Below are 115,343 nucleotides of genomic sequence, written 5' to 3'. Positions count from 1 at the left end.
AGCTAGGAGGTATACTCACTGATGCTTGCTGGAGTGGTGACAGTTTAGCTATTAATTAATTGAGGTTGTTAACTAGCTTCTCGCTAGGAGCTACTGCTGTTTTGGGAATTTCAATAACTGGGTTATTTAAAGCCACCATTAAGGGCGAATCTGCGGCTGTTGGTGTTAATTCTGTTGGTTGTGTTGTGGCTATTTCTAGCATTCTGGAATTACTTGGCAATAAACCAGATATTGTTCCCAAAATACAAGCCACTGCGGCTGCACTACCTAACATCCAGTTCAAGCGATAACGGCGATTAACACGGACTAAAACTTGGTTAATCGTTGCTTCTGATGACTGAGAGTTGGCGGGAACAGGGATGTTATGCAAGCCTTTTCTAAGATTTAATAGTCTCTTGTATAGGCATTTAATTGAGGCATCAGTTAATAGCCACTCTTCAACTTGCCTGCGTTCAGTAGCTGTAACTTCGCCATCCAGGTAAGCACTTAATAACTCGAAACAATCGCGCTTCTCCATATTTATAGTACCCGTTGATTCATTTTTGCTTCTCAATGGCAGAAAATATATATTTTCGTTGACAGTCCTTAATATTTCTTAAAATCTGCCATAGAATTGAGGAAACATGGTGTAGATTATGTATCTAGATAGGTTTGTAACTGAGTTTGTAATCTTGATCTGGCTCTAGCTATTCTAGATTTCACCGTTCCCAGGGAAACTCCGGTAATTTCGGCAATTTCTTCATAGGCCATGCCTTCAATTTCTCTTAAAACAATTGTAGTCCGAAAAACTTCTGGTAAGTCGGCGATCGCTTCTCGCAACTGTTCATAAAATTCTCTAGTAGTTAGTTGCTCATCTGGACTTGGGGTATCACCGGCAATTTCCCAATCCATTTCCCCATCATCTAAGGTGCGGGGAGCATCTAATGATAAGGGACTAGCGACCCGTTTGCGTTTACGTAATTCATCATAGAACAAATTTGTGGCAATGCGGCTTAACCATCCCCGGAACTTGGCAGGTTCTTGTAGTCGGTTAATATTCCTATAGACACGAATCCAAACTTCCTGGGCTAAATCGGCTCTATCAGACCAATCGGGGGCTAAATGATATAAAACTCGATCAACTTGAGTCTGGTAGCGACGTAACAGTTCTGAAAAGGCAGCACGTTCTGGACGCAATCCGACTTGACAGCGCAAAATAAGATCGTTGTTTGAGAGTTTGTCAACTTGCACCGATGCTATTGGATAGGTGGCATCCACTGTTGACCAGGATACACTAATGGATTGACTCATGGATCAGATTGGCGTTAAATCACTCCCCTCCATTAGACTAGATTATAGATCAAAAGTTCCTCGGTAAGGTGACGGATTTATAATCGGAACACGGAAATATATATAGAAAGGAGTTTTCAGCATTTTATTCCATCGTCAAGTAAGTATGAAAGAAGAAGGTAAAGAAGACTACGGATTAACTTTTTGTTAGAGTTAGGGATGGTGATCAAATTGGCAGATGTCCACTAAATACTTGACTGGTACTTACTTAATGATCAATGATCAGTCACCTTTAGCCAGATGTGTCAGGGATAAATAATAGGCGATGAATAGGCGATGGCAATGGCAAGAAATGAATCTGTAGCGAGTATGGTCATGTTTCTCTGTTTTGGTACAGCAATTTTATCTCTGGCTGTCCATTGGCACAATATGAGAACAACAGGACAATTAAATCAGTCTATATCCACAGAGATTTATCCACAGGGTTCATCAGTGGAAATTGGCAACAGTGCAATTGCGGCTTCTGTGCCTAACTCTCCCCAAAAAGCTGCTGTTTGGAGAACACAAAGGTCAAGTCAGGATCAAGTTACAGATCCGGTCAAGAGTTCTCAGGGATCAATGCCAGTATCAAATACAACTCAAGTAGTGGTGGATTTGAGCGATCGCCGTGTCTATGTTTCTCAATATAATGAAATAATAGCTAGTTATCCCATTGCTATCGGTAAAAAAGGCTGGGAAACACCAACAGGCAATTTTAAAATCATCCACAAGGAACACGACCCCATTTGGCGACATCCCATTACAAATGCTGTTTTCGAGGGCGGTTCTGACAGTCCTTTAGGGGATAGATGGATTGGTTTTTGGTCTGATGGTCGGAATCAACTCGGCTTTCATGGCACACCAGATGTTGATTTACTAGGGGCGGCTGTTTCTCACGGTTGTCTAAGAATGCGTAATTCTGATGTCAGAATGTTGTATAGCCAAGTAAGTATAGGTACACAAGTATTAGTACGTGAATAAAAATATGAAAGCAGTAAGAATTAAGGAATAAAAGTCTTTTAGAGACTTCCAAGAAATAAATTATCCTAAGAAACGAACCACAGAGGCACAGAGTACACAGAGAGAGAATTTCTGCATCAGTTTTGGGACATTTTTTTATTTGGAAGTCTCTTACTGTATGCCCAACTCCTGCCTCCATTGTCGGTGTTATACCAGTCATTGCGAGGGAAGGGAAGCAATCACAACCCTTGGAATTGCTTCATTTCACTTCGTTCCATATGGCTAACGCCACGCAACGCTTACGCAATAACACTGTGTAATTAATTCTGTCTCACTACTTAACTTGGGTTTTTACATCCATATATTACCTTGAAGCAAAAGCTCAATTTATTCCCTTGCGGAGTATAAGTGACCATCTTCAAGAGCTTTTTCTACTATTTTTTCAATACTCTCATTTTTACAGACTCGGCTGATTAAACACCTCTAAAATTTGCCGACAAACCTGTTTCAGTTTTTCCCGAACTTCAGCAGAGGGTGTGGAGTCACCGACAAAACTCCAGGTTTCAATAGTGGAAAGTCGCCAAACTTCCCCACTGTGATCAAATCCAGCGGCTTCGACACCAATGGCGCGACGGTGATTATTAATCGGATCTTGATAAAATCGGATTTGAATTAAAATACTGCGACAGCGCCAAGATTTGCTAATGCCAGGAAAGTGAAAACCAATGTCTATAGAATCTGGATCTACTAGTTCTCTGGTTTCTGGGTCATTGTGCCAGGGTTTAAGATCGGATTTGACATCAGGAAATTCATATTTAAATAAATTTACTACCGTAGCAATTTTGCTGGCAAATTCTAGGTTTGTGGCTTGTTCGGCTGCGTTCACTCAATAATACTCCTCTATGCGGTTGGTCTGCGGGGAAGATCAAGACAGAAAAACCTGAGTTAATTGTAACGGTTCATTACATAGCGATCTAAAATAACACTGTTAATCTGTAAACAAACAAAAAATTAATTTCCATTTATGGTGCGTCAACGTTCTATTTTTTCACTGATTTTTGTACTATTAGCCACATTTTTGATTAGTTGTGGTAGTCCTACTGTTGCTACTGTACCACCATCTTATACGGCGGCGGAAGTTGCGAAAATTCAGGAATATGTTCCCGGAATTCAGATGGTGCGCGATCGCTCTTCCGAACTCCAAAACCTGATTAAAGCAGGTGAATGGGTGAAAGTGGGTAATTTTATTCACGGACCGATGACAGAAGCTAGATTAAATATGACTTATATCATTCCCAACCTAGCCAAGCAAAACCAAGCTAAAGCTCGACAAATTAGCAAAGATTTGTTGAATGACCTAGTAAGAATTGATCAAGCTGCCGCTGCGGGTAATACTAGCCTAGCTGCGAGTAAATACCAAGAAGTGTTTGCGGATATTGACAAATTCTTAGAACTAGTTCCCGAAAAGAGTAGCTAAAAGAGGAGCGTAGGGGCGCAGGGCCTGCGCCCAGGAGTCAGGAGGAAGAAGAAAGAAGAAGAAAGAAAGAAATTTCTCCCCTGCTTGCTTCCCCTCTCCCTACCTCTTGCTCCCCTGCCTCCTTTCGAGTCTTGAATCACAAAATGCTAGGGTAATGGAGTGATAGGGTGGAGAGGAAGACTTTTCATGCTTCACCCCTAACTCAAGCGCAAAAACCATGAATGTAGTAATTATCGGCTGTGGCGTGGTTGGGGCGGCGATCGCCTATGAACTCAGCCAAGTTAAAGGTTTAAACATCACCGTTTTCGAGCAAAAACAACCAGCACAAGGTTCTACCAGCGCCGCTCTCGGTGTGTTAATGGGTGTAATTAGCCATAAAACCAAGGGTATTGCTTGGCGAATGCGACAAAGTAGCATCCAACGCTATGAAAGTTTGATTCCTGAATTAGAAGGAATTACAGGGCGGAAAATCCCTTGTAATCGGCAAGGAATCGTAATGCTATTATCAGAAAACTTAGAGCGTCCCTTAGAAAGTGGCGTTGAAGTCCTTTCCGAATGGGAACAACTGCGAGAAATTCGCCAATCCCAAGGTTGGGAATTACAAGTTTGGGATCAAGAACAACTGCAAAAATATTGTCCCCAAATCAGTCATCCGCAAATTATTGGTGCTGTCTATTCTCCCCAAGACTTACAACTAAATGCCACAGCTTTAACTTTAGCTTTAGTAGATGCAGCCCAACGTAATGGCGTAAATTTCAAGTTTGGTGTGTCTGTGACCGGCACAGAAACGCCTCCTCCTCCTCCCCCAACACCTTTACACATCAAAAAAGGATTGGGAGAAGCGCGTAAATGTAATTTTATTGAAACTACAGAGGGCAAAGTTACCGCTGATTGGTTTATTATGTCTGCGGGTTTGGGTTCAACAGCCTTAACTGCACAATTAGATCAAATGGTAAATATCCGTCCAGTGCTGGGACAAGCTTTATATTTGAGCTTAGGACGCAGTTTAGGAAATCCCGATTTTCAACCTGTAATTACTGGTAATGATGTGCATATTGTACCAATGGGAAATGGTGATTATTGGGTGGGAGCAACCGTAGAATTTCCCAATCATGAAAATCAAATATCTGCAAGTCAGGAATTATTGGATATTGTCAGACAACAGGCGATCGCCTTCGCCCCAGAGTTAGCCGCAGCCAAGGTTCTCCGCACTTGGTCAGGGTTGCGCCCCCGTCCCGAAGGCAGACCAGCGCCAGTAATTGATAAACTACCGGGTTTTACAAATATACTCCTGGCTACGGGACACTACCGCAATGGGGTTTTACTCGCCCCAGCCACAGCCACAGCCATTCGGGAAATGATTTTACCTCAAGATTCTCGTTCCAATTGAAAAAAGTCTTGATTTGTAGGTTGAATTGAGGTTGAGGGACGTATCCCTGACGGGAGGCTCACCCAACAAATACCTTGGGTTGCGCTGTCGCTTAATCCAACCTACAAAAAATGGAGAAGGTATTGTTGTTAGGACTTATGTAATACGACTATAATAATGATTATCATTTTTACAGAGCTATTATGTCGTCTGAGAACTCGTCTACCAATCAAGCCTTACATCTGACTCAACGTCCCCGTCGTCTCCGTCGCACTGCAACCCTCCGAAAAATGGTGCGGGAAACGATTTTAACTGTAGATGATCTGATCTATCCGATGTTTGTCATGGAAGGTGAAAGCACAAAAATAGAAATTGTTTCCATGCCAGGATGTTATCGTTATTCTTTAGATTTACTCCTGGAAGAAATAGCCGCAGTGTCACAATTGGGTATTAATGCGATCGCACTATTCCCAGTTATTCCCGAAGAACAAAAAGACGACACAGCTACAGAAAGCTACAACCCAGAGGGATTGGTGCAGGAAACCGTCAAAGCCATTAAAAACGCAGTTCCAGAAATCATCATTATTACTGATGTTGCTCTAGACCCCTTCACAACTCATGGCCATGATGGTTTAGTTGATGAAAATGGCAAAATTCTCAATGATCAAACCATAGAAGTGTTAGTAAAAATGGCACTTTCCCAAGCAGAAGCCGGCGCGGATTTTGTTGCTCCTTCGGATATGATGGATGGTAGAATCGGCGCAATCCGTCAAGCTTTAGACGCTGAAGGTTATATCAATGTCGGGATTTTGGCATACTCAGCAAAATACGCCTCAGCCTACTATGGACCATTCCGGGACGCTTTAGATTCAGCCCCCAAATTTGGCGACAAAAAAACCTATCAAATGGACGCAGCTAACGCTAAAGAAGCTTTAAAAGAAATTGAACTGGATATTGCTGAAGGTGCAGATATCATTATGGTGAAACCAGCTTTAGCATATCTAGACATAATATGTCAAGTGAAATCAGCGACAAATTTACCAGTCGCCGCATATAACGTTAGTGGCGAATACGCAATGATTAAAGCTGCGGCTCAACATGGTTGGATTGACGAGAAAAAGGTGATTTTAGAAACTTTAACCAGCATGAAGCGGGCTGGTGCTGATTTAATCTTGACTTATTTTGCTAAAGAAGTGGCACTGATGTTGATGTAATAGTTGCCAGTCCTTATCTCCCTATTATAGGAACAGCCGGTAAGCGTAAAACTCAGCGGCTTTAGCCCTGAGATATAAGCGGCTCGTGTGACTTTAGTCACAGTCATCTTTCTTGATATTGCCATACATATTTCTACCCACTCTTTCAATTAACTCACTGACGCTGATCTCCAGTGAATTAGAAGCCTTGATTAAATTTTCCCAAGCAGTAGTAGTCACCATTATATTTCGGTGCTTCTTCAGTTCTTCATAAAAGACTGGCTGATTTTTTGTTCTTTTAATTCCTTTACCTGTTGACTTCATTAGAATATATGTATATACTAAGTTAAGTCTAGCATATCAAGGTGGTGATTGTAAATTGCTAACAAATTATGTATATAAAATCCGCCCCAATATTAGCCAGTCCAATAAAATGGATAACTGGCTAGATATGCTCCGGTCTACTTACAATTGGAGTTTGGCTGACAGAATAGCTCAATACAACCAGCAGTTTATTCAAGGTGACTATTGCGATATTAGGACTAAAGCAGAAGCTTGTCCATTAACTTGCTTTGTTAGTAAAAATGGAGCAAGTGGAGAGCCGTGGAAAGATGCTAAAACTGACAAGGATGGCAAACTCAAAAACCCTCGACGCAGTGCTGGTGATATTCAAATAACGGCATTACCATATCTAAAAAAAGCTAGACCTTGGTTTGCTGAGATTGATTCTACAGTCCTACAGCAAAACGTCAAACGCCTTGACACTGCCTATAAAAACTTCTTTGAAGGGAGAGGTTTTCCCAAGTTTAAAAACCGTAGTAATTTTACCTCTTTTACTTACCAGATGGGCGTAAAAGTTCAAGGTAATAAAATTTATCTCCCTAAATTGGGATGGATGCGGTTTTTTAATTCTCGCCTAATACCAACAGGTTTTACTATCAAAGCTGCCACATTAAGAAAGCGTGTGCGATTCGTTGTTAGCTGAATCACGGTATCCAGCCCGTACATAAGCTAACCAACCCCATCCAATCATGGAAAAAGGTTGAACTCTCGGTCTGATATGGGTGCAAGTCCCATCTACCAGACTCAGGTATGACTCCCCATCTGCCCACGATAACCCGACTCGGTTTCGGGAGGTCGAAGCTGGGAACAGGGCATAATCAGACATCCGTTGTGGGGTGACACTGGTGCTAAAGGGGAGTTCCCACGGTGAAACAGAGCCTTAAAAAGCGACCTACTTAGAGGCAGGGCGCAACATCAAAAACCCTGACCACACTGGAGTTAATTCCCGCCGCATCCTGCGCTTGATAGCGGTAAGAGTCCAGGGAATCCAGCGGTTGAAGTGGCTACACCTAACGGAACTAACAATCATCCGAGGGAACGAATAAAAACGGATTGAAGGTCTAGGGGCGGTCGAACCCCATAAGTAGGCTGGACGAGCAGCGGAATCCCTTCAATCCGGGTAGGACAGACCGTAATTGGTCTGAGGTGTTCAGAATACACAGATTGGAGCAGAGCATGATTGGACACAGAGACAACTCTAGTGAATCTTGGAAGAAGTTACCTTGGAAGAAATTCCGCCGTAACCTATTCCGCCTACAAAAACGAGTGTACAAAGCGGTTCAAGTTGGAGACAAGCGTAAAGCTAAGTCCCTACAAAAGCTGATTCTGAAATCCTCCGCAGCGAGATTACTGGCTATCCGTCAAGTATCACAGCTAAACGCTGGGAAAAAGACCGCAGGAATTGACGGCAAAAAGTCCCTTACCTTTAAGGAACGCTTTGAGCTTAATGAACTGCTAAAAGCATCCGCCAACAACTGGAAACACCAGGGGCTAAGAGAAATACCCATCCCCAAAAAGGACGGTACTACCAGGATGCTGAAAATCCCTACTATTGCAGATAGGGCGTATCAATGCCTTGTCAAATACGCATTAGAACCAGCACACGAAGCAACCTTCCACGCCAGGAGCTACGGGTTTAGGACAGGACGCTCGGCACATGATGCCCAGAAATACCTGTACAACAACCTATGTTCTACACGAAATGGAATAGATAAACGAGTTATAGAACTCGATATTGAAAAATGCTTTGACAGGATAAACCACACCGCCATCATGGACAGACTCATCGCTCCTTACAGCATAAGACAAGGAATCTTCCTTTGTCTCAAAGCCGGAGTTAATCCAGAGTTCCCCGAACAAGGAACACCTCAAGGTGGCGTGGTAAGTCCACTATTAGCTAACATCGCCTTAAATGGAATTGAAAGTATTCATAGACACCACACGGTTTCTAAAAATCGAATCACAGACAAGACCCCAAAGGAACATATTATCGAACCTTCAATCCGTTATGCGGACGACATGGTGATAATACTCCGACCCCAAGACGATGCCACAGAAATACTTGAAAAAATCAGTCAGTTTTTAGCAGTGCGGGGAATGAAAGTCAGTGAGAAAAAGACGAAGCTAACCGCCGCGACAGATGGGTTCGATTTCCTAGGCTGGCACTTTAAAGTTCAGAAAAACGGGAAGTTTAGATGCGTTCCATCAGCGGACAACTTTAAATCTTTTCGCAAGAAAGTAAAACATATCGTCAACAACTCGAATTATGGTTCTACCACAAAGGCTGAGAAATTAGCCCCTGTAGTTAGAGGTTGGAGGAATTACCACCGCTTCTGCAAGATGGACGGGTCAAGAAACTCGTTATTCCATATCCAAAACAGAGCATTTAGGGTATTCAACAAGGAAACTAAGCTAAACCGCTACTCTAGCAAGAAATTACTAGATAAGGCGTTCCCAGCAGTTCCTTACTCCGAACACAAACATATCATGGTCAAAGGAGAGAAATCACCTTACGACGGAGATTTAAGTTATTGGAGCGAACGTAATAGCAAGCTCTATAACAACAATACCTCTAAAGCCCTCAAACGGCAAAGCCATAAATGTGGTCATTGTGGTCTTAAAATGCTCAGTGATGAGAAGGTACATCTACATCATGTTGATGCCAATCATAACAATTGGAAACCAAAAAACCTTCTAGCAATTCATGAAAGCTGCCACGATTATATTCACATGAGCAAAAGCGAAAGCTAAGAACATCGGAAGCTGGGTGCAGTGAAAGCTGCACGCCCAGATTTAACAGAGAGGGGCGCGGGATAATACCCGCCCTCGACTCTACCCAAGATGGTTGGTATGTTTCAATTAGGATTGAAGATAAAACCATACCAGACTATGTAAAAAAACCGCTAAACGAAGTTAATTCTATTCTTGGTTGTGACTTAGGAATAACTAAACTTGTCCATCTCTCTGACAGACATCAAATTGATAATCCTAGATTCTCAACTAATAAAAAAGCTAGACGCACTTTAAAAATCAGACAGCGACGGATTAATCGTAAAGTCAAGGGGAGTAAAAATCGTAAAAAAGAAGCTAATAAAGTAGGACGGTTTCACAAAAAGATTACAGATAAAAGGACTGCTTATCAATGGAATGTTGCTAAAACAATAGTTTCTAGAAAGGTTGATGCTATTGCCTTAGAAGATTTAAACATCTCTGGAATGTTAACACGTTGCCAGGTGAAAACTGATGAAAAAACTGGGAGATTTTTAAAGAATGGGCAATCAAGAAAGAAGGGGTTAAACCGTTCTATCTCTGACGCAAGTTGGAGTGATTTGATTTTAAAAATTGAGTATCTCGCTGTGAAGCAAGGAAAAGTTGTCATTAAAATCAATCCTAAATACTCCAGTCAAGAATGCAGAAATTGTGGGCATACTGATAAATCAAACCGTGATGGTGAGAAATTCATTTGTACTGAATGTGGGTATCACGAACACGCCGATATTGGTGCTGCCAAAACAATTAGAGATAGAGCTTTCAAAACTTGTATTGAGCGAAGTCGAAATATAGTACGTGGGGACTCCGCGAAACTTGCTGTTTAACAGCTAAACGCCCAAAAGATGAGCCAGTGCGGTATTGGGGTCTCTCCAAGTAAAGCAACTAGCAGTATCAGCACGCACTTTTGTGCAAACGTGTTGAGTTTGGGAACCTGTGCAAACAGGATATTAGGATTGCAAAATTTTAAGAATCTCAGTGGCTTCAGCCCTGAGAGTGTCAATTATTATGACTACAGTTCCTGCAAAAATTGACTTAGGAATGTGAATTAAATAAGGTGCAAAAGTAGGGTGTGTTAGCGACAGCGTAACGCACCATTCCAGGTTACATCAGAATTGCAGGTTATTAAATTTGCGTTCCTTAGCAATTATTGGTGCTGGTCCTCATGCTCTTACCTTAGTTGCCCATTTGCTGCAAAAACGGCAAACAATGAAGGGTAAAATTGTAGTGTTTGATCCCAGTGGTACATGGATAAGTAACTGGAAACAGCAATTTGCGGCTTTGGAAATTCCTCATTTGCGCTCTCCTGCTGTTCATCATCCCCACCCCAACCCCTTCGCTTTAAGGAAATTTTCTGAATCTCGGTCTGAGGAACTATTTCCCCCCTATGATTTACCTGGAACGCGCCTATTTGAAGATTTTTGTGAGGATGTGATTACATCCTATCAGTTGCAGGAGCAGGTTATCCCTTTGGCTGTAAGTAGTGTTAAACCGTCATTTGATCATTTTCGTCCTCAATTCCAGCTATGGTTAGAAGATGGACAAATGGTAACTGCCCGGCGAGTTGTGTTGGCAACTGGTAGTGGTAAGATACATATCCCTGATTGGGTAAGTCAGATTCCTTCACCCTATCCAGAACATAAACTTTGCCATTCTCAAACTGTAGATTTACGTAAATTACAGTTAAAGTCTCAAAGAGTCTTAATTGTTGGTGGTGGTTTGACAAGTGGACATTTGGCTGTAGGTGCGATCGCTCGTGGTGCAAAAGTTAATTTAATGATGCGAACACAGTTATCAGAAAAGCTATTTGATGCTGAACCGGGTTGGTTGGGACCAAAATATCTGAAAGGATTTTTTGAAGGAGATTGGGAACAACGGTGGATGATGATCCAGCAAGCTAGAAACGGTGGTTCTATGACACCAGCAATCGCCACCCAATTACGCAAAGAACATCATCGTGGTAATATTAGAATTGATGAAAACTGTCAAATAGTTAAAGCTGAATGGTTAAGTCATAATTGGCAGGTAGAATGTAGCGATGGTCATATATTCGAGTGTGATTATATTTGGTTAGCCACAGGTACTAAATTCGATGTCACCACTGAACCATTATTGCAGGATATCTTAACCGCTTATCCCATCCAAATTGTTAAAGGTTTGCCAGTTTTAGACAGCTATCTGCGTTGGCCTGGTTGTGAATTATTTATCATGGGTGGTTTAGCAGCTTTACAAGTTGGTCCGACAGCCAGAAATTTATCCGGTGCAAGAATGGCTTGTGAAAAAATTGTCCCAGCGATCGTTAAGCCCAGTGTATCTTTTTCTCATAGTATCACTGAAGTCAAAGCCAGCTAACAGCACTTCAAAATATTTTCCCCAAAATCAACTCCAGAATTAGTAACATTCACACCTTTTTGCGCTAGACTGATAACGATTCTCATTTTTGTTTGATATGGTCAGTTCAATAACCCAGTCTCAAGACAGCTTGAACCTGCACGAAGACGACAAACTTACACGAATTCGGCACACCAGCGCCCATATCATGGCTATGGCGGTACAAAGACTATTTCCAGGGACTAAGGTAGCAATTGGCCCCGTCACAGAAATTGGATTCTACTACGATTTTGATTGTCCAGTCAGCATCACCCCTGATGACTTAGGCAAAATTGAAATCGAAATGCAACGGATAATCAAAGTTAACCTACCTATTATCCGGGAAGAGGTGGAACGAGCCGAAATTCGCGCCGAAATTGCCGAATTAAACGAGCCTTACAAGCTAGAAATCTTAGAACGTATACCCGAATCAGAAATTATCACCCGCTACTTCATTGGTACTCCTGAAACTGGTAATTCAGAAACTTCATTGTTTGTCACAGATATTCAACCAGCGAATAACTATTGGTGGGATTTGTGTGCAGGTCCTCACATTAACTTTACTGGTGAAATTGATCCTCATGCCTTTAAATTATTAAATGTTGCTGGTGCTTATTGGCAAGGTGATGAAACTAAACCTCAGCTACAAAGGATTTACGGGACAGCTTGGCAAACAAAAGCAGAATTAGAAAATTACCTCCAACTAAGAGAAGAAGCCCTCCGTCGAGATCATCGCAAGTTAGGTCAAGAACTTAACTTATTTAGTATTCAAGAAGAAGCCGGTGGTGGTTTAGTATTTTGGCATCCCAATGGCGCAATTATTCGCTACATAATTGAAGATTATTGGCGCGAAGCTCATCTAGAATCTGGTTATCAATTACTGTATACACCTCATATAGCCAATCTCAACCTATGGAAAACATCGGGTCATTTTGACTTTTATCAAGAAAGTATGTTTGACTCGATGGATGTGGAAAATCAGGCTTATCAAATTAAGCCCATGAATTGCCCTTTTCATGTTCTAACTTATAAACATCAACTTCATTCCTATCGAGAATTACCATTAAGATGGGCAGAATTAGGAACTGTTTATCGTTATGAACGATCTGGAGCATTACATGGTTTAATGCGAGTCAGAGGATTTACTCAAGATGATGCTCATATCTTTTGTTTACCTGACCAAATTGCTGATGAAATACTAGGAGTTTTAAATCTCACTGAGCAAATTTTATCAGATTTTGGTTTTAAACAATATGAGATCAATCTTTCTACCCGTCCTGATAAATCAGTTGGAACTGATGATGTTTGGGAATTAGCCACAACGGCACTAGAACAAGCTTTAAATACTAAGGGCTGGAATTATGTTGTTGATCAAGGTGGTGGGGCTTTTTATGGGCCAAAGATAGACATTAAAATTAAAGATGCTATTGGTCGTTTGTGGCAATGTTCAACTATTCAGGTAGATTTTAATTTGCCAGAAAGGTTTGATATGGAATATATTGCTGCTGATGGTAGTCGGCAAAGACCAATTATGATTCATCGGGCTATTTTTGGTTCTTTGGAACGCTTTTTTGGGATTTTAATTGAGAATTATGCAGGAGACTTCCCCTTGTGGTTAGCACCTGTACAATTGCGGTTGTTACCTGTAAGTGATGACTTTCGAGAATATGCAAAATCAGTAGCAGCAGATTTTAAAAAAGTTGGATTTAGGGTAGAAGTAGATAGCAGTGGTGAACGTTTAGGGAAACAAATTCGGACAGCACAATTGGAAAAAATTCCCGTTGTTGCCGTTGTTGGTAAGAAAGAAGTAGAAAGCAAAACTTTGAGTGTCAGAAGTAGACAAGCTGGAGATTTAGGAGTTTTGACTTTAAGTGAACTTGTAGATCATTTACAAGTGATAAAACATTAAGATCAAAGAAGTCAGTAATCTTTTAAGAACCTTAACGGGTGACAAGGCGGTTGAAGATGAGATGTGGCAATAATTTGAGAAAATAAGGGAGTAAAAAAATAGGGACAAAGAAGCCCCCGAAGCAAAAAATGTTACCACAATCATATCAAACAATTTTCCGAAAGCATTTGAGTGAACAGCAGTATTTGACACTAGAGATATTGTTGTTATTAATACAGGCTCATCGCCAAGTAAAACTGTCAAAATTGGCCAGCTTGTTTCCCCAACCAATTAAATATGAAAGCAGGAAACGTAATCTACAAAGATTTTTAGGAATAGGTAAACTCTGCGTAAAATTATTATGGTTTCCATTGATAAAATATTGGATTAGACAATCGTTAACACCAAAACAACTGAATCGAGAACAGCGCCGTTATTTTCATAAAAAACAGTATCAAAAATATGGTTATTGGATGGTAGCACTGGATAGAACACAGTGGAAGGGGCGAAATATATTTATGGTGACATTGGTATGGGGTACTCATGCCCTACCACTATATTGGGAAACATTAAATCATGTCGGAAATAGTAATTTACAAACACAGAAAAGATTAATAAAGACAGCAATAAAGTTGTTAAAAAAATGTCGAATTGTGGTGTTAGCAGACAGAGAATTTCATAGTCCAAAACTGGCTAAATGGCTTGATGAGCAAGGAGTTTACTTCGCTTTACGCCAGAAGAAAAACCTTTATTTTCAAGAAAAACCTGAACAAGAATATCAAGTTCTTAAAAATCAAGGATTTAAGCCAGGAATGTCGAGATTTTATGAAAAAGTTAAATGTGGTAAAGGGGATGAATTAGGCTTATTTAATATCGCTGTTTATTGGAAGAGAAAATATCGGAACTCTGGACCAAAAGAACCTTGGTATATCTTGACGAATCTACCAACTCTCCAACAAACTTTATGCCTCTATAGATGTCGATGGGGAATTGAGCAATTCTTTAAGGATTGTAAAACTGGTGGTTATAATTTAGAGGATACTAAAGTAAATGAAACTCGCTTTTTAGCTTTAGTATTATTGATTGTCATTGCTTATAGTTTAGCCACTATGCACGGTCAACGGATGAAAAAATTAGGTATAGAGACTTATGCCGGACGTATTCAACAACATCAGGACAAGTACCCACGTCAAAGTGATTTTAGCTTTGCTCTCTACGGACAACTATGGATTTATGGTATGGAATTATGGGCTGATTTAGCTCTGAATTTAATCAATCTCAAGCCTCATAAACGCCTCTTTTTTCAACGGGGCTTTCAGGCTCTATCCCTTATGAAACAAGCTCTTTAGCCGCCTTGTCACCCGTTAAGTTTAAGAACACTGATTTAAACAGTCAACAAATAAAACCACTAGATTTTGATATGAATACCATCACTCTCGACACAACAAACATCATTCCTGAAATTCCCAAACAAGGAATGCCCGTAACTATTATTACCGGATTTTTAGGAAGTGGAAAAACCACACTTTTAAATCAAATTCTTCAGAACAAACAAGATTTAAAAGTCGCTGTCCTCGTTAATGAGTTTGGCGATATTAACATTGATAGTCAATTACTAATTTCTGTAGACCAAGATATGGTAGAACTTAGTAATGGCTGTATATGTTGTACAATTAATGATGGTTTAGTTGATGCTGTTTATCGAGTTTTAGAACGAGAAGAACGGATTGATTATCTAGTTATTGAAACCACAGGTGTAGCTGACCCTTTACCAATTATCCTAACTTTTTTTAGCACAGAACTGAGAGATTTAACTAACATAGATTCGATTCTCACAGTGGTAGATGCTGAAGCATTTGACGAAGAACACTTCCAGAGTGAAGCAGCTTTAAAACAGATTACTTATGGGGATATTATTCTCCTCAATAAAACAGACCTTGTTACCCCAGAGAAAATTCAAGAAGTAGAAAATTTCATCCATGATATCAAGCATGGAGCGAAGATTTTACATACTCAATATGGTGAAGTTGCTTTACCTCTAATTTTAGATGTGGGTTTAACACCAAAAGATAAGTACATTGCTATTGATGACGAAGATACTCATAAACATGAACATCATCATGAACATGAGCATCATCATCATCACTCTGATCATTTAGACAATGATGGGTTTGTTTCCATTTCTTTCCAAAGTTATAAACCATTCGATGTGCATAAATTTGAGAATTTCCTAACCGAAGAAATGCCAGACAATGTATTTCGAGCTAAGGGTATTTTATGGTTTAGTGATAGTGAGTTACGTCATATCTTCCAACTGAGTGGACCTCGTTACACATTGAACGCTGACGAATGGCCTAATCAACCTAAAAACCAGGTAGTTTTTGTTGGCAGAAAACTGGATAATAATGAGATTTACACAAAACTTAACAAATGTTTGTTATAATTTAAAAGTGTTGATAAATTCTCTTTTTTTAGTTAGTAGTTATTCATAGATATTTAACTATTAACTTCCGTCATAACTCATTCTATTAAATTCAAATAATGACTTTATCCATTCGTCCAGAACTAACTGCTGCTGATGTAATTTCATCTTTATCTCATCAGCAACAACCAACCGTAACAGAAGCAGAGATGATGCAAGCTGTACGCACTTTACTGATTGGATTAGGAGAAAATCCAGACCGTGAGGGATTAAAGGATACTCCTAAAAGAGTTGTTAAAGCCTTAAAATTTCTGACCAATGGATATGATCAATCTGTAGATGAATTGCTAAATGGAGCAGTATTTACAGAAGATGCAAATGAAATGGTGTTAGTCAGGGATATTGATATTTTTAGTTCCTGCGAACACCACATATTACCAATCATTGGTCGCGCTCATGTTGCTTATATTCCTAATGGTAAGGTGATAGGTTTATCAAAAATTGCCCGCATTTGTGAAATGTATGCTCGACGTTTACAAGTGCAAGAAAGGCTGACTTTACAAATTGCTAATGCACTGCAAGGTTTACTCAAGCCTCAAGGAGTTGCAGTGGTAATTGAAGCAACTCATATGTGTATGGTGATGAGAGGAGTCCAAAAACCAGGTTCTTGGACTGTTACCAGCGCCATGCGTGGGGTGTTTTCTGAAGACGCACGGACTCGTGAAGAATTTATGAATTTGATTCGACACAATGCTAATTTTAAATAACAGGGTTTGACTGATGGAAATTTAAATTGGCTGAGTGTGATGTAGAGATAAGCTATTTTTTATCTCTACATTATGATTAGTTACACGAAATGATAATATTTGACCGCAGATAAACGCAGATAAACGCAGATGAGAAGGGATAAGTTATCAATTTGGTAAATATGGTTTTAGCTACTGAAATGATTGGGAATCTGAAATTTAATGAGCAAGGTTTAATTCCAGCTATAGCTCAAGATTACTATGATGGTACTGTTTTAATGATGGCTTGGATGAATGCAGAATCAATTCAAAAAACTCTGGCTACAGGTGAAGTTCATTATTGGAGTCGTTCTCGTTCTCAGTTATGGCATAAGGGGGCAACATCTGCACATATTCAAAAGGTAAAAGAGCTTTTTTATGATTGTGATGGTGATACAATTCTCATTAAAATTGAGCAAGTTGGTGGTATTGCCTGTCATACTGGGGTTAGAAGTTGCTTTTTTAATTCTGTGGAAATTTTCCCTCGTAAATTATAATTTATATTGATTATGTCTTTACCCATGATTACTGTTGTTGCTGGATTATCCGGTGCGGGCAAAACTACCTGGATTTGTCAACAAATTCGAGATGTTCGATCTGTTAAAAAAGTCATTTATTTTTGTCCAGGAACTGGGAATGTTCCTATTGATCAAACTAAAATAGCTACTGAATTTCCTGAGTTGAGAATTTTTAGTGATGGTCAAGAAATTGAATTTCTTTATCAAATACCCACAGCAGATAGTGTTTATGTGGAATTGGGTGCTTATTTGGAATTAGACAGTGTATCAAAAATATTAGATCATCGCACTTACCACGCTATAGCAGTTATTCCTCCGGAGTTAAAAAATTCGGAGTATGATAGTTGGGCAAATGAAATTATATATGGCGCACCTGCACCCATGATAATTGGAGAAAATTTATGGAGGGTAGCAACTACAGGTCAAGTTATTGATGAAAATAGTTTGGATGAATTTTGGCATGAAATAACTCATGGTGCTTATGGGATTGTTACTCGTGCTAAGGCAATTTTCGATGTTAATGATGGACGTTCTCTTTACTGTGATTTTGTCTCTGGTGTTCCCCAAATAGATTTTTTAGAATTAGACTTACCACGACATTTACAAGGTAGACCTCAGCGGTTTAGTGGCATAGAAATAGTAGGCAAGAATTTAGATAAAACAGCCTTAAAAGCAACATTATCGGATTGCTGTTTATCGGAATCCTTAATTTTTCAATATCAACAACAAGTACAACAAATTTTATTAGAAGGTCAACAAGTATGAAAATAGCTGTTATGTCATGTATTCATGGTAATTATGAAGCCTTAAATGCTGTATTATTAGATATTAACCAACAAAAAGCCGAGAAGATATTTTGTGTTGGTGATTTGGTAGGATATGGACCCCATCCTAATGCGGTAATTAACCAAATTCGCTCTTTAGATATTCCTACCTGTGCTGGTTGTTGGGATGAAGATATTGTGGAAGGATTGAATGCTTGCGATTGTAGTTATCCTTCATTATTAGCAGAAAAAAGAGGTTTTCAAGCTCATGAATGGACAAATAAGGAAATTCATCCAGAAAACCGCGAATTTTTAGCCAGTTTACCCTATAGTCTCCAGTGGCAAAATTTAGCTTTTGTTCATGGTAGTCCCCATAGTAATCATGAATATTTGTTACCTGAACTTGATGCTTTTGTGGCCTTAGAACGGGTACTTTCCACAGGTGCAGATGTGCTGTTTTGTGGACATACTCATGTTCCCTATAGTCGTAATCTTGATGCTGGTGAGTTACAAGTTCAAGTTGCTAATCAAGCAGCATCACGGAAAATTAGCTTTTCATCTGCGCTGAAGAAGATTGTTAATGTTGGTTCTGTTGGAGAACCTCGACATGGACGACCAAATGCAACTTATGTAATTTATGAAACTGATACTCAAGGGGTGACTTTGCGGGAAGTGACCTATGATTATCAAAAAACCTGTGCAGCAATTATAGAGAAGGGATTACCAGAAATCTTTGCTTGGCGTTTAGCGCATGGTTTGGAGTATGCTGAACGCGCAGATGATCCAACTCATGTTTGTACTAGATAAAATAACTAGGATTTAGGCAATGTAAAACCTGCCATCATATGAATAAACGAAATTGCGTCGTTTTCAGTTTTGGGAATAACTGATTGAGTAGGTGCGTCAGATAGAGAAAATCTGTTTTTTGTGAAATTATCGGGTCTGACGCACCCTACAACAGATAAAATCCACATTTCATATTTGGTGAACTTCCTCAATGCGTAAGTCCTAATAACTAATCTAAAATCTAAAATCTAAAATCTAAAATTGATTATGTGGGCAATTTTAAGTGGAATTGAAGGAAATTTAGCAGCTTATGAGGCTGTGATAGCTGATATTAAGCTGAAAAATCGTTATGTAGAGGCATTGTATATCATCGGTGATTTAGTTGGACCAAGGCGAGAATGTGAACAGCTAGTGGAAAGGGTGAAATCACCTCGTCGGGGTGAATTAGAACCAATGATTTGCAAGGGATGGTGGGAAGAACAGTGTTTGATTTTACATGGTTTGGGTCCGACTGGAGACGCACCGGAATTGCTGGCAAAATATGGGGGTGATACGGTGCAGATGTTGTGGGATTGTGTTTCCCGTCAGACTGTACAATGGTTGCGATCGCTCGATTTTGGTTTTTTTGAATTAGATTGTTTATTAATACATGGTTCGACAATGGGGGTAAATGATGAACTGACCCCGGATACTCCTCCTATTCAAATGTTAGATAGATTATCAAGAATGCAAGCAAATAATCTATTTTGCGGTCGTTCTGGGTTAACTTTTCAGTATCAGTTACAAGCAGGATCTATTACCAGTGAAATCATTACTCTTGATCATCAATTTTCCCCACAAACAGTCACAGTTACCCCTCGTCAAGTGATTGGGGTCGGAAATGTGGGACGGATACCAGGACAAGCAACCTATACTCTCTACAATCCTGGTACAAATCAGGTACAGTTTAAAACTGTATTTTATGGACAGAGTAAGGGTTTTCAAATACACCCGCAGAGTAAAACCTGATAAGCTGTTACCAAGGTAATTTTAAGTAGGTGGGCGGGGGAGAATCAAAATATATTTCGTTTTGTGAAATGGCTAAAACTCAACCACAATAACGCATTGAGGTGAATTTACATATCGTTACACATTTTGGTTATTTTACATCCACTTACTTAACTGCTGTTTTGGGGGATTCGTTAGCAAATTTGTCTATATTATCAGCAGTTAAGTAGGTTGGCGTTGAAAATTGTCGTTATGGCAAGGCAAAAGGCAAGAGGCAAGAGGCAAGAGTGAAGAGGGTTTGGGCGATTTTACGTTTCTTTACACAGTTTGGTTTTATTGTGTTCACCTACTTACACAAAATAATAATATTTGACCACAGATAAATTAGTGTTGTTTCACCAAAAATTATAATTAATCCCCTAGAAATGCAACAGATTAATTGTCTTGAATAAGTTAAAAAAATGTATTCATGGTCACAAAATTCCCAGAATTGTGAGGGGATCATGATATAAATTCCTGACTATTCATAAAAACTTATATCAATCACGACTGCCATATATATATCTTACGAAAATGACTGATCAGGAATTCTGATTAAAAAATATTGCAATAACTTGATTTAGTTGCTAGTGTGTGTGGGTACGACAGCACTGGTGAATGCTCGGATTATTTAAAAGAGGTGAAATCAATGAGCTTTATCCATCCTGCCAAAAGTCTTTTATGTTGATTATTCCCATGCTGACAACCAGGAATTTCTACTTTCGAGAAGCAATAAAGGGGTATTGCAAATGAGCATAAAAAGTAGCTTCCATCTTGTCACTGCATGGAGATTTGATTTTTGTGTACTGTTCATTAATTGTCTTACCTATTGATTGCCAAGAACGCAACAGGAAGACGAAGAATGAAGAATTTAGAGGTGAAACCCGATGAAGATTCAAGGAAAAGTTGCACTCATTACCGGGGCTTCTCGTGGCATTGGTAAAGCGATCGCCCTAGAATTAGCCAAACAAGGCATGAAAAGGTTAATATTGGTAGCACGCGATCGCCAAAAGTTAGCCGAAGTAGCCGCCGAAATTGAAGCTTTAGGCGTAGAAGCTACAATCATGGCCTTAGACTTAACCCACTCCATCAACGTCAACATAGCCGTAGCCCAACTTTGGCGCAGTTATGGACCAATTCATCTCCTCGTAAATTGTGCCGGAGTCGCACATCAAAACTCGTTTCTGCAATCAAAACTTCCCCAACTGCAAGAAGAACTCTCCGTCAATTTGTTGGGAATGTACACCCTCACCAGCTTGATAGCCAAACGCATGGTTAGTCAAAAAAAGGGAATCATTGTCAATGTCTCCAGTTTAATGGGGAAAGTTGCCGCACCGACAATGGCCACATATTCCGCCACTAAATTTGCCATTGTCGGATTTACCCAAGCCTTACGTCAAGAACTCGCCCAACACAATATTCGCGTTATCGCCCTACTCCCTTCCCTCACCGAAACAGACATGGTGCGTGACTTGCAATCATTTCGGGGAGTAATTCCCATGACACCCGAACAAGTCGCTCAAGCGCTCGTCATCGGCATAGAAAACGATACCGCAGAAATCCTAGTCGGCTGGCAATCTCACTTAGCCGTATTATGCCAACGTCTCGCCCCTTGGTTACTAGAAATCATCCTGCAACTAGCAACACCCAAAAAACCATTACCTGACGCTGCGGGATAACATTCAACCCATTTGAGTTTTGTTTCGCACCATCTCTTTTAGAGATCCTGAAAGGTAGAGGCTAATCAGCAAAGACACAAAGAGTTTTTTGTGTCTTTGCGTAAAGTAAAGTTAAAAAATGGTAGGTTGGGTTAAGCAAAAGCGCAACCCAACTAAAAATTTGATAATGTTGATTTTTAGGCTTAACTAAACTTTATTACCCCATAAATGACTATTGCACAAGAAATACGCTACTACTCACCTGAAGAATACCTAGAATTTGAGGTAAATTCAGAATTACGTCACGAATATATTGATGGATTAATTATCCCCATGACAGGCGGAACACCAAATCATAATAAAATAGCTGGTAATTTATATGTTGCCATACATTTTGCCCTCAAGCGTCAGCCTTACGAAGTCTATTATACTGACCAACGGCTTTGGATTCCTAAACGACGGATTCATACTTATCCTGATGTAATGATTGTTCAAACTCCCCTAGTATTTGAAGAAGGAAGAAATGACACTATTACTAACCCGGTTATGATTGCTGAAGTGTTATCAAAATCTACCAAAGGTTATGATAGAGATGAAAAGTTTGCAGCTTATCGGACTATTGCTAGTTTTCAAGAATATATTTTAATTGACCAATACACAATTCACGTTGAACAATATGTAAAAACTGATAATAGAAAATGGATGTTTTTAGAATATGAAGATATTAATGATACTTTAAATTTAACTTCTGTTTCTTGTCAAATTTCTCTGGCTGATATTTATGAAAAAATAGACTTTACCAGTACAGAATCTTAACTATTTGTCTGAATCAGGATGTCCAGGATTTTGATTTGATTTGTGGTGTACTAATATTTTAATTTGTCTGAATCAGGATATCCAGGATTTAAGGATTTACAGGATGTTGTTTGAAAGTATCATGTTTTGATTTTTGGGCGTTGCTGATTAAGGGTATGAATTTTAGTCTCACGCAAAGGCGCAAAGACGCAAAGGTAAGATTTTTAAAGGTTCAATTTGGAAATTTCATACCTCGATTCAGCAACGCCGATTTTTGATTGTCCATCTTTATCTGTGTTCATCTGCGTTTATCTGCGTACCCTTCGGGAAGCAAGCTACAATTATTCTTGATATTACTGTTAGATTACTAATTTTTTTAAACGTTCGCGGAGCGTGGCGTTAGCCATACCACAGAGACACAGAGGACACAGAGAAAAAATATCAGTTATCTTTGTGTGGGAAGGGAGTAATTTTCTCGTTCATCTAATTAATTATCTCAGAATTGGGAAAGATTTCATCAGAAAATAAAATCCTGTAAATCCTCAAATCCTGGATATCCTGATTCTGACTTAATAATTTTGGCGTTGCTGATTTGAGGTATGAAGTTCTACATACAACGAAAGCGATTGATCTGATACTTGAATAAATATGGATTCTAAGCCATAATAAATTCATGACATGGGAAATTTTATTTCATGACGAATTTCTACCTGAATTTTCTGAACTAACAACAGAAGTACAGGAAGAACTTCTTGCACACACAAAATTACTAGAATTCGCCGGTCCACTCCTACGTAGACCTCATGCTGATACACTTAAAGGTTCTCGACATAAAAATATGAAAGAACTGCGTTTTTATGCGGACGATGGTGTGTGGCGAATAGCTTTTGCTTTTGATCCAAAAAAGAAAGCAATATTACTTGTAGCTGGTAATAAAGCTGGAACAAGTGAAAAAAGATTTTACAAACAATTAATTACAAAAGCAGATAAAAGATTTGACTCCCATCTTCAGGAATTAAAAGACAAAGGAGAATAAAAATATGGCGACAAAATTAAGTGATATTATGGCACAATTACCACCGGAACAGCGGGCAAAAATTGAAGCCCGCGCCCAAGAACTGATTTTGGAAAATATGACTCTTCAAGATATGAGAAAAGCCAGAAAATTAACTCAAGAATCTATGGCAGAATTATTAGGAATCCGTCAAGATAGTGTTTCTAGATTAGAAAAACGGGCGGATCTTTTACTTTCTACATTACGTAGTTATGTAAAAGCAATGGGAGGAGATTTAAAACTTGTGGCAGAATTTCCTGATAGACCTTCTGTGATTATTTCCGCATTAGGAGAATTAGAAGATGAAGATTCCATACCGGAATAATCGTCTTGTCAAGTCTTAAAATATAAAATTCCTCAAAACAAATAGAGAGATTCAGATCCCCGACTTCTTTGATTAATCTTTTCATTTACGCAATTAATTATGTTTAGAAGTTGAGTATCTTTGACCACAAACTAAAATCCTGTAAATCCTTTAATCCTGGATATCCTGATTCTGACAAAATTCAGATCCCCGACTTCTGTTGTTAATCTTCTCATTTAATACAAATGGTGCTTTTATGTCAACTCAACTTACTAATTATTAACAGAATACTCAAACAAACATGGGTTATCTATACGTTTAGAAGCGTCTATTATTTCAATTCCTACAATATTTCCAGCGTCGTCATAATCTAAAATGATTCCTGGTTTTTCTTCATCACTTTCTTCAATTGGTATATTGCTGAATATAATTCTTAAAACATCAACTTCTGCGTCGTAGGTGATTTTCATGATTCTCTCCAGTATTTCTCAATTTTGCATTTGTCTGAATCAGGATGTCCAGGATTTTAGGATTAACAGGATGTTGTTTGAAAATCTCGTGTTTTGAATTTTGATTGTCCATTTTTATCTGTGTTTATCTGCGTTTATCTGCGTACCCTTCGGGAAGCAAGCTACAATTATTCTTGATATTACTGTTAGATTACCATTATTTATTTAACCATTGATTTATTTGAATTAGCAAGATGATAGATAGTTTACTAATTCTAGGAACTCTTCGGTTCTTTCAATCAGTAGTTTTGCATCTTCAGCAGTTAAACGTTCAGAACGATCATAATCTCCCTTTAAACGTATCTGTTCTGCATCAATTAGATAACGGTGAAATTTGGGATCAATTTTACTAGTTCTGGCAAAAAGTTCGCCAAACTTACTAATTACAGCAGAGTGTTTGCTAAAACTAAGATTTTCACTTACTAGGAATGCTTCAGCTATATAAAACATGGCATAATAAGCACGAGAAGCAGCAAAATCACCTGAGTTCGATGTAAATAAAAAGTCTAAAAGTACGTAACAGCAACAGTTCTGTCAATAAGTATTGGTTATTGAGAATTAAAGCCCACGCCAAAAAGTTCTCAAAAAATTAATTTTTTGAAATGTATTTACTATTAGGTAATATTGATATTTAATTGGTAATTAAGCTAATAAAACTGGTAAGGTTTCAATTTCATTTTCATCAAATCTTAAAGAAGGTTTTTTAGGTTGCCAAGTATAAGCTATTATTGCAGCAACAACATTAACCATGAAATTAGTAACACTTCGATGTCGAGAATGAGCAAGTTGTGAAATATTTTTGAGTTGGTCATTAACAGTTTCAATTAAAGAGCGTTTTCGGAGCATTAATTTCTCCTCCAGGGACAAGAGCTTATTCCGCATATTTTTCTTGAAAGGAGTGATTAATTTGAGTCCATTAGACCAAAGTTCAAGCCAGAGTTTTTGAGAAATATATCCTTTGTCTCCAAATATTTTCCCAAATAAGTTCTTAGTCAAAGTGGGAACAGGTTTTCGGTCATCTGTATTTCCAGGAGTAATTTGAAACGCAAGTAACTCTCCTTGATCATTAATAATCAAATGAAGTTTAAACCCAAAATACCAACAAATAGAACTTTTCCCCCAGCCAGCTAAATCTTTAAAGACCTTATTTGTCTTGGCTCTTTTAGAATGACAAATGGGAATAGAGGTACTATCAATAAAACTTATACCTGTATTGAGTCCTTTTCGTGTATTCAGATAATACATCAAGGGAATTAAAGCATTTGGCATTAATTCAACAAATCTTTGATAACTCACTAAATTGGGAAATTCACCTTGGCAATATTTGAAGATATGTTTCAGGTAATAATCTTTAAAATTGCGGTAACTAGAGCGATGAAAATACACAATTATTGTCATAATTTCACTTAGACATAATCGGCTGGGTCTAATTCTTTTTTTTATTTGGGATGGGATAAGTTGAGCTTGAAACATTGGCTCAAAATAGGTACAAAAATCATCAATTTCACAGAAAATAGTTTCTAATTCCATGAGTTATAATCATTAATTTTCTTTAATTAAACCTCTTCTATTGTCCCTAATCTGAGGTACTTTGAGTTTGTATTCAAATAGTATTCGTAATATAAATTTAGATTTTGTTATGAAAATTTACTTAAATCTAGGCTGGTTTCCTATTAATTCTCAATAATTAAGGCTTATTGAGAATATAGGCTCTTTCCAGAAAAGCCTCTAACCCTTTTGAATACTCATTTTTAGCTGGTTTTCTTACATCGAACTCAGGTGTTTTTCTACAACCAGATGCTGACTGAGATAAAACTGATCCAGCTAATTGTTTAGCTAGATAGTGAATATAATTAGGGTCACGATGAAAATTCTTCATTTTCTTACTTTTTTATAAATTACGATAACAATTATAGCAAATTAGTTTTTAAAAATGATAATATTCCAAAATATCAAGATTTTATTTATATTTTGATACTTGGATATCATTTCTAGTAGGAGTTTACTTATAAAAAGACTTATATTTTATAGATTACAAGTCTCGACGCGATAGAAGAGACTCCTCCTTCCTCTATCCTTCTTTTCACTTCCTATAGGGAGGTGTCCTTTTGGTGCTTTTATATCAAAAGTAATATTTGTGTAGTACAACCAACTGCCAAAGTTTCGCCATCCTACCTTGTCCCCAAAGTTTCGCCAAACTTCCTCATTGTAGTTTTTAGTTCCCCCAAAACTTTTATAAATCCTTTGTTGAACAGAGAAACCAAACTTACCATTGCTGTATTTTACCCATAGCTGGTCAATGGTGCGAAGATCCTCACAGCGAAAATTATCAATATCTTCTATTCTTAACCAACCTTCCTTTTCCCGTTTCATAACGGCTAACATTACCCTTTCTGTTTCCTCATCCGCTTCTTTCCATTTTCCTTGTGCAAGGTAGTCACGCAGTTTTCTGTAATCTTGTCCTACTGCTGATATTAAATCAGTATTATCTAATTCTGGTAATGTTGAATTTTGGATTTGAGACTTTTGATCGTTGGTAATATTACAAGTTTCAACACGAGAGAAGATATGAAAAGAACATACTAAAAATCCATTAGATTCTTCCACTAATATTTGTCTTGGGAGATGGCCTTTTGGTGCATTTATATCAAAAGTAATATCGCCGTAATAAAACCACTCTGTTGCTGTTTTCCATCCCACAGCATAGCCAAAAGCTTGCGTAATTATGCTGTTATGTTTCTTTGTTCCCCCCACATTTTCATAAATACGCTTTTGGATAGAAAAACCAAAACGTTCATTACTGTATCTTACCCACAATTTATCAATCGTATGGAGGTCTTCACATGGGAAATTATTAATGCTGTTAAAATCTAGCGAGCCTAGCTGCTCCCTTTTTGCAACTGCTAACATAACTCGCGTTGTTTCTTCATCAGCCTCTTTCCATTTCCCTGCTGCGAGTAAGTCACGAAGACGGGTATAATTCATACTTACTGCTGATTTTAGCTCAACATCAACACACTGAATATATTCAAGTCGTTTAAGAGTCTCATTGTAATCATTAATATTATTTTCTTGTTTGTAAATATAGGCTGCTTTTTTAAAATCATCTATTGCGGCCTGCTTATTTTTTAAAGATAAAAGAGTTAAGCCACGATTGTAATAGGTGTTAGCACAATTAGGAAGAATTTTTATTGCCTGATTATAGTCTCTAATTGCATCTTGATATAGTCCCAAATTATAATAAATTAATCCGCGATTGAAATAAGCTTGAGCATCATTAGAATTGATTGCAATAATAGTTGATAAATCTTGAATAGCACCTCGATTATCTCCTGCATTGAAACGAGCTAACCCACGATAGTAATAGTTATTAGCATCACGTGGTGAAAGTTGAATAAGGTATGTAAAATCTTCAATAGCACCTTGATTATCTCCTAAATTATAACAAGCTACTCCCCTATTATAGTAAGCATAATTATGAGTAGGTATATTTTTAATAATCTGTGTATAGTTCCATATAGCATCTTGATATAGCCCCAAATTATAATAAATATCTCCTAGCTTAAAATAAGCGCCAACTTCATTAGGATCAATGTTAATAATTGTGGTTAAATCTTCAATAACAGCTAATTTGTATCCTAATTTAGAGTAAATTTCTGCTCGTTCATAGTAGGCATCAATATAATTATTATCAAGCTTAATTGCCTGAGTATAGTCTGAAATAGCAGCTTGCTTATCTCCTAAATAAGAATGAGCCAAACCCCGCTTATAGTATAATTCAGTATCGGCAGGATTAATAAGAAGTGCTTGAGTATAATCATCAATTGCACCCTGCGTATCTCTCAAGTTGTTACGGATGTTTCCTCTATTATAATAAGCTTCAGTAAGGCTAGGATTAATAAGGAGTGCTTGAGTATAATCGTCAATTGCACTCTGCGTGTTTCCTAATGCCTCATGTATAAGTCCTCTATTATTGTATATTGCAGAAATATTAGGATTGCTAAGTATAGCCTTATTATAATTAGATAATGCTCCTAAATAATCTGTTGATTCTCGACAAGCCATTGCTTGTTGATCATAAATCAGAGCTAAATCATAACTTGAATTAATATAATCATTTGGTTGATGAAATATAAAACTCTCTAAATAACCACGTAAACCACCAGGATAAAGTAATTCATCTATTCCTACTATAGCTTCATTGGCAGCAGATTTAATCATATTAGTTGGTAAAAACCCAGCTATAATAAGACCATATTCTTTTTCCATGTCACTAAATTTTTCTTGACATAAAATACATACTAAAACAGAATTTTTTTCAATTTCTTCTCTATCAATTGTCCATTGAACTTGATCACAATTCCCATAGCGGGTTTTCACCTGAATACCAATTGATGAATTAGCAGTTAAGGTAAAATCAACCTTTCCATCTCCACCACTGTATTTTTCATAATCAATTTCAGTTACAAAATCACCTAAACGGATTTTAACAACTTCCTCACCCAGCTTTCCCTTCATATTATTGAAGAAGATGTTCTTAACATCGTATTTTTGCTTAAATTTATTAGCCATCTCCCAGCAAAAATCCCGTAATTGCTTTAACCTCTCTCCAGAGATAACCGTCAACTCACTATGCTGGCCTTCCTTCTCACAATGGAGTAAGTCACCAGATTTCAGTCTTTGAATAAAATCAGTTTGCTGTGCTTTGAGTATTGTTGTCCAGTCCATTTGTCAAAACTCACCTTTATCTGACAAGGAGTATTTATTCTATTATTCCCTATTAAGCAACAAAAAGCACTAATCTAGATTACATTGCAGTTTTTTGAGTCTAACCGAGAAGTATAGAATCCTCAAACCCTAAAAATGCAAATTAAACAAACATCCTGTAAATCCTTAAATCCTGGATATCCTGATTCAGACAGTTAACCCTAAAAACATACCTCAGACGGATAAACAGGTATAGACTCAGCATCTAAAATATCAAAGCCCGATTGATACCGAGAGTATGAATTCAAACTTTCATATTTGGACGCTGACAATAGTATTAAGTGAAATTTGAAACCGCCAATCTATCTTTTTGTCTCTGGTAAATTACGAGGAGGGATCATTCTCCCCTCATAAAACTCCCTTTCCAACTGACTTAATTTCCACCAAGCTGCACCCAATAAAAGAGGAATAAATGTTTCTGTGATCACAAATAGAATTGATTTTGTTTCCACCAAAAAAGCCAATAAAGGACTACTAGCTAAAGCCAGAATAGTAAAAACACCACACCAGAATTTTAACTTTTGAATTCTCCTTAAAGCCTGACGACAACTAGCACATTTTTCTGTATGGGAATGATATCTTTCTAGCAATCCTTCCTTATTCAATAAAAGTGGTGGTAAAGATTCCCCTGGAAATGTTTCCCCATGATATTGATTTACCCATTTACGTAACTCAGCCACAAAAGTATCTGCTTTCGTCGCCAGATAAAAGGCTTTATTGAAATTAGCACTACCACCTTTATCCGCTAAATAACGTTCTTGATAATGGAGAAAAATTTGATCATCTTCTAAAACGCCATTTTGTCCAATATGAACATACCAACGAGGGCGAATTTTAATAAAAAATCCTGGTAGTTTAGACTTGAACTTAAAAGGAAAACGGGCAATGATCCGACATTCACCTTTGCGAATGGGGACAGCATAAACAACGGTTAAAATTCTGCCTTTTTCAGCATTAATATCATGCCACATTAAACCAGGGGCAATAAATGTTGTGGAAAGTTTTCCCGATTGTCCCGCTTTTAATCCTTGTTTCCAAATCCCTTCAAAACCATGTTTTCCTGATTCAACTATTTCTAATTCTAAAGGTGCAGCATTGGCACGATTTCCCACTGTCAGATGATGCGTAAAGGCAATATGACTAGGATCAAGGATATTTTCTAATAATGTTAAAGCATCATAAGGAACATCTCGAAAAGTGTTCATAATTACCCATCCTTCCGGTGCTGCTTCTATGGGTTCAACTACAGGAACTTTCGTATTTGCAGCATTTTCTGGATTACCAGCATAGACAAATAATAATCCTTGTTTTTCTGTTGTTGGTAAAGATGGTACGCAAGCCCTGGGAGAGGTTTCTGCTTTTGCACCTGCAACCTGTTGGGGAATTTTTTGACAACTTCCATCTCCAGCAAATGACCAACCATGATAAGGACATTCTAACAATCCATCTTCATTAATTCTGCCTTCAGAAAGAGGTGCAAGACGGTGAGGACATTGATCTATAAATACTTGCCAAGATGAGTTTTTTTGATCCCACCAAATGACAATATCTTTACCTAAAAGAGTGAAAGGTGTGGGTTTGGATTTATCTAAATCTTGAAGGTAGTGAACTGGATACCATGCTTCTGCTAATTCAAAAGCATCTGGGTTACTCCCTCCAGGTAATATTTCTGTTAAAGAATTCTCGTTGATAATAGATTGTGTTTGCACCATTTTCTGTATTGATTAATTTTCAATAACTTTTAATTGAACATTCTAGCAAGAACCATCCCTAATTGCACACTGATAATTCCCAAGATTGTACTACCTGAAAAATAACCAGCAGCGGCTAACCAATTACCACGTTGTAACAAGCCAACTGTATCTAAACCAAAAGTAGAAAAAGTAGTATATGCACCTAAAAATCCTGTAGCGACAATTAACTTAATTTCTGGGGAAATCAGCGCTGTTTTTTCCATAGCTAAAGTTGCGAAAAACCCCATTACTAAACAACCGCTAATATTAATAAAAAAAGTTCCATAGGGAAAACTGAAACCAAAGCGGTTCGTAAACCACAAAGTTAAATAATAGCGACTTAAAGCCCCAGCTATTGCCCCTAAACTAATAGCAATGGGAACACGAATTTCTGCCTGTTGTAACATTATTAAGTAGTCGGACAAAATTAAATTCACTCGTTGAGAGAGGGAACAGGGAACAGGGAACAGAAAAATCAGTTGTGTAATTAATTCTGTCCCATTACTTAATCTTTTATTCAATTAACCTCAAACGGAAAACCGTACTCTAGTGAGAGGTTTTCATCACTGTACCCCAAATTTGAACTCGATACAATCAAGGGGTGGGTAAAAAGATGCTGTTGTCCAGATAAAGTTACAAAAATTAATACAGCATAAGTAGGAGAGTTATCAAGATGGGAAATCAACTGAAAACTGCTATTTTACTAGCTACCCTAAGTGGCTTATTAATAGCAATTAGTTACTGGGTAATTGGTGGTACGGGGGGCTTAGTCATCGGAGTTGGGTTAGCAGCAGCGACTAACCTCTTCTCTTGGTATCAATCAGATAAGATTGCTTTAGCAGTATATAACGCCCAACCTGTCACCGCAGCAGAAGCACCAGCACTGTATCGTATCGTCCAAAAATTATCTACCCGTGCCAATATTCCCATGCCGGGAGTGTACATTGTTCCTAGTCCCACTGCCAATGCTTTTGCGACAGGACGAGATCCTGAACACGCGGCTGTGGCCGTCACCGCCGGGATTTTAGACATCCTCCCACAGGATGAATTAGAAGGCGTAATTGCCCACGAACTTACCCATATTATTAATCGTGATACCTTAACTCAAGCGATCGCCGCCACTGTCGCCGGTGCTATTTCTTTCCTGGCGCAGATGCTCAGTTATAGTATGTGGTTTGGTGGCGGTTCACGGGATAATGAAAGAGGTGGCAATCCTTTAGGTGTATTAGCTACAGTCATATTTGCGCCCATTGCTGCTACTGTGATTCAGTTGGCAATTTCCCGCACAAGAGAATTTTCGGCTGATGCTGGAGCAGCAAAATTAACAGGTAATCCTCGCGCATTAGCTAGAGCGTTACAACGGTTAGAATCCACAGCTAGACAAATGCCTTTGAATGCTAACCCAGCCTTTGAACCATTATTAATTATTCATCCCATTTCCGGTCAGTTTTTGGGAAATCTTTTCTCTAGTCACCCAGCAACTGAAGCAAGAGTAGAAGCTTTACTACAATTAGAACGGCAACTTATTAGTCGTTAATAATCTATCTTTGGTCATAAGTATATTGATAAATCCCCAATTAACTGATGACCAAATTATGATGATTACAGGTGCAATTTTCATCCACAAGTAAACTTTACCAACAGGATGTGGCAACCATGACTACTAACAATATTGAATCTATAGAAATCGTCGAAATTACCCTGCAAACTAGCCAAAATGGTGAAACAGACGAAGTTAAGCAGGAAACTACAGCACTATTGGAAGCAATTAAAAAACGCGCCCAAGCTGAAGCTGAATCTGCCGGTACTATTACCCGTGAAACCTATTTGAATGCTGTGCGTCAGGTGCGGGAAGCTATTGAAAGAGATAAACTCATTGAACGCGATCGCTTAGAATATTCTTGGGCAAGAATTCAAGAAGAATTAGACCATAATTGGAACTTACTGCATAAAGATATCACAGATTTAGGTGAGAGATTCCAAAATGCTGCTAAAGCAGCTTGGGAAGCTTTCAATGCCCCTCGTGATCAAAATTAATATAGGGAGGGGTACGCACTCTTTGTGAAATCCAGTCAGCAAATCGTAAAGTAGGGGCGGGGTTTCCCCGCCCTCACAGACAACTTTTTCAGCAAACCCTATATAAGTAATTGGACAAAAATATTTACAGTCATTGCGAGCGAAGGGAAGCAATCACAACTCTTGGAATTGCTTCATTTCACTTCGTTCCATATGGCTAACGCCACGCTGCGCTAACGCAATGACATTGTGTAATTAATTCTGTCTCACTACTTAGCACTTGATTAATAAATCTAAACCGTTCTATAAAACTTACCCAAAATTACCAAAGTCTAGACACATCTGGACAGCGATAATCTTAGTGTTTATTTCCTGCTTCATCGCGGTCTTAGAATGACTTCCAATCTTGTTTGCCCGCTCCACAGACAATCTCGGTAGAACTTACCGTTTCTGACCGTAGTTCCTAAAAAGAACCCTTGACAAATAAATATTTTCAGAGAAGTTCAAAATTAATAATCGGCAAAAATAAACAATAAAAAATCAGGCACTTTAGATAATTCTTTCTTCTTCCTTCTAACTCCTGACTCCTGACGCAATTGGGGAAGAGGAAATTACAAAAATTGCTTTTCTTATTCCCTCTTCCCTATTCTTATTTGAAAGCAACTTTCACATTAGCAACAGCAACTTCCTTAGCAGATGCTTCAATATTCACCGTTGCAGGTGCATTAGAACCCTTAAACCACAGTAGTACAGCAGGAGCTACACCTAGCGCCACACCTAGCAATACCGGGATAGAAAACCCAGCCGCCAAACTCATCACTGTCGCAAAACCAAAATTACCCAAATAAACTAATAAAGGGACATTCAATTGGTAATTGTCCAATTTAATCGGGTTTTTGCTCCATAACAAAGCCGCTACAGTCATAAATAACGACCCAGTACCCATCCAACCTGCAAAGTTCTGGTAAGGCATTCCAAAGAAAGCCCCAGGTTGTTGCCAATACCAGAAGGGAAGAGAAGTTTGACTCATAGCTGGGTCAAGCACAAAATCCCAAGAAGTGAGCAGTAAAGCCCCCAAAACAATTGCTCCAACGTGACGGAACAAAGTGGGTTTTTTATCTACGTCTAAACCCGCCCGCGCCAACACATAAGAAACACATCCCACATAAAACCATGAAAGGGGAATTGTGAAAGGTACCAAACCAGAAATTTTATACCCCAAACCACTCAGATAGCTGTAGTGACCAAAAGGAAAGCCAGTGCTAGTTCCTAATAATTCACTAGCCAAAGAAATTAATACAGATGGGATTAAAAATCCTAAAACGCGTCCCAAACCTAAAGTCCGGTAAGCATAGAGGAACACTCCCACCGCCCCCAAAATCATATATACCACACCGCCGCCCGCCATGCTCCACTGCATGACGCTTTGTCCAAACTCTGATAAGCTGATAATTTGTTCAGCATTGGGAATAACAATCAGTATTCCCACCAGTCCAAATACCATAGAAACGATATGACCAATTAGGCATACGCGCTCGACGATAACAAGTTGTCTCATGATCAATCCTTAATGATGTGCCAGATGGCTACTCAACTGTTAACAGTTTACAAATATTTATGAACGATTTAACTAAATGTTGATATTTATTCTCTCGACATGGGAATCAGGAGTGAAGTTCAACTTTTAGAAACCTTATAGGTTCAGTAAATCTGTGAAATAATGAATGCAACTGATATTGAAAATACCAGTATATAACGATTTGTAACTGAGTGGGGTACAGAACTTTTAAAGTCATAGCAACCGCCAAGTTTATACGAACTAGGGGAGAAATTTCCTTTTTCCGTCCTCCTGACTTCTAACTGGGCGCAGGACCTGCGCCCCTACCTCCTGACTTTTGCTATATGTCAATGTTGAAAAAGATTCCTTGGTTTTCTCTAACACTTGTATTGCTGAGTTACAGTACATTAGGCTGGGTGATATTTGAAGAAAAAGCCCCTTGGTATGTACGGCTGATAACTGTGCTAACCATCCTGCTGTCACTAATTTCTGTCACCAACCCTTGGTTAAAACTCGATGATTATTCTCATATTTTCTTCAAGTCAAACGCTAGGACTTTTTTGGTGGCTATCTTAGCAGCTTTCCTATTTTTTCTAATGATTGCCTGGTTTCGGGTATTTCTTGATACTTTACTTATTATCTGCGCCACTATTTTAGCTAAAATAGACTTTCAATCAGTTGGTTTAAAACCAGCACTAGCTTTTGGCTATATATCTTTTTGCTCACTGCTGGGTTTAGGATTGGGCGCACTTATCAATTACTACATTTAGAATTAGTCATTAGTCACTAATTAATATACTCAAAACGGTTGGGACATGGACTTTTGCGAAATCACGAAAACCCTAGATTTGTAGGGGTAAAGCAAGAGCTTCATGGGTGTCAACTTAAGATCAAATCCCTACCACATCTCGTTCCTAGTCTCTGACTAGGAATGCAGTTGATGAGGCTCTGCCTCTAATATTATTGAAGGCAGAGCCTTCTAGAATTCATTCCCAGTCTCTGACTGGGAATGAGATGACTTGAGTTCTTTGCGGGATAGAGGTTTTACGTTAAGTTGACACATATCAGCTTTTGCTTTACCCCTACCCGGAGAATCAAATAATTAAGCCGTTTTGGATATAACTAATGGCCAATAACTAATAAATAACTAGCTGGCTACAGCTTCTACAAGTTCTACCGCTACTGGATAAACGCTGACTTTCTTCTGGCTTTTACCTCTTCTTTCAAAGGTAACTACACCATCAACTAAAGCGAACAAAGTATCATCACTACCGATACCAACATTATTACCAGGGTGAACCTTAGTACCACGTTGACGGACGAGAATATTACCTGCGCGTACAGTTTGTCCACCGTAACGCTTTACACCTAGTCGTTGAGCATTAGAGTCACGACCGTTTCGCGTACTACCCGTTCCCTTCTTATGAGCCATGATTTCCTCTTTTCTATTTACTTTATTTATCCCAGCTAGTTATCTAGTTTAGGCTAGGAAAAAGATGATTAATGATTGGCAATTAAATTACTCTTGCTCACCTCTTGCCTATTCCTTAACTAGCAACTTAACCTTATTTATGATTCTTCTGCGGTTTCTTCCACGAAATCAGCATTAATGACGGGACTTTCCGCCATCGTTGGGGCTTCTTCGTAAGCTAAAACTTCACCGTTAAGATTGATAGAATTAATCAAAAATCTGGTAATTTCCTGGCGATGTCCCCGTTTTTTGCGGGTTTTCTTTTTAGGTTTCATCTTATACACCAGGACTTTGCGACCTCTGAAATGTCGCATAATTGTCCCTTCCACTGTCGCACCTTCTACTAAAGGTTGTCCAATGGAAACTGCGCCTTCGTGGTGTACAAGTAATACTGCGTTGATGGTAACTTTTTCATCTGGTTCAGCGGTTAGTAATTCAATGTCGTAAAAGCGACCTGCTTCTACTTTCATTTGCTTACCGCCAGTTTCAATAATCGCGTAGGTCATTAAATTGTCCTTGAGGTTGCCGTACAGGTAGCTGGCTATAATCTCCCGTAGAGACGCTATTTATAGCTTTTGCCAGCCTTTGAAGTATGTCTACCTGATCCGAGCAGGAGTTAGACAGACAATCTAATATATTACCTGATTGATAGCTAATCAGTCAACCTTTTATAAAATATAATTTTATAAGACCTCGCGGTAAGCGTAAAACTCAGCGGCTTGGTTCCCTGAGATATAAGCGACACGAGGGATTTTAATCCCTGTGGTATGTTACAATTAAATTCTGAGTAAGAACAAGAAAACATTTATGTGTTGAAGCATCCTAGTACGGAGAAATCCCGGCTCATAAGAAACAACGGTATTTTTGGCGTTGCTGAATTGGCGTATGATTTTTGGAGGTAGAGACGTTCCATGGAACGTCTCTACAAAAGTCTTGAACCTATGCAAAATTATTTTCATCCCTAAAATCAGCAACGCCTAATTTTTATTAGATAAAGGTCAACCACCCATCACTTCCCTTCGGGTAAGTGAGGGCTTGTAAAGGCCTAGTTGGACTCAGTTCTTAACTGAACTACGTTAGAGGTAAGAGTTAAAGACCTACCAGGGGATGCGTAGCTAGTTCCCTGCTCTAGAACTTCAAAGTTAAACAGGCTTAAGGGTTAAACCAGTGCTTTTAAGATAGTTACCGACCTCTAACATTGTCAAAGCTAACATTACCCCAGAAATGGGAGGCTCTTCGGAGCAAAATATTCTGTCCAAAGTATTTGTTTTAGACACTGAAAAAAGACCACTAGTACCGCAAGGCGGAAGTCAAAAGTCAAAAGTCAAAATGAAGACAGTATAGGCTTTTGGAGGATTTAGAATGGTTGGTTTATTTACGCCGTTTTGTACTAGACCTAATTAATCCAGTAAATCAATTCACAAAGACAGTTACGAATATGGAAAATCAAAGATTTGTTAATTGCTCAACTGTCCCCTTCGTTGTTTGTGCTGGCGCACAAAATTACTCAAGGGACGTTTCACAGTTAACCCTCCATTCCTCCCATCACAAAACTGAGTACAGTTTTGGTGGGGGTCTCCTGGAGGTTTAGATGAAAAGGATAGAAGTTGAACAAAGAACTATTTTTGTGGGTTTAGCTGGTAGTCATGGTTATGGTTTAAATCGTCCTGAATCAGATTATGATTATCGTGGTGTATTTATTGCTCCTAAACGCTATTATTTAGGTTTTGATAGTATTGAGCAAAAGGATTCAGGATGGGATGAACCAGGGATATTCCCGTTTATAGATGGTAATAAAGATACAGTTATTTATGAATTAAGGAAAGTTCTACATTTATTGGCTGGTGCAAATCCCAATGTTTTAGAATTGCTGTGGTTAACGAATTATCCTTTTTTAACAAATGTTGGACAACATTTAATTAATCATCGCAGGTTGTTTTTGAGTAAAAAGGTAAAACACACTTATTCTGGTTATGCTTTTGCTCAAATCAAGAAGATGGAAACTCATCGTAAATGGTTATTAAATCCACCCACGAAAAAACCTATTCCTGCTGATTTTAATATTATGGATGAAGTTCCTTTAAGCAAAGATGAGTTAAATGCTTTTTTGGAGTATCTTTATCTTTTAATTAGGGGGAAAATTGAATTTTTGGAAGAATCTGAACAGTTATATAAATTGCTGACTGCGGATATTGATTTTAAAGGTGTTTTAAAACAATACACTTTAGCTGATGAAACTTTAACATATACTCAAAATTTAACTCATGGACGTAAGGATTTTATTCGCCTTTTACAAAAAAGTCAAAGTTATCAAATTGCGTTGCGAGAATGGAAGGCTTATATATCTTGGCAGGAAAATAGAAACCCTGCAAGAGCCGAAATGGAAAAAAAATCAGGTTATGATTTAAAACATGGAATGCACTGTATTAGATTACTACGCAGTGGATTGGAAATTTTGCAGCGGGGAGAAGTAACTGTAGATAGAAATTTAGCTGGTGATATTGATGATTTAAAGGCTATTCTGCGGGGTAATTATAGTTATGAAGAGTTGATGAAAATGGCGGAAGATTTGGTTGCTCAAATGGATGCTTTTTATGAGCAATCTAGTTTACCACATCGTCCTGATTTGGAGCAAATTAATGATTTGTGTATGGAGTTGGTGGAAATGCAAGGTTGGGACTCTCAGGGCTAAAGCCACTGAGTTTCCCACTTACCGCGAGGTTTTATGAAAACAATTGCTACTAATGTTAAAACCCCACTAATTGGATTCTGATGTTTGGTTTTTACTTTCTCAATGTCTGAACTATTCAGCACAACGGTTTAGTGCATTTCGTCGTATTCTGCGGTTTCGATCCTTCTAGATTCCATGGGAGAAGATGGTAAAAACTCAGCACGACGCACAGGATTTAAAGATTGTGTTGATCCATTGTAGGGATGAATCACCTGAACAGTACGAGTAGGACGCTGTTTTGGTGCAAATAAAGATAAGACACCGGCGACAACAACACCACCACCAATAGTCAAGGTAGCACCACCCACAGCCCAAAGCATAGGTGAAGACCACCAATTATTTTGCTCAGGTTGTTGTAAAGTGGCCATTTTTTGTTGATTAGCTTGTTGTGCTAATTGCCACTGCTGTTGCGTAAAACTTTGAGCTTGTACCTGGAATTGTTGGTTTTGTAACTTTAGTTGTTCATTGTCAGTTTTCAATTTCTCTATTTGCATATTCATTTTCAGCTTTTCCATTTCTAGCCGCTGATCAGAATTAGGAGCGGTTGGGGGCTGATTAGAATAGACAGGTTGCCCGTAATTAGGGGGATACTGCATTACCTGGGGTGCCATGACTGTCCCAGGCATTTGGGGACTGACAGCAAAGTTCGATGATATCGGGGTATTTGTCCCTTTCAGCAAGACTAAAGCCGCTAACCCAGCTACTGCGACTCCGCCAATAAATGCCATACTTTCGCTCATTGCTGTTACCCCCCAAATATTACTGAATAGTAACTCAGTTGTGACTGATGCACTCTCACACGCATAATTTTTTGCCTACTTTGATATTATAAGAAAATTCAAGATTAACCAGTGTATCAGTTAGTTTTGTGTCTATCCTAAGATATGCTGTTATTATTTAAGACGATTACAGTCAAATTGTCCACTAAAAAATAACAAAAAAATACACTGTTTGGCAATTGCTCTCTTTGATTAAGAGGGGTTTCTGATGGCTGTTTTGAGACTTTGGCAAAATTGAGCGATCGCATCTAATCCCTGCTCTGGTGTGCCTTCTGCCAGTCGCTTCACCATAGCACTACCGACAATTGCCGCATCCGCCCCCCATGCTTTTATCTGTCCTGCTTGCTCAGGCTCAGAAATTCCAAACCCCACACCAATAGGTTTATCTGTAACATGACGGATTTGTTGCAGCAGTTCACCAACCCGCGTTTGCAGTTGGGTTCGCATTCCCGTGACACCAGTAACACTGACTAAATAGATAAATCCTTGAGACGCACGGGCGATCGCCTCTATTCTTTCGGGAGAACTCGTAGGAGCTACCAATAAGGTTAAATCTATCCCCATCTCTGCTGCTGGTTTGATTAGCCCTGCGGACTCTTCTAATGGCAAATCCGGCACAACTAAACCTGCTACCCCAGCATCTTTAATTTGCCTCAAAAACTTATCAACGCCTCGATGTAAAATCGGATTGTAATAGGTAAATAAAATAATAGGCGATCGCAAACTCGGACTAATCCCCTTGAGCATCTCCAATACCTGCTCTAAAGTCGTTCCCCTCTCCAAAGCGCGAGTAGCCGCAGCCTGAATCACCGGACCATCAGCCAAAGGATCAGAATAGGGTACACCCAACTCAATAATATCCGCCCCAGAATTATCCAGAACCTGCAAAGCCTGAGCAGTAGTTTCTAAATCCGGATCACCAGCCGTAATAAAAGGAATCAACGCACACTCTTGATTCCGTCTTAAATTTTCAAAGCAATGAGAAATAGCAGTCATTTTGCCTAGTCAGTAGTCAGTGGTCAGTAGTCAGTAGTTACAATCAACAACTGACAACTGAACAATCATAACTCTAAACCTGAGATTCTTTTTCCTCTTCAATCTTCGCTTGCAGTTTAGCTAACTCTTCAGGAGAGAGTTCATCAAGCCGCTTTTGCAAAAAAGCCGTTTCATAAGCTTCCCGTTGTTGATGGTAGGTCATTTTATTCCCTATCGCTCGGAAAATATAGGTGCATAACCAGCCAATTAAGCCAGCCATCAAGAAAACTTGACTCCAGATACCAGCATTCTGACTATCTAAACCCACCCCTTGCAAACCCACATAAGCCAAGCCACCAGCCACAAAAACGCCGAAGCCAATACCAATTGCGTCAATACGTCGCATGAGAATTATGACCTACCAATTTTAATTTAAGCAATTTTTCGAGGACGGGGGTTCAAATTCACAAACGGGGAGAGAACTAGCAACCCCGGAAAGAAAAAGAACACTAAAAAGTACATAAACACCCGTTCCACAGAACCACAGGTATACCATCTTAAACTCAAGTAGAAAAATACAGCAATGGGTATTACCAGCAAATAAGCGCCCGCCAAACTCAGATACAGTAGTGCTACAACCATATTTCTTACCGCAATTTGAACTATATTTGGTGCATTCACTTCTTATGATATGCCCAATGGCTGGTTTGAGGAAGTCGGTAATTCTGTTATTTTCCATCTTCTTTGAAAACCAATTGCCCAAAAATCGAAACTTATGATATGATCGTCTTCAGCCATTAAGCGTAAACTAACTGGCTAGTTTAATATTTTGTTTCGGTGCTAAATGTCAAATATTAGCGTTAGCAAATAAAATTTTAAAATCTACTTGCCAAAAAAAAGCAATTAGTGGTATAACAGACAAGAGGGTAAATACTGCCTCAAAACAGTAAACAACCTTACGGGAGTGTGGCGGAATGGTAGACGCTACGGACTTAAAGGAATTGAGCCTTGATAGAGAAATCTTTCAAGTGGCAGCTCTCAAACTCAGGGAAACCTAAATCTATTTATAGATATGGCAATCCTGAGCCAAGCCCAGAAAAATATTTGACTGGGAAGGTGCAGAGACTCGACGGGAGCTACCCTAACGTAAAGCCGAGGGTAAAGGGAGAGTCCAATTCTCAAAACTTATGATTGCTTTAGCACCTAAGTAGTAGTGAAAACTACAAGAGAATGAAAATCCGTTGACCGTAAAAGGTCGTGGGGGTTCGAGCCCCCCCACTCCCATCTAAAAACCAACTAAAGATGTGCTAAAACCTTTAGCCCGCCTGGGAATGAATTCCCAGTCTAATAGCAAAAGTCATCTGAAGATGACTAAGAGAACTCCGCAAAAAAAATGATCCAATTTTGTGGGATGGGCATCCTTGCCCGTCCTTGATGATTAGCGGGCAATTCGTCCCGCACCACAAGAAATTTTGGGATATTTTTTTGATTGGAAGTCTCTAATAAACCTGTGCCGCATGAGTTGTCATTGCGAGTGAAAGGAAGCAATCTCTTGACAACCGATAAACCACCTAACGCAAAAATCTCTCAAACCCTTATTCCTCTGTGTCCTCTGCGCCTCCGTGGTTCGTTAATCAGGATAATTTATTTCTTGGAAGTCCCTCACTAAATTATTGGGTCTGACGCACCCTACAAGAGATAAAATCCACATTACATATTTAGAAAACTTTGTCAATGCGTAAGCACTAGGATCATCTTTTTTGTGGATTTCTCTAAATAACCCGGAAATTTTTCATCTCATTCCCAGTCTCTGACTGGGAATGAATTCTAAAAGGCTCTGCCTTCAATAATATTAGAGGCAGAGCCTCATCAACTGCATTCCTAGTCAGAGACTAGGAACGAGATGTGGTAGGGATTTGAGCTTAAGTTGACACCAATGCACCTTCATCAACTCAGTTGGTAATGTTGTACTGGACATTCACGATATCTCAGATGTCAGGGAGTGTCGCGGTTAAAAGTATTCAGTATGTCACAGTTCGAGAGAAACCGAAAAACATCTTTTGTTGTCTCCTTTTTGTGCTTACTCATTGAATTTATGACAAATTTCTTGACAAAAGATATGAAATCTGCTAATAATTGTAATTTGTGGAAACTTTACCCTTTAATATAATCTCTTGGCTAACGTCATTGTCATAGGTGCCCAGTGGGGCGATGAAGGAAAAGGTAAAATAACTGACTTACTCAGCCGCTCCGCAGACGTGGTGGTACGTTATCAAGGGGGAGTTAACGCTGGGCATACAATCGTAGTCCAAGGTCAGACGTTTAAGCTGCACTTAATCCCCTCTGGTATTTTGTATCCAAAAACCGAATGTATCATTGGCTGTGGCACAGTCATAGATCCACAGGTTTTGATCAAAGAACTCGAACAACTAGAACAATTAAATATTTCTACGGCTAATCTGTTGATATCTCAGACGGCTCATGTCACCATGCCCTATCATCGCATGATTGACAAGGCATCCGAGGAAGTCCGGGGAAATCATAAAATCGGGACAACAGGTAGAGGCATTGGTCCCACCTACGCGGATAAATCGGAACGTACAGGCATCAGGATGTTAGACCTCATGGACACCGATGGACTGCCTGAGCAGTTAGAACGGACGATAAACTATAAAAATACCATTTTAGAAAAGCTGTATAATCTACCACCCTTGAATCCACAAGCAGTGATTGAGGAGTATTTAGGTTATGCAGAACGCTTGCGTCCTTTTGTCGTTGATACATCATTGAAAATCTACGATGCAGTTTTACGGCGACGAAATATTTTGTTTGAAGGCGCACAAGGGACATTGCTTGATCTGGATCATGGAACTTATCCCTACGTCACATCCTCCAACCCAGTCGCTGGTGGGGCTTGCGTTGGTAGTGGATTAGGTCCGACAATGATAGATCGGGTAATTGGTGTATCCAAAGCCTATACTACAAGAGTGGGAGAAGGTCCATTCCCCACAGAACTAAATGGCGAAATTGGGGACTTGCTAGGCGATCGCGGTGCAGAATTTGGCACAACTACAGGGCGTAAACGTCGCTGTGGTTGGTTTGATGCGGTTATCGGGCGTTATGCAGTCCGTATTAACGGCATGGATTGCATGGCACTCACTAAACTGGATGTTCTCGATGAACTAGAGGAAATCAATGTTTGTGTGGCTTATGAAATTGATGGTGAACGCTGCGAAGACTTCCCCACCAGCGCTCGTCAGTTCGCTCGTTGTCGTCCCATCTACAAAACTGTACCGGGGTGGCAAGTTTCAACAAGTCACTGTCGTACCCTGGAAGAGTTACCACAAAAAGCACTGGACTATCTGAAATTCTTAGCAGAATTAATGAAAGTGCCGATCGCAATTGTTTCCTTGGGAGCAAGTCGTGATCAAACTATCATTGTCGAAGACCCGATTCACGGTCCCAAACGCGCACTGTTACAACCCAACGGTACACCTATTTAGTCATTGGTCATTGGTCATTGGTCATTGGTCATTGGTCATTGGTTAATAGCAAAATAACTGACAACAGACAACAGACAACGAATAACTAACAATTAACAAATTAACAAATTATATGGCGATCGCACTCGAATCTAAACCCCGTCCCGAAGGTAGCAAACCCAGAGCTTTGCGCCGTTCAGGCTTAATTCCCGCCAACTTGTATGGTCACAAAGGAATTGAATCAATTGCTCTAGTTCTTGACGCTAAAGTTGTAGAACGCCTGCTCAAGCAAGTTACCCCCAACAAAACCGAAATCGAACTCAGCATTCCTGAATTGGAGTGGACTGGTACAACCGTAATCCGCGAACTTCAGATCCACCCAGCCAAAGGCACACCTTATCACCTAAGTTTTTTTGCTGGCGCTAAAGGCTAAAATTCAGGTAATACAGCAGGAGTCAGGAAGTAGGGGCGCAGGGCCTGCGCCCAGTCAAGAGTCAGGGGTAAAACTGGCTTTGTGTATAGGTTTCAATTTAGATTGTGTACGCAATCTGCTGTAATAAAGAAGAGAACCAGGGTTAGCCCTGGTTTTTTTGTGGAAAAATTATTTATAGTAGGGAACGGGGAACAGGGAACAGGGAACAGGGAACAGTCCAGAAATTTTCCCATTACCAATCACCAATTACCAATCACCAATTACCAATTACCAATTACCAATAAAAATGACAGAAACCAATCTCCCGAATTTAATCTTACAAATGTTACAACCAGGATTTTATCCTCATCCCGTAACAGAACCAATTCAACTAATTCAAACTCATATTTCCTATGTCCTCCTCACCGGGGATTATGCTTACAAACTCAAAAAACCAGCCAACTTTGGTTTTTTAGACTTTTCCACCTTAGAAAAACGGCATTATTTTTGTCAAGAAGAACTGCGACTAAATCAAAGAGGTGCAGGTGAATTATATTTAGAAGTTCTCCCCGCAACCTTAGTAGGTGAACAATACCATTTAGGTGGCACAGGAGAAGCCGTAGAATATGCAGTAAAGATGCGTCAATTTCCCCAAGAAACCCTATTTAGTGAACTTTTTGCCAGTGGAAATTTGTCAGAAAGTCACTTAGAAGAATTGGGACGAGTTGTAGCTCAATATCATGCAAACACCGAGACCAACGATTATATTCGCAGTTTTGGAGAAGTCTCCCAAGTCCGATTAGCAATTGATGAGAATTATCAACAAGCTGAAAAATATATTGGTGGACCACAAACAAAAGAACAATTTGAAGAAACAAAACAATATACAGACAACTTCTTTCTCCAACATCCAGAACTATTTAAAAGCAGAATTGACAATAACTATATTCGTGAATGTCACGGCGATTTGCACCTCAGAAATATCGCTCTTTGGCATGACAGAATTATGCTATTTGATTGTATAGAATTCAATGAGCCTTTCCGCTTTGTGGATGTCATGTATGACGTGGCATTTACAGTCATGGATATTGAAGCCAGAGGACGGAAAGACTTAGGAAATGCCTTTTTAAATACCTACGTAGAGCAAACTGGAGATTGGGAAGGTTTACAGCTATTACCTTTATATTTAAGCCGTCAAGCCTATGTGCGAGCTAAGGTAAGTTCTTTCTTATTAGATGATCCTAACATCCCGGCTGCGGTAAAAGAAGAATCTGCAAAAACCGCATCTGCATATTATCGTCAAGCCTGGGAATATACCAAACCCCAACAGGGAAGACTGATTTTAATGTCAGGATTATCTGGTGCTGGTAAAAGTACCACAGCTAAATATTTGGCGCGGAAACTCAACGCAGTTCATCTCCGTTCTGATGCTGTGCGTAAGCATTTAGCAGGAATTCCCCTCCTAGAAAAAGGTGGTGATGAAATCTACACACCAGAAATGACCCAAAAAACCTATAGCCGATTATTAGCATTAGGAATTATACTGGCTAATCAAGGTTGGTCTGTGATTTTAGATGCCAAATATGATCGCCAGGATTTACGGGAGACAGTTATTTCCCAAGCTACACAGCATCAATTACCTGTGCATATTATCAACTGTACCGCACCCCTAGAAGTTATCAAAGAACGACTCCTGAACCGTACTGGTGATATTGCTGACGCAACCGCTGATTTATTAGCATCGCAAATCAAGCAGTCTGAACCATTTACAAATCTCGAACAACCTTATATAACAGTTGTGGATACAACTCAACCGCTAGACACGCAATTATCAAAACTGATTTAATTTTTGTCTAGTTAACTTAGGGTTTAGCATTGCGCTTTCCTCGTTCCCATACTCTGTATGGGAATGAACTCTAAAGGCTCTGCCTTCAATAATAGTAAAGGCAAGATGTCTATGATAGGATTCTCATTCAAATAGTAGAGGCAGAGCCTCTGTGATAGCATTCCCAGTCAGAGACTGGGAACGAGATAACCGAGATATAATTATTCTTTCTCCTGATTTCTAGCATTATGGCACCAAAAAATAATCTACTAGGCAATATTTTCTCTTCTTCTCCTAACTTTCTTTCTCAATTGTTATTTGGATTATTTTTATTTATTATCTCCAGAATTGCTAATGCTTCAGTTCCTCTCAGTCTATTTATAGCCATTATGGGTGGTGTCACCTTGGGGTGGTTCACATTTGCCAATGATAATAATCCTGAACCTGCTACTGTCGCCTCTAATGATGGCATTGATGCTGGATTAAAATATTGGTTGTTTTTTATGATGGGCTGCCTTTTCCTCGGTTATTCAGCCCCTATGAGTATTATATTCGGTGCGATCGCTGGAGTTGGTGGTGGTTGGATTATTGGTTGGTGGAGAAGTGAGGAGGCGTTACAAACACAATTATCAGAGGAGATTGTGGAAGAAATAAATCCAGAACAGCCGAGTGAAAGAAATGCAAAGAGACGCAAAAGAAAACCTACTCGGCGCTTCCGTCGGGACTCTGCAACTTTCAATTTTCGCTTTTGGGAAAAGTAATTAACAATTGATAATTAGGATTATAACCTATCTTCCGCACCCTCAACTGTCACAATCGGTTTTTACTGTTTTTTATGATGAAATGAGGATGTATTATATACAGAATCTCAATGAATTAACGGATACATGATGCCGACAAGGCATAATTTATATCCAGAAATCAAGAGAAAATCAAGTGATAATACTATGTGACACCCCAGGGTGCGGAATGTGGGTTATAAAATTAAATTGTCAGAATCAGGATATCCAAGATTAAAGGATTTACAGGATTTTATTTGCTGATGAAAGCTGCCCCAATTCTGACATAATTAATTAGATGAACGAGAAAAATACTCCCTTCCCACACAAAGATAACTGATATTTTTTCTCTGTGTCCTCTGTGTCCTCTGTGGTTAGTTGTTGGTAACACTTCTTGGGGAGAACGGGGCGGATCAGTTTGATACATAGTAATATTCTTGGAAAATATAATTTATTGTGTGTTCACAGTGTCTTTATTCCTATTATCTCATAAAACATCCTGGACATCCTGATAGCGAAGCGTGGCGTTAGCCACTTCTGACAATTTCACCATCTATTTTCCCTTTTCCCGATGATTAGCAGCTTGTAATAATAAAGATTCAGCAAAAGAAATTGCTTCATTTGCTGATTTACCACCGGCTAACTGTGCTAATTCTTCCCGTCGGGTAGTTAAATTATCCAAACTTGTCACTCTCACCACAGTCCGCTGTTCATCATTACTATTTCTAGCTTTATTAATCACTAATTTATCAACGCGAAAATGACGATCTGCCATTGCTGCAACTAGAGGCTGATGAGTTACACATAATACTTGATGTCCTTGACTAAGTTGGTGCAATTTCTCTGCTATGGCTTGGGCAACCCTACCAGAAACCCCCACATCAATTTCATCAAATATCATTGTTCCTACTTCATTTCCTTGATTAAAACAAGCTTTTAAAGCTAGTAAGAAACGGCTCATTTCTCCACCAGAAGCAATTTCTGTTAATGGTTGGATAGGTTCACCGGGGTTAGGACTAAACATAAAGGTAATTTTATCTGCACCTGTAGCTGCGGGAGAAATGGGGACGATTTCTACTTGAAATTTCACCTTATCCATTGCTAACGGCTTGAGTTCAGCTAATAACCGAGATTCTAAATTAGCCGCAGTTTGACGACGTAATTGGGTTAATTGGTGGCTAACTTGCTGGAGTGCTTGTAAAGATAATTGTTCTTGTTGTTCTAAAGTTTCGATAGATTGTTCGCTATTATTTAATTCAGCTAATTCAGTTTGAATACGTTCATAATAAGCGATCGCTTCCGTTAAAGTAGGTCCATATTTGCGACAAATTTGTTTTAATTCCCGTATCCGTTCATCCACCTCTTCCAACCGTTGCGGATCTGCTTCTAACCCTTCTCCATAAATACTAATTTGTCTCCCCACTTCCATTACCGCTGCCACTGCATCTCGCACCAATTCCAAGAGAGATTGTAATTGAGGATCATACTCCACCATGTGAGTTAATGTCATCTCTCCATCGGCTAATAAATCAGCAGCAGTGCGAGTTTCCTGATCATCTTGATACAAAGCCTGATAAACTTTGTAACTCATTTGTTGTAAATCCACAACATGATTGAGGCGGTCCCGTTCTTGATTTAATTGTTCCATTTCCTGGGCATCATCAAGATTAGCCGCACCCAATTCTTGCACTTGATAGGTGAGTAAATCCAATTGTTGCAGCCGTTCCCGTTCTGATGTCCGGCGTTTTTCCAGTGCTTGCCGGGCTTGTTGATATAGAATAAAAGCAGCGGCAACATTTTGGCGTTTGTGCAATAAAGCATCACCACCATATAAATCTAACCAATCTCGAACTTGGGCAGATTGTCCCACCTGTACCGTTTGTCCTTGTGCTGTAATTTCTACTAAACTGTCTCGTAATCCTGCCATTAAGGGGCGATTTACCAGCACTCCATTTACTCTTGATCTACTGCGGATATTACTAGTAGTGGTGGCAATTTCCCGACTAATAATCACAGCATGATCATCGGTTAAATCAATTTCTTGTTCACTCAACCAAGCTGCTAGGGGCGGAGTAACGCTAAAAGTCGCCTCCACGATAGCGCGATTTGTGCCAGTTCTAATCACCCGACTAGAGACTTTACCACCCAAAACGGCATCAATGGCATCTAATATGATTGATTTTCCTGCGCCGGTTTCCCCTGTTAATACATTTAAACCTACACCAAAATCCAATTCCAGATGATCAATTAAGGCAAAATTTTCAATTCTTAAATATAGCAGCATTTAAATAATCCTTACTATTGCAGATTTCCCCGGTTTTATTGATTATGGCGTTGGTGAATGAATGTATGAATTAGTCTCACGCAAAGGCGCAAAGGCGCAAAGGTGAAGATTTTTAATTTTCCTTTTTTCTACTTCAATATGGCTATTAGCAACGCTCAAAACCTAGAGGTGTAAGGGTTTAGCTCAGGCTTTACCCTACCTGTAGAATCAAATTTATGCTATGGGAAACAGAGTAATGGTTGTATCTCCACTTCCAGCAGCTAATATTTTACCATCTGGACTGAAAGCAATTGAGTAAATTACAGAATCAGTACATTTGACACTAGAAATTTCTTCTCCACTAGCGACTGACCATAATTTCACTGTTTTATCTTTACTAGCGCTCGCAAAATTTTGTCCATTGGGACTATATGCAACGGAACAAATATGATCAGAATGTCCTGATAAAGTTTTAACTTCTTGACTAGTTTCTAGATTCCAAAGTTTAATAGTTTTGTCTTGACTACCACTAATTAAAGTTTTTCCGTCGGGACTAAATGCTAGAGAAGTAATCCCTCCAAACCAATCAGAATGTCCTGTTAATGTTTTCACTTTATTTTCAGCTAATTGTAAAATCTTGATACTTTTATCATTACCACCTGCACTACTAGCTAATAGTTTACCGTCGGGACTAAAAGTTACAGATAAAACATCATCGGTATGACTTTTGAAAGAGTAAATTTCTTTTCCTGTTTTTAATGACCACATTTTAACTGTTTTGTCCTTACTCCCACTTGCTAAAATTTTTCCCAAGGGACTAAATGAGACAGCATTAACTCTTTCTTCATGTCCTGTAAAAGTGAAAACTTCTATTCCTAGATTTACATCCCATAATTTAATTATTGTATCATCACTGCCACTTACTAAAAATTTACCATCTGGACTAAAAGCTAGAGAATTAATCCCTCTAGACCAAGAATATTCCCCATGTCCTTCAAAGGTGCGATGTTGCTGAGTTGCTAAATCCCACAATTTAATTATTGTATCATCACTACCACTTGCTAAAAATCTCCCATCTGGACTAAAAGCGACAGAGAGAACTTTATTTTTATGTCCTTTAAGAGTACCAATAAATACTAATTTTTCGGTATTGTCATTTGATGAAGATGTGGTAGGAATTACTTCTAGTGTTTCTTGATAATTATCTGATTCTTTTATACTTGATTCATTTGCTAACTGTGACGGGTTAAACCAAGTATTTAATTCCGTCAATACATCTAATGTTTTCAACGATTTGTTAATAGAATTGCTAATAGAATCTAATTTATTAATTGTGGGAATTCCTTCTCTTTCTTGACTTGCTGTTTCCGGTATTGAATTTGTTTGCGAATTTGATTTATTTTCAACCTGTAACGGTTGTACCAAAGCTGTGAATAAACTATCTAATTCTGTTAATCCATCTGTCAACCGTTGGTTAATAGAATCAAGGATGTCATTATTTTTGGAAATTTCACTTTTTTGAGTTTCTTTAATCTCACCTATTGATTGGTTTTGTTCTAAAATTGTCTGATGCAATTTCTGGGTTGAATTATCAATTTCTGCAAATCGAGAATTAACAACTTCGATTTGTTGATGAATCTGAGTAAATTCCTGACTTTGATTTTCTTGACTGTCACGTAATTCTGCTAATTGCTGTTGATTGCTTTCATTGCCATTTTTGATAGAAGTTTCAATTTCTGCAAATCGAGAATTAAAGACTTGTAGCTGTTGATTAATTTGTGATAATTCAGTTTTCAATTCTGCAATATTTCTCAAATATTCATCTTTATCAACAGTAGAATTTAAACTTTCTAGAGAAATATCTAATTGCTGTAACCGATTATTGACAATTTGCATTGATATTTGAACTTCCTGGTCAATAACTTGACTAATTTCCTGTTTGTAAACTTCAAGTTTTCCCAAACGTTCATTAATAGCACTTTCAATAGTTTGGTCAATAATTTGGCTGAGTTGTTGTCTCCAATCTTCGATTTGTTCTAAACGTTGATTAGAGGTATTCATGGTTTTTTCAACTTGGTAAAATTCTTCAGGGATATTTTGCAAACTTGTTTGTAATTGCTCAATTTGTGATTGGGAATAATTAAACTTAGGACGATTAACTAAATTTAAAGCTACACTTAAACTCAGGGGAATAACCGCATAAACCACCTGTTGCGTCACTGTCGCTACTATTCCAATACTGATAATCCCAAACAAACATACATACTCGCTAACTTCTAGCAACTGACGATTATTCATAAGAATACCCGGTAAGTGGGAAACGAGCGTGGCTTGGCTCCCTGAGAGGGAAACGACACGAGCGGTTTTAACCGCTGTGGATATTAAAATTGAAACCAGATTTTTGATTGGAATCTGGAAACCAACTCCCATTTCTGGGGTAATGTTAGCCTCGACCTGTTATAAGAGCTTGTTAAGCTTGCAACACTGTTCCAGTGACCTTAGAACTGTTTAATCACAAGCGACAGAGCAGGGAACTGGCTTCGCATTCCAGGGTGTCGTGACTCAAATAACGGCTACCATGAGAGTAAACTCAGGGTGGTCTGGTCAGTACGGCTTGCTTGATTACTCTTGCAAGCCCAGTCCCTTTAAGGCTGGGTTACTGACGTTAACTGGTATTACTTGTCAAGTCGTGATTACTATATCACAAAACATAGTCAATAAAATTCAGAAAATAAAACTTTATACTCTTTGCGCCTCTGCGTCTCTGCGTGCAAAAAATTCTTTCCTTCCGCAACGCTAATTTTTAGATATGAAAACTTCCAGATTGTATATCTTGACAATAGCATAAAATTTCCAGATGTCAATACCCTAGTAAAATCCTTAGCTTATTAATACATGAGATTCTCAGTAGAAAAAAGACACAAGAGCCGCTATGAATTACCAAAAATGGTATTAAAATCCATTGTCAGCAACAAGCGGAAGGTGGGTTCTATTAAGATAGCATTAGTATTATAATGTATCAGTTACACTAAGACATAAGACCAAGTTCTCATTAAGAGGGAACTAGGATGCTTGCGGAGTTTGATTTTTACGATATTGAACCATTTATGTATACATATCAATGGACAAGTAGTAATAGAGCGGGGAGCAATTCTTCAAGTAACTTGTTAACAGATTTTCAGCGACAAATGCTGTTAAAATCATTACAAGAGAATTGCTCTCAATGCCAGCGGCAACGGATTCAAATTATGTTGTTAGCGGACCAAGGGACTTAACGGGTGACAAGGCGGTTGAAGATGAGATGTGGCAATAATTTGAGAAAATAAGGGAGTAAAAAAATAGGGACAAAGAAGCCCCCGAAGCAAAAAATGTTACCACAATCATATCAAACAATTTTCCGAAAGCATTTGAGTGAACAGCAGTATTTGACACTAGAGATATTGTTGTTATTAATACAGGCTCATCGCCAAGTAAAACTGTCAAAATTGGCCAGCTTGTTTCCCCAACCAATTAAATATGAAAGCAGGAAACGTAATCTACAAAGATTTTTAGGAATAGGTAAACTCTGCGTAAAATTATTATGGTTTCCATTGATAAAATATTGGATTAGACAATCGTTAACACCAAAACAACTGAATCGAGAACAGCGCCGTTATTTTCATAAAAAACAGTATCAAAAATATGGTTATTGGATGGTAGCACTGGATAGAACACAGTGGAAGGGGCGAAATATATTTATGGTGACATTGGTATGGGGTACTCATGCCCTACCACTATATTGGGAAACATTAAATCATGTCGGAAATAGTAATTTACAAACACAGAAAAGATTAATAAAGACAGCAATAAAGTTGTTAAAAAAATGTCGAATTGTGGTGTTAGCAGACAGAGAATTTCATAGTCCAAAACTGGCTAAATGGCTTGATGAGCAAGGAGTTTACTTCGCTTTACGCCAGAAGAAAAACCTTTATTTTCAAGAAAAACCTGAACAAGAATATCAAGTTCTTAAAAATCAAGGATTTAAGCCAGGAATGTCGAGATTTTATGAAAAAGTTAAATGTGGTAAAGGGGATGAATTAGGCTTATTTAATATCGCTGTTTATTGGAAGAGAAAATATCGGAACTCTGGACCAAAAGAACCTTGGTATATCTTGACGAATCTACCAACTCTCCAACAAACTTTATGCCTCTATAGATGTCGATGGGGAATTGAGCAATTCTTTAAGGATTGTAAAACTGGTGGTTATAATTTAGAGGATACTAAAGTAAATGAAACTCGCTTTTTAGCTTTAGTATTATTGATTGTCATTGCTTATAGTTTAGCCACTATGCACGGTCAACGGATGAAAAAATTAGGTATAGAGACTTATGCCGGACGTATTCAACAACATCAGGACAAGTACCCACGTCAAAGTGATTTTAGCTTTGCTCTCTACGGACAACTATGGATTTATGGTATGGAATTATGGGCTGATTTAGCTCTGAATTTAATCAATCTCAAGCCTCATAAACGCCTCTTTTTTCAACGGGGCTTTCAGGCTCTATCCCTTATGAAACAAGCTCTTTAGCCGCCTTGTCACCCGTTAAGGTTGTTAGCGGACCAAGGGATAACTCAAGCAGAAATTTGTGAAATTTTGGGGTGTTGTCCCGCAACCGCTAGACATTGGATACACATAGCTCGTCAGGGAATAGCGCATCAATGGCAAGATTGTCCGATTGGTCGCCCTAAATTAGTTAGTAATGAATATTTACAACGATTAAAAGAATTATTATGCAGTAATCCTCGTAATTATGGTCATGGTTCTCAACACTGGACATTAAATTGGTTACAGAAACATCTATGCGAAGAATTTGGCTTTGAAGTGAGCGATCGCCACTTTAAGCGACTTCTCAAACAAATGGGCTTATCCACTCGACCGAAACCCAGTCATGATGGACAAAATAGCCCAAAATCAGCTACAGAACCCAAAATATCAATTGCTGACCTCAAAAAAGCAAATACCACCGATTCCTCGGAAATTATACCTATTAATTTTCACAAAGCAGTAAAGGATTCAGACATTTATGGCGCACAATATATCCGCTCAATTAGTATCTCTGCAACAAATCAACAATACATTGGGGTATTCACTAACCGCAGAAGAATTTTATCACTATCTTCCCGAACTTCAATCTATCAACCCTAAAGTCGGCAAATTCTGGACAGGAAAGAATGTTGAACCGGGCATTTACATTATCATTACGGGCAAAGTCAGACTATTAGATGATAACGAGGAATTAATTACTACTCTAGAATCTGGAGAATCTTTCAGTGAATTTACTTTGTTTCCCCAATCTAAATTTGAGCCTTATGCAGCCAGAGCTTCAGCAAATTTACAGTTATGCTTCTTGCCAGAAAAGTTACTATTGCCATTAATAGCCAAGTATCCCCAAATTCGAGAACATTTATGGGAGAAAGCATACTCACTCCTGAGAAACACAGATTATACACCCATAAAACCAAGCTCTCCAGAGAACGACAATTCAGATTCAACCCCCTATTTGACCTCAGAATCAAAAATTAGTAAAGCCTATTTTCCCAGTCCCAGACAACGGGTGGGGCATTTATGGCAAAAGGTAATGGGGCGCTATCCATTCTTTGCTCAACAAAGTGGTTCTGACTGCGGGGCAGCTTGTCTAGTCATGGTGTCCCGGTATTGGGGGAAACGTTTTAGTGTAAATCGCTTGCGTGATATTGCCAATGTAGACCGCAATGGTGCATCCTTGCGGGGGTTATTAACAGCAGCAGAAAGTCTAGGTTTTGCCACTAGACCTGTCAAAGCTAGTTTAAAGCAGTTAGGAAAGCAAAAATTACCTGCTATTGTTCACTGGGAAGGCAAACATTACATAGTGGTCTACGAAATTACCGCTAAATATGTAATTGTGGCGGACCCTGCTATTGGTCAACGCACCCTCACTCATGAGGAATTTAACAACGACTGGACTGGTTATACATTGTTGTTACAACCGACAGCAATGCTCAAAGAAACGAAAGAGACATCTACACCTTTTTGGCAATTTTTTGAGTTAATAAAACCCCATTCTGTAGTCATGTTGGAAGTATTTATCGCTTCCATATTCATCCAGATATTTGGCTTAATTACCCCCTTATTTACCCAATTAATTTTAGATCGGGTAGTGGTACAACGGTCAGAACTGACCCTGACAGCAGTAGGAATAGGATTGTTGATTTTTAGCCTTTTTCGGGTGGCTATGACTGGTTTAAGGCAATATCTTTTAGATCATATAGCTAATCGGATAGATTTAGCATTAATTGTCGGTTTTATTCGTCATACATTGCGTTTACCCCTGAGTTTTTTCGAGACTCGTTATGTGGGGGATATTATTTCTCGCGTGCAGGAAAACCGCAAAATTCAACGCTTTTTATCGGGTGAAGCATTATCAATTCTCCTAGATTTATTCACTGTCTTTATCTATGTAGGCTTGATGTTTTGGTACAGTTGGAAAATGGCATTATTAGCTTTAATAATTGTCCCACCCTTTGCCTTATTAGCCTTAATTGCCACACCCTTTTTACAAAGGATTTCCAGAGAAATATTCAATGCAGTTGCCAAGGAAAGTAGTTATTTAATAGAAGCTTTAACTGGTGTGAGAACTGTCAAAGCTACAGCAGTAGAACAAACAGTAAGATGGCATTGGGAAGAGTTATTAAATAAAGAGATAAAAACCAACTTTTCCGGGCAAGTTATCGGCAATAATTTACAAATTTTCAGTAACACAATTGAAGCAGTAGCTACCACAGCTTTATTATGGTTTGGGGCATATTTGGTAATTCATAATCAGTTAACTGTGGGACAACTAGTAGCATTTAATATGCTGCTGGGTAATATTATTCGCCCCTTCCAACGGTTAATTGTCTTATGGAATCAATTGCAAGAAGTTGTGATTGCAGTCGAAAGAATTAACGATGTTTTAGACACAGAACCAGAAGAGGATTTACAAAATCAATCACGGCAGAATTTACCAGCAATTCAGGGGCATATTCGCTTTGAAAACGTCACATTTCGCTATCATCCAGAAAGCGATATTAATATATTAGAAAACCTCAGTTTTGAAATCAAACCCGGACAAATGGTAGCTTTAGTGGGACGCAGTGGCTCAGGAAAAACCACCATTTCTAAATTAGTTTTCGGCTTGTATCCCCCCACAGATGGTAAAGTTTTAATTGATGGACAAGATATTACTAGTCTTTCCTTGCGTTCTTTTCGACAACAAATTGGTGTAGTTGACCAAGACACATTTTTATTTGGTGGAACAATTCGAGAAAATATCAGTTTAGGACATCCAGGAATACCTTTATCAGAAGTAATTGCCGCAGCAAAAATGGCTGGTGCTGATGAATTTATCAAAAAATTACCCATGGGTTATGAAAGCCAAATTGGTGAAGGTGGAGGTTTATTATCTGGTGGACAAAGACAGAGAATAGCCATTGCTAGAGCATTATTAGGTAATCCGAAATTATTGGTTTTAGATGAGGCAACTTCTCACCTAGATACCGAATCAGAAAGGATAATTCAACAGAATTTTAACACAATTCTCAAAGGAAAAACTACTTTAGTAATTGCTCATCGTCTTTCCACTGTGCGAAATGCTGATTTAATTTTGGTACTAGATAGAGGTGTGTTAATTGAAAGTGGTACTCATGAGGAATTAATGGCTAAAAAAGGACATTATTTCTATCTAAATCAACAGCAATTGCAAACAATAACGTAGGTTGGGTTGAGCCATAGCGAAACCCAACAATAATTTAATAATGATTATAGTTGGGTTTCGTTCCTCAACCCAACCTACCATAAATTCATACTAAGAAAAAGGTGCATTATGACAAATTCATGAGAATCTAAATCAACAGCAATTACAAACAATAACGTAGGTTGGGTTGAGCCATAGCGAAACCCAACAATGATTTAATAATGATTATAGTTGGGTTTCGTTCCTCAACCCAACCTACCATAAATTCATACTAAGAAAAAGGTGCATTATGACAAGTACATTAAATGGGAATATCACAAAATCTGATGATATCTTATCACCAGAATTACCAGAAATTACCAATGAAGATTGGTCGGAAATTACTAAAGAATCACTTGATAGTTTACCCCAGGTTTGGACGCGGGGACTATTATATCTTTTAGTCTTCATTGTCTCCATAGTTTTACCTTGGTCTTTACTATCTAAAGTAGATGAAACTGGTACAGGAAGAGGACGTATTGAACCTAAAGATAAAACCGTGAAATTAGATGCCGCTGTAGGGGGAACAGTTGCAGAAATTCAAGTTAAAGAAGGTGAAACAGTCAAAGCCGGACAAACTCTATTATTATTAGAATCGGCATTAGTCAAATCAGAATTACGTCAAGTTCAAGATAAATTAGAAGGACAATTAAACCGACTTTCTCAGTTAAAATCCTCTAAAAATCAGTTAATTGTCTCCTTAGCAACCCAACAACAACAAAATCAATCTCAACAATTAGAGAAACAAGCACAAATTGATCAAGCGCAACAGAATATTAATACCCTAAAAAATGCCTATCAATTCCAGAAAGAAGAAAGATTATCTCAACTTAATCAAGCGCGACAAACCCTAACTAATAGTCAAACTACTAATCAATTAGCAGAGAGTAGTTTATTAAGTAGTCAGCGAGAAGTAAAACGCTATAGTCAACTCAGACAACAGGGAGTAATTCCAGAAATTAATTTAGTAGACAAGCAAGATATCGCTAAGGAAAAGCAAAAATTATATGCACAAAGTCAGTCAGATATTCAACAAGCTAAGTTACGTTTAGCAGAACAACAAAGTAGTTATGAGCGAAATTTGCGCCAAGCTCATGCCGATATTGAACAGGCTAAATTGCGACTGGGAGAACAGCAAAGAAGCTATCAAACTTTAACCCTTTCTGGTCAGTCAGCGGTGTTAAAAATTGCTGAACAGCAGAAAAGTTTAGACACAGATATTAGTTCTCTCAAATCAGATATTTCTCAAACTAAACGCCAAATTGATGCCTTAAAATTTCAGTTGGGACAGCGAGAAATTAAAGCTTCTGTGAATGGGATATTATTTCAACTACCAATTCAAAAACCCGGTTCAGTTGTGCAAGTAGGGACAATGGTTGCCGAAATTGCTCAAGATAATTCACCCTTAATAATTCGAGCGCAAATGGCAACTACAGATAGTGGTTTTTTGCGGTTAGGATTACCAGTAAAGCTCAAATTTGATGCTTATCCGTTTCAGGATTATGGTATTATCTCAGGAGAGTTAATTAAAATTTCTCCTAATACGATAGAGATAGATACAGCTAATGGCAAAGTAGCCGCTTATAACTTAGAAATTTCTCTCAAAAAAAGTTGTATTCCCTCTGCTAATAAATGTATTCCTTTGCGTCCAGGGGATACAGCAACCGCTGAGGTAATTGTCCGTCAGCGACGAATTATTGATTTTCTACTTGACCCGTTTAAAAAATTGCAACAAGGAGGAGTGAAATTGTAGAAAATTTATCGAATTACCCCCCTTAGTCCTCCCTTGTTAAGCTACGGTGTACACAGATCTCTAGACAGGATGCTAAACGTTATCCGATCCCCCTAAATCCCCCTTAAAAAGGGGGACTTTGAAGAATTTAGCCCCCCTTTTTAAGGGGGGTTGGGGGGATCTAAACGTTGTGGGGCAACTCTAGAAGACTTGTGTGTACACCGTAGCCTTGTTAAGAGGGGAAACAATTAATTCAGTCCCCTCCCTTTAGTCTTTCCCCTCGTTCCCATACTCTGTATGGGAATGAATTACGGAAGGCTCTGCCTTCATTAATACTAAATCATGGAGGCAGAGCCTCTAAGTAGCATTCCCAGTCAGAGACTGGGAACGAGAAAAAATTCATCGAATTGTCCCCTCCCCTTAGCAAGGGGAGGGTTAGGGTGGGGTATAATTTATGTATTTAAGGAGCAAATCATGTCCGAACCTATCACCATTACCCAATCAGATATTTTACAACAAATTAAATTATCCTGTAAAATACCTGAGTTAGTTGAGCAAATTGTCAGCCGAAAAGTGATTATAAATGCTGCGGAAGAAGCGGGGATAAAAGTAGAAGTTGAAGAATTACAAAAAGCAGCGGATTTTCTGCGATTAACTAATGATATGACCAGTGCTAATGACACTTGGAAATGGTTAGAAAAACATAGTTTATCTATAGATGATTTTGAAGATATAGTCTATACTAGTGTGGTTACTGGTAAGTTAAGCAAGCATTTATTTTCTGATCAAATCGAACCTTTCTTCTTTGAAAATCAGCTAAATTATGCTGGTGTGGTCATGTATGAAGTTGTATTTAATGATGAAGATCTAGCAATAGAACTTTTTTATGCAGTCAAAGAAGGAGAAATGAGTTTTTATGATGTAGCTCACCAATATATTCAAGATGTAGAATTACGTCGTAAAGGGGGATATTTAGGAGTATTAAATCGTCGGGATTTAAAGCCAGAAATATCTGCTGCTGTCTTTGGTGCGAAACCCCCACAGGTAATTAAACCGATAATTACTTCTAAAGGGGTACATTTAATTTTTGTTGAGGAGATTATTCAGCCGGAATTGAATGATAAATTGCGACAGCAAATTGTCAGCGATTTACTATTAAGTTGGATTAAAAAACAGGTTAATCAAACAGAGATTAATGTGAATTTCGAGTGATTTCATCACAAAAATTAAAAATGTTCTCGTTCCCATACTCTGTATGGGAATGAATTACAGAAGGCTCTGCCTTTATTGATACTAAGTCATAGAGGCAGAGCCTCTAGGTAGCATTCCCAGTCGGAGACTGGGAACGAGGAAATAGCGTTGGTTTGATGCAGTTGGTGTGTTACGGACTCGTCCTAACGCACCCTACAAATTAACACTTTGAGCCAGAGCCAAATTCAATTAAACCCCAGAATAAACTTACATACCAACCTCCAATAATAGCCTCCAAATCTAAATCAGATAATTCATCAAACTGGTTTTCAACTTGTGCTAAATCAGCAATTTGAATATTAGCCATTTTGGTATTCTCCTTGGTTTTAAAAAGTCAAAAAATCTAAAAAACCGGAAATGTTGTACTTTTTTCATTTCCCGACTACATCTTATTAAAAATAAAAACCTCTGTCTAGAGACTTAGACAAAATAAAAGTGACATAATTGTTTCAGTTTTGTCACCTTCAATAGCTTGATGATAACAGCATTTCACGCACAAAAATCCGTAAATTTGCCTTTTTAGGTTGAAAATATCACTAAAAAACAGACAATTACGGACTAAAAATAGCCAAAAAAAGGGACATAATTGCTGCAATTTTGTCACTTTTGCCTATTAACTTAAATACAAACAAATGCCCGACTTATTTAAGAAGTCAGGCATCTATCTTAATCAAGACTTATTTCATGTACTTTATTGCTAATCTACCTTACATATATTTGAAGATTTCAACAAGAGGATTAATTTAATTGCAACCAATTAAGTAAATCCGCCATACTGCTAAAATCTAGTAAAGCCTCGCTTAAATTTTCCAACTGATTAACAGAAAGAGATTGAATCCGCTGTGTTGTTTCCGGTGATAATTCACCCAATCGCCTTTTAAGCAGTTTTAAAATAACCAACCGTTCTCCTTCCTGTCTACCTTCCTGTCTACCTTCCTGTCTACCTTCCTGTCTACCTTCTTCTATTCCCCGCTCGTAACCTATGCGCTCACCAGTGGTAATATATCTCATAGTTCGCTCCTGCTCGAATTTTTTATACTCCGACCACAATTGATTTTCCAATGGTTTTGGTAAAATCATCACCCAGTCTATAAAGCGATACAGGTTACGAATATCTTGCTCTTGTAAGCCTAAATCGTATAACCTGCGAATTAAACTGAATTTCCAGATTTTGCGTTTTTGGGGATATGAGCGCGTTTGCTGGGTTTTCAAATGCGCCATAACCACTGTAGCAAAAGGATTCTTACTATTTTCTAACTCTTGCCACCGTTGTTCATAATCTAACAGTTTAATGCTACCAAATTCAAAATTTAACTTTGTCTGGGGATAATTGTAACCGTAATTACTCGGTCGCCATTCACGGTTTGTGTCACATAAAATCGCCAAGCTGATTGCGGGTTGACCAAAACTGTCAAAAATGCGATAATTGTAGGTAAATATCCGTTGACCGAAATTATCTTCTTTTTTTCCCTGAATTTCTACATGGACTAATAACCACAATTGTTCACCCTGAATTTGCCAAACTTTGACTAATTGATCAGCATATCTCTTTCCTTGTTCGGCTTCACGGGTAATTTGTTGAAATTCTTTATCCAGAAATTCATAAGGACGTTCCCAGTTAATTAATGCGTAGGTTTCGGGAAAAAAGAATTGCATTGCTTGGGGAAAATATGCGGTGAGAATTTCTTTCCATGGACTATCAAAATCAGCCCGTTTATTAATAATATTGGTCATGAATTAATGGCAGATGATTATTTATCTTACCTCAAATTAAGTAGGTGAACTGAAAAATTTAAAGGTATGTGAAGAAAAGTAAAATCGCCCAAAACTCTCTTCCTGTTCCCTGTTCCCTGTTCCCTGTTCCCTTGCCCCAACGACAATTTTTAACGCCAACCTACTTATTAGTTACTGAATAAAAGTTATATAATCTGAATTATAGATATAGCTATTCTCCCTGGTTTGTGAAGGGATTTTTTGGAACGAACCACAGAGGACACAGAGGACTCAGAGGTAGAGAAAAGGAGGTATTCATGTCTTGTTTAGGATGGTTATAGAAATAAACCTGAAAATCTCAAGATTCAGGTTTGTGGTAAAATTAAGGTGCTGTAAATTTAATCAGTTTTCACTCCTGACAATACCCGCTTCTTTCTCAATTCGGTCTAAGGCTCTTTTAGCCCTAAAAATAAGTCGCAAATAAGTAATCTGATTATCCCAACTCAAACGAGGTAATAAAGGTTGTAAAATATCTGAATCAGTTTCAGATTTTACGAAGGTATTTGAATCTTCTAAAGTGATAGAATCGGCGGAAATATTGTTCATGATTCTCAACAGAATTTTAGTGGGAATTAACTAAAGATTTGCCTAACTCTGCTTCTTTTTCCCACTCTTTTGGCCATTGAATTAACTCAGCAGTAAAATGGAGTGGGTCATTTTCTATCCAAGGGGTATTAATAGATTCCTCAATTAGTGCAAATTCGCCATTATCAAAGGGATTTCCATTAGCTTGACGTTGGATAAAAACACGCTCTCTGATACCATTTTTTTCTTGAGTTAATGCACGATGATGACAGTAAGGATTATTACCTCTTTTATCAAAGAAAACATGGGCTGTCCAACTACAACCACCACGACAAAGTTCCGCAAATTCACAAGTTTTGCAGAAACCCCATAGGTGTTCTGTTCCCTTGGGAGTACCAGCACCAAGATTAAATCTCAGTTCCTCTGTTTCTTCAATAATTGTTCGCAGTGAATGGTCGCGGATATTACCTCCTGTATAAGCTGTTGTCGGTAAAGATGGGCAACCTTTGATAGCACCGTCCGCTTCAATACCTAAAGCCGAGAGTCCGGCGCTACATCCCTGCCAAAATGACCACGCATCCCCCCCGCGCAATAATCGCTCATAGGGTCCGTAGTAGCCAATATTATTTCCCGGTTGCACCTGTACACCTTCCTGCTTGGCTCGTTTTGCAACACGAGCAATCATTGGATATACATCCAAAAGTTCATAAGGTTGTAATAAAATCTCGCTATTATCCGCTGCATTCCCCATAGGTACGGTTAATTGAATTTGCCAAGCGAAAATACCCGCGTCGCGGAGATGTTCGTAAATTTGGGGAAATTCTGGGGCTGAGAGCCGATTAATTTGAGTATTACAACCAAAGGGAATACCCGCTTCTTTGAGGTTACTCATGGTCTGAAATGCCCATTTCCATGAGCCTTGTTTACCCCGAATTCGGTCATGGGTAGCTTCTAAACCATCAACGGACACAGAAACTACTTGAATCCCTGCTGCTTTCATGCGGTGGGCTGTCTCTAAGGTGATACCATAACCCCCGGTGGTCATACCACAAATCATACCAGCTTTAGTGATTGCTTGGGCAATTTCTAACCAATCGGGACGAAGAAATGCTTCACCTCCAATAATAGTAACTTCTGTAATTCCTACTTCGGCCATTTGCTGGACTAAGTTAAGAGCTTCTGCTGTAGAAAGTTCATTTGTCCTGGTATGTCCAGCGCGAGAACCACAATGTTGACAAGCTAGATTACATTTAAGGGTAGTTTCCCACACTGCATAGCTAATTCGGCGATAAGTCATGGAAATATCCTCAATCAATTTTGTGAGTAAAGGATGGATAAATTGGCTTTTTATCCATCCCTAAAAACTTAATTTTTCAGTTCAAAAATGTCACCTATAACAACTCCATATATCTGATGTACAGGTGGCCATACAACTCCATATAATGGTCGAATTCTTGAAGTTATTCCAGTTATTCCACCAAAAACGGCTGCTAATTCTTTTTCACCTAAATCTTGAATTTCATCTTCAGAATTAGCTGATTCTAAAAGTTGATAAGTATATTCTTCGTATTCTTCTAAAGTGAAATCAAAGCCCGCTTCTTTAACTATTCGGCTACACTCTTCTTTATTCTCAGCAGCTTTGATTTGATCACGGAAAGCTTCATTATCTGCCAGATGTTTGTAGAAAGATTTGACATTTTCTAAAGACATATTTTTCTCCTTTCAGATATTGGTAAAATTCCCTAATTCAGATATTAAATTCATATCTTACACCTGCTCAAAAAGGGTAGGCAGAAAATCCCCATACTAGCTAATAATCAGCTTTTTAGGATCTTATTTTTCCCATCAGATTATGGTGCAAAATATTAAGTTAACAAGCGGTTGGTGTGGCTACTTGAATTGACAATTCAGAAGCATTGTAATTATCCGTAATTACTTGCGGACAACGCATACAAGCCGCCTTCCCTTCCTGTTGCCACCAACGACAATCACGACGTATAGAACAGGGAGGTAATTCCTCTCCTACTGTCGGTAAATTTTCGACAATTCGTGTAGCTAAACCACAATTTTTCCCATCAAAATGTTGACAACCATTTGTGGCACAAGTTGAAGCTGTACGAAACACTTCCGCTGGTGTCACAGGACTAACTTTAGCTATTAGTTCATCTGTGATAGGTTGAGGCTGTTTCAGATAAGCTACACGAGGTTCTGCTACTGTTCCACCAATGATACCGAAAACAAAACTTTCCCCTGGTTCTGGTCTAGCACTAGGGCAGAGTGTAGTTTTTTCAGCAATTTCCTTCATCCATTTAGCCTCCAAATAAGAGGATTTTTATACCAAACGAACATCAACATCAGTTAGACGTGGGATTTTTCCTGTTATAATAGGATCACGGATGATTATTCCGAACCAAATGGGTTTGATGAGTCTCGCACCGCTTGTGGTAAGAGCTATACCACCAGAAACGTTTTTAGCTTCTTCGTTAGATACAGATGCTAAAGCTTCGTCACGACGCGCTACTGCATTATTAACAGCACTATCAATTAGGTCATTGATTTCAAGACGATGATTATTCATGTTAATTTGCCTCAGAGGTCTGTAGGTGAATTAATTTATTAGGGTTGTTATTCTTTATTGCCCCATTACATCCTATTCAAAATAAAAACCTCTGTCTAGAGATTTAGACAAAATAAAAGTGACATAATTGAAACAATTATGTCACTTTCAATAGCTTGATTATAACAGCATTTTCCGCACAAATATCCGTAAATTTGCCCTTTTAGGTTGAAAATATCACTAAAAAACAGACAATTACGGACTAAAAATAGCCAAAAAAAGGGACATAATTGCTGCAATTTTGTCACTTTTGCCTATTAACTTAAATACAAACAGATCCCCGACTTCTTTAAGAAGTCGGGGATCTATATTAATCGAGGCTGATTTAATGTATTCTTTTGCCAACCCACCTACGTATATTTTAAAATTTCAAAAAGGCGATTAATTTAATTGCAACCAATTTAAGAATGACGCACTGTAAAAATTAGCGTTGCGGAAGGAAGGTTAATTTTTAGATATAGAAACTTGCAAATTATATATCTTGACAATAACATAAAATTTCCAGATGTCAATACCCTAGTAAAATCGTTAGCTCATTGATTCTATTCTCAATAATCTTGAGAATTAACCGAGCATATTCTCAATAAACATAGAAATGTGATTTTTTTGCAAAAGAGAGATTTAAAAAACTTATCTGTCTGACTGCATTGCTAGAAAATTAGCAGCTATGACTTAAAAATTGCTAGATTAACAGAAGATGTAACTATCTCCTTAAATATGGTATCTACTCCCATAACATTCTCCGATATTCAAAATCATTGGTCCCGACCATTTATAGAAGCTTTAGCAGCACGGCGAATTATCAGCGGTTATCCTGATGGAACTTGTCGCCCCAATAACCCTGTAACTCGCGCTGAATTTGCTGCCATTATCGCTTCAGTTTTTTCCCAACCAGTTAAACGTGCATATATCCCTTTTGGAGATGTTCCTGATACACATTGGGCGATAAATGCGATTAAGAAAGTTTATGAAAGTGGATTTTTAACAGGTTATCCGAACAAGCTGTTTGGGGTAGATGAAAGTATTGCTAAGGGTGATGCTTTAGTCGCAATGGTCAATGGTTTGGGAATTGCTGGTCAAGTTGACCTGGATTTAGTGAGTAAACTGGCAGAAATTTATCAAGATGGATCTTTAATTCCTTACTATGGAATTAATCAAATAGGTTTGGCGACCCGTGCTGGTTGGGTGGTGAATTATCCCAACGTCAAAATACTAAATTATAAAACAGCCGCTACTCGTGCAGATGTGGCAGTGATGGTTTATCAGGCTTTAGTGTATTTGGGAAAAGCGGAAAAAATTCCTTCTGATTATATTGTTGTTCCCCCAACCATACCTAAACCGACAACCTCCAATACTGTTAAAGTAAATCATCGGCGAGAATTTCGAGGTGCTTGGGTTGCGACTGTGTGGAATAGTGATTGGCCTTCTAAGCCAGGACTGTCTGTGGAACAGCAAAAAGCGGAATTGGTGGCGATTATTAAACAGTTACAAGCTTTGAATTTCAACGCTTTAGTTTTGCAAGTCAGACCGGAAGGTGATGCTGTATATGCTTCTGAGTTAGAACCTTGGAGTGCTTGGATTACGGGAACCCAGGGAAAAGCACCAAGTCCATTTTATGATCCTTTGGAATTTGCGATCGCCCAATGTCATCAACGCAATATTGAATTACACGCCTGGTTTAACCCTTACCGCGCTAGAGCTAACAGTCAAGTTCCTAACGTTCGTCCCCACATTGCCGTGACAAATCCCGAAGTTGTTTATCAATGGGGTAGTCAACTATGGATGGACCCCGGTGCAAAAATCGTTCAAGACAGAGCATACAACGTCATTATTGATGTTGTCCGCCGTTATGATTTAGATGCGATTCATTTAGATGATTATTTTTACCCCTACCCCATATCTGGTAAACCTTTTCCCGATGATAAAACCTACGGAGCTTATAAAGCCAGTGGCGGTAAACTGAGTTTAGAAGATTGGCGACGGGAAAACGTCAATCAAATGGTATTGCGACTTTCCCAAGGAATCAAAGCCACCAAACCTCATGTGAAATTTGGAATTAGTCCTTTTGGTATTTATCGTTCTGGAGAACCTGCGGGAATTGTCGGGTTAGATGCCTATAATGTTCTCTATGCAGATTCTAAAAAATGGTTACAGCAAGGCTGGATAGATTATATTGCTCCTCAACTTTACTGGCGGACTGACCAAACTAAACAAGGTTATCAAACTTTGCTGAAATGGTGGACAGAAATTAATACCAAACAGCGTCATGTCTATGCAGGTAACAATCTCGGACAATTAGATGGGAAGGAATGGAAAAACAGCGAAATTGCCAAGCAGATTCAGATTTCTCGGAATTTAGCAGGTAATTTATCCTTGGGTAATATCTTTTTCAGCATGACTGGCATTCAAGAAAATCGTCAAGGCATTGCTGACCAATTTAAAACCGATTATCCCACACCTGCCTTAGTTCCCACTATGTCATGGCAAAGTTCCATCACGCCACCACCTCCCAAAAACCTCAAGTTTATGGATGGAAAATTAAATTGGGAAGCAGGAGGTAATCAACCTGTGCGTTCTTGGACTCTATATTCGCAAAATAACAATAATTGGATAATTCAACGCATTTTATCCGCTGGTACTACCTTTGCGACAGTTCCACCGGGAACTTATGCAGTCTGTGCTGTGGATAGATTAGGGAATGAAAGTGCAGGTGTGATGATTACTGTAACTTGACTCCTAACCCTAACGAAAAGACTTTTATGTCAATCAAATTTATTTTGACAGGTAAATGAGCGATCGCTCACAAAAATCTCAATTAGATTGTTTGTAGTGGTAACATTATCGTGGTCTCAAAAGGAACTTAACCCTTTGAATACCTCATAACTTATACTCAACACGGCTTAATTACTTGATTTTATGGGTAGGGGTTTAGCAGTGCTAAACCCCTACAAATCTGCGGTTTTCGTGATTTTACAAAAGTCCATGTCTCAACCGTTTTTAGTATAAAAACTAAACTGAACAACTAAATTTATCACCTATGTCAGAAGAGCAACGTCGTCAGCTACAGCAGCAACTTTGGAAGATAGCCGATGATTTACGCGGTATTGCCTCATGGGGTGTTATTTCGGGGCGCTGCGGAGGGACATATTCGCCAATATGTGATTGAGCAGATGAATTATTTGGATGCGGTGATTGGTTTACCTGCAAATATTTTTTATGGTACGAGTATTCCCACTTGCGTTTTAGTGTTGAAGAAATGTCGAAGAAGTCCTGACGATATTTTGTTTATTGATGGGAGTCAGCATTTTGATAAGGTAAAGACGCAAAATATTCTCCGTCCTGAGCATATTCAGAAGATTGTCGCAACTTATCAGGCTCGCAATCATGAGGATAAATATAGCTATGTGGCGACTATTGAGGAGATTAAAAACAATGATTACAACTTAAATATTCCCCGTTATGTTGATACTTTTGAAGCTGAGGACGCGATTGATTTAGATGCTATTTCTGGTCAACTCCAAGCCATTGAGGAACAAAGTCAAGTCACGGATGCTAAAATTAAATTATTCTGTGCGGAATTAGGGATTAAACCGCCGTTTTAAGGGAGGATTTTATGCAAGTTAAAATTGAGTTACCTGATGAGTTGGGTAAACAACTTTTGGAAATGCCTGATATGCAGCTATTAGTACAGAAAGCTGTGGAAAAAATCTTGTTGGAGGAGCAAAGAAAACGAGCCACCCATGATTTATTAGTTAAACAGAGAGAATTGTTACCAGAAACTAGCAATGATGAAATTTTGCCAATTACGCGATAGCGAAGCGCTGCTGCAAGCAGTTCGCTAATTGGTATATTGAAAGGTTCTAATGTTGATGTAGACAACTATAGCAATCTGATTTGATTTATGTAGGGGTTTCATTGGTGTGAACTTAACGTAAAACCTTTAACCCGTCTGGGAATGAATTCCCAGTCTCATAGCAAAAGTCATCTAAAGATGACTAAATAACCTGAAAATTTTTTAGTAAACTTTAGTTTACTTTGGTTATTAGCCCTGAAATTCATTTCTGGGCGGATATCGCAGGTGTTACAATCTAAATTTGGTAGTTTAATTAATAATTTCCAAGAATTTTTATTAGAACTTGAGCTTTATTACAGTTTGGGGTGGAGAATAGATATGAGTGTGCCTAAGTTGAGATTTAAAGAGTTTAAAGGGGAATGGGAAGTCAAAAAGTTGGAGGAATTATTATTATTTAAAAACGGAATTAACGCCACCAAAGAACAATATGGAAAAGGCGTAAAATTTATTAATGTCATGGATATTATCAATAATGATTTTATTACTTATAAAGTTGTATTTGTAGTTGACCGTAAAGACCTAGATTACCAAACTGCCAAAGAATTTAATGAATTTGCCAAAGGTAGCGTAGACAGTACCACTAATACCAAGAACCTGATTAAACAACTAAATGACAGGATATTTCCCAGCGTGTGAAAAACGGCGAAATTGACATTCTGCTGGTGGTGAATATGTTCTTAACAGGGTTTGATAGTCCTAGATTAAATACCCTATATGTTGATAAAAATCTCCAGTTTCACGGACTGATTCAAGCCTTTTCTCGCACTAATCGGATTCTCAACGATAAAAAATCTCAGGGCAATATTGTTTGTTTTCGGAATCTTAAAAAAGCCACTGATGAAGCGATCGCCCTATTCTCAAATAAGGATGCTCAAGACACAGTAATAGTCCAGCCTTATGAGGACTATGTAACCCAATTCAACCAAGCCGCCAGCGAGCTATTAGCCATCACTCCGACGATCAAAAGTGTAGATACCTTACCCGATGAAGAAGCCCAATTAACCTTCGTTACTAAATTTCGGGAACTACTCCGCCTTAAAAATGTTCTGACTACCTTCGCTGACTTTGAAGAAACCGATCTAAGTCTGGAAGCGCAAAACTTTGAAGACTATAAAAGTAAATATCTCGATATCCATGAAAAAGTAAAAAGAGAACGCACCAGCGAAAGAACTTCGATTCTTGATGATGTAGACTTTGAACTGAGTTTAATTCATCGAGATGAGATTAATGTGGCGTATATTCTCGATTTGTTGAGAAGGATGAGCAAAACAGATCCAGCCGCAACTCAAAAACTCCAAAAAGAAATCCTTGATATTATGGCAGGTGAAGTCCAATTACGCAACAAACGCGCCTTAATTGAAGTATTCATCGCCAATAATCTGTCGCAACTCCAGCCCGATGAAAATGTGATGAATGCCTTTGAAGAATACTGGATAACCGAAAAAGCAAAAGCCTTTACCGAACTTTGTACCACCGAAAATATTGAACATGAAGAGTTATCAAAGCTAATAAATAACTATGCCTTTGCTAACCGTTTACCAAGAGAACAAGAAATAGTCAGTTCACTAAATTTTAAGCCCAAAATTTTAGAACGGAAAAAAACTATTGAGCGCGTTTCCGAAAAAATCCAGTTATTTATTGATACATTTATCGAAGGTATGGGTGGAACTGTTTAGATTTTGAGATTCTCTACCTTTTAGAGGATGTTTGTGGAAGTGACAGTATTAATTCATTCCATAAACGTAAAATTTCCCCCTTGAGTGCGATCTCTTTTGACTCTGCGTTCCTACATCATGACTCCTGCTATATCATCAGTAATATTGTTATCAATTCCCAATTATGGAACAATCTAACCAGAAACCAGGGAAAACATCCCGACGTGGGTTTCTCGGACAAGCATTCACCGCAGCCGGGGCGGCTATTACTGTTCCTGCATTGCTGAATCAAGAAAGTGCAGCCAAAGAAACTACTCTAGGAGGCAACGGCGAGATGAATATAACACTCAATGTTAATGGTGAGCAACGCCCCCTCAGTATTGAGCCGCGTGTGACTCTCCTGGATGCCCTGCGGGAACGTTTAGGATTAGTTGGTAGTAAAAAAGGCTGTGATCATGGACAGTGCGGCGCGTGTACTGTGCTGATTGATGGTGAACGAGTATATTCTTGTCTTTCTTTGGCAGTCATGCAGGAAGGCAAAAAAATTGTCACCATTGAAGGACTAGCCAGCGGTGATAGTCTCCACCCCATGCAAATAGCCTTTATTGACAACGATGGCTTTCAGTGTGGTTACTGTACACCAGGGCAAATTTGCGCTTCTGTGGCACTACTGGAGGAAGTTAAACGCGGTTGTGCTAGTGCAGTCACCTCCGATTTACAAGCTCCTCCCCAATTAGCTCAACTCTCGACAGCGGAAATTAAAGAACGATTAAGTGGGAATCTTTGTCGGTGCAGTGCTTATAACGGAATTGTCGCCGCAGTTCAACAAGCAATTGGCCAAAAACCTCCTTCGCCAATGGCGAATATCATTACCAGTGAATCCCAGGGAGTGCCAGTATAATGAATAACTTTACTTATATTCGCGCTACCACGGTAAAAGATGCCGTCAACCGAGCCGTTGCTGACCAAAATGCTATGTTTATTGGTGGCGGTACAAATTTAGTTGATCGTCTCAAAGCCTTTGTGGACGAGCCATCACAACTAATTGACATCTCCCGCCTACAGATGCAGAAGATCGAAAAAATGGCTAATGGTAGTCTGCGGTTAGGGGCGTTGGTGACAAATACGGCTGTAGCTGATCATACTGATATTCGCCGTGATTACCCGATGTTAACTAGGGCAATTCTGTCTGGTGCATCTCAACAAATTCGCAATATGGCCACAGTCGGTGGTAATCTCTTACAAAAAACTCGTTGCCCTTATTATTACGATACTGCTTTTGCTTGTAATAAACGTGAGCCAGGAACTGGATGCCCAGCAGCAACGGGGATAAATCGAATGCACGCAATACTCGCTGCAAGTGATCAATGTGTCGCAGTTCATCCTTCTGATATGTGTGTGGCATTGGCGGCTTTAGATGCGGTGGTAGAAGTCGAAGGACCTCAAGGTAAAAGACAAATTCCCTTTGGAGATTTCCATCGCTTGCCAGGAAATACACCAGAAAAAGATAGTAATTTACAGCCAGGAGAATTAATTACTTCTGTGATTTTACCACCTTTAGCTTTTGCGAAATCAGGAGTTTATTTAAAACTGCGCGATCGCACTTCCTATTCTTTTGCTTTAATATCTGTAGCGGCTGCTTTAGAAATTGCTGGGGAAAAAATCAAAGATGCTCGTTTAGCAATGGGTGGAGTTGCCCATAAACCTTGGCAAGCAGTAGAGGCAGAAAAGTTTTTAATTGGTAAACCAGCAGATATTTCCACATTTACCCAAGCGGCAAATATCGCTTTACAGGGAGCAAAACCTTTAGCTCATAACGGTTATAAAATTGAACTAACAAAACGGGCAATTCGTCGCGCTCTCACGGTTTCGGCTCAAGGAGGAGGTATAGCATGAATAAAATAACTACAACCAATATTAACCGTAAAGATGGACAGGCAAAAGTAACAGGTACAGCCACCTATGCCGCCGAACATCAAATACCAAATTTAGTTCATGGTTATTTAATAACTGCTAGTATTGCCAGTGGAAAAATAAAAAGTGTCAACACCCAAACAGCAGCAAAATATCCCGGTGTAATTGCCATTTTCACCCATAAAAATGCCCCCAAAATTTCTAAGCCTAGCAATAATTTTGTCAATTCTAAAATTTACGAAGCGCGACTACCTTTAGCAGATGACACAATTCATTATGCCGGGCAAATTATCGGTTTAGTAGTAGCAGAAACCTTTGAACAAGCAAAGGCAGCAGCACATTTAGTTAAAGTTGAATATACTAGCCAAAAACCAATTTTAGATCCCCAAAAAGTTACCTTAAAAAATGCTCCCTCCATGTTTGGGGAAGACTTGAAATTTGCCAAGGGTAGTTTTGCTACTGGTAATTCAACGGATGCAATGGCAGGTGCAGCAGCGAAAATTACCGCTACCTACAAAACAGCGACGGAACTCCACGCACCCATGGAACCTCATGCCATTATCGCCCAGTGGCAAAATTCCAACTCCCTGACAGTCTATGAACCGACTCAGTGGGTAGGGGGTAGCCAACGCACATATTCAGAATTATTTGGACTTGCTCCAGAACAGGTAAGAATTATTACGCCATTTTTAGGCGGAGGATTTGGTTCTAAAGCCTTTCCCTGGCCACACGCTATTCTCTGTGCAGCAGCAGCGCGAAAACTTCAGCGTCCGGTGAAAGTGGTTCTCAGTCGGCGACAAATGACAGCAAATGCGGGACACCGTTCGCAAACTGAGCAAACTATTAGTTTAGCTGCTAAAACTGATGGTAGTTTGCAGGGAATTGAACATACAGCAAAATCTTATACTTCCCCTGTAGATGTTTTTGCTGAACCCTGTACAGGTATTACCCCGGCAATGTATGCTACTCCGAATCTGCGAACTTTGCAACAAATGGGAGTCATGAATATTGGTACACCTACCTTTATGCGAGCGCCTGGAGAAAATCCCGGTTTGTATGCTTTAGAGTCCGCAATGGATGAATTAGCCTGGGAATTGGGCATAGACCCCGTAGAATTACGGTTAAAGAACGAAACAAAAGAACATCAAAGCCGGGGTTTACCTTTCTCTGCAAAACATTTTGCGGAATGCTTACAGGTGGGTGCAAAACAATTTGGTTGGGAAAATCGAACTCAAAAACCCCGTTCCCTAACCCGCGACGGTAAACTCATCGGTTGGGGTATGGCTGCTTCCACTTTTCCCGGTTTAAGAAGTTCAGCTTCGGTAAAAGTCAGGTTATTAGCAGATGGTACTGTTCATGTTCTCACCAGTGGTAATGATATGGGTACGGGTGCTTATACCATTGTTGCCAGTACGGCGGCCAATGCTTTAAGGCTACCAGTGGAAAAGGTGCGGGTGGAATTGGGTGATTCTTTATTCCCTAACGGTGGTATGGCTGGTGGTTCGCAAATGACGGCAAGTCTTATACCAGCAGTGATGACGGCCTGTGAGGAAGTGCTGAAAACTGCCCAAGCGAAAACTGCCCAAGAGGCGTTTACAAGTCTGCGTCAGTCCCAACGGGCTGCTTTTGAAGCGACGGGTTCTTCTGCACCAGGTGAGGAAGGTAAAAAATGGGCTTTCCAGTCCTGGGGCGCACATTTTTGCGAAATCAGCCTAGATGAAGAAATCGGCCGCTTACAGGTGACGCGGTGGGTGTCTGTGATGAATATTGGCAAGGTGATGAATGCTAAAACTGCCGCTTCTCAAGTGCGGGGGGCTGTAATTATGGGGATTGGTCACGCTTTAATGGAGGATTGCCAGTTTGATCCGAATATCGGTTATCCGGTGGTTTATGATTTGGCTACCTATCATTACCCAACTCATGCAGATATTCCCCGCATTGAAGTTTCTTTTGTGGGTGAACCTGATCTGAATTTTAATTCTGCTGGGGTGCGTGGTGTGGGTGAAATTGGCATTACGGGTGTTTCACCAGCGATCGCTAATGCTGTTTATCATGCTACGGGTAAACGGATTCGTGAGTTACCAATTACGCCGGATAAGTTGATTTAGCTGTGTGTTTTGCCTCTGTGTGGGAATCAATTTCTTTTTTTCTCACGCAGAGGCGCAGAGTCGCAGAGAGAGCTTTAGGATTTTTGGCGTTGCTGATTAAGGGTATGAATTTTAGTCTCACGCAAAGGCGCAAAGACGCAAAGGTAAGATTTTTAAAGGTTCAATTTGGAAATTTCATACCTCGATTCAGCAACGCCGGATTTTTGTTTGATTTGTGGTTTTGAGGATGAGGTGATTACGAAGGTCAACTAGGCTTTTACAAGCCCTCACTTACCCGAAGGGAAGTGATGGGTGGTTGACGTAATTTATTAAACCAGGTTCCCAAATGAGGATACTGCAAAAATATGAAAGAGATAAATTCTATTATTACAGCATTTTTAGACAGTCAAGACAATAGTGAACCAGTTTTTCTCGCAACTGTTGTCAATGTTCAAGGTTCTAGCTATCGTCAACCGGGAGCGCGAATGTTGATCACGTCAACAGGTAAAATGGTGGGAACTATCAGTGGTGGTTGTCTGGAAAATGATGTATTTCAACATACTCGCTTAATCACAGATGGTCAGCCAAAACTGGTTACTTATGACACCAATGCTGATGAAGATATTATTTGGGGATTTGGTTTGGGTTGTAATGGTGTGGTAGATGTTTTGATTGAGTGTCTTTATCAAGATGATTCACTTAATCCATTAACTTTTATTCATCAATGTTTTAACAATCAAAAACCAGGAATTATTGCCACTATTTTTAGTGTTGAGGGTAATATTAATGTCCAGTTAGGAGCGCGATTAATTCTCAATTCTGACGGGAATATAAATACTAACATTGCTGAATCTAGTTTAACTCAATCCTTAATTAAAGATGTTAAATCGGCATTAAAAAATCAATATTCAAGTTTTCATAAATATCAACTTTTATCAGGTGAAGTTAATGTTTTTATTGAATTCATTCAGCCTCCCCCACACCTAATTATTTTTGGTGCAGGTCGTGATGCTGTACCAGTTGCAGAGTTTGCTAAAGCTTTAGGTTGGCAAGTTACTATTATTGATTGTCGGGCTATTGAAGCAACCAAAGAACGTTTTATGATGGCTAATAACGTGATTCTAACTCATCGGGAAATTGTTCATCAACATATATCTATCAAAGAAAATACTATTGCTGTGGTCATGAATCATAATTATTTTGATGATTTAGAAATTTTGAAATTGCTAATACCATCTAATTTGAAATATTTAGGTTGTTTAGGATCAAAACAGCGAACTGCAAGATTATTAAATGATTTACTAACTGAAGGAATAGAACAAACACCAGAACTATTACAAAAGTTATATACTCCTGTGGGTTTAGATATTGGTGCAGATACACCAGAAACAATAGCATTATCTATAATTACAGAAATTCAAGCTATACTTAAAAGTCGTAATGGTGGTTTTTTAAAAGATCGCAATGAACCAATTTACTCTCGAAATCAGATGCAAGAAATTAAAATTGAACAATGACTAAATCAAATATTGCTATAATTATTTTAGCCGCAGGGGCATCAACTCGCATGGGTAGACCGAAACAACTCTTACCCTATCAAGGAAGTAGCTTACTAAGGCATACAATTGAAAATGCAGTTGCTTCGGTGTGCAAACCTATAGTAGTAGTATTGGGAGCAAATGCAGAAAATATCCGTTCTCAAATTAGCGAATCTGATATTAAAATAGTTGAAAATCCAGATTGGCATTTAGGAATGAGTTCTTCAATTCGTCGAGGAATTTCATCAATTATCACTGATTATAAAAATATAAATGCAGTAGTTATTACTGTTTGTGACCAGCCGTTTCTTTCGGCTGAAATTATCAATAATTTAGTCTCAAAATACCATAATACAAAGAAACCTATTATTGCTTGTGAATATGCAAATACATTAGGTGTACCCGTTTTATTTAATCAGAGTTTTTTTTCAGAATTAGCAAATTTAAGTGAAGATATAGGCGCAAAGAAATTAATTAGAAACCACCATAATGAAGTTTTTAGTATTCCCTTTCCTTTGGGGGCAATTGATATTGATACACCTAATGATTATCAACAAATTGAGCATAATTCATGCCTACATCACCCGCAAACCCAAAATCATTAAATCCCGTTCCACTCCGTCTAAATCAGCAATTTTCGGTAAATTTCCCCAAGCTTGAAAACCAAACCAAGCAAATAACTTTAAACTGGGTTGATTGTGCGCGAAAATAAAACTCACTAAAGTCTTTAAACCTAAGTTAGGACTTTCCTGAATGGCTTTTTCTAAAAGTTGTTTTCCTAAACCACGTCCTTGAAAATCTGGGGAAATATAAATACTAATTTCCGCTGTGGCATAGTAAGCTGGTCTACCGTAGAATGATTGAAAACTCAACCATCCAGCAATTACACCCTCCGTTTCCATTACCCACAGGGGGAACTTTGAGGGGACTCGTCCTTGAAACCAAGCCAAACGACTTTCCACAGACACAGGTACTAAATCAGCAGTAGCCATGCGGCTAGGAACAGCAGCGTTGTAAATGGCGACAATGGCGGGTAAATCAGATTCTAGGGCATGGCGGATCATCATTGCGGCTATTTGGGCAAAATTCTTGATAAAATCTTTCCAAATAATACAGCGTTAAGAGGCCATTTATTCGATAATTTTATCTTAAAACCGGACTTTGTACAACTCGAATAATTCTCCTAATTGTCTTTTAGCTATTTTAGCACCTCCAGCTTTTATGGTTTTTTCCCACTCTGTAGCAGTTTCGAGAAACACCTCTGCACCCAAATAAGTTTCTAACACAGCCCAATCTTCTGCTAAAGGCTGTTCTGAATTAAGAATATCAAATACAAAGTGTCCCCCTGGTTTTAATACTCGTTTGACTTCGACTAAAACGGCTTGCCAATATTCTAGGGGAAAATAACAACTAAAGCCTGTGGCAATTATTAAATCAAATTGATCTTCAGGATAATTTAAATGGTGGGATGGTCCTAGTTCTACACCTTTGAATAATTTTGAATTTAATTGTGAACCACGAGAGTTCAGACCATCTCTTGCGATATTACTAATTTCTTGCCCATAAAAGAATGCTTGCCAATCTCTCCAAGGATAGATTAAAAAGCTGACACCACAACCAATATCTAAACAATGTTCGTTTTTTTGAGGTTGAGCAATTTCCCAAAATGGTGAAACTATTCTTTCACTTAATCTACCATTTTTCCATTCTTTATATATTGGCATTTCTTGAACTTCGTCGGGTAATTCAAATTTCTGATTTTGATATTGACGATTAAAGCGATATGCTATTTGTGCTATTCTCTCTTGCCATTTGTCTGTGGAATAGGTTTTATTTTTATAAGAATTAGCGGGTGGATTTTTAGACATTAATTACTTTGGTAATGGGTAATGGGTAATGGGTAATTGGTGATTGGTAATTGGTAATTTTATTGCTTCTTTCCTCTTTCTTTCCTCTTTCTTTCTCCTGACTCCTGACTCCTGACTCCTTGACACTAAGCTTTTGCGAGGAGAGGTGCAGCAGCGAGGAGGGTTTGGGTGTAGGGATGTTGGGGGTGGGCAAAGATTTGTTTAGTCTGTCCTAGTTCTACTATTTTACCACCATTCATGACGGCGATGCGATCGCACAAAAATCTTGCTAACCACAAATCATGGGTAATAAACAAATAGGTTAAATCAAATTCTGCTTTGAGTTCTAACATCAAATCAAGAACTTGTGTTTGCACGCTGGCATCTAACATACTCACTGGTTCATCACATATTATCAGTTTGGGACGAGTAATTAAAGCTCTAGCTATGGCTACCCGTTGTTGTTGTCCTCCAGATAAATCGGCGGGATAACGGTGATAATATAATTCTGCTGGGGTTAATCCCACTTTTTCCAACATCCATAAAACCTGTTCTTTGGCTTTTTGGGTATTAGCTAAATTATGAATTAATAAAGGATCTGCTATACTTTGTCCTACCGTCATGGCTGGATTTAAACAAGCATGAGGATCTTGAAAGATCATTTGGATTTGTCTTCGGGAAGAACGGATTTCTTGACGGGACAAACTGGTTAATTCTTGTCCTAAAAATTCGACTTTTCCCGATGTGGGACTAATCAATTGTAAGATGGTTCTCGAAAGTGTACTTTTTCCACAACCAGATTCTCCCACTAAGCCTAAAATTTCCCCAGCATACAATTCTAAATTAATTCCATCTACGGCTTTAATTGTTTGTCCTTCTCCTTTAAATATCCGTTCAATAAAATTCGGTTCTATGGTGTAATGTTGCTTGAGTTCTGTAATTTTTAAAATGGGTGATTGACTTTCTTTCCCATTACCAATTACCAATTCCCCATTACCTTCTACCGCTTGAATATATAAAGCTGCTTTTAATAAAGATTGAGTATATTCATGTTGGGGATTTGCAAATACAGTTGCCGTTTTCCCCATTTCCACCATTTTACCTTGATACATAACTCCGATGCGATCGCAATATTCCCCCACCATTGCTAAATCATGGGAAATCAATAATAATCCCATGTTTTCTTCCCCACACAATCGCGTTAATTCTTGGAGAATTTGAGCAGAAACAGTCACATCTAAACTTGTAGTTGGTTCATCCGCCACAATTAACTTAGGACTCAACAGCAAAGCCAAAGCAATAGCTACCCGTTGACGCATTCCCCCACTAAACTCATGGGGATATTGACTCCAACGACTAGCAGGAATTTTCACCTTTTCCAAAGTCGCTAAAGCCTTTTCTTTCGCTTGCTGTTTGGATAACTCCGGTGCATGAGCTTGTAAAGTTTCAATACAATGATTGCCAATTGTCATCAACGGGTCAAGGCGAGTCATGGGATCTTGAAAAATCAAAGCCACTGCTTCACCACGAAACTTTTGCATTTGCAATGGTGTCAAATCCAATACAGATTGTCCCTGAAATTTCACCAATCCTTCTGTACGACTGGAATTAGGCAATAATCGCATAATTGCCCGTCCGATGGTGGATTTTCCACAACCAGACTCTCCCACCAATCCCATTTTCTCTCCAGGTTGAATAATAAAAGATACATCATCAACCGCCCAGCTTGCCACCTCTTCACCACGTTGAGGATAAGCTACACGGAGATTTTCAACACTAAATAAAGCTTCATTCATAATTAATTAAATGTAATAATTTCAGGCGGGGTTTCCCCGCCCTCTTGATTGTATTGCTCAAAATTAGGATTTTTATTCCTTCTTCATCCTGACTCCTAACTCCTGCCTCCTGACTCCGAACTCCGAACTCCTGACTCCGAACTCCGAACTCCGAACTCCGAACTCCTACCTATTGATGTACTTGAATTAAGCGCTGTTTGAGACGTTCCGCTTCACCGGAATCAACTAAACAACCCTTTTCCAATAAAAAAGCACCATCACAGTAATTTAACTCTTCTAAGCGATGAGTTACCCATAATGCCGTAATGCCACGACTTTTAACGAGATTACGGACACTAGCTACTAAATCGAGTTGACTATCTGGATCTAGTAAAGCAGTAGGTTCATCTAATAATAAAACATCACAATGACGAGCGATCGCTCCAGCAATAGCCACCCGTTGTTTTTGTCCACCAGAAAGCGCGTAAATAGGTCGTCGCTGTAGAGACAATAAATTTACCGCCCCCAAAGCTTCCTTAACCCTAGCCTTCACCATCGCCGGTTGTAACTTTTCCGCCACCAACCCAAAAGCCACATCAGCACCAACCGTTGGCATTACCAATTGATGATCAGGATTTTGGAATACAAAACCAACAGCAGGTGAGATATTAACTTCCCCAGATTGAGGAGCTAATAAACCCGCTATTAATCTCAGAAGCGTAGATTTACCACTGCCATTTGTCCCCAGAAGCATCCAAAACTCACCTTTAGGTACTTGAAGAGAGCAAGATTTGATCACTTGCTCCCCATTAGGCCAAAAGAAGTTTAAATCATTAACTTCAATGCCTACTGCTGTCATGTTTATACCTTGTGTTATTCAGCAGTAAAAGCAGCAAAGCCAGGTGGTTTACCACTGCTAGTAGCCGCACTATCTTTTTGGATAATCTGGACTCCCGAAATTTCACTAGCACGGACAGCAATTTTTTTCTCTGTTTTGCCTTCGCACTTGAGTTCCACAATATCAGGATTTCCAGAACGCATTGCCGCCAAAATTAGCTGGTAAACAGCCTCGGCATCTTCAGTAGACTTACGTTGTACTGATATGGGGAAAGCAGTATTTCTGATGCTTAAGTCAATGGTAAACATTTAGAATTAATGAATTTTCACTTTAAGACCTATTCTAGCGTCATTAGTCATTAGTTATTGGTCATTGGTCATTGGTCATTGGTCATTGGTCATTGGGAAGAAATATTCCCCCTACTCCCCCTACTCCCCCTACTCCCCCCACTCCCCCCACTCCCCCCACTCCCCCCACTCCCCCCACTCCCCCCACTCCCCCACTCCCCCCACTCCCCCCACTCCCCCCACTCCCCCCACTCCCCCAACTCCCCCAACTCCCTATTTAGCTGCTGGTAATGGTACACCTAATAAACTCAAATTCAACGCATGACCACCCGTCACCAAATAAACAGGTTCACAAATTGTCCCTAATTGTCTCACTAAAGCGCCCAGGCGATCGCGGAATTTGCGCCCTAGAGGATAAGCTGGAACTACACCCCAACCTGTTTCTTCCCCCACAAATATGACATCAGCCGCCACTAACGGCAGAATTGCCAGAAACTCCCCCACAATATTTTCCCAAACTAAATCCTCCTCCTCCAGAAAATTAGCCACCCAAGTTCCTAAAGAATCCACCAACAGGCAAGTATGCGGCTGAGATTGAGCCAAAGCAGCAGTTAGTTCCCCAGGGACAGCAAGAGTTATCCAATCTTGAGGACGGCGTTGTTGATGTTTTTGAATGCGTTCTTGCCATTCTAGATCATCAGGATTTTGTGTAGCTGTGGCAATGTAGACAACATTTTTTTCCGACTTTATCGCCAAATCTTCCGCCCATTCACTTTTACCAGAGCGGGCTGCACCTGTCACCAAAATTATTTTCCCCATTATTTGATAATATAATGTTTCATCAGGAAGAATACACGAGTTAAATCAAGTATCCCCAAAATCAACACCTTTCTGTACTCCTGAATTCTTTCTTGCCAAAGACCATAAATTTTAGGATATTGTTATGAAACCAGGGTTAAAACGGATAGAGGCTACGCTGCATGATTTAAAAACTCGCAATGATGATGTCACCACAGAACCAGGTGAAGAAAGCAAACGTTCCTTTTCCTTTCGCATTAGTATCCGTCCCCAGGAATCTCCAGAAAATTCCCAAAATACAACACAAACCTATAATAGTAACTTAGAAGCAGATTCAGTTATTCATGAAACTCCAGAGGCAAATTTATTTCCTCAGCATAGTTCCGTCTCAGCCTTTCCAGCCCAAGAAAATGGAGAAAAAACGCCAACTCTCCCGAAATTTAAAACTCCATCCTTCAGCAATCATCGTCACGGTGCTAACCCAGCACTGGCCATGAATATGCTCCAAGAAATTCAAGACAAAGTAGCTGATTGGCAACTAGAACTACAAAAAATAATACAGCAAATTCAGGATATTTATTTAGAAGGGCCAATTATTAACGGTTGGTTGGAATCTAATGTCCAAGAACCAGAAACAGTGGGAACAGCCGCATTACGCCATGCAGAAATAGAGCGTCTCATGAACTATGTCGAAGAAATCTGTGCTAGTAGTGAAAAAGAATCTCATAAACCACTACACACTGACTACCGATTATGTGGAGTAGATACAGCCGGTCAAGTGTGGTCTCGTCCCTGTCCAGTTGAACAAGTTCCTAGTGTTAGTATAGCGATCGCACGTCACCAAAGATTAAGGCAACTCTTAGGACGCAAACAAGACCTAGAAAATCGCTTGAGTCAATTAGCGGAAACCTTGGTGATGTTACATAGTCATATTCAACAAAATTAAAACAATTACTTGCAGATTGAAATATTTTCTCACTGAATCCAAAATACAGTAGCTATAGAGCAAAAATCATGCTACTGTAGAACTACATGATGAAACTTTAGCAATCAAAACTATGCAACTTAAACGCTGGGAATCCCCACGTCGAGAAGGCAGAAACGATAAAGGCCGAGGTGGTGCTGCGAGAAAACGGCAACTAAAAAAACAAAGACAGATGCTCAGACAGAAACTCAAAGAAAATCAAAAGCCAAATGATCATCACAATAATAACCAGGGGGAAAGTTCAACTTCCCCCTATTTTTTGGCCTTTTTTTTCCCCAATAGCCTGATTAGGTATATTGCTTGAGAATGATTAAGTTTTTTGGAAAAAGTTAAATTTTTAACTTTTTTGAGTATATTCTCAAGTAAGGAGTTAAATTGACACTCTCATGTCTAAAGACACTGAGATTCTTTAATCAACGAGCCAACTTACAATTACTGGATTACTCCAACAAAAACAGAGGTTGATTCTCCTAAAGCTTTAATTCCGATATGCCCTACCGTACTCGATTTTTGCATTTCATTTTTCACCAAATTTAGCTTTCCTAAACTGCAATACCGTTAGGTATGACTACGCACTCAACCACATAAGTTAAGTTTTTACGTTGTTTAGTTATACTTAAATTCTGGAATTGATGAAATACTATCACATCCATTGTTACCAGTCAATGAATTAAGCGAATAAATTCGTGGTCAGTGAGCGAAGTCGAACTGCTCGTGCGGTCACTGAGCTTGTCGAAGTGTCGCTTGTATCTCAGCACTGAAGTGATGGTTCCTGAGCTTGTCGAAGGACTGGGCTTTACTCTTACCGGATATTTCTGTAAAGTTGATTTTGTCATTGATGAAAATGGCATAGTTAAACTTATTCCTCTCAATATACCTATTCAAAAATTATCTGGAATTTTGCACAGAAAAGGCATGAAACCTAAAACTTTGGAAGAAATAGAAGAAATAATTGGTGAGGCTGCAAGTGATTGGACTTGATACAAATATTATAGAAGATATATGAAAATACACAATGAACATGAACTAAATTTGGGTTTAGCTAATGACAATTAGACTAATTGAACGAAAAATAAAAATTAAATTTCCTCCTGACTAAGCAGCGTGATTATAAAATCAGAATTAATGACATCTAAAGGCAGAAAAGGAGAGTCAACAGGAAACATCTGAATAGATAATTTAGTTTCCGTACTAGCAGCGCGAACAGCTTTTAAATAACAATCAGAAAATAGTTCTAAATAATAAGGTTTGAGACTAGGACTATCCTCCAATAAAGATTCAATTTGATAAAACTGTTCCCAAATTGTACTTACCCAACTAGAAGAACGTTTTTCAGGTTGAAATTGATATTTAAGCAAGTGCATCAGTAAAACTATGAGTCGGTTTTTTAATTCACGCCGTTTTTCTTTCCCCATATCCTCTATTTCTGCAATCAAATGCTCAAAATCAACTTGTTCTAGTTGGCGATTACGTAATAACTTAGCTGTAGTTTCTATCCACAAATAATAATCCTGATCATAAAGATAACTACTCAAGAATGTAGATTGTAAATTGGTAGTCATAACAGATAGCCTTATTTATGCCATTATTTTACTATATCATATTAATCACAAAGATGTTATTCTCAAGTGAATTTGTAAATAATTACAATTAATATAAAAAACCGGGAAACAGTAACGTCTCCCAGTTTATTTCTGTAAAGGTATAGCCTAGCTATACCCTAATTTATTGCTGAAAAAGATTGAGAAAATTAAACTTTAGCAGCCGCTCTCATTACCAATTCACCCTTAGCATACTTAGCAGCAAAATCTTCTAAAGAAACTTGCTTAATCTTGCTTGCGTTACCAGCAGTACCAAACTGTTGATAACGGTCAGCACAAACCTTTTGCATATATTTAATAGAAGGCTTGAGGAAGTGACGAGGATCAAATTCCTTGGGATTAGAAGCCAAAGCTTCACGGACAGCCGCAGTAATAGCCAAACGGTTATCGGTGTCAATATTTACCTTACGAACACCACTCTTAATACCTTTTTGGATTTCTTCCACAGGTACACCGTAGGTTTCAGGAATAGCGCCACCATATTGGTTAATAATTGCCAACAAATCTTCAGGTACAGAAGAAGAACCGTGCATTACCAAATGGGTGTTAGGTAAACGGCGGTGAATTTCTTCAATGCGGCTAATAGCCAAAATTTCACCAGTAGGCTTACGGGTAAACTTGTAAGCACCATGACTTGTACCGATAGCCACAGCCAAAGCATCAACTTGAGTTGCTTCTACAAAGCTAACAGCTTCATCGGGGTCTGTTAACAATTGAGAATGGTCAAGAGTACCTTCAAAACCGTGACCATCTTCAGCTTCACCCGCGCCGGTTTCTAAAGAACCCAAACAACCCAATTCACCCTCAACACTGACACCCAAAGAGTGAGCAACGTTGACAACTTCACTGGTAACTCTCACGTTATATTCAAAGCTGGCAGGGGTTTTAGCGTCAGCTTCCAAAGAACCATCCATCATGACGCTGGTGAAGTTGTTCTTGATAGCTGAATAGCAGGTAGAAGGAGCATTACCATGATCTTGGTGCATGACAATGGGAATCTCAGGATAGGTTTCTACCGCAGCCAAAATCAGGTGACGGAGGAAGTTTTCTCCGGCATAGTTACGAGCGCCGCGAGAAGCTTGTAAGATTACGGGGCTATCTGTTTCCACCGCAGCCTTCATGATTGCTTGAATCTGCTCTAAGTTGTTGACGTTAAAAGCGGGGATACCATAACCGTGTTCAGCAGCGTGATCCAAAAGCAACCGCATTGGTACGAGAGCCATATATATTCCTCCTAATTTGGGTATTTAGCTAGTCAGTTTAATAGAAGCGTAATCTTTATTTTAATGTAATTTTTACGCTAATCTTAATGTTTTTTTCAACTTACAGAAAATTATATCTAGTAGTGGGTGCTTTTGTTGAGAAAATTTATAGGCTGATATTCTCCAGCTATGTAATCTTTTTGTAAAGCTAGAAACTAAGTGTTAGCCTGTGCATTTACCTGGCGATCGCAATTTGCAGTTCAAACGTATACAACAAACCAGTCATTTAAAGTTTCTTGTCAATGCGTAACTCCTAGTCTTAATTAATCAGTAATAAATCGTTAATTGGCTTTATATTTAACATAGCCACTATAGCCAGTTTTGACTACAGTGGATATATAGACAATTCTTATATTTTATTGGCTAAATGGTAATAAAATGCTATGTAGCCACTAATGCTATTTTGGAAATTAGTGGCTATAGTGGCTATATAGGAAAATACTTAGAGACTTCCAAATAAAAAAATACTCAACAACCTAATGCAAAAATCTCTCAAACCCTTATTCCTCTGTGTCCTCTGCGCCTCTGTGGTTCGTTAATCAGGATAATTTATTTCTTGGAAGTCCCTTATGGATAAAAACAACGAGAAAGTCAATAAAACAGATATGGTACAAGTCCGCGTTAGCTTACCAGAAGATTACCGTAGGCTGTTTAAGGCATATTGCACCGAACAAAATACGGATATGAGTAAGCGTATAACTGAGTTAGTTGAAACTGAATTAAAAAGAGCAGGGAAAATTTAGCGATCGCCAACCTTAAATGACTAGACCAGGATATACAGAAGCTTTTCTCAGAGCGAGAAAGGCGTTAAGACGGGGTAAATGTCCTAGTGAGCAAGACATTGAGCATATTTACCAGCAAGGTTGGGAAACTCACTTGGGGGAAACTGAGAAGGGGTTACTAGAAAAATGTCGAAAGGAGTATGACAGCGATGACAGTAGCAACCAGCATTGAAACTGTACAACAATGGCTAAACCAGACTGATGGATTGAGACTTGTACAGGCAACGAGTAATGAAGGTAAACTTATTACCTCAAATGAAATCTTGGCACTAGCAGAACGCTGTGAATGGGTAGAAACTGACGATATTTCTGATACACCCTATGCCAAAGACGGCTATTTATACCCTATTAGTTTAGAACTTGGTTGGGGTAATCCAGATGATGCCTACACAACTTCCAATAACGCCAAAGTCTTATTTTTCAACGCTTATTATCAAAAAGCTAGTTAGATTCTAGTTATGGGGATCACCTATTGATCCCTAGCATAGTATATATCCCACATTCTCCACCCTCAACTGTTAGGTGACAGTTCTCAAACCATTTCACTGTCTAACTTTTAGCTTAAACAGTAGAGCTTTTGTTAAGAAACTTTATCGGCTGATATTCTTAGACCAAGTAATATCCTTGTGTATTTAATAACTCATTATTTTAAATAAAGGTAGCACCTCCGTGCCTACCCCAGTATTAGGGGCAACCACAGGGGGTTTGCCCCTACTGGCGATCACATCTATGATTCAATAATTACCCATAATTTTCTGACCTGATTTTACTTTGTTTCATTAACTAGCCGTAAGACACTTTTATACAAGGGTTCAGTAACCCAAAATCCTGCTTTATTAATAAGATCATCTAACAGAGGTTTAACAGTAGAAATGAAACCTTGACTTTTGGCTTCTACTAAAACTCCTAAAATTCCGGTATAATGGAGATTAAGTCTAGCAGCAATCATGCGGCCACGACGTTCATCAATTAAAACTTGTTCTGCTTTCATTTCTAAGGCTAAAACTATAGCCTCTGCTTCTCCAGGATCAAGTTCACTGCTAAGTGCTTTAAGCATCGTCCTATCTTCAATTGCACGGATTTGAATCCAAGTAAAAGTTTGTACTTCCTTTGCACCCGCTACGGGAAAATCAGGATCAGTTAATTCTTGATAAACGGCTTCAGGAATTAGAACTGTTCCGTAAAGCTGTTGTAATAAGTGAAGCTGGTTAATAGCTGCAAGATTATTAATGGGTGAAGTATCGCTGACAACAATCACAATCTACCCATCTCCCGCAAATTCTTGATATCTTGTTCAAAATCCTCTACTCCGTAATGAATAGGGATTTGATAACTTGCGAGTAGATGTTGAAATGCTATACGATTCATACCAGCAAAGCGACTAGCTTGAGCAAGAGTTAACTTTTCTTTTTGAAACAGCATAATCGCAATTTCTCGTTTCATTTCCTCTTCATTCATGCGAGTTGTGGTTAGTATTTCATTGGGAATAACTACACTCATATTTATAATCCTCTGAACCATTATTATTATAATTCATTGCAATCATTATAGCGGTATGCACTCGCATAAGATACAGTCATAAGCCCCCTCCTCGCTTGCGGGGAGGGTTTTGGTTTCTTGTATTTCACTCAACCAATAACCGCTATAGTATAAGCAGTGGCATTTTATGTAATATCGCATTTTGCCGTAAATTAACTTTAAGCGATCGCATCTATGACTCAATACTTGTATTGATTTGTCATTAATGATGCTATATTAATTTCCTGAGATAATTCGCGCTTTATTTAGCATAATTTACCCGTAACGACAAGAAACAATAAGAAATATGTAAAGGCGTTGCTTCCGTATTTTCACTGTTTGTATAATCTTTGGTGTCAAGGGAAAATCTACGGTAGTGGATTTATTAGGGTGGGGAGTAACAGGCGATGGATTCTCAAACGCTGAAGCCGAATGTCCAAGACTTGCAAAATAAAGATATGATCTCAATTTTTAAATTTGAGCGACCCCCTTTTCGGAATTCCTAAAACTTACAATCCTTACCTTTCATGAACTTTACGCTTTATATCAGGATGAAAATTGTCTTCTCAAAAGAGCCGCGCCCTATTAATTTGGTGTTATCATTACGGCAGAATTGAACATGAGTTACTGGGGTTGACACTCAAGAATGCGAGCTAAAATACGGGATACAGAAATCTATTTTGATGTTGACGGCTGTAGTTTGGTAGTTGAAGAACAAGGAATACGTCAGAAACCTGTTGCTTTCATAATTCACGGCGGACCTGGAGTTGACCACACGAGTTATAAACCGTGCTTTTCTCCCCTCGTCCATCACCTTCAGCTAGTCTATTTTGACCATCGGGGACAGGGAAGGTCAGCCCGTGGACCGAAAGAAACCTATACCCTAGATAATAATGTTGACGATATGGAAGCCTTACGCCAATATCTAGGACTGGAGAAAATCGTTTTAATCGGTTCTTCCTATGGAGGTATGGTTGCTCTTTCTTATGCTGTGAAGTATCCCCAAAATGTTTCACACCTGATTGTCATTGCCACAGCAGCTAATTCCCGGTTTCTAGAACGCGCTCAGGAAATTCTGGCAGAACGGGGAAACGAAGAACAAAAAGCAATTGCTCTTCAACTTTGGTCAGGTAATTTTGAAAATGAAGAACAGCTACGCCAATTTTTTCGGGTGATGGGTTCAATGTACTCCCAAAACAATGACCGGAAATTAAATTCCCCAGACTCAGACGAAACAATTCTCTCTGTTGATGCCATTAATGTTGCCTTTAGTGGCTTCTTAAATGACTATAATATCCTCAACGAATTACATAAGATTACCTCACCAACTCTTGTGATTGCAGGGCGGCATGACTGGATCTGCGCCCCAGAGTTTTCTGAAGAAATTGCTCAAGCTATTCCTAATGCCTACTTGAAAATATTTGAGAACAGCGGACATTTAATTCGTGTTGATGAACCGCAATCACTGTTGGATGAAATTGCTAGGTTTTTAAATCTTGGTAGTTTGGTGTTCTAGGTCATCTAGCATTTATGTAACACGACAATTATCTGTTGAAAACAAACCCATAGCTCAAATTCATGATCATCCAGTTCTAATTTTGACAGAGATTGCGACAAATAACGTCTTGCTAAGTAGAACGACGTAAAAAAACCAAAGTATGTAACGACAAACTCACTAAGAAAAACATAGGGTGAGCAATGCCCACCCTACAGGATTATTCCATTACCTGTGCAGATTTCTGTTTATCCAACTTAAGCATCAATACACCCAAAGGAGGTAAACATAAATCCAAGGAATAAGGACGATTATGCAAAGACCAATCATCAGTCCACTTACCACCTAAATTGCCCATATTACTACCGCCATACTGACGAGCATCACTATTGAACAACTCAGTGTAGAAACCCTTTTCTGGCACACCAATACGATAATGAGAATGGGGTTGAGGGGTAAAGTTACAAACCACAATCATAAAATCGTCAGAATTCTTGTCACGACGGACAAAGGAAACCACACTATGGCGGTTATCGGTACAATCAATCCACTCAAACCCGGCTTGATCAAAATCTTGAGTATATAAAGCTGGTTCAGAACGGTAAAAATGATTAAGAGACTGGAAAAAATCCTTTAACTGTCGGTGTGGTTCAAACTGTAATAGATGCCATTCCAAATCAGCCCAAGCATTCCACTCACTCCACTGACCAAATTCCATGCTCATAAACATGGTTTTCTTGCCGGGGTGAGCGAACATATAAGTAAACAAACAGCGGATATTAGCTAACTTCTGCCATTCATCACCGGGCATTTTGCCGATCATATTACTCTTACCATGCACGATTTCATCATGGGACAGAGCTAACATGAAGTTCTCGCTGTGGTTATACCACATACTAAAGGTAATATTGTTTTGATGGAACTGACGAAACCACGGGTCCATGCTGAAGTAATCCAGCATATCGTGCATCCAGCCCATATTCCATTTTAAATTAAAGCCCAATCCGCCCGTATAGGTAGGCCAAGATACCATTGGCCAAGATGTGGACTCCTCCGCAATGGAAAGCACACCAGGATAATAACTAAACAACAAGCTATTAACTTGACGTAGAAAATCTGCCGCTTCTAAATTTTCTCGACCACCATATTCGTTAGTCAACCATTCTCCTGGTTTTCGGCAGTAGTCAAGGTAAAGCATGGAAGCGACCGCATCAACACGAATTCCGTCAATGTGGTATTTATCAAACCAGAACAGGGCATTAGCCACTAGGAAATTACGGACTTCATGGCGATTGTAGTTAAATACTAAAGTCCCCCATTCCTTATGTTCACCTTTGCGGGAATCAGAATGTTCATACAAGTGACTACCATCAAAGAATGCTAAACCATGTCCATCTTTGGGGAAGTGGCCAGGAACCCAGTCTACAATGACACCAATACCATTGTTATGGCATTCATCCACAAAGTACATGAAGTCTTCAGGTGTACCAAAACGGGAAGTAGGCGCAAAATAACCAGTTACTTGATAACCCCAAGAACCATCAAAGGGATGTTCGGCAATTGGGAGGAGTTCTAAATGGGTATATCCTAATTTCTTGACGTAGGGAATGAGTTTGTCTGCTAGTTCCCGATAAGTCAGAAACCGAGCGCCGGGTTTTAGTTCAGAAACGACAACTACGGCTTCAGTTTCTCCATTGGGTAATTTGGCAGGTTCTGCACTAGCAGCGTGTAACCAAGAACCTAAATGGACTTCGTAAACGGAAATGGGTTGACTCAAGGGGTCACTGTGTCGCCGCTTTTCCAGCCAGTCTTCGTCTTTCCAGGTGTAGGAATTTAAGTCAGTAACAATAGATGCTGTTTTTGGACGGGGTTCTTGCTGGAAACCGTAAGGATCAGATTTTTCGTAAATATGTCCTTCAAAATTTTTGATTTCGTATTTGTAATGTTCTCCTACACCTATTTCGGGAATAAATAATTCCCAAATGCCTGTGTGTCCTTTCCGCATCTGGTGTTTGCGTCCATCCCACAGGTTAAAATCTCCCAATAAGGAAACGTTGCGGGCATTGGGGGCCCAAACGGCAAAATAAACGCCTTTGACACCATCTACTTCTGTGGTGTGCGCTCCCAATTTCTCGTAAATGCGGTGATGGTTGCCTTCACTAAATAAATGTAGATCGAATTCTGTTAATTTAGCAGAACGGAAAGCGTAGGGATCATTAACCACCCGCTCATGTTCCCCTTCTTTAATGCGTAACTGATAATTTTTTAGTTCTGGGGTTTCAATGGTGCATTCAAAAAAGTGTGGATTATGCACTGTATCCATGGGGTATTCTTTCCGTTCTTCTGGAACTACTACCCACGCAGCGCTGGCATTTGGGAGATAGGCTCGCACAGCCCAGACAGTTTTACCATTTTGCTCGATGAGATGAGAACCCAGAATTTCAAAGGGATCGTGATGTTGATTGCCAACAATGCGATTAACCTGTTCAGGGGCGACTGTGGTTGTGGACATGAAGCTACCTATGTGATATATGGTGATTAACTAAATCTACTTTTTAACTATTCATATTCTTGCATCTTTGTCGCCACTGTCAGTTGTCAGTTGTCAGTTGTCAGTGGTCATTGGTCATTGGTCAGTGGTCATTGGTCATTGGTCAGTGGTCATTGGTCATTGGTCAGTGGTCATTGGTCATTGGGAAAATTCTTTCTCCCCCTGCCTCCCCCACCTCCCCTACCTCCCCTACCTCCCCTACCTCCCCTACCTCCCCTACCTCCCCTACCTCCCCTACCTCCCCTACCTCCCCCACCTCCCCTACCCCCTATTCCCTAATTAAATACTTAAAAATGGGAAAAGTTGTAATAATGTTTTGCGTAGTTGCAGCAAAAATACTTTATCGCGGATACCGGAGGCTAAACGTGGTGGTGGACTTATTTGCATTTGTGCTTGCAATTCGGCATATTCTGCGGGCGTGAGGATTCTGCCATCAATGGGCGATCGCGCTGCTAGAATAATCTCTGTTCGCAATATCTCCTCTGGTATATCTGCTTGTGGTGGTAATGCCATCACGACTTTACTACTATGACCACTAAACCCGATTAAAATACTAGTAGTAACACTCAAAATAACTAGCAGTATCCGTTTCATCTTAACTCCTGATTGGGCGCAGTCCCTGCGCCCCTACGTCCTCAAGTCCTGGTGGCAATGGTTCACCACATAACTGGTGGATATTGATAATTCGTGCAAAAATCTGTGGATATGCCTGACGATAATCGGGAATTAGTGCTAAAGGACTCAACAAAGCCGCCGCTGCAATATCAGCTATACTCAAGCGGCTACCCACTAAATAATCACCTTTTTGCCAATACATAGACAATAATGACAAGGCATTAGCGAGTCTTTTTTTAGCTAATTCAACGGTAGTATCATTAATACCATATTGTTGTCTAACTACTTTAATCACCATTTGACTAAATAGTGATGGGTCAATGTCCTTACCTTCACCAGCGCGAAATTGATAATATACAAATCTAGTAGCCGTGCCTATACTTTCATCTAACCAGTCTTCTAACATCGCAGCTTGAGTTTGCTGTTCTAAATTGGGTAGAAACAAGGTAGGTTCGGGTTGATAGCTTTCTAAAAATTTAAAAATTTCCGTAGAGTCGCCAATAGCTTGGGGTTGTCCGACAATTTGGGGTAACAGGACGGGTAATGTTGTCAATCCAGTTAAGGACTTTAGCCTCAAGATGTGCAGCCCTGGAGTGAGATTTTCGGTTTGATAATTAATTCCTTTATAACCCAATGCCAATCTGGCTTTGCGACAATAATGAGATGTACTAAATTGCAGTAACAGCATATATTGAGATTACTTTGGTTACTGGCAAAACAAATATTAAAAAATCAGACTGGGCGAGAACTGAATCTAGCCCAGAAGCAAAACCTGATGAATGTTGCTCTTTTTTACCCAACTTAACGCCCTTAGGCAGTTGAATCTTTATTCCTTAATCTACAAACTATCTTAACTTTCTCAGTAGAGGTTTGTAGAAAATAATTTTTAAAGATATCAACTACCCAGGAGAGGTTAATACTCTACCCTATACTAAGGTTTTTTGGGAGTAGCCTCAGGAGATGTGGTCGCAGCAGGGGATGTAGTAGCTGCGGGAGATGTGGTTGCAGCAGGAGATGTTGCCGCATCAGGAGATGTGGTCGCCGCGGGGGTAGCACCAGTATCTGCTGGTTCGCCACCTGTTGTTGCTGCTGGAGAACTGGTAGTACCTGCTGGTTGACTACCACCGTCACAAGCTCCAAGCATGGTAGCCAGACTTAACATTAGAGCCAAACCAAAAATTTTTGTCTTCATAACTCCTCTTTCACCAATTGTGGCAATAAAATCTTTCGCCTGTTGAATAAGATACCTTATTTATTGATTTTTTTTAAGGACTTTCTGATTACATATTTCAACCCATTCTTTTTTGTAACATACTTGTAGATTATATGTAACACAAATAGGATGTAATTAACGGTTAGAATGGTCTCAATTCTTGTCCTGAAAATTTGCTAAAGAGAAGGGTGAAATCCCCCTGAAAAGAGAGAGATTGAAAACTTGGATATTTCCTGTTCCCTTTTTTTGTAACTTTGGGCAAAATCTAATTAAGTCAAAAATAAAGTATTTATTATCAGAAAAATCATGGGTTTTGAACGTAAATCAGCAGTTTCCGCAAAAAATACCTGGTTCTGGGGCAATTCTCCTGCGTCATTGAATAAGCGACGTTCTCGAAATTTGAATAAAAAAAGCCAGAGTTCCTCCCGATTAGATAGTGAAGCGATCGCAGTTAAATCGTCTAGTCCCCGAAATGCTTGGCTGAATTTCTTAGGTTCTCGCCGAAATAAAACAGCAATTCGCACCTCAAGTTTAGACGCGGGTAAACAACAAACTACTGATATTAATAGACAATCAAATACTGCTGCTTATAGGATGAGTCACACTCCAGCCATGCCTGAATGGTTACTACGTATATATATGGTCAATCGCTATTCGTCAATTTTAGCATTTTTATTAGTGGTAGCAACATTAATAGTTTATGGTTGGACTGTATATTCACAAGAGATTTGGAGTGATTCTTACCGTAAGCTACAAAGCTTACAACGTCATGAGCGACAGTTAAATACTGCTAATGCGACACTAACTAGCAAAATGGCACAGGAAGCGGAACAGCCCGGTACGGAACTGGTATCACCAACTTCTAAGGGGACAATTTTCTTACCACCAACATCTAATAATTATCCCCGGTCGTCATTCTCAACTTCTCAACCAGAACCGCAACCTGAACCCCCTTCTCCATTAGGATATTAATTGGTCATTGGTCATCGGTCATCGGTTATTAAGTAATTGGACAAAAATATTTACAGTCATTGCGAGCGAAGGGAAGCAATCACAACCCTTGGAATTGCTTCATTTGACTTCGTTCCATATGGCTAACGCCACGCTAACGCAATGACATTGTGTAATTAATTCTGTCTCACTACTTAGTCATTGGTCATTGGTCATTCGTCGTTAGTTAATCTTTTTCTTCTTTCTTCTTTCTCCTGAAATCCTGATAGCGCAGCGTGGCGTTAGCCATACTCTTGAATGGGCGCAGGCCCTGCGCCCCTACCTCCTGAACTCCTGACTCATGCTAAAGTCATCACTTAAAACACAACTTAGAAATCTACGTAATTTAGAATTCAGACGCAAACGAAAGTTTTCTAGACAGACTCAATCAGAAAATATTGAGCCAAAAACACCGGAAACTCCACCTAACATTCAATTACGACTGTTTGCTGTATGGGGTATGTTAATGATTGCTATGGTAGGTTTGGTATTTAATTTATATCAATTACAAATTGTTCAGGGAAAAAAGCTGACTAAGAAGGCGCGAAATCAGCAAATGGTGAATGTGCGCCCTTATATGCCTCGTCGTCCGGTAGTGGATCGGGGTAATAATGTGTTGGCTATTGATCGTCCCGTTTATACTGTATATAGTCATCCTAAGTTATTCGAGCTATCCCAGGAAGAAATCGCGGAGAAAATCGCGCCAATTATCGGCAAAGAAAAGGCCGATTTGGTGAAAACATTCCAAAGTAAACGAAGTGGAATTTTACTAGCTTCTGGGGTCTCTGAAGATATTACTGATAAGTTAATATCACTGCGTTTGAATGGGTTTGAGTTTATTCAAAAATACTCCCGATTTTATCCCCAAGATGATTTAGTGGCGGATGTCGTGGGCTATGTTAATCTTGACCGTCGTGGTCAAGCTGGTGTGGAATATAGTCAGGAGAAGTTACTAGAACGTTCTGGACAAACAGTGCGGATGAGTAAGTCGGGAAATGGGTCGTTGATGCCAGATTATGTGACCGAGGGATTTCTGAATTCTGATGATTTAAAAATGCAATTGACTATTGATAGTCGTGTGCAACGGGTAGCCCGTGCAGCCTTAAAAGAACAGATGACTAAATTTAGTGCCAAACGGGGTGCAGTGATTGTCATGGATGCAGTGGATGGTTCTTTATTGGCTTTGGTTTCTCAGCCTACCTATAATCCGAATCAATATGCTAAGTCTGATATTTCTCTGTTCAAAAATTGGACTGTGGCTGATCTTTATGAACCGGGATCAACTTTTAAGCCGGTGAATGTGGCGATCGCTCTCGAAAATGGTGCAATCAAACCAGATGACACTTTTGAAGATCCTGGTTCTATTAAAATCGGCACACATACAATCAAAAATGCCGAAAAAACTGGTTATCGCCGATTAACTATTCCTGAAATTTTACAAACTTCTAGTAACATTGGTATGGTGAGAATGATTCAACGAATAAAACCATCCATATACTACAACTGGCTAGAACGTTTAGGGTTAGGACAAAAAGTTGAAACAGATTTACCCTTTGAAGTTAGTGGTCAATTAAAAAGTCAAGAACAATTTATTTCTTCAGCCATTGAACCAGCTACCACATCTTTTGGACAAGGCTTTTCTCTGACTCCATTACAACTGGTACAACTACACGGTGCATTAGCTAATGGGGGCAAATTAGTCACACCTCATGTAGTCCGAGGACTGATTGATACCAAGGGCGGAATGCACTATTCACGTACTCTTCCAGAACCAAGACAAATTTTCTCACCTACAACCACCCAAAAGGTTGTGGAAATGATGGAAACAGTAGTCAATTCCGGTACTGGTAAAGCAGCGAGAATTTCAGGATATCGGATTGGTGGCAAAACAGGAACAGCGCAAAAAGCTAGTCCTAATGGTGGATATATTAAAGGTGCAAGAATTACCAGTTTTGTCGCTATTTTGCCTGTGGAATCTCCCCGTTATGTGGTGTTTGCAGTTGTGGATGAACCAAAGGGAGAAAATGCCTATGGTTCTACTGTAGCTGCACCAATTGTTAAAACTGTAATGGAATCACTAATTCCTATTGAACAAATTCCACCTAGTAGTCTGTCAACCCGAAAATGACGGGTGAAGGCAAGTAGGGGAGGTAGGGGGGGTAGGGAGGTAGGGGAGGTAGGGGAGGTAGGGGAGGTAGGGGAGGTAGGGGAGGTAGGGGAGGTAGGGGAGGTAGGGGAGGTAGGGGAGGTAGGGAGGTAGGGGAGGGAAGAACAGAAGTTTTTTCCGATTTAAAGTAAACTAAACGAGTTTAAAAATTTTCTAGTTCTTTTAGTCATCTGAAGATGACTTCTGCTATGAGACTGGGAATGAATTCCCAGTCGGGTTATCGGTTTTACGTTAAGTTGACACCAATGCCCCCGTGTTGCCCCGTGTTTGCCCTACTACCGAATATATAAGTAGGTGAACACAATAAAACCAAACTGTGTAAAGAAATGTAAAATCGCCCAAACCCTCTTCACTCTTGCCTCTTGCCTCTTGCCTTTTGCCTTGCCATAACGACAATTTTCAACGCTCACCTACTTAGAGGAAATTGGTCATCTAGAATCCAAAATCTAAAATCCAAAATTGCCATAAGTTTGGTTGAGAGTGGCTTCAATTGAACCTGAATTTTGGAATAACTTAATTAATTCATGAGATTTTGTTTTTTTCTCAGATAAAATTACTTTCAGTGAGGTTAAAAATTCTAGATCAGGATCATCTTTAAGGGCGATTTCAGCAACTTGTAAAAGTTTCTGAGAATTGGCAAAAACATCTTCATTTTCAAAGCCTGATTTTGCAGAAATTTGGTGTAAATTAGCATCAGGTATAATTGCTCTACCTGGTAAAGTTTCATCTAGTATTAAACCTTTTAATAAAGCTAATAAACCTGCATAAATAGCGAAATTATCACAACTATCACAAGCTTTAAATTCTATCCGTCCTACTTCTGAAGGAATGCGGGCAATTTTTGTTAAGGAAGGCACACTTTTGATTAATTCTTCCGTTTTATCCAAAAAAACTAATGTTGCGGATCTTTTTCCCGTTCTGATAAATGTCCTCACTGATAAACCTCCCCATAAACCACCATTATAAAAAGGAGAACTATAACTAAAAGGAATGATATAAGGACTGTAATAAGTTAACTTCTTCCCAATATCAATTAACCTTTCCATAGATAAATTTGCTAGGGAAATATTTAAATCTGGTCCATAAGAAACCATATAAATATGAGCAGTTTGTTCATCTGGATAAGCTTGTAATTGCCTAATTTCAAAATCATTTAATGGAGGTTGTGGCTCAAACACGCAAGTGTAGGGATTAAAGCTGGCTAAAACAGGTGAAAAACCAAAATTAGCAGCAACATCACTTAATAAAATAAAACTTGCGTTTAATTCATCAATTGCTCCTTGAATAGTAGGGTGGATAGTTGTTCTAATTTCGATGCCTTTAGCTACACAGTCAATTACCTCTTCAGAGTCATTAAATCTTTCAAAGCCCTCAATATACCAACGCTTTTTCTTAATCCCAGCATCACCAACTCTTAATTGTGGGTAATCAGTAGTATAGATAGGTAATTTGTCAACAATTTGCTGAAAATCTCCAAATTTTGTATTATGGAAATCTGCAAACTTTCCTTGATCATTGAGAAAAGCAACTTCATGTTCAATACCAAAGCAGAACATACTTTATACCTAATTAATGACAAATATAATCAATTATATCTATATTTTATGCCGTTGTGAATCAATACTGTTGAGTTCAGGCTAAAAAGTATTTATATCGTAGGTTGAGTTAACGCGAGGAAACTCAAAAAAATTCCTGCTCATGTTGGGTTAAGAGTCGCTCAACTCAAACTAAATTCCCTTTATTTTTGCCAATTAAATGTACAGAAATGTAGTTCTTTTCAAGGTAGTTTAAGATTATCTAATAAAAATTACAAGGCGTGAGTTTTTATGACAACTACTGCTCAAACTGCTTACAGTAGCGAACAAATTATTGCGTGGTTACGGGGATTACTGACCATTGCTTGGGCTGATGGTAACTTTGATACCCAAGAACAGGAATTAATTACTAATCTTACCAAAGATGAATTAGCCCCTGCTATTAACTGGGATTCTTTAGAGATAATTGAACCAGATGAATTAGCGGCTATATTAGGTAAAGGTACACCTGTAGCGGAAAATTTCTTGCGGACAGCGGTAATGGTAGCGATCGCTGATGGTATATACTCACCTAGTGAAGATGACCTACTTCAGCAATTGTGTCAAAAATTAGAACTGCAAGAGAGTTTACTCACAGCCTTACGTCATACCCTAGAAGATACCGCACAAACAACTGATTTTCCCCCTACTGGACTTCAAGCCCCCCACCCAGACGCTTTAACTCCCTTGCGTCAATGGTTAGACGGGTTAGATATTCAAGACCCCAGAGTGGCGAAATTTTTGTGTAAGATGATTCCTTCCCAATGTCCCTTTGAAAGAGATGTAACCTTATTTGGCCGGAAAATAGTTCATATTCCGCCCCTGTGTAAAATTAACCCCCTTTATGAACAAATGGTAGGGTTACGCTTTCGCGCCCTTTCCTACCTAGCAGATGACTGTGGGGAAGATGTTACACCTTATATTTAAATTAGTTGTTAGTAGTCAATTGTTAGCGTGATTGACAACTGACAACTAACAACTGACAACTGACAACTGACTAATTATGCAATTTATAGACCAATCAGTAATTGAAGTAGAAGCAGGTAACGGAGGTGATGGTATTGTCGCTTTTCGTAGAGAAAAATATGTCCCAGCAGGTGGTCCATCTGGTGGGAATGGCGGAAAAGGCGGTTCAGTAATTTTTGTAGGTAATACTAATCTGCAAACCTTGTTAGATTTTCGATACAAGCATTTATTTAAGGCACAAAATGGAGAACGTGGCGGTCCAAATAATTGCACTGGTGCAGGTGGGAAAGATCTAATTGTTGAAGTTCCTTGTGGTACTTCTGTATATGATGCGGTAACGAGTGTTTTACTATGTGATATAGTTGAACCCGGACAAAGTTTTCGAGTCGCAGAAGGTGGCAAAGGTGGACTGGGAAATCAACATTTTTTGAGTAACCGCAACCGGGTTCCCGAATATGCCCTCCCTGGTTTAGAAGGGGAAAAAAAGGTATTACGTTTAGAGTTAAAATTGTTAGCAGAAGTCGGGATTATTGGTTTACCAAATGCGGGAAAATCAACTTTAATTTCTTCTTTATCCGCAGCACGTCCAAAAATCGCCGATTATCCCTTTACTACCTTAATTCCTAATTTGGGTGTAGTCAAAAAACCCACAGGTGATGGTACAGTTTTCGCTGATATTCCGGGTTTAATTGAAGGTGCTTCTCATGGTGCCGGTTTAGGTCATGATTTCTTGCGTCACATTGAACGGACAAGGGTTTTATTACACTTAATTGATGCCACAAGTGAAGATGTCATCGCTGATTTCCATACTATTCAAGAAGAACTTAAAGCCTATGGACGAGGTTTAGCTAAACGTCCACAAATTTTGGCATTAAATAAAATAGATGCTGTTGATAGAGAAACTGTTGATTTGGAGGCTTTAGCTACTCAATTAAATCATCTAGCTTTAGCACCAGTGTTCATAATTTCTGCCGTAACTCGCACCGGTTTAGAGCCAATGCTGCAAGAAATTTGGCGGATTTTAGATGAAATTAATGTGTTGGAAGCACAGGAAGTTGCAGTTGAATTGATAAGTTGATTTTGTCGAATACAGTAGCAAAAATTGTGTTAAGTAATTGAACAAAAATATTTACAGTCATTGCAAGCGAAGGGAAGCAATCACAACCCTTGGAATTGCTTCATTTCACTTCGTTCCATATGGCTAACGCCACGCAACGCTTACGCAATAACATTGTGTAATTAATTCTGTCTCACTACTTGCATGATTTCAAGCATAGGGATTAGTTTGAGAGTTCCAGAAATACTGGAACTCCTCGGAGTTTATACTCAAAACGGTTGGGACATGGACTTTTGCAAAATCACGAAAAACCTAGATTTGTAGGGGTTTAGCACTGCTAAACCCCTACCCGCTTAAATCAAATAATTAAGCCGTGTTGAGTATAGTTGATAGCATTATCGTTAAAAACCGCATGGATTTTGAGAACATACTTGAGAGGGTGTTTGAAAAGTTATGGTTGGTGTATTAAATATTTTTTACCCCTCCCTAACCCTCCCCTTGTAAAGGGGAGGGAACTGGATTTTTATTGTTTCCCCCCTTTACAAGGGGAAAGGGGGTAGCAATGTGATGAAAATTACGGAATACCACTTTTAAAACATCCTCTGAGCAAATTCTCACAATTAATCCAGCTTTTCGGAGTTTTTTCTATTAATTGCCCATTCTACCTGTCGTAAAATCCCTCGTAACATTGCCACTTCTGTAGTTTGTAGATAAGCACGATTATATAAGTGGCGGAATTTTTCCATGCGACTAGCTGCGGTGTGGGGATAAAGATAACCAATAGAAAGCAACAAAGATTCTAATTGCTGATAGAATCCTTCCATAGCATCTAATGGGGCAATTTCTGAATCGGGTATATTCTGATCTGTAAATAAGTTAGTAGATTGTGATAATTCATAACAACAAATAGAAACCGCTGTAGCTAAATTCAAAGATGGATATTCGGGATTGGTAGGAATAAAAACTAATTTGTGGGCATAATTTAATTCTTCATTAGTTAATCCTCTATCTTCTCTACCAAAAATTAAAGCTACAGGCTTTTCTGCTTCTGCTAATAACCAGGGTAAAGCGGTGTGAGGGGTATCTAGGGGTAGTTCTCCACTGTATTCCCGTCCCATAGTAGCAACCGCACGGACACAGCCCTGTAAGGCTTGTGGTAATGTGTCTACTATGACCGCAGATTCTAAAATATCTTTACCATGAACTGCCATTTTTAAGGCATCATCTGATGTGCGATCGCATTGAGGATTGACTAATATTAGTTTAGATAAGCCAAAATTTTTCATAACTCTGGACACTGAACCGACATTCAATGGACCGGCTGGTTCTACTAAGACGATAATTACGTTGCTGGTACTGGTTTTTGGATCAATATTTTCTGTCATTGAAGGAGTCTTTAAACTACAGTTATCCGTGCATTATGGCTAGATTTAGGTTTTACTCTAATTTCTACATCAATTTCAAAAGCATTGAGAAATCTAAACATTCTTTCTAGAGAAAAACCTGTAAGTCCTGGAATCTTTTGAAAATTCAGACATGACTTCAAATGTTTTTTCAGAGAAGATATTCTTTTGGTTTTGTTCACCTGCCATGATATTTTATAATTTAACTATGGATGTTTTCATGAAGTATTTAAAGAATTAATGGCGTTGTAACCCAGCCTAAAGGGACTGAGCTTGCAAGAAATTGCAAGCTGTACTGACCAGACCAGCCTTAGACTACGCTTAGGGTAGCCGTTATTTGAGTCACGACACCTCGAAATACGTAGCCAGTTTCCCGCTCTGTCGCTGTAAGTTACACAGTTCTAAGGTAACAGGAACAGTGCTTTCAGCCTAACAAGCTCTTATAACAGGTCGTTCGCGCCTGAGTTTCCCACTTACTGCGAGGTTTTATGACTGTTGAAAACACTATTGTAGAAAAAGTACGGATATTGTCACCAGAAAAACAACACCAAGTATTAGCCTTTATTCATCTACTGGAAAATAATGAATGGGAATTTTTATATCAAGGAAAATTTAAAGAATTACAGCAGGAAATTAATCTAGGAATTGCAGCAGCTAATAGAGGTGAATTTGTAGATGCTGAAGAACTATTTTCAGGGTTAAGAAAAAAACTTCAACAAAAACGGACTCAGGCTGGAAAATGAGCAATATTTGTAAATTTACAGTTCCAGCCAGTCGAGACATTGAGAGTATAGTTGATTATATAGCAGACAATAGTAGTTTTGATGCAGCAGAAAGCCTTCTTAGCAAAATTAATAGTAAATGTGAAAGGTTAGGAATGTGAATTAAATAAGGTGCAAAAGTAGGGTGTGTTAGCGACAGCGTAACGCACCATTCCAGGTTACATCAGAATTGCAGGTTATTAAATTTGCGTTCCTTAGCAAAATTCCCTAGTATGGGACGTAGCCGTGATGAATTAGCAACTAATGTCCGCAGTTTTCCTGTTAGAGACTTCCAAATAAAAAAATGTCCCAAAACTGATGCAGAAATTCTCTCTCTGTGTACTCTGTGCCTCTGTGGTTCGTTTCTTAGGATAATTTATTTCTTGGAAGTCTCTTAATGATTACCTAATTTTTTATCGTCCCATTGAGGAAGGTATTGAAATTTTGCGTGTTGTTAGTGGTTATCGAGATTTAGAAGGTTTATTTTTAAAAGATGATGAGGATTTTTAATTATTGGTGTAAGTAGGTGAACACAATAAAACCAAACTGTGTAAAGAAATGTAAAATCGCCCAAACCCTTTTCACTCTTGCCTCTTGCCTCTTGCCTTTTGCCTTGCCATAACGACAATTTTCAACGCTCACCTACTTAAACTAAATTCCAATTCACCAATCTAATTCTCCATTACATTCTTCTATCGGTGTTGCTAATCCTTCTTTAATTGATTCTCTCATCCCTGGAATAGAAAGAAGATAAAGAGTTTCTTGGATAGATTTCCAGTCTGCTTCAGATAATAAGACTGCGTTGCTATTGTCTCCTGAAATAACAATAGGTTGATGAGATTGATTAACTGAATCAATTAAATTCTGTAGTTGTTGTTGTGCTTGATTTATTGAAATCATACTCTTCTTTTTGAAACTGTCTTATTATCATAAATAATAGCAGATAATTTAAAACCATGCCAGAATCAGGATATACGGTTACTGAGCGATCGCCTGCGTGGCGTAGCCATAGTTGAAGTACAGGATTTAAGGATTTACAGGATGTGATAGTTTAATTAATGAAATATAAAATTATCTGCGTTTATCTGCGTTTATCTGCGTTTAATGACCACCTCTTCCATCTGAATTGTGAATAAATAGATGGGTAGGCTAAAATTGTTTACAATAAAAGTCTATTTTTCCTGCATTAAATATTATGGCTAATCCCAAATCTGACAAAGGCTTTGTCTACCAAGAATTTGGTAACGGTAGTTCACCCGCACTGGAACGCGCTGTAGAACGGGGAATCCAAGACTTACCCCCCAATCAGCAAAATGTGCGAATCCAAGCTACTCGCGCGGGAAGAAAGGGGAAAACTGTCACGGTGATTACTGGTTTTCAAACGACACCGGAAACTTTAGCTACTTTATTAAAACAGTTAAAAGCCCAATGCGGCACAGGTGGAACTGTGAAAGATAATGAAATTGAAGTTCAGGGAGACCACAAACAGAAGATTTTAGAGATTTTGGTGAAGTTGGGTTATAAAGCTAAAATCAGCGGTGGTTAAAAGGTGCGGTTGACCAAATTTTTCAGGAATCGTCACCACATTAGGTGATGTTAAGTCTAGAAACATTGAACATCTACAGGAGAATAACATGGATATGGATGTAGTCAGAATTATAGTTGCGATTTTTCTCCCACCTTTAGGAGTATTTTTGCAGGTCGGGTTTGGTAAGGATTTTTGGATTAATTTACTTTTGACTATCTTTGGTTTTTATATTCTGGGTATTGTTCACGCAGTGTGGATAATTGCGAAGAAGTAATGATGTCAGAGAGATAGAGGAAACTGGACTATCTCTCTATTTCTTTCCCTAATTTTCAGCCCTTTAAAGAAGAAGCAGGATATGAAAATAAAGTATCCCATTAATTTTCACAAAGGTCTAACATTCGTTATCGTTTTAGGACTAATGGTTTTATACTCATTTGCTGAGTTTAGAACTTCAGTCAAGAAAAAGATGTTTTTAAAAGATGCGTAGCACGAAAAAAAACAGTGTCATTATTTCAATCTCATGTTTTTAAACATGAGTTTTTTCTGTTTCCTGTTGCTTCTTCCTCTGAACCCCCTTTCCCCTTAAGGGGGAAACAATAAAAATCCAGTTCCCTCCCCTTTATAAGGCTACGGTGTACACACAAGTTATCGAATCACCATTATTCCTCAAATTACCCCACCCTAACCCTCCCCGATGCTTTGGGGAGGGAACTAATTTTTTTGGTTTTCCCCTAAAGCATCGGGGGATTAAGGGGGGTAATTTAACTTGTGTGTACACGATAGCCTTTATAAGGGGAGGGTTAGGGAGGGGTAAAATATTTGATACAGCAATCATGACTTTTCAAACACCCCCCTAAATGGTGAAATCTATATTTTTAACAATTTCTGTAGAGACGTTTTATGGAACATCTCTACATTATTTGCTTATTCCGCCCAAGCGATTAATCTGGGTTCATAAGGGCTAGAGAGGTATTGATTTCGAGGTAAGACACGCAAAGATAAACCTTGCAAACCAGAAGTTGTGTAGGTGATATTTGCGGTATAAAGACTGGAATTTTCTGGATCTTGTCCTTGATAATCCATGATTACAGGTACAGCATTGACGATATCACCGTTGGCATCAATAGAACCTTGATATAGTTCTACTTGCACATCATCATTTTTCAAAGTTGCTAAATCTACCTTAGCTTTCACCGCTACAGTTTGATTAACTTCAATGTCTGATGCTGCGGATACGTCAACATCTTTGATTTTGATGTTAAACCAGTGTTCACCTAACTTTGATCTCCAGGCGGCTAATTCCTTGGCTGGGCTGTAATTATCAACGGTGAGGGTATGATAGCGATCGCTCGCCGGGAAATAAGCTCTCATTGCATATTCTCGCACCATCCGGGCTGTATTAAAGAAAGGACAATTCAACCGAATCGCATCTTTCATTTTTGCTACCCAAGGACGAGGCAAACCATCACCATCACGATGATCATAGAATAGGGGAATAACTTCCTTTTCTAACAACTCATAGAGGGCGTTAGCTTCTATTTCATCTTGGTAATTAGGATCATCATAGTTTTCACCATGTCCTATTGCCCAACCAGTGCGAACATAGTCCGCTTCATCCCACCAACCATCAAGAACACTGAGATTTGGTAAACCATTCATAGCAGCTTTCATGCCACTTGTCCCAGAAGCTTCACGGGGACGACGGGGAGTATTTAACCAGATATCACAACCTGCTACCATTAAGCGGGCGATGTGAATATCGTAGTTAGGGACAAATACCACCTGTTTTTCTAAATGGTGTTCGCGGATAAAGCGGTTAATATCCCGAATTAATTCTTTACCAGGAATATCTTTAGGATGTGCTTTCCCAGCAATCACAAACTGCACCTTGCGGTGTTTGTTAGCGAGTAAAATCTTTTTAATTCTTTCCAAATCACGCATCCATAGAGTAGCGCGTTTGTAAGTAGCAAAACGACGGGCAAAGCCAATGGTAAAAACGTTAGGATCAAGCACCTCTTGTGCCTGAATGATATCGGAAGCAGAAGCACCGCGATCGCGCAAATGTTTGACTAAATGTTCTCGAACATACAACACCATATCCAAACGGCAGCGCTCGTGATTCCGCCATAACTCCTCATCGGGAATTGCATCCATGCGTTCCCACAATTGGCTATCAGGTGGTGCTGATGACCAATTTGGACCAAGATAGCGATCGTATAGCTCTTGCGTGGATTTACTTACACAACTGCGGGCATGGACACCGTTAGTAATAGCAGCAATTGGTACTTCTTCCACAGGAACTTTCTGCCACAAACCTTGGAACATCTGGCGGGAAACAACACCATGCAATTGTGCCACACCATTAGAGAATGTCGCCATCTTCAGTGCTAAAACTGCCATACTGAAAGGTGCAGACAAATCACCAGTATTTTCTCGTCCCAAACCTAAAAACTGCTCTTTCGGTAAACCAAAGATATCTGCATAGTAACCCAAATAATGCAACATCTTATCAGGAGCAAACAAGTCAATTCCCGCGGGAACTGGAGTGTGGGTAGTGAAAATATTACTAGAAGACACCACCTGTTTAGCTTCTCTGTAATTCAGTCCTTTTTCCTGAATCAGAATGCGAATGCGTTCTAAAGCCGAGAAAGCCGCATGACCTTCATTCATGTGGTAAGCAGTGACTTCATAGCCCAAGGCTTTGAGCATTTGCACCCCACCTATCCCCAGCATAATCTCCTGATGGATACGCATATCTATATCACCACCATACAACTGATCGGTGATATCGTGGTCATAAGCCTTATTCGGCTCAATATTAGTATCAAGCATATACAGGGGTACTGTCCCTACCTGAACACGCCACACCCGTGCATATACCTTGCGTCCAGGATAATCTACCGCAATCCGTAATTCTGTACCATCGGGGTTGCGTTCCAAATGCAAGGGCATATTATGGAAATCATTGATGAGGTAGCGTTCCTGCTGCCAACCATCAGCATTAAGATACTGGGCAAAGTAGCCTTGTTGATATAATAAGCCCACACCCACCAAAGGTAATCCCAAATCACTCGCAGATTTCAGGTGATCTCCTGCGAGTACACCCAAACCACCTGAATAGATAGGTAAGCAATCTACTAACCCAAATTCAGCAGAAAAATAGGCGTAACATTCCTTCTGGTGCTGATTTCTTTGTTTTTTATACCAAGTATATTCCTGCAAATAATCTTCTAACTGCCGCGCTGCTCGGTCTACTTGCGCTAAAAAGCCTTCATCTTCAACAACTTCTAATAGTCGGCTTTGACTGATAGTTCCCAGCATCAATACTGGATTATGGTGGGTAGATTCCCATAAATCAGGATCTAAACGACGAAACAGGTCTTTGCTCTCCACATTCCAATCAAAATGGAGATTATAGGCTAGTTTCCGCAGGGGTTCTAGTCTGGATGGTAGTGAAGGAGATACATTAAAAGTACGAATTGGCTGCATAGTTTAGAAAAACTTTAAGTTCAGCTATGGATATTGTTTACTGTTTTTACCTAATATTGCCAACTCTTTATACCGTATTTGTCAACGTTTGATGACTTTGTTAAGAATTGGCAACTATTTAATTTCTAGAGATAAACATGAAACTAAAAGGTGTCCTGAGTCTACGGGGTTTCCTGATTTATGGCTAAAGTTTTAGTAAAATTTAATTATCTGCTGTGTATATAGGCAAAATAGCGATCGCAAAGTGCTGCTACAAGCAGGTTACAAAGCACTGTTACCAGTAGATCACTTCACAGTTTTGTCCAAACTTAATTAAAACAAATTAAATTTTATTCATTGAGTAAATCTAAATCAAAGATTCCCAACTTCTTTCACAAGTCAGGGATCTAAATATATTACAGCAAATTGCAGATTAATGAAGTACACGCTCTAAATTCAAAGCCGAACAGCAATCCATTTTTACTGCTGAATTCTGCTGTATTTATTACCTTTGATAAAACTTGTTCACTCAATCAAAAATATGTTATGCTTAATAGCAATTGTTCCCAAACAATAATTCTGTAATTGAAAATGTAATTTAGTTACCCTATAAATCATTTGTGTGCAACATGATTAGAGCCGTATACTCTACAAGTTATTTACAAGAAAGCCGCCACAGCAGTCGTGGTAGTGCCTTCTTGTTTGCACCAATGGTGAATTTTAACATCATGGCAGATGTGGGAGACACTCCACCATAGTAGTTTTTATTTAAAAATAATCATCCCAATTGAATAAAAATCAAATTGTGACACAAAAGAAGTGATTCTAGCACTATTAATACCTACGGAAATTCATTGTTGTGAAAACACAAATATTTAAAGCCATTTGTGAAAAAATATGGCAAAAATCCGCTGGTAATTGATCTGCATGAATATTTCTGTATTCGTAGTTGCATTACCAACTGTCTCAACTTTCCCGATACAGTAAAAGTTGATATGTTTACCAAATTAATCTCATCAGTAGTTTGACAAAATTAACTTCAATCAGGTTATCAGAGAACAAAAAACAGGGTGTGTCATTAATTCTGTCCAATTACTTGCCCAGAGATTAACTGAGACTAACTACTGCTATGCACTGATATTAGCTAGTGAATTTATGCAACCCAGAAAAAGGTGATTAACGTTGCTGATTAATTCAATACAGGTGCATATAAAAATGAGGCTAAACTTAGATGAAATAACTTATTTAGACATCATTGCAAAACTGTTTAAATCGAGAGTTTTTCACTAATTGAGTACACAATTGACAACTGTAGGCAAACTTATGTATTGCCATAATTGGGAATTTTGCAGATATTTGGGGATTTTTAGGGATAAATTTGCTTGCTTCTAGTATCGAGGAAAATCATTTTTGATTTTCCTGAATTCCTTCTTGCCTAAAAATAATTGATTCACGAGAGATTTATCATGATTGACCAAAAATATTCTGCAAAAATTCAAAGATTTCAAGAACTATTAATAACTACTTTATTGGGAGATTTACCAACAATTGCAATGGGACCACAGCTAAGAAGATTGGTATATCAAAATATTTTTGGCAGCATGGGTAATAAAGTTTTTATTCAACATGGAGTAGAAATAACTGGAAGTTCATGTATTGAAATTGGGAACGGAGTGAATATCTTCAAGGGTGTGCGTTTAGATGCCAAAGGACATCAAAACAATAGAATGTATATTAGTAATCAAGTCACAATTGAGCGAAATGTAGATATCGGATGTATGGATAATACTTCTATATATATTGATGAAAATACTTATATAGCTCCTGGTGTGTGTATTGCTGGTCAGGGAGATATCCGCATTGGTAAAAACTGCCTGATAGCATCTCATTGTGGAATCTATGCTAATAATCATGTTTTTACAGACTTGTTGCTACCCATAAAACAGCAAGGTGTGACTCGTGACGGAATTACTATTGAAGATGACTGTTGGCTAGGACATGGTGTGACTGTATTAGATGGAGTTACCATTGGTGAAGGTAGCATTATTGGTGCAGGTGCAGTAGTCAATAAAGATATTCCCCCTTATTCCATTGCGGTAGGTGTACCAGCAAAAGTTATCAAACATCGTGTTGCCAATGTAATAGGTAATAAGTAATGGGTAATAGGTAATAGATATTTCCCCTACCTCCCCACTTCCCCTAACTCCCCTACTTCCCCTACCTCCCCCACTTCCCTTACTTCCCCTACCCCTTTTCCCTATTCCTTCGCAAAAAGAACAAGATATGGGTAAGATAAGTTAATTACTGTTTGGCAAACCCCTGGGAGTTAGTTCTATGTTGAGTTTAAAAATCGCTGTTTATATTGTTGTCGGTTTGTTTGTTAGCCTTTTCATATTCGGGTTTTTGTCTAATGACCCAGCCCGTAACCCTGGTCGTAGGGATGCAGAATAAATAGCCAATAACTTAACTCTGGTGGCTAGAAGGTAGAAACTGGCTAAGATGTGATTGAACACAAACAGCAGAAGTCCCACATCTCACTCTTAAGAGTGTGGGATGAATGCGCCTGTTGGTCAATGACAAATCAACATTTTCCGATTTAAGAGAATATATCCAATCTTCTACCAAAGATGTAATAGTTCTGTCTTTAGTGTCTAGCCCTTATGTTATCATAAAAACAGGTCGAAAGGAAACGAAAAACATGAGAACATCTTACCAATACCGATTAAAGCCAACAAAAAAACAAGCGGAAAAAATTGATAAAATACTAGATATGCTGCGTTGTCAGTACAATTATCAACTTGCTCAACGGTTTAATTGGTATGAAGCAAATCGCTCTCCTGTTGATAGATGTTCCGTTGTCGTTTGTCATTTACCAGAGTTAAAAGATAAACCTAATCGCTTTAGTCAGCAAGCATCATTAACCCAATTAAAAAAAGACCGACCTTGGTACAGAGATATTCATTCTCAAGTGCTACAAGAAGTTACTAAAAAAGTTGAATTAGATTTTGATAGATGGTTGAAAGGTGATAGCAACGGCAAAAAATCTGGTAGACCTAGATTTAAAGCTGTTGGACAATACAAAACATTTACGTTTCCTCAATTCAAGCAACATCACTTTGTTAATCACAAGATTACGCTGTCTAAAATAGGAGATGTAAAGGTAATTGTTCATCGTCAAATCCCCGACGGGTTTGAGATTAAAACTGTATCTGTCACTAAAAAAGCAGACGGATATTATGTGACTCTAAGCCTTGATGACAAAACAGTTGCAACGATTAAACCTGATTTTAATGCTAATAATATCGTTGGTATTGATGTAGGTTTAATTGATTTTATTGTCACCTCAGACGATGAAAGAATTGCCGCCCCTAAGTTTTTGCGTAAAGCTGAACGTAAATTAAAATCTGCACAGCGTCGCGTCTCTCGTAGAAAAAAAGGATCTAATCGTCGTAAAAAAGCGATTAAAAAACTGGCTATTCAACACAAGAAAGTGTCAGATACCCGCAAAGATTTTCACTTTAAAACTGCAAACAATCTACTCAAAAAGTACGATGTTATTGCTGTGGAAAAGTTGAATATAAAAGGACTCGCTAGAACAAGATTGGCTAAAAGTATTAATGATGCTGGTTGGGGACAATTTATTTCGATACTAACAGTCAAAGCCGTAAATGCTGGACTAAAAGTAATCGCTGTAAATCCAAACGGTACAAGCCAAGAATGCTCTAGTTGCGATGCCCTGGGCTTGCCGAAGGGTGGTCATAAAGTTAAAAAGCCGCTATCCCAAAGAATGCACAATTGTCCTATCTGCCATACAAGTTTGTGCAGGGATCTAAATGCGGCTATAAATATCAAGAACCGTGGGACACACGGTCTTAAAGCTCAGTCAATGTCTTCATAGAAGAGTCGCTGAGAAGCCAACACTCACCCGTTCGCGCAAGCGTGCCGCAAGGCATAAGGGAGTGTGTGGAGTATGTCACCCTTCCGGCTATTTTTTGCTTTTTGGTCAGATTGAAAATATGTTTCATCCAGTATTACCGCCTCAGCTACCTCCAAGTATTGAATCTTTAAAACCTGTTGATGATGCTGCTTCTGTTCCTATTGTCAAGGTGAAAACTGATGAGCGAAAACTGATAATTGTTGGTAAAAATCAGGATGACAAGTATCAATCAAATACCAGCCCAGTCCAGGCAGATGTTGTTGAAAAGTCTTTTTCTCTGTTATCTCCACCGAAAAATTTAGAGCCCAAGTCTTTACCTAGCTATTCTGAACAATCGGCTGTTTTAGCGGAAACATCTATCCCCCCAACTCAGCCTAGTAATGTGAATTTACAGGAATCGGGGGGGAAATTGCGGCTGTCTGTTGGTGATAAGAAACCTGCTGCACCAATCCAAAATATTATTGAATTCAAGCTTCGCAATCCCGAAAATCAAGAGTCTACACCTACGACTGTAGAATTTCCGCCGTCACCCCAACCGCCGACAGTAGAGAAGATTCCTGTGGGGAAAGGCAGAGTTGTGGAAGTAATTGCCGATCGCCAGGAGTATGATGAACAAAGGCGAGTTGTGACTGCTGATGGTAATGTTGTTGTCAGGTTTGATGGGGCAGTGATTGATGCCGATACCCTACAAATTAATTTGGATAATTTGATTGCGGTGGGGGAAGGTAATGTGGTGTTAACTAGAGGTAATCAGGTACTCCAAGGACAACGGTTTACCTATAATTTTATTCAAGATAATGGGGATTTAGAAAACGGTAAAGGTGAACTTTATATCCCCACAGCAGGTACAGATTTTGCTTTTTCACCGACTCTACCTACAGATATTACAGCAGGGGGTGTATCTAGCCAGCCGTTAAGTAATCGCATTCGCGCTAATCAGCCGCTGACGAGTGTGAATAGTTCAGGGGGTATCCAATTTGGTGCTAGTGGTCAATCAGATGCGCGAAACGTCCCTGCGCCTAAGTCTGGGGGTACGGTGAAACGATTCAGGTTTGAAGCTCAACGGATTGAATTTTATCCGCGAGGTTTTCAATCGCAAGATGTGAGAATTACTAATGATCCTTTTTCACCACCAGAATTAGAATTAAGAGCGGAGCAGGTAAATGTGACGCGGGAAGCGCCTTTGATAGATAAAGTTACTACCCAGCGTCAAAGGGTGGTTTTTGATCAAAACGTTGTTATCCCTCTGCCTGTTAATAGTCGGACAATAGATCGTCGTCCACGTAAAGTAAATCCTACTATTGTTTCTCCTGGTTTTGATAAGGGTAAACGAGATGGTTTGTATTTAGAACGGGATTTTGAACCGATTAATGTTAATCAAAAACGTTGGACGATTACGCCCCAGTTTTATCTGCAAAGGGCTTTTAAGGATAGGGAGAATGTAGCCAGTTTATTTGGGGTGAAGACTAGGCTAAATGCTGTTTTTAGTCCGAAAACTATTTTGGAAGGTGCGGGGGAGTTAACTAGTTTTGATTTCAATCAGTTAGAAAATAACTTGCGCGGAAGTTTGCGGTTACGCCAAAATTTGGGTAATGTTAATCCTTATATATTGAGTTTGGAGTCTATTTACCGCGATCGCCTATATAATGGTAGCCTTGGCTATCAAACTGTCCAAAGTAGTCTCGGTGGCATCATCAGTTCTCCTATTATTCCTTTAGGCAAAACCGGTATTAATCTTAGTTATCAAGGCGGCGCTCAATATATAGATGCAAACACTGACCGTCAAGATTTACTCTCACCAGGACGAAAAAACGATCGCATTTCTCTGGGTCGTTTACAAGGAACTGTGGCCTTGAGTGGTGGTATCAATTTGTGGCAAGGGCAACCATTGGCAGCTACAGCTAGTGAGGGATTAAAATATACCCCTACTCCTATCGTACCGTATTTGCAGGCGATCGCAGGTGTCACAGGAACTACTAGCTATTATAGTAGCAGTGATAACCAAACTACCTTAACTGGGACTATTGGCTTAGTAGGACAGATTGGTAACTTCTCTCGCCCTTACTTAGATTATACCGCCTTTAATCTCACCTACTCCCAAGGAACTAATAGCGGTTTATCACCCTTTCTTTTTGATCGTTCAGTGGATAACAGAGTCCTGAATGCAGGACTTTATCAGCAAATCTATGGACCACTTAAGTTAGGTTTGCAAACATCCATTAATCTAGATACAGGTAAAAGCACCAGCACTGATTACATAGTCGAATACAGCCGCCGCACCTACGGTATTACTCTGCGTTATAATCCGGTGCTAGAATTAGGCGGTTTTAGTATTCGCATTAGTGACTTTAATTGGACAGGTGGCACAGATCCATTTTCCAGTGGAGAAATTAAACCTGTTGTTGGTGGCGTAATCCGTCAAGATAATTAAAAATCCGTAGGGGCAACCCCCGTATTTGCCCAGCAATTCTCATTTTGAAAAAATAAGGTTAGAATTGCGGATTATATGCATTACGCAGGGAAAAAGGTCTGAATCACGGATTAGACGGATTGCGCTGATTTCACGGATTTTAGTAACTTTTATCGGACAAAAATATTTACAGTCATTGCGAGGGACGAGAAGCAATCAAGTTCACGAAGTGTGGCGTATCCCTGCGAACTGCTTGCAGCAGCGCTTCGCTATCGCCGGAGGCATCAGCCATAACCCAACATTATCAAGGATTTTGTTGGGTTTCGCTATCGCTCAACCCAACCTACATTTCCTTAACCGACAAGTATTGGAGTCTGACAGTACGCCTGTGTTAGCGAAGCGTAGGTCAAAATTGGCAAGAACATTTTCAAGGTATTTTACTAACAGAATCTATCAAACCCACACTACAAAAATACCACCCAGATGGTCAATATTGTATTGGACAGAATTTAGGTATCTATTGGAAAATGACGTACACTCCAGAATGCGGTGCAGAATTTCCAAAATGGTTTTATGTGCCTGACTCCTTTGCTTCTACCTGGGTTTTCCTAGTGTCGTAATGTAGATCACTGCTTCATCCATAGGGATACCTAAGACATTATTTACTTGGTCATCAAAAAAACCAGCGATGCCACTGACACCTAAGTTAAGACGAATGGCTGCTAAATTAAGCCTTTGTCCTAAAATACCTGCATCTAAGTGTAAATAACGGTAAACACGATCTCCATATTGAGCGATCGCATTTTTTAAATCAGCAGTATGAAATAATACTGCACCTGCATCTCTGCCTAATTCCTGTCCTAAACATAAGAAATGTAATTCTCGACGGAAATTTTTAAACCGAATTTGCCGTAATTCTTGGGCTTTAGGTGCGTAATAATAACAGCCTGGATCTAATCCTTGCACTCCAGAAACAGCTACAAATGTTTCTATTAAATTCAAATCAAAATAATCAGGGTGAGGATCTAAATTTTGGTCAATATAATTTTGGGGTTGATAAGTAAAATCAAGTAAAGCTTTCAATTCATCAAAACTTAAATCATCACCAGTATAAGCACGAGTTGAACGGCGTTTATAGATAGTATTCGATAAATCTGCTAAATCTTCTCCCCAATAAATTGGTGTAGTTCGAGTCGAAAATTTTTCACAAAAAGGGAAGTTATACTTATCTTCCAAAGACTTTTCTAGTTCCACATTTGGTAAATTTAACTTACTACTGTTATTCACTGGAATTTGAGTATTTATGTGAAAATATTTCAGCAATTCACCATCAGGAATAGATGGATAATTAGTGGCAGTTGTCGAAGGTAAAGCAGTCCGTCCTAGTGGTAAATTTTGGCGTACATCTAACAAATCTGCCAAAGCTAAAACAGCAGTTGTTCCTTCTTGTTCATGATCAATATAAAGTAATTCATTAACAGCCTCATCAGCAAAACCGCCAATTAAATGAGAGCGATAATCAGCAATATTACAAGCTAACTGAATATTACTTAAAAGATGCCCCGTGTCCAGAAAAATTCGCCGATAAGCCCTGTCTTCATAACGCCAAGCCGAACGATAAAAAACCGCAGTTGTAATTATAGCTAATTGGGTACTTTCCAGGGAAGGATGCCAAAAACAAGCAGATTGTA

The 115,343-nt window shown here is 39.0% G+C and carries 109 protein-coding genes and 2 pseudogenes (1 of these 111 only partly in view); 64 read left to right on the top strand and 47 right to left on the bottom strand.

What is annotated here, in order from left to right:
- Positions 1 to 55 precede the first annotated feature (55 nt).
- Both AA650_RS23165 and AA650_RS23160 read right to left on the bottom strand, forming a co-directional pair.
- Positions 56 to 517, bottom strand: coding sequence for an anti-sigma factor family protein (locus tag AA650_RS23165; RefSeq protein WP_039202305.1), 462 nt, complete (start codon positions 515 to 517; stop codon positions 56 to 58).
- Positions 518 to 633: 116 nt separating this feature from the next.
- Positions 634 to 1,290 (bottom strand): sigma-70 family RNA polymerase sigma factor, encoded by a 657-nt coding sequence (locus tag AA650_RS23160; RefSeq protein ID WP_053540831.1) that lies wholly within the window; start codon positions 1,288 to 1,290, stop codon positions 634 to 636.
- Between the two features lie 315 nt (positions 1,291 to 1,605).
- On the opposite strand from AA650_RS23160, the gene AA650_RS23155 reads away from it, so the two are divergent.
- Positions 1,606 to 2,289, top strand: coding sequence for a L,D-transpeptidase (locus AA650_RS23155; RefSeq protein WP_053540830.1), 684 nt, complete (start codon positions 1,606 to 1,608; stop codon positions 2,287 to 2,289).
- A 436-nt stretch (positions 2,290 to 2,725) separates the two neighbouring features.
- Here the strand turns inward: AA650_RS23155 and AA650_RS23150 are convergent, their stop codons facing one another.
- Entirely contained in the window at positions 2,726 to 3,154 is a 429-nt protein-coding gene (locus tag AA650_RS23150) for a hypothetical protein (RefSeq protein ID WP_027403137.1), read from the bottom strand.
- 138 nt (positions 3,155 to 3,292) lie between these two features.
- Between AA650_RS23150 and psbQ the strand changes: the two genes are divergently transcribed.
- The 3 genes from psbQ to hemB all read left to right on the top strand — a co-directional run bounded on the left by psbQ (position 3,293) and on the right by hemB (position 6,328).
- Complete coding sequence (psbQ, locus tag AA650_RS23145; protein ID WP_039202300.1) at positions 3,293 to 3,745, top strand: photosystem II protein PsbQ; 453 nt, start codon at positions 3,293 to 3,295, stop codon at positions 3,743 to 3,745.
- A 217-nt stretch (positions 3,746 to 3,962) separates the two neighbouring features.
- Positions 3,963 to 5,135, top strand: coding sequence for an NAD(P)/FAD-dependent oxidoreductase (locus tag AA650_RS23140; RefSeq protein ID WP_053540829.1), 1,173 nt, complete (start codon positions 3,963 to 3,965; stop codon positions 5,133 to 5,135).
- A gap of 182 nt (positions 5,136 to 5,317) precedes the next feature.
- Positions 5,318 to 6,328 (top strand): porphobilinogen synthase, encoded by a 1,011-nt coding sequence (gene hemB, locus AA650_RS23135; protein ID WP_039202298.1) that lies wholly within the window; start codon positions 5,318 to 5,320, stop codon positions 6,326 to 6,328.
- A 93-nt stretch (positions 6,329 to 6,421) separates the two neighbouring features.
- Here the strand turns inward: hemB and AA650_RS23130 are convergent, their stop codons facing one another.
- Complete coding sequence (locus tag AA650_RS23130; protein WP_053540828.1) at positions 6,422 to 6,631, bottom strand: hypothetical protein; 210 nt, start codon at positions 6,629 to 6,631, stop codon at positions 6,422 to 6,424.
- 55 nt (positions 6,632 to 6,686) lie between these two features.
- Between AA650_RS23130 and AA650_RS23125 the strand changes: the two genes are divergently transcribed.
- The 16 genes from AA650_RS23125 to AA650_RS23050 all read left to right on the top strand — a co-directional run bounded on the left by AA650_RS23125 (position 6,687) and on the right by AA650_RS23050 (position 23,809).
- Positions 6,687 to 7,292, top strand: coding sequence for an RNA-guided endonuclease InsQ/TnpB family protein (locus tag AA650_RS23125; RefSeq protein ID WP_199924329.1), 606 nt, complete (start codon positions 6,687 to 6,689; stop codon positions 7,290 to 7,292).
- 533 nt (positions 7,293 to 7,825) lie between these two features.
- On the top strand, positions 7,826 to 9,400 hold the full coding sequence (locus AA650_RS23120) for a group II intron reverse transcriptase/maturase (RefSeq protein WP_053540341.1): 1,575 nt from the start codon (positions 7,826 to 7,828) through the stop codon (positions 9,398 to 9,400).
- Positions 9,361 to 10,245 (top strand): RNA-guided endonuclease InsQ/TnpB family protein, encoded by an 885-nt coding sequence (locus AA650_RS28900; RefSeq protein ID WP_335337454.1) that lies wholly within the window; start codon positions 9,361 to 9,363, stop codon positions 10,243 to 10,245. Before AA650_RS23120 ends, AA650_RS28900 begins: the two co-directional genes overlap by 40 nt.
- A gap of 304 nt (positions 10,246 to 10,549) precedes the next feature.
- Positions 10,550 to 11,770 carry an FAD-dependent oxidoreductase gene (locus AA650_RS23110; RefSeq protein ID WP_053540827.1) on the top strand — a complete coding sequence of 407 codons (1,221 nt, stop codon included), beginning with the start codon at positions 10,550 to 10,552 and terminating at the stop codon, positions 11,768 to 11,770.
- Positions 11,771 to 11,867: 97 nt separating this feature from the next.
- Positions 11,868 to 13,697: a threonine--tRNA ligase gene (gene thrS / locus AA650_RS23105; RefSeq protein ID WP_053540826.1), complete on the top strand. Its 1,830-nt coding sequence runs from the start codon at positions 11,868 to 11,870 to the stop codon at positions 13,695 to 13,697.
- A gap of 128 nt (positions 13,698 to 13,825) precedes the next feature.
- Entirely contained in the window at positions 13,826 to 15,025 is a 1,200-nt protein-coding gene (locus AA650_RS23100) for an IS4 family transposase (protein ID WP_053537530.1), read from the top strand.
- A gap of 71 nt (positions 15,026 to 15,096) precedes the next feature.
- A complete protein-coding gene (locus AA650_RS23095; protein ID WP_053540825.1) occupies positions 15,097 to 16,119 on the top strand; it encodes a CobW family GTP-binding protein in 1,023 nt (340 codons plus the stop codon).
- A gap of 98 nt (positions 16,120 to 16,217) precedes the next feature.
- Positions 16,218 to 16,865 carry a GTP cyclohydrolase I FolE gene (gene folE, locus AA650_RS23090; RefSeq protein ID WP_027403144.1) on the top strand — a complete coding sequence of 216 codons (648 nt, stop codon included), beginning with the start codon at positions 16,218 to 16,220 and terminating at the stop codon, positions 16,863 to 16,865.
- 161 nt (positions 16,866 to 17,026) lie between these two features.
- On the top strand, positions 17,027 to 17,380 hold the full coding sequence (hisI, locus tag AA650_RS23085; protein WP_053540824.1) for a phosphoribosyl-AMP cyclohydrolase: 354 nt from the start codon (positions 17,027 to 17,029) through the stop codon (positions 17,378 to 17,380).
- A 12-nt stretch (positions 17,381 to 17,392) separates the two neighbouring features.
- Positions 17,393 to 18,166: a GTP-binding protein gene (locus tag AA650_RS23080; RefSeq protein ID WP_053540823.1), complete on the top strand. Its 774-nt coding sequence runs from the start codon at positions 17,393 to 17,395 to the stop codon at positions 18,164 to 18,166.
- Complete coding sequence (locus AA650_RS23075; RefSeq protein WP_053540822.1) at positions 18,163 to 18,972, top strand: metallophosphoesterase family protein; 810 nt, start codon at positions 18,163 to 18,165, stop codon at positions 18,970 to 18,972. Before AA650_RS23080 ends, AA650_RS23075 begins: the two co-directional genes overlap by 4 nt.
- Positions 18,973 to 19,212: 240 nt before the next feature.
- On the top strand, positions 19,213 to 19,959 hold the full coding sequence (locus tag AA650_RS23070) for a metallophosphatase (RefSeq protein ID WP_190382541.1): 747 nt from the start codon (positions 19,213 to 19,215) through the stop codon (positions 19,957 to 19,959).
- A gap of 905 nt (positions 19,960 to 20,864) precedes the next feature.
- The gene (locus AA650_RS23065) at positions 20,865 to 21,656 is read left to right on the top strand and encodes an SDR family NAD(P)-dependent oxidoreductase (RefSeq protein WP_053540820.1); all 792 of its coding nucleotides are present in this window, start codon (positions 20,865 to 20,867) and stop codon (positions 21,654 to 21,656) included.
- Between the two features lie 207 nt (positions 21,657 to 21,863).
- On the top strand, positions 21,864 to 22,451 hold the full coding sequence (locus tag AA650_RS23060; RefSeq protein ID WP_039202284.1) for a Uma2 family endonuclease: 588 nt from the start codon (positions 21,864 to 21,866) through the stop codon (positions 22,449 to 22,451).
- Between the two features lie 652 nt (positions 22,452 to 23,103).
- A complete protein-coding gene (locus tag AA650_RS23055) occupies positions 23,104 to 23,466 on the top strand; it encodes a type II toxin-antitoxin system RelE/ParE family toxin (RefSeq protein WP_053540819.1) in 363 nt (120 codons plus the stop codon).
- Between the two features lie 4 nt (positions 23,467 to 23,470).
- On the top strand, positions 23,471 to 23,809 hold the full coding sequence (locus AA650_RS23050; protein WP_039202282.1) for an XRE family transcriptional regulator: 339 nt from the start codon (positions 23,471 to 23,473) through the stop codon (positions 23,807 to 23,809).
- Between the two features lie 251 nt (positions 23,810 to 24,060).
- Here AA650_RS23050 and AA650_RS23045 read toward each other — a convergent pair whose 3' ends face one another.
- The 7 genes and pseudogenes from AA650_RS23045 to crcB form a co-directional block, all read right to left on the bottom strand.
- The gene (locus tag AA650_RS23045; protein WP_039202281.1) at positions 24,061 to 24,258 is read right to left on the bottom strand and encodes a DUF2283 domain-containing protein; all 198 of its coding nucleotides are present in this window, start codon (positions 24,256 to 24,258) and stop codon (positions 24,061 to 24,063) included.
- 225 nt (positions 24,259 to 24,483) lie between these two features.
- Positions 24,484 to 24,786 (bottom strand): annotated as a pseudogene (locus AA650_RS23040) (HEPN domain-containing protein); the annotation flags it as partial.
- Between the two features lie 153 nt (positions 24,787 to 24,939).
- On the bottom strand, positions 24,940 to 25,827 hold the full coding sequence (locus AA650_RS23035; RefSeq protein ID WP_053540817.1) for an IS982 family transposase: 888 nt from the start codon (positions 25,825 to 25,827) through the stop codon (positions 24,940 to 24,942).
- A gap of 157 nt (positions 25,828 to 25,984) precedes the next feature.
- Positions 25,985 to 26,176 (bottom strand): hypothetical protein, encoded by a 192-nt coding sequence (locus tag AA650_RS23030; protein ID WP_053540816.1) that lies wholly within the window; start codon positions 26,174 to 26,176, stop codon positions 25,985 to 25,987.
- A 146-nt stretch (positions 26,177 to 26,322) separates the two neighbouring features.
- A complete protein-coding gene (locus AA650_RS23025; protein ID WP_053540815.1) occupies positions 26,323 to 29,025 on the bottom strand; it encodes a GUN4 domain-containing protein in 2,703 nt (900 codons plus the stop codon).
- Positions 29,026 to 29,366: 341 nt separating this feature from the next.
- Positions 29,367 to 30,776, bottom strand: a complete 1,410-nt coding sequence (locus AA650_RS23020) for an aromatic ring-hydroxylating dioxygenase subunit alpha (protein ID WP_053540814.1) — start codon at positions 30,774 to 30,776, stop codon at positions 29,367 to 29,369.
- A gap of 29 nt (positions 30,777 to 30,805) precedes the next feature.
- Positions 30,806 to 31,204, bottom strand: coding sequence for a fluoride efflux transporter CrcB (gene crcB / locus AA650_RS23015; RefSeq protein WP_053540813.1), 399 nt, complete (start codon positions 31,202 to 31,204; stop codon positions 30,806 to 30,808).
- Positions 31,205 to 31,470: 266 nt separating this feature from the next.
- Between crcB and AA650_RS23010 the strand changes: the two genes are divergently transcribed.
- Both AA650_RS23010 and AA650_RS23005 read left to right on the top strand, forming a co-directional pair.
- The gene (locus AA650_RS23010; protein ID WP_053540812.1) at positions 31,471 to 32,334 is read left to right on the top strand and encodes a zinc metalloprotease HtpX; all 864 of its coding nucleotides are present in this window, start codon (positions 31,471 to 31,473) and stop codon (positions 32,332 to 32,334) included.
- A 119-nt stretch (positions 32,335 to 32,453) separates the two neighbouring features.
- Positions 32,454 to 32,834: a hypothetical protein gene (locus tag AA650_RS23005; protein WP_053540811.1), complete on the top strand. Its 381-nt coding sequence runs from the start codon at positions 32,454 to 32,456 to the stop codon at positions 32,832 to 32,834.
- 628 nt (positions 32,835 to 33,462) lie between these two features.
- On the opposite strand, the gene cruF is transcribed toward AA650_RS23005, so the two are convergent.
- Positions 33,463 to 34,371: a gamma-carotene 1'-hydroxylase CruF gene (gene cruF / locus AA650_RS23000; protein WP_053540810.1), complete on the bottom strand. Its 909-nt coding sequence runs from the start codon at positions 34,369 to 34,371 to the stop codon at positions 33,463 to 33,465.
- Between the two features lie 344 nt (positions 34,372 to 34,715).
- Here cruF and AA650_RS22995 point away from each other — a divergent pair, with 344 nt between their 5' ends.
- On the top strand, positions 34,716 to 35,141 hold the full coding sequence (locus AA650_RS22995; RefSeq protein WP_027403156.1) for a hypothetical protein: 426 nt from the start codon (positions 34,716 to 34,718) through the stop codon (positions 35,139 to 35,141).
- 377 nt (positions 35,142 to 35,518) lie between these two features.
- On the opposite strand, the gene rpmA is transcribed toward AA650_RS22995, so the two are convergent.
- Positions 35,519 to 35,803 carry a 50S ribosomal protein L27 gene (gene rpmA / locus AA650_RS22990; RefSeq protein WP_027403157.1) on the bottom strand — a complete coding sequence of 95 codons (285 nt, stop codon included), beginning with the start codon at positions 35,801 to 35,803 and terminating at the stop codon, positions 35,519 to 35,521.
- Between the two features lie 137 nt (positions 35,804 to 35,940).
- Entirely contained in the window at positions 35,941 to 36,348 is a 408-nt protein-coding gene (rplU, locus tag AA650_RS22985; RefSeq protein ID WP_027403158.1) for a 50S ribosomal protein L21, read from the bottom strand.
- Positions 36,349 to 37,433: 1,085 nt separating this feature from the next.
- On the opposite strand from rplU, the gene AA650_RS22980 reads away from it, so the two are divergent.
- Positions 37,434 to 38,534 (top strand): nucleotidyltransferase domain-containing protein, encoded by a 1,101-nt coding sequence (locus AA650_RS22980; RefSeq protein WP_053540809.1) that lies wholly within the window; start codon positions 37,434 to 37,436, stop codon positions 38,532 to 38,534.
- A gap of 128 nt (positions 38,535 to 38,662) precedes the next feature.
- Here AA650_RS22980 and AA650_RS22975 read toward each other — a convergent pair whose 3' ends face one another.
- The 4 genes from AA650_RS22975 to ndhL all read right to left on the bottom strand — a co-directional run bounded on the left by AA650_RS22975 (position 38,663) and on the right by ndhL (position 40,969).
- Positions 38,663 to 39,313 (bottom strand): heterocyst differentiation related protein, encoded by a 651-nt coding sequence (locus AA650_RS22975; protein WP_072033624.1) that lies wholly within the window; start codon positions 39,311 to 39,313, stop codon positions 38,663 to 38,665.
- 231 nt (positions 39,314 to 39,544) lie between these two features.
- Positions 39,545 to 40,348, bottom strand: a complete 804-nt coding sequence (trpA, locus tag AA650_RS22970; RefSeq protein ID WP_053540808.1) for a tryptophan synthase subunit alpha — start codon at positions 40,346 to 40,348, stop codon at positions 39,545 to 39,547.
- 73 nt (positions 40,349 to 40,421) lie between these two features.
- Positions 40,422 to 40,733 carry a DUF3007 family protein gene (locus AA650_RS22965; RefSeq protein ID WP_027403162.1) on the bottom strand — a complete coding sequence of 104 codons (312 nt, stop codon included), beginning with the start codon at positions 40,731 to 40,733 and terminating at the stop codon, positions 40,422 to 40,424.
- A 26-nt stretch (positions 40,734 to 40,759) separates the two neighbouring features.
- Positions 40,760 to 40,969: an NAD(P)H-quinone oxidoreductase subunit L gene (ndhL, locus tag AA650_RS27235; protein ID WP_080683924.1), complete on the bottom strand. Its 210-nt coding sequence runs from the start codon at positions 40,967 to 40,969 to the stop codon at positions 40,760 to 40,762.
- Positions 40,970 to 42,501: 1,532 nt separating this feature from the next.
- Here ndhL and AA650_RS22960 point away from each other — a divergent pair.
- The 4 genes from AA650_RS22960 (at position 42,502) to AA650_RS22945 (ending at position 46,807) form a co-directional block, all read left to right on the top strand.
- Positions 42,502 to 43,830 (top strand): adenylosuccinate synthase, encoded by a 1,329-nt coding sequence (locus AA650_RS22960; protein ID WP_053540807.1) that lies wholly within the window; start codon positions 42,502 to 42,504, stop codon positions 43,828 to 43,830.
- A gap of 112 nt (positions 43,831 to 43,942) precedes the next feature.
- Positions 43,943 to 44,242 (top strand): 50S ribosomal protein L25, encoded by a 300-nt coding sequence (rplY, locus tag AA650_RS22955; protein WP_039204609.1) that lies wholly within the window; start codon positions 43,943 to 43,945, stop codon positions 44,240 to 44,242.
- A gap of 286 nt (positions 44,243 to 44,528) precedes the next feature.
- Positions 44,529 to 46,067, top strand: coding sequence for a bifunctional aminoglycoside phosphotransferase/ATP-binding protein (locus AA650_RS22950; protein ID WP_053540806.1), 1,539 nt, complete (start codon positions 44,529 to 44,531; stop codon positions 46,065 to 46,067).
- 227 nt (positions 46,068 to 46,294) lie between these two features.
- On the top strand, positions 46,295 to 46,807 hold the full coding sequence (locus AA650_RS22945; RefSeq protein WP_027403167.1) for a hypothetical protein: 513 nt from the start codon (positions 46,295 to 46,297) through the stop codon (positions 46,805 to 46,807).
- Positions 46,808 to 47,078: 271 nt separating this feature from the next.
- Here AA650_RS22945 and AA650_RS28380 read toward each other — a convergent pair whose 3' ends face one another.
- From AA650_RS28380 to AA650_RS22935, 3 genes are all read right to left on the bottom strand, one after another.
- Positions 47,079 to 47,252 (bottom strand): hypothetical protein, encoded by a 174-nt coding sequence (locus AA650_RS28380; RefSeq protein WP_190382535.1) that lies wholly within the window; start codon positions 47,250 to 47,252, stop codon positions 47,079 to 47,081.
- 126 nt (positions 47,253 to 47,378) lie between these two features.
- On the bottom strand, positions 47,379 to 49,109 hold the full coding sequence (recN, locus tag AA650_RS22940) for a DNA repair protein RecN (protein WP_053540805.1): 1,731 nt from the start codon (positions 49,107 to 49,109) through the stop codon (positions 47,379 to 47,381).
- A 213-nt stretch (positions 49,110 to 49,322) separates the two neighbouring features.
- A complete protein-coding gene (locus AA650_RS22935) occupies positions 49,323 to 51,386 on the bottom strand; it encodes a WD40 repeat domain-containing protein (protein WP_053541386.1) in 2,064 nt (687 codons plus the stop codon).
- 1,070 nt (positions 51,387 to 52,456) lie between these two features.
- Here AA650_RS22935 and AA650_RS22930 point away from each other — a divergent pair.
- The 5 genes from AA650_RS22930 to AA650_RS22915 all read left to right on the top strand — a co-directional run bounded on the left by AA650_RS22930 (position 52,457) and on the right by AA650_RS22915 (position 59,823).
- Positions 52,457 to 53,656, top strand: coding sequence for an IS4 family transposase (locus AA650_RS22930; RefSeq protein ID WP_053537530.1), 1,200 nt, complete (start codon positions 52,457 to 52,459; stop codon positions 53,654 to 53,656).
- Between the two features lie 21 nt (positions 53,657 to 53,677).
- A complete protein-coding gene (locus AA650_RS27230; protein WP_081424314.1) occupies positions 53,678 to 54,274 on the top strand; it encodes a helix-turn-helix domain-containing protein in 597 nt (198 codons plus the stop codon).
- Complete coding sequence (locus AA650_RS22925) at positions 54,207 to 56,861, top strand: peptidase domain-containing ABC transporter (protein ID WP_234413247.1); 2,655 nt, start codon at positions 54,207 to 54,209, stop codon at positions 56,859 to 56,861. Before AA650_RS27230 ends, AA650_RS22925 begins: the two co-directional genes overlap by 68 nt.
- Positions 56,862 to 57,129: 268 nt before the next feature.
- Positions 57,130 to 58,632 carry an HlyD family efflux transporter periplasmic adaptor subunit gene (locus AA650_RS22920; RefSeq protein ID WP_053540803.1) on the top strand — a complete coding sequence of 501 codons (1,503 nt, stop codon included), beginning with the start codon at positions 57,130 to 57,132 and terminating at the stop codon, positions 58,630 to 58,632.
- Between the two features lie 453 nt (positions 58,633 to 59,085).
- A complete protein-coding gene (locus tag AA650_RS22915; protein WP_053541385.1) occupies positions 59,086 to 59,823 on the top strand; it encodes a peptidylprolyl isomerase in 738 nt (245 codons plus the stop codon).
- A gap of 199 nt (positions 59,824 to 60,022) precedes the next feature.
- On the opposite strand, the gene AA650_RS28375 is transcribed toward AA650_RS22915, so the two are convergent.
- From AA650_RS28375 to AA650_RS22885, 7 genes are all read right to left on the bottom strand, one after another.
- Positions 60,023 to 60,169 carry a bacteriocin gene (locus AA650_RS28375; protein ID WP_199924327.1) on the bottom strand — a complete coding sequence of 49 codons (147 nt, stop codon included), beginning with the start codon at positions 60,167 to 60,169 and terminating at the stop codon, positions 60,023 to 60,025.
- Between the two features lie 431 nt (positions 60,170 to 60,600).
- Positions 60,601 to 61,596 carry a DUF4351 domain-containing protein gene (locus AA650_RS22910; protein ID WP_053540802.1) on the bottom strand — a complete coding sequence of 332 codons (996 nt, stop codon included), beginning with the start codon at positions 61,594 to 61,596 and terminating at the stop codon, positions 60,601 to 60,603.
- Positions 61,597 to 61,977: 381 nt separating this feature from the next.
- Positions 61,978 to 62,181: a hypothetical protein gene (locus tag AA650_RS22905; RefSeq protein ID WP_053540801.1), complete on the bottom strand. Its 204-nt coding sequence runs from the start codon at positions 62,179 to 62,181 to the stop codon at positions 61,978 to 61,980.
- Positions 62,182 to 62,197: 16 nt separating this feature from the next.
- On the bottom strand, positions 62,198 to 63,457 hold the full coding sequence (locus tag AA650_RS22900; RefSeq protein WP_053540800.1) for a nif11-class peptide radical SAM maturase 3: 1,260 nt from the start codon (positions 63,455 to 63,457) through the stop codon (positions 62,198 to 62,200).
- 68 nt (positions 63,458 to 63,525) lie between these two features.
- Entirely contained in the window at positions 63,526 to 63,870 is a 345-nt protein-coding gene (locus AA650_RS22895) for a Nif11-like leader peptide family natural product precursor (RefSeq protein ID WP_053540799.1), read from the bottom strand.
- 160 nt (positions 63,871 to 64,030) lie between these two features.
- Entirely contained in the window at positions 64,031 to 64,465 is a 435-nt protein-coding gene (locus AA650_RS22890) for a hypothetical protein (protein WP_015078325.1), read from the bottom strand.
- 27 nt (positions 64,466 to 64,492) lie between these two features.
- On the bottom strand, positions 64,493 to 64,738 hold the full coding sequence (locus AA650_RS22885; protein ID WP_234413246.1) for a hypothetical protein: 246 nt from the start codon (positions 64,736 to 64,738) through the stop codon (positions 64,493 to 64,495).
- Positions 64,739 to 65,494: 756 nt separating this feature from the next.
- Between AA650_RS22885 and AA650_RS22880 the strand changes: the two genes are divergently transcribed.
- From AA650_RS22880 to AA650_RS22835, 10 genes are all read left to right on the top strand, one after another.
- The gene (locus tag AA650_RS22880; RefSeq protein WP_053540797.1) at positions 65,495 to 67,510 is read left to right on the top strand and encodes a glycoside hydrolase family 10 protein; all 2,016 of its coding nucleotides are present in this window, start codon (positions 65,495 to 65,497) and stop codon (positions 67,508 to 67,510) included.
- A 356-nt stretch (positions 67,511 to 67,866) separates the two neighbouring features.
- Positions 67,867 to 68,379: an N-6 DNA methylase gene (locus AA650_RS22875; RefSeq protein ID WP_053540796.1), complete on the top strand. Its 513-nt coding sequence runs from the start codon at positions 67,867 to 67,869 to the stop codon at positions 68,377 to 68,379.
- An 11-nt stretch (positions 68,380 to 68,390) separates the two neighbouring features.
- Positions 68,391 to 68,591 carry a hypothetical protein gene (locus AA650_RS22870; protein WP_053540795.1) on the top strand — a complete coding sequence of 67 codons (201 nt, stop codon included), beginning with the start codon at positions 68,391 to 68,393 and terminating at the stop codon, positions 68,589 to 68,591.
- Between the two features lie 264 nt (positions 68,592 to 68,855).
- Complete coding sequence (locus tag AA650_RS28370) at positions 68,856 to 69,266, top strand: DEAD/DEAH box helicase family protein (protein WP_053540794.1); 411 nt, start codon at positions 68,856 to 68,858, stop codon at positions 69,264 to 69,266.
- On the top strand, positions 69,263 to 70,306 hold the full coding sequence (locus AA650_RS22860; protein WP_199924326.1) for a type I restriction endonuclease subunit R, EcoR124 family: 1,044 nt from the start codon (positions 69,263 to 69,265) through the stop codon (positions 70,304 to 70,306). The genes AA650_RS28370 and AA650_RS22860 overlap by 4 nt, the downstream gene beginning before the upstream one ends.
- 163 nt (positions 70,307 to 70,469) lie before the next feature.
- Entirely contained in the window at positions 70,470 to 71,186 is a 717-nt protein-coding gene (locus AA650_RS22855) for a 2Fe-2S iron-sulfur cluster-binding protein (RefSeq protein WP_053540792.1), read from the top strand.
- The gene (locus tag AA650_RS22850; RefSeq protein ID WP_053540791.1) at positions 71,186 to 72,181 is read left to right on the top strand and encodes an FAD binding domain-containing protein; all 996 of its coding nucleotides are present in this window, start codon (positions 71,186 to 71,188) and stop codon (positions 72,179 to 72,181) included. Before AA650_RS22855 ends, AA650_RS22850 begins: the two co-directional genes overlap by 1 nt.
- Entirely contained in the window at positions 72,178 to 74,307 is a 2,130-nt protein-coding gene (locus AA650_RS22845; protein WP_053540790.1) for a xanthine dehydrogenase family protein molybdopterin-binding subunit, read from the top strand. Before AA650_RS22850 ends, AA650_RS22845 begins: the two co-directional genes overlap by 4 nt.
- 344 nt (positions 74,308 to 74,651) lie before the next feature.
- Positions 74,652 to 75,803, top strand: a complete 1,152-nt coding sequence (locus AA650_RS22840; protein ID WP_053540789.1) for an XdhC family protein — start codon at positions 74,652 to 74,654, stop codon at positions 75,801 to 75,803.
- A complete protein-coding gene (locus AA650_RS22835) occupies positions 75,800 to 76,429 on the top strand; it encodes a nucleotidyltransferase family protein (RefSeq protein WP_053540788.1) in 630 nt (209 codons plus the stop codon). The genes AA650_RS22840 and AA650_RS22835 overlap by 4 nt, the downstream gene beginning before the upstream one ends.
- Here AA650_RS22835 and AA650_RS22830 read toward each other — a convergent pair.
- The 6 genes from AA650_RS22830 to cobU all read right to left on the bottom strand — a co-directional run bounded on the left by AA650_RS22830 (position 76,400) and on the right by cobU (position 81,390).
- Positions 76,400 to 76,891: a GNAT family N-acetyltransferase gene (locus AA650_RS22830; protein ID WP_053540787.1), complete on the bottom strand. Its 492-nt coding sequence runs from the start codon at positions 76,889 to 76,891 to the stop codon at positions 76,400 to 76,402. The two genes, AA650_RS22835 and AA650_RS22830, sit on opposite strands and share 30 nt — an antisense overlap.
- Positions 76,892 to 76,972: 81 nt before the next feature.
- Positions 76,973 to 77,692: a class I SAM-dependent methyltransferase gene (locus AA650_RS22825; protein WP_053540786.1), complete on the bottom strand. Its 720-nt coding sequence runs from the start codon at positions 77,690 to 77,692 to the stop codon at positions 76,973 to 76,975.
- A 125-nt stretch (positions 77,693 to 77,817) separates the two neighbouring features.
- Positions 77,818 to 79,467 carry a dipeptide ABC transporter ATP-binding protein gene (locus tag AA650_RS22820; RefSeq protein ID WP_053540785.1) on the bottom strand — a complete coding sequence of 550 codons (1,650 nt, stop codon included), beginning with the start codon at positions 79,465 to 79,467 and terminating at the stop codon, positions 77,818 to 77,820.
- A 169-nt stretch (positions 79,468 to 79,636) separates the two neighbouring features.
- Complete coding sequence (locus tag AA650_RS22815) at positions 79,637 to 80,305, bottom strand: ABC transporter ATP-binding protein (RefSeq protein ID WP_053540784.1); 669 nt, start codon at positions 80,303 to 80,305, stop codon at positions 79,637 to 79,639.
- Positions 80,306 to 80,319: 14 nt separating this feature from the next.
- A complete protein-coding gene (locus AA650_RS22810; RefSeq protein WP_039204363.1) occupies positions 80,320 to 80,592 on the bottom strand; it encodes a hypothetical protein in 273 nt (90 codons plus the stop codon).
- 252 nt (positions 80,593 to 80,844) lie between these two features.
- Positions 80,845 to 81,390 carry a bifunctional adenosylcobinamide kinase/adenosylcobinamide-phosphate guanylyltransferase gene (cobU, locus tag AA650_RS22800; protein ID WP_053540782.1) on the bottom strand — a complete coding sequence of 182 codons (546 nt, stop codon included), beginning with the start codon at positions 81,388 to 81,390 and terminating at the stop codon, positions 80,845 to 80,847.
- Positions 81,391 to 81,514: 124 nt separating this feature from the next.
- Here cobU and AA650_RS22795 point away from each other — a divergent pair, with 124 nt between their 5' ends.
- The 3 genes from AA650_RS22795 (at position 81,515) to AA650_RS22785 (ending at position 83,335) form a co-directional block, all read left to right on the top strand.
- A complete protein-coding gene (locus AA650_RS22795; protein WP_053540781.1) occupies positions 81,515 to 82,315 on the top strand; it encodes a hypothetical protein in 801 nt (266 codons plus the stop codon).
- Between the two features lie 112 nt (positions 82,316 to 82,427).
- Positions 82,428 to 82,658, top strand: a complete 231-nt coding sequence (locus tag AA650_RS22790; RefSeq protein ID WP_053540780.1) for a hypothetical protein — start codon at positions 82,428 to 82,430, stop codon at positions 82,656 to 82,658.
- Between the two features lie 461 nt (positions 82,659 to 83,119).
- On the top strand, positions 83,120 to 83,335 hold the full coding sequence (locus AA650_RS22785; protein WP_053540779.1) for a hypothetical protein: 216 nt from the start codon (positions 83,120 to 83,122) through the stop codon (positions 83,333 to 83,335).
- A gap of 98 nt (positions 83,336 to 83,433) precedes the next feature.
- Here AA650_RS22785 and AA650_RS22780 read toward each other — a convergent pair whose 3' ends face one another.
- Together AA650_RS22780 and fba are read right to left on the bottom strand one after the other, a co-directional pair.
- On the bottom strand, positions 83,434 to 83,916 hold the full coding sequence (locus AA650_RS22780) for a DUF29 domain-containing protein (RefSeq protein WP_053540778.1): 483 nt from the start codon (positions 83,914 to 83,916) through the stop codon (positions 83,434 to 83,436).
- Between the two features lie 188 nt (positions 83,917 to 84,104).
- Entirely contained in the window at positions 84,105 to 85,178 is a 1,074-nt protein-coding gene (gene fba, locus AA650_RS22775) for a class II fructose-bisphosphate aldolase (protein ID WP_053540777.1), read from the bottom strand.
- Between the two features lie 608 nt (positions 85,179 to 85,786).
- On the opposite strand from fba, the gene AA650_RS28365 reads away from it, so the two are divergent.
- From AA650_RS28365 to AA650_RS22765, 3 genes are read left to right on the top strand one after another with little or no spacing between them, the layout of a single operon-like run.
- Positions 85,787 to 85,960: a hypothetical protein gene (locus tag AA650_RS28365; RefSeq protein ID WP_158310533.1), complete on the top strand. Its 174-nt coding sequence runs from the start codon at positions 85,787 to 85,789 to the stop codon at positions 85,958 to 85,960.
- A gap of 16 nt (positions 85,961 to 85,976) precedes the next feature.
- The gene (locus AA650_RS22770; protein ID WP_053540776.1) at positions 85,977 to 86,171 is read left to right on the top strand and encodes a hypothetical protein; all 195 of its coding nucleotides are present in this window, start codon (positions 85,977 to 85,979) and stop codon (positions 86,169 to 86,171) included.
- Positions 86,140 to 86,448, top strand: coding sequence for a hypothetical protein (locus AA650_RS22765; RefSeq protein WP_015080549.1), 309 nt, complete (start codon positions 86,140 to 86,142; stop codon positions 86,446 to 86,448). The genes AA650_RS22770 and AA650_RS22765 overlap by 32 nt, the downstream gene beginning before the upstream one ends.
- A 317-nt stretch (positions 86,449 to 86,765) precedes the next feature.
- Here AA650_RS22765 and AA650_RS22760 read toward each other — a convergent pair whose 3' ends face one another.
- Complete coding sequence (locus tag AA650_RS22760; RefSeq protein WP_053540775.1) at positions 86,766 to 87,257, bottom strand: DUF3368 domain-containing protein; 492 nt, start codon at positions 87,255 to 87,257, stop codon at positions 86,766 to 86,768.
- On the bottom strand, positions 87,254 to 87,499 hold the full coding sequence (locus tag AA650_RS22755; RefSeq protein ID WP_053540774.1) for a UPF0175 family protein: 246 nt from the start codon (positions 87,497 to 87,499) through the stop codon (positions 87,254 to 87,256). Before AA650_RS22755 ends, AA650_RS22760 begins: the two co-directional genes overlap by 4 nt.
- A 664-nt stretch (positions 87,500 to 88,163) precedes the next feature.
- Between AA650_RS22755 and AA650_RS22750 the strand changes: the two genes are divergently transcribed.
- The gene (locus tag AA650_RS22750; RefSeq protein WP_053540773.1) at positions 88,164 to 89,033 is read left to right on the top strand and encodes an alpha/beta fold hydrolase; all 870 of its coding nucleotides are present in this window, start codon (positions 88,164 to 88,166) and stop codon (positions 89,031 to 89,033) included.
- A gap of 199 nt (positions 89,034 to 89,232) precedes the next feature.
- Here AA650_RS22750 and glgB read toward each other — a convergent pair whose 3' ends face one another.
- The 4 genes from glgB to AA650_RS22725 form a co-directional block, all read right to left on the bottom strand.
- A complete protein-coding gene (glgB, locus tag AA650_RS22745; RefSeq protein WP_053540772.1) occupies positions 89,233 to 91,524 on the bottom strand; it encodes a 1,4-alpha-glucan branching enzyme in 2,292 nt (763 codons plus the stop codon).
- A 318-nt stretch (positions 91,525 to 91,842) separates the two neighbouring features.
- Positions 91,843 to 92,157, bottom strand: a complete 315-nt coding sequence (locus tag AA650_RS22735; protein ID WP_039202035.1) for a hypothetical protein — start codon at positions 92,155 to 92,157, stop codon at positions 91,843 to 91,845.
- Position 92,158: 1 nt separating this feature from the next.
- A complete protein-coding gene (locus AA650_RS22730; protein WP_053540771.1) occupies positions 92,159 to 92,866 on the bottom strand; it encodes a glutathione S-transferase family protein in 708 nt (235 codons plus the stop codon).
- Positions 92,867 to 93,109: 243 nt separating this feature from the next.
- Positions 93,110 to 93,370, bottom strand: coding sequence for a hypothetical protein (locus tag AA650_RS22725; protein WP_053540770.1), 261 nt, complete (start codon positions 93,368 to 93,370; stop codon positions 93,110 to 93,112).
- A gap of 327 nt (positions 93,371 to 93,697) precedes the next feature.
- Here AA650_RS22725 and AA650_RS22720 point away from each other — a divergent pair, with 327 nt between their 5' ends.
- Together AA650_RS22720 and AA650_RS22715 are read left to right on the top strand one after the other, a co-directional pair.
- Positions 93,698 to 94,363, top strand: coding sequence for a hypothetical protein (locus tag AA650_RS22720; protein WP_053540769.1), 666 nt, complete (start codon positions 93,698 to 93,700; stop codon positions 94,361 to 94,363).
- Between the two features lie 319 nt (positions 94,364 to 94,682).
- On the top strand, positions 94,683 to 96,509 hold the full coding sequence (locus tag AA650_RS22715; protein WP_053540768.1) for a peptidoglycan D,D-transpeptidase FtsI family protein: 1,827 nt from the start codon (positions 94,683 to 94,685) through the stop codon (positions 96,507 to 96,509).
- A gap of 485 nt (positions 96,510 to 96,994) precedes the next feature.
- Here AA650_RS22715 and AA650_RS22710 read toward each other — a convergent pair whose 3' ends face one another.
- Positions 96,995 to 98,104, bottom strand: a complete 1,110-nt coding sequence (locus tag AA650_RS22710; RefSeq protein ID WP_053540767.1) for a hypothetical protein — start codon at positions 98,102 to 98,104, stop codon at positions 96,995 to 96,997.
- A gap of 270 nt (positions 98,105 to 98,374) precedes the next feature.
- Here AA650_RS22710 and AA650_RS22705 point away from each other — a divergent pair, with 270 nt between their 5' ends.
- Both AA650_RS22705 and obgE read left to right on the top strand, forming a co-directional pair.
- Positions 98,375 to 99,049, top strand: a complete 675-nt coding sequence (locus tag AA650_RS22705) for a Mo-dependent nitrogenase C-terminal domain-containing protein (RefSeq protein WP_053540766.1) — start codon at positions 98,375 to 98,377, stop codon at positions 99,047 to 99,049.
- Positions 99,050 to 99,125: 76 nt separating this feature from the next.
- Complete coding sequence (gene obgE / locus AA650_RS22700) at positions 99,126 to 100,166, top strand: GTPase ObgE (protein WP_053540765.1); 1,041 nt, start codon at positions 99,126 to 99,128, stop codon at positions 100,164 to 100,166.
- Positions 100,167 to 100,765: 599 nt separating this feature from the next.
- Here the strand turns inward: obgE and AA650_RS22695 are convergent.
- Positions 100,766 to 101,530 carry an RNA methyltransferase gene (locus AA650_RS22695; protein WP_053540764.1) on the bottom strand — a complete coding sequence of 255 codons (765 nt, stop codon included), beginning with the start codon at positions 101,528 to 101,530 and terminating at the stop codon, positions 100,766 to 100,768.
- A gap of 506 nt (positions 101,531 to 102,036) precedes the next feature.
- On the opposite strand from AA650_RS22695, the gene AA650_RS22690 reads away from it, so the two are divergent.
- Both AA650_RS22690 and AA650_RS22685 read left to right on the top strand, forming a co-directional pair.
- Positions 102,037 to 102,291, top strand: coding sequence for a hypothetical protein (locus tag AA650_RS22690; RefSeq protein WP_053540763.1), 255 nt, complete (start codon positions 102,037 to 102,039; stop codon positions 102,289 to 102,291).
- Positions 102,288 to 102,431, top strand: coding sequence for a type II toxin-antitoxin system RelE/ParE family toxin (locus AA650_RS22685; protein ID WP_168635800.1), 144 nt, complete (start codon positions 102,288 to 102,290; stop codon positions 102,429 to 102,431). Before AA650_RS22690 ends, AA650_RS22685 begins: the two co-directional genes overlap by 4 nt.
- Positions 102,432 to 102,972: 541 nt before the next feature.
- Here AA650_RS22685 and AA650_RS22680 read toward each other — a convergent pair.
- Positions 102,973 to 103,209 carry a type II toxin-antitoxin system Phd/YefM family antitoxin gene (locus AA650_RS22680; RefSeq protein WP_027403217.1) on the bottom strand — a complete coding sequence of 79 codons (237 nt, stop codon included), beginning with the start codon at positions 103,207 to 103,209 and terminating at the stop codon, positions 102,973 to 102,975.
- A 295-nt stretch (positions 103,210 to 103,504) separates the two neighbouring features.
- Between AA650_RS22680 and AA650_RS22675 the strand changes: the two genes are divergently transcribed.
- The gene (locus AA650_RS22675; RefSeq protein ID WP_027403218.1) at positions 103,505 to 103,855 is read left to right on the top strand and encodes a translation initiation factor; all 351 of its coding nucleotides are present in this window, start codon (positions 103,505 to 103,507) and stop codon (positions 103,853 to 103,855) included.
- 94 nt (positions 103,856 to 103,949) lie between these two features.
- Positions 103,950 to 104,111, top strand: coding sequence for a YqaE/Pmp3 family membrane protein (locus tag AA650_RS27200; RefSeq protein WP_039199490.1), 162 nt, complete (start codon positions 103,950 to 103,952; stop codon positions 104,109 to 104,111).
- Between the two features lie 650 nt (positions 104,112 to 104,761).
- Here the strand turns inward: AA650_RS27200 and glgP are convergent.
- Positions 104,762 to 107,326 carry an alpha-glucan family phosphorylase gene (glgP, locus tag AA650_RS22670; protein ID WP_053540762.1) on the bottom strand — a complete coding sequence of 855 codons (2,565 nt, stop codon included), beginning with the start codon at positions 107,324 to 107,326 and terminating at the stop codon, positions 104,762 to 104,764.
- A gap of 608 nt (positions 107,327 to 107,934) precedes the next feature.
- Here glgP and AA650_RS29195 point away from each other — a divergent pair.
- The 6 genes and pseudogenes from AA650_RS29195 to AA650_RS28885 all read left to right on the top strand — a co-directional run.
- Positions 107,935 to 108,063 (top strand): hypothetical protein, encoded by a 129-nt coding sequence (locus AA650_RS29195; RefSeq protein WP_255540000.1) that lies wholly within the window; start codon positions 107,935 to 107,937, stop codon positions 108,061 to 108,063.
- 708 nt (positions 108,064 to 108,771) lie between these two features.
- Positions 108,772 to 109,461 (top strand): acyltransferase, encoded by a 690-nt coding sequence (locus AA650_RS29230; protein WP_053540761.1) that lies wholly within the window; start codon positions 108,772 to 108,774, stop codon positions 109,459 to 109,461.
- 178 nt (positions 109,462 to 109,639) lie between these two features.
- On the top strand, positions 109,640 to 109,756 hold the full coding sequence (locus tag AA650_RS27195; RefSeq protein ID WP_081424311.1) for a photosystem II reaction center protein I: 117 nt from the start codon (positions 109,640 to 109,642) through the stop codon (positions 109,754 to 109,756).
- 106 nt (positions 109,757 to 109,862) lie between these two features.
- Positions 109,863 to 111,203 carry an RNA-guided endonuclease InsQ/TnpB family protein gene (locus AA650_RS22660; RefSeq protein WP_442853949.1) on the top strand — a complete coding sequence of 447 codons (1,341 nt, stop codon included), beginning with the start codon at positions 109,863 to 109,865 and terminating at the stop codon, positions 111,201 to 111,203.
- 118 nt (positions 111,204 to 111,321) lie between these two features.
- Positions 111,322 to 113,673 (top strand): DUF3769 domain-containing protein, encoded by a 2,352-nt coding sequence (locus AA650_RS22655; protein WP_053540760.1) that lies wholly within the window; start codon positions 111,322 to 111,324, stop codon positions 113,671 to 113,673.
- A gap of 386 nt (positions 113,674 to 114,059) precedes the next feature.
- Positions 114,060 to 114,236 (top strand): annotated as a pseudogene (locus AA650_RS28885) (Uma2 family endonuclease); the annotation flags it as partial.
- Positions 114,237 to 114,246: 10 nt separating this feature from the next.
- On the opposite strand, the gene AA650_RS22650 reads toward AA650_RS28885, so the two are convergent.
- Positions 114,247 to 115,343, bottom strand: the 3' portion of a protein-coding gene (locus AA650_RS22650) for a SagB/ThcOx family dehydrogenase (protein WP_053540759.1). The gene runs 436 nt beyond the window's last position; 1,097 of the gene's 1,533 nt are visible here — the last part of the coding sequence; the start codon falls outside the window, past its right edge; it ends in the stop codon at positions 114,247 to 114,249.

Origin of the sequence: Anabaena sp. WA102, assembly GCF_001277295.1 — a bacterium.
Classification (GTDB): Bacteria; Cyanobacteriota; Cyanobacteriia; order Cyanobacteriales; family Nostocaceae; genus Dolichospermum; species Dolichospermum heterosporum.
Note: the sequence above shows the minus strand (reverse complement) of the source record. Positions and strands in the feature narration are given on the sequence as shown.

Bases quoted from the DNA above. Each gene is read 5' to 3' on its own strand.
- glgP (WP_053540762.1), bottom strand. From the start codon at position 107,326: ATGCAGCCAATTCGTACTTTTAATGTATCTCCTTCACTACCATCCAGA.
- AA650_RS22685 (WP_168635800.1), top strand. From the start codon at position 102,288: ATGAGCAATATTTGTAAATTTACAGTTCCAGCCAGTCGAGACATTGAG.
- AA650_RS22770 (WP_053540776.1), top strand. From the start codon at position 85,977: ATGACTAGACCAGGATATACAGAAGCTTTTCTCAGAGCGAGAAAGGCG.
- AA650_RS22995 (WP_027403156.1), top strand. From the start codon at position 34,716: ATGTCAATGTTGAAAAAGATTCCTTGGTTTTCTCTAACACTTGTATTG.
- AA650_RS29230 (WP_053540761.1), top strand. From the start codon at position 108,772: ATGATTGACCAAAAATATTCTGCAAAAATTCAAAGATTTCAAGAACTA.
- psbQ (WP_039202300.1), top strand. From the start codon at position 3,293: ATGGTGCGTCAACGTTCTATTTTTTCACTGATTTTTGTACTATTAGCC.
- AA650_RS22825 (WP_053540786.1), bottom strand. From the start codon at position 77,692: ATGTCTAAAAATCCACCCGCTAATTCTTATAAAAATAAAACCTATTCC.
- AA650_RS27200 (WP_039199490.1), top strand. From the start codon at position 103,950: ATGGATGTAGTCAGAATTATAGTTGCGATTTTTCTCCCACCTTTAGGA.
- AA650_RS29195 (WP_255540000.1), top strand. From the start codon at position 107,935: ATGATTAGAGCCGTATACTCTACAAGTTATTTACAAGAAAGCCGCCAC.
- recN (WP_053540805.1), bottom strand. From the start codon at position 49,109: ATGCTGCTATATTTAAGAATTGAAAATTTTGCCTTAATTGATCATCTG.
- AA650_RS23065 (WP_053540820.1), top strand. From the start codon at position 20,865: ATGAAGATTCAAGGAAAAGTTGCACTCATTACCGGGGCTTCTCGTGGC.
- AA650_RS22680 (WP_027403217.1), bottom strand. From the start codon at position 103,209: ATGATTTCAATAAATCAAGCACAACAACAACTACAGAATTTAATTGAT.
- cobU (WP_053540782.1), bottom strand. From the start codon at position 81,390: ATGGGGAAAATAATTTTGGTGACAGGTGCAGCCCGCTCTGGTAAAAGT.
- cruF (WP_053540810.1), bottom strand. From the start codon at position 34,371: ATGAGACAACTTGTTATCGTCGAGCGCGTATGCCTAATTGGTCATATC.
- AA650_RS22945 (WP_027403167.1), top strand. From the start codon at position 46,295: ATGGCACCAAAAAATAATCTACTAGGCAATATTTTCTCTTCTTCTCCT.
- AA650_RS23045 (WP_039202281.1), bottom strand. From the start codon at position 24,258: ATGAAAATCACCTACGACGCAGAAGTTGATGTTTTAAGAATTATATTC.
- rpmA (WP_027403157.1), bottom strand. From the start codon at position 35,803: ATGGCTCATAAGAAGGGAACGGGTAGTACGCGAAACGGTCGTGACTCT.
- AA650_RS22820 (WP_053540785.1), bottom strand. From the start codon at position 79,467: ATGAATGAAGCTTTATTTAGTGTTGAAAATCTCCGTGTAGCTTATCCT.
- AA650_RS22830 (WP_053540787.1), bottom strand. From the start codon at position 76,891: ATGATGATCCGCCATGCCCTAGAATCTGATTTACCCGCCATTGTCGCC.
- AA650_RS22920 (WP_053540803.1), top strand. From the start codon at position 57,130: ATGACAAGTACATTAAATGGGAATATCACAAAATCTGATGATATCTTA.
- hemB (WP_039202298.1), top strand. From the start codon at position 5,318: ATGTCGTCTGAGAACTCGTCTACCAATCAAGCCTTACATCTGACTCAA.
- AA650_RS22810 (WP_039204363.1), bottom strand. From the start codon at position 80,592: ATGTTTACCATTGACTTAAGCATCAGAAATACTGCTTTCCCCATATCA.
- AA650_RS22815 (WP_053540784.1), bottom strand. From the start codon at position 80,305: ATGACAGCAGTAGGCATTGAAGTTAATGATTTAAACTTCTTTTGGCCT.
- crcB (WP_053540813.1), bottom strand. From the start codon at position 31,204: ATGTTACAACAGGCAGAAATTCGTGTTCCCATTGCTATTAGTTTAGGG.
- AA650_RS28375 (WP_199924327.1), bottom strand. From the start codon at position 60,169: ATGGCTAATATTCAAATTGCTGATTTAGCACAAGTTGAAAACCAGTTT.
- AA650_RS22725 (WP_053540770.1), bottom strand. From the start codon at position 93,370: ATGAAGACAAAAATTTTTGGTTTGGCTCTAATGTTAAGTCTGGCTACC.
- AA650_RS23035 (WP_053540817.1), bottom strand. From the start codon at position 25,827: ATGGAATTAGAAACTATTTTCTGTGAAATTGATGATTTTTGTACCTAT.
- AA650_RS28365 (WP_158310533.1), top strand. From the start codon at position 85,787: ATGGATAAAAACAACGAGAAAGTCAATAAAACAGATATGGTACAAGTC.
- AA650_RS22790 (WP_053540780.1), top strand. From the start codon at position 82,428: ATGCAACTTAAACGCTGGGAATCCCCACGTCGAGAAGGCAGAAACGAT.
- hisI (WP_053540824.1), top strand. From the start codon at position 17,027: ATGGTTTTAGCTACTGAAATGATTGGGAATCTGAAATTTAATGAGCAA.
- AA650_RS22780 (WP_053540778.1), bottom strand. From the start codon at position 83,916: ATGACTACCAATTTACAATCTACATTCTTGAGTAGTTATCTTTATGAT.
- AA650_RS22975 (WP_072033624.1), bottom strand. From the start codon at position 39,313: ATGAGCGAAAGTATGGCATTTATTGGCGGAGTCGCAGTAGCTGGGTTA.
- AA650_RS22910 (WP_053540802.1), bottom strand. From the start codon at position 61,596: ATGACCAATATTATTAATAAACGGGCTGATTTTGATAGTCCATGGAAA.
- AA650_RS22875 (WP_053540796.1), top strand. From the start codon at position 67,867: ATGATTTACGCGGTATTGCCTCATGGGGTGTTATTTCGGGGCGCTGCG.
- ndhL (WP_080683924.1), bottom strand. From the start codon at position 40,969: ATGGTTGTAGCACTACTGTATCTGAGTTTGGCGGGCGCTTATTTGCTG.
- AA650_RS23165 (WP_039202305.1), bottom strand. From the start codon at position 517: ATGGAGAAGCGCGATTGTTTCGAGTTATTAAGTGCTTACCTGGATGGC.
- AA650_RS23025 (WP_053540815.1), bottom strand. From the start codon at position 29,025: ATGGACTGGACAACAATACTCAAAGCACAGCAAACTGATTTTATTCAA.
- AA650_RS23005 (WP_053540811.1), top strand. From the start codon at position 32,454: ATGACTACTAACAATATTGAATCTATAGAAATCGTCGAAATTACCCTG.
- AA650_RS22965 (WP_027403162.1), bottom strand. From the start codon at position 40,733: ATGCGACGTATTGACGCAATTGGTATTGGCTTCGGCGTTTTTGTGGCT.
- AA650_RS22845 (WP_053540790.1), top strand. From the start codon at position 72,178: ATGAATAAAATAACTACAACCAATATTAACCGTAAAGATGGACAGGCA.
- rplU (WP_027403158.1), bottom strand. From the start codon at position 36,348: ATGACCTACGCGATTATTGAAACTGGCGGTAAGCAAATGAAAGTAGAA.
- AA650_RS22675 (WP_027403218.1), top strand. From the start codon at position 103,505: ATGGCTAATCCCAAATCTGACAAAGGCTTTGTCTACCAAGAATTTGGT.
- AA650_RS23120 (WP_053540341.1), top strand. From the start codon at position 7,826: ATGATTGGACACAGAGACAACTCTAGTGAATCTTGGAAGAAGTTACCT.
- AA650_RS22785 (WP_053540779.1), top strand. From the start codon at position 83,120: ATGGTTCCTGAGCTTGTCGAAGGACTGGGCTTTACTCTTACCGGATAT.
- rplY (WP_039204609.1), top strand. From the start codon at position 43,943: ATGGCGATCGCACTCGAATCTAAACCCCGTCCCGAAGGTAGCAAACCC.
- AA650_RS22950 (WP_053540806.1), top strand. From the start codon at position 44,529: ATGACAGAAACCAATCTCCCGAATTTAATCTTACAAATGTTACAACCA.
- AA650_RS22870 (WP_053540795.1), top strand. From the start codon at position 68,391: ATGCAAGTTAAAATTGAGTTACCTGATGAGTTGGGTAAACAACTTTTG.
- AA650_RS27195 (WP_081424311.1), top strand. From the start codon at position 109,640: ATGTTGAGTTTAAAAATCGCTGTTTATATTGTTGTCGGTTTGTTTGTT.
- AA650_RS22690 (WP_053540763.1), top strand. From the start codon at position 102,037: ATGACTGTTGAAAACACTATTGTAGAAAAAGTACGGATATTGTCACCA.
- AA650_RS23095 (WP_053540825.1), top strand. From the start codon at position 15,097: ATGAATACCATCACTCTCGACACAACAAACATCATTCCTGAAATTCCC.
- AA650_RS23075 (WP_053540822.1), top strand. From the start codon at position 18,163: ATGAAAATAGCTGTTATGTCATGTATTCATGGTAATTATGAAGCCTTA.
- AA650_RS22895 (WP_053540799.1), bottom strand. From the start codon at position 63,870: ATGTCTTTAGAAAATGTCAAATCTTTCTACAAACATCTGGCAGATAAT.
- AA650_RS23050 (WP_039202282.1), top strand. From the start codon at position 23,471: ATGGCGACAAAATTAAGTGATATTATGGCACAATTACCACCGGAACAG.
- AA650_RS22660 (WP_442853949.1), top strand. From the start codon at position 109,863: ATGCGCCTGTTGGTCAATGACAAATCAACATTTTCCGATTTAAGAGAA.
- AA650_RS23020 (WP_053540814.1), bottom strand. From the start codon at position 30,776: ATGGTGCAAACACAATCTATTATCAACGAGAATTCTTTAACAGAAATA.
- AA650_RS22755 (WP_053540774.1), bottom strand. From the start codon at position 87,499: ATGAGTGTAGTTATTCCCAATGAAATACTAACCACAACTCGCATGAAT.
- AA650_RS22880 (WP_053540797.1), top strand. From the start codon at position 65,495: ATGGTATCTACTCCCATAACATTCTCCGATATTCAAAATCATTGGTCC.
- AA650_RS22710 (WP_053540767.1), bottom strand. From the start codon at position 98,104: ATGTTCTGCTTTGGTATTGAACATGAAGTTGCTTTTCTCAATGATCAA.
- glgB (WP_053540772.1), bottom strand. From the start codon at position 91,524: ATGTCCACAACCACAGTCGCCCCTGAACAGGTTAATCGCATTGTTGGC.
- AA650_RS23140 (WP_053540829.1), top strand. From the start codon at position 3,963: ATGAATGTAGTAATTATCGGCTGTGGCGTGGTTGGGGCGGCGATCGCC.
- AA650_RS22980 (WP_053540809.1), top strand. From the start codon at position 37,434: ATGAAAAGGATAGAAGTTGAACAAAGAACTATTTTTGTGGGTTTAGCT.
- AA650_RS23130 (WP_053540828.1), bottom strand. From the start codon at position 6,631: ATGAAGTCAACAGGTAAAGGAATTAAAAGAACAAAAAATCAGCCAGTC.
- AA650_RS22930 (WP_053537530.1), top strand. From the start codon at position 52,457: ATGTTACCACAATCATATCAAACAATTTTCCGAAAGCATTTGAGTGAA.
- AA650_RS22915 (WP_053541385.1), top strand. From the start codon at position 59,086: ATGTCCGAACCTATCACCATTACCCAATCAGATATTTTACAACAAATT.
- AA650_RS22905 (WP_053540801.1), bottom strand. From the start codon at position 62,181: ATGAACAATATTTCCGCCGATTCTATCACTTTAGAAGATTCAAATACC.
- AA650_RS22855 (WP_053540792.1), top strand. From the start codon at position 70,470: ATGGAACAATCTAACCAGAAACCAGGGAAAACATCCCGACGTGGGTTT.
- AA650_RS22850 (WP_053540791.1), top strand. From the start codon at position 71,186: ATGAATAACTTTACTTATATTCGCGCTACCACGGTAAAAGATGCCGTC.
- AA650_RS22840 (WP_053540789.1), top strand. From the start codon at position 74,652: ATGAAAGAGATAAATTCTATTATTACAGCATTTTTAGACAGTCAAGAC.
- obgE (WP_053540765.1), top strand. From the start codon at position 99,126: ATGCAATTTATAGACCAATCAGTAATTGAAGTAGAAGCAGGTAACGGA.
- AA650_RS22765 (WP_015080549.1), top strand. From the start codon at position 86,140: ATGACAGCGATGACAGTAGCAACCAGCATTGAAACTGTACAACAATGG.
- AA650_RS22655 (WP_053540760.1), top strand. From the start codon at position 111,322: ATGTTTCATCCAGTATTACCGCCTCAGCTACCTCCAAGTATTGAATCT.
- AA650_RS22890 (WP_015078325.1), bottom strand. From the start codon at position 64,465: ATGAAGGAAATTGCTGAAAAAACTACACTCTGCCCTAGTGCTAGACCA.
- AA650_RS23080 (WP_053540823.1), top strand. From the start codon at position 17,393: ATGTCTTTACCCATGATTACTGTTGTTGCTGGATTATCCGGTGCGGGC.
- AA650_RS23010 (WP_053540812.1), top strand. From the start codon at position 31,471: ATGGGAAATCAACTGAAAACTGCTATTTTACTAGCTACCCTAAGTGGC.
- AA650_RS23155 (WP_053540830.1), top strand. From the start codon at position 1,606: ATGGCAATGGCAAGAAATGAATCTGTAGCGAGTATGGTCATGTTTCTC.
- folE (WP_027403144.1), top strand. From the start codon at position 16,218: ATGACTTTATCCATTCGTCCAGAACTAACTGCTGCTGATGTAATTTCA.
- AA650_RS22705 (WP_053540766.1), top strand. From the start codon at position 98,375: ATGACAACTACTGCTCAAACTGCTTACAGTAGCGAACAAATTATTGCG.
- AA650_RS22735 (WP_039202035.1), bottom strand. From the start codon at position 92,157: ATGAAACGGATACTGCTAGTTATTTTGAGTGTTACTACTAGTATTTTA.
- AA650_RS23030 (WP_053540816.1), bottom strand. From the start codon at position 26,176: ATGAAGAATTTTCATCGTGACCCTAATTATATTCACTATCTAGCTAAA.
- AA650_RS22835 (WP_053540788.1), top strand. From the start codon at position 75,800: ATGACTAAATCAAATATTGCTATAATTATTTTAGCCGCAGGGGCATCA.
- AA650_RS22715 (WP_053540768.1), top strand. From the start codon at position 94,683: ATGCTAAAGTCATCACTTAAAACACAACTTAGAAATCTACGTAATTTA.
- AA650_RS22750 (WP_053540773.1), top strand. From the start codon at position 88,164: ATGCGAGCTAAAATACGGGATACAGAAATCTATTTTGATGTTGACGGC.
- AA650_RS23060 (WP_039202284.1), top strand. From the start codon at position 21,864: ATGACTATTGCACAAGAAATACGCTACTACTCACCTGAAGAATACCTA.
- AA650_RS22900 (WP_053540800.1), bottom strand. From the start codon at position 63,457: ATGACTTATCGCCGAATTAGCTATGCAGTGTGGGAAACTACCCTTAAA.
- AA650_RS22885 (WP_234413246.1), bottom strand. From the start codon at position 64,738: ATGAATAATCATCGTCTTGAAATCAATGACCTAATTGATAGTGCTGTT.
- AA650_RS23055 (WP_053540819.1), top strand. From the start codon at position 23,104: ATGACATGGGAAATTTTATTTCATGACGAATTTCTACCTGAATTTTCT.
- trpA (WP_053540808.1), bottom strand. From the start codon at position 40,348: ATGACTGCTATTTCTCATTGCTTTGAAAATTTAAGACGGAATCAAGAG.
- AA650_RS22730 (WP_053540771.1), bottom strand. From the start codon at position 92,866: ATGCTGTTACTGCAATTTAGTACATCTCATTATTGTCGCAAAGCCAGA.
- AA650_RS22720 (WP_053540769.1), top strand. From the start codon at position 93,698: ATGGGTTTTGAACGTAAATCAGCAGTTTCCGCAAAAAATACCTGGTTC.
- AA650_RS22935 (WP_053541386.1), bottom strand. From the start codon at position 51,386: ATGAATAATCGTCAGTTGCTAGAAGTTAGCGAGTATGTATGTTTGTTT.
- AA650_RS28380 (WP_190382535.1), bottom strand. From the start codon at position 47,252: ATGTATCAAACTGATCCGCCCCGTTCTCCCCAAGAAGTGTTACCAACA.
- AA650_RS23100 (WP_053537530.1), top strand. From the start codon at position 13,826: ATGTTACCACAATCATATCAAACAATTTTCCGAAAGCATTTGAGTGAA.
- fba (WP_053540777.1), bottom strand. From the start codon at position 85,178: ATGGCTCTCGTACCAATGCGGTTGCTTTTGGATCACGCTGCTGAACAC.
- AA650_RS22695 (WP_053540764.1), bottom strand. From the start codon at position 101,530: ATGACAGAAAATATTGATCCAAAAACCAGTACCAGCAACGTAATTATC.
- AA650_RS22795 (WP_053540781.1), top strand. From the start codon at position 81,515: ATGAAACCAGGGTTAAAACGGATAGAGGCTACGCTGCATGATTTAAAA.
- thrS (WP_053540826.1), top strand. From the start codon at position 11,868: ATGGTCAGTTCAATAACCCAGTCTCAAGACAGCTTGAACCTGCACGAA.
- AA650_RS23160 (WP_053540831.1), bottom strand. From the start codon at position 1,290: ATGAGTCAATCCATTAGTGTATCCTGGTCAACAGTGGATGCCACCTAT.